Here is a 112233-nt window from a genome sequence, read left to right on the forward strand (position 1 = left end):
AGACAATCGCACGCTACCTGACCGACTCCCGCGACCTGCTAACAGCCCGCGGTGACGCGCCGCTACTGGCCTCACGCGCTGCGGCATTCACCGCATCCCGCCTCGACGACGTTCGCCGCACCGAGGTTCAGTCGGGGTGGCCGCCGTCGGTGCTGTTCGTGTGCGTCCAGAATGCAGGCCGCTCGCAGCTTGCCGCCGGCATCCTGCGCCAACTCGCCGGCGACACAGTCATCGTCCGCTCCGCCGGATCCGCGCCCGCGGCCGAGGTCCGCTCAGCGATCGTGACCGCGCTCGACGAGATTGGCGTCAGCATCGGCGGAGAGTTCCCCAAGCCCCTGACCGACGAGGCCGTGAAGGCTGCGGATGTCGTGGTCACGATGGGCTGCGGCGACGCCTGCCCGGTTTATCCCGGCCGCCGATACCTGGACTGGGACCTTGCCGACCCAGTCGGCAAGCCGCTGAGCGTCATTCGAAAGATCCGCGACGACATTGACCTGCGAGTCCGCGCGCTGCTCTCCGAACTGACCGGCGACCCACTTTCCTGATACATAGATAATGGTCTATGCTTTCTGGTGAAAGAAAGAGAGGCCGTGATGAGTGAGAAACCCACCGTCCTGTTCGTCTGCGTTCACAATGCCGGTAGGTCGCAGATGGCCGCAGGTTACTTGCAGCATCTTGCTGGCGATCGAGTCGAGGTGCTTTCGGCCGGGTCCGAACCGAAGGACCAAATCAATCCGGTCGCGGTCGACGTGATGGCTGAGGAGGGCATCGATATCGCCAGCAACGACCCGAAGCTCCTGACCGTCGACACGGTCCGCGAGTCGGACGTGGTGATCACGATGGGCTGCGGGGATGCATGCCCGATCTTCCCCGGGAAGCGCTATGAGGACTGGCAGCTCGACGACCCCGCGGGCCAGAGCATCGACGCGGTCCGGTCGATCCGGGACGAGATCCGCTCCCGCGTCGAGACGCTGATCGCCGAGCTCCTCCCCACCTGGCGGCCAGCATGAACGCGCCGCGCGGCCAGGACGGGCTACTCTCCCCAGACTCGGTGCTGCACCGTGCCGCCGAACGACTCGCACGGCAGTTCGGCGGGATGGTCAGCGAAGAGACCGCCGAAAGGGGCGTGTTCGAGTCCTACACCGGGCTGGCCCGCACCGCCGCGGTCAACACTCATCTGCCGACGGTGGGGGAAAAGTTCGCCCACGACCGGCTGGTCGCCCTCGCGCAATCGCGCGGGCTGATTGGCAAGCCGGTGCCGGAGATCCTCTACGTCTGCGTCCAGAACTCCGGCCGGTCGCAGATGGCCGCCGCCATCACGAGGCATCTCGCCGGCGACCGCGTCCACGTCCGCTCCGCCGGCTCGCAGCCTGCCGCGGGTGTGCTGCCGGGTGTTGTGGCTGTGCTTGAGGAAGCCGGGATTCACCTTGCCGACGAGTTCCCCAAGCCGCTCACCGATGACGTTGTCCGCGCCGCAGACGCGGTCGTGACGATGGGCTGCGGGGACGCCTGCCCGCTCTATCCGGGCAAGCGCTACCTCGACTGGGATCTGAACGACCCGTCCGACCTTGACTTGGACGGGCTCCGCGCGGTCCGCGACGAAATCCAGCAGCACGTCGAGCAGCTGCTCACTGAGCTCGCCCCTGGTCTCGCGGCACCCCGGTCGTGACCGGGGTCTGGCGGCGCGGCTTCGCAGAGTTTCTCGGCACGGGGCTGCTGGTCACCGTTGTGGTCGGTTCCGGAATCGCCGCGCAACGACTCTCCGCCGACACTGGCCTGCAGCTGCTGGAGAACTCGATCGCCACCGCGCTCGGCCTCGGCGTCCTGATCGTGTTGCTCGCTCCGGTCTCCGGCGCGCACTTCAACCCCGTCGTCTCCCTCGCGGACGCCCTCCTCGGCCGCCGTTCAGCCACCGGGCTCTCGGCGCGAGAGCTCGTCATCTACCTGCCGGCGCAAATCGCAGGCGGGATTGGCGGCGCGGTATTGGCGAACGCGATGTTCGCTACTCCGACCGCGATTTCCACCACTGATCGCGCCGCCCCTGCGACGATCCTCGCCGAGGTCGTCGCCACCGCGGGTCTTGTGCTCCTGATCATGGGCCTCATCCGCACCGGTCGGCCCGCACCAGTAATCGCGGCGGCGGTCGGCTCTTACATCGGCGCCGCGTACTGGTTCACCAGCTCCACCTCGTTCGCCAACCCTGCCGTCACCATTGGCCGAGTCTTCACTGACACCTTCGCTGGCATCGCCCCCAACTCGGTGCTGCCGTTCCTCACCGCACAGCTCGCCGGCGCCGGCCTCGCGATCGCACTCACCCTCGCGCTGTTCCCTCACCCGGGGCACAGTTGGCCACCCGGAGCGAAGCCGAGGAACGTGACTCGTAGAAATCAGGCCTACCGCTCAGGCTCCTGCTAGCTTGCACCCGGCAGGTTATCGGCTGAGGATGCGTCGGGCTGTCGTTCCGGGATCAAGGTCCAGTTTTCGCAGGAGTTGTGCGTTGAGGGCGACGACGATGGTGGACAGCGACATGAGGATCGCTCCGACGGACATCGGGAGTACGAATCCGATCGGGGCGAGGACACCGGCCGCGAGTGGTACGGCAAGGAGGTTGTAGCCCGCTGCCCACCAGAGGTTCTGTTTCATCTTGCGGTAGGCGGCTCGCGACAGTTCGATGACGGAGAGCACCGAACGGGGGTCGTCGCTGGCGAGGATGACGCCGGCTGAGGCGATGGCGACGTCGGTTCCGGCGCCGATGGCGAGGCCGACATCGGCTTGGGCGAGTGCGGGGGCGTCGTTGACGCCGTCGCCGACCATCGCGACGGATCGTCCTTCAGACTGCAGTTCGTGGACCTTCGCGGCTTTGTCCTCCGGTCGTACGCCGGCGAAGACGCGGTCGATGCCGAGGTCCTGCGCGACAGCGTTCGCGACCGCTTCGGCATCGCCGGTGATCATCACCACCTGCACATTGAGCGCGTGCAATGCTTCGATGGCCTCACGGGATTCGGGGCGGACCTCGTCGGCCAGTTTCAGTGCACCGATCACCGCACCATCCTGAATAACGTGCAAGATGATTGCGCCGTCGGTGCGCCATTGGTCAGCGATGGGGAGTTCTTCGGCGTTCTCTTCGGTGAGCAGGTGCGGGCCGCCCACCCGGATGGTGGCGCGTTCGACGACGGCGGTGACGCCGACGGCAGGGGAAGATCTGAACGCGGCACTGGGTGGCACAGTGAGGTGCCGGTCTGCGGCGGCGCGCACGATGGCCTTTGCGAGCGGGTGTTCGCTGTCTGCTTCGGCCGCAGCGGCAAGTGTGAGGACGCGGTTCGGGTCTGTGCCGTCTGCGGCGAATACCGCGGAGACGACCGGTTCACCCTTGGTCAGTGTGCCCGTCTTGTCGAACAGGATGGTGTCGACGGTGCGCATGCTCTCCAGTGCGAGTCGATCCTTGATGAGCACGCCGCCGCGTGCGGCACGTTCGGTGGCGATCGACACCACCAGCGGGATCGCCAACCCGAGTGCGTGCGGGCAGGCAATCACGAGCACGGTGATTGCCCGGATGACTGCAGCATCGGGAAGGCCGACGAGAGTCCACACGATCGCGGTGACCGCGGCAGCGGCCAGTGCGAACCAGAACAGCCATCCGGCGGCCCTGTCGGCCAGGCGCTGGGCGCGGGACGAGGAGTTCTGCGCTTCCGTGACGAGTCGCTGGATGCCCGCCAGGGTGGTGTTGTCCCCGACGGCGGTGATCTCGATGCGCAGCCCCGAGTCGGTCGCCACGGTGCCGGCAGTGACATGGTCGCCGGTTTCGCGCTCCACAGTGCGGGATTCCCCGGTGACCATGGACTCGTCCATCGAAGCGCGGCCATCGATGATCCGTCCGTCCGCGGGGACCGTACCACCCGGCCGCACGATCACGACGTCGCCGACGCGAAGATCGGACGGCGCGACAAGGACCACGCCGTCTCCGTCAACGCGTTCTGCCTCGTCCGGGAGGAGCGCGGCGAGCGAATCGAGCGCGGACGTCGTCTGCGCCAGTGAGCGCATCTCGATCCAGTGGCCCAACAGCATGATGACCACGAGCAGGGCCAGTTCCCACCAGAAGTCGAGTTCGTGATGCAGCAGCCCCAGAGTCGCGCCCCAGGATGCGACGAAAGCGACTGTGATCGCCAGGCCGATCAGCAGCATCATCCCGGGCTTGCGGGCACGGATCTCATCGACTGCACCAACCAGGAATGGCCGGCCACCCCAGACGTAGATGACGGTGCCGAGGATCGGTGAGACCCAGCTCAACCCCGGGACATCAGGGAGTGTGTACCCGACGATCGACGCGAACATTCCCGACAGTGCGACCACGGGTACCGCAAGGACGAGCATGATCCAAAACAGCCGACGGAACTGCCCGACATGATCACCATGCCCTGCGTGACCACCGTGTCCTGCGTGATCGTCGTGGGCGGCGTGGGCATCCTGCCCAGCGTGGTCACTGTGCTCGGCGTCGGCATGGTGTGTGGCGTGGTCGCCGTGCGCCATGTGGTCGTGCGTTGTGTGGACAGGGCCTGCGTGTTCGTGCTGCGTATGCGGTTGGCGCGAGCTGTGGTCGTGCGGGGTGGTCATCGACGTTTCCCTTCGGCGTTGGTGGCTCGTGGATGAATCGAGGAAATTGCCCAGGTTCACCATCCTCATAATACCCCCAGGGGGTATATATGGGGAGGGTGAACCTGGGCGCTGGCATCGGCGGGACTGCTCAGACCGCTTTCGGTCAGGCAAGTTTCAGTGTTGTCACGCACGTTTGCGCGTCGTCACCGATCGTCGACACAATCGAGGTAGCGGTCTTCCCCGCGTGGGTGATCGTGATGCGAGCCTCGATGTCGCGGGGCAGCCAGAGCCCGACGAACCCGTTGTCGAAGGTGCGCGTCGATTCGGTGAGCACGATCTCGCCCGTTGCGGCATTGGTGACGGTCACGTCGATCTCGGCATTACGGAGCTCCCCAACGCAGCCTGTCGGGCTGTGGTAATAGCAGTCGTGGGTTTGCGACAGGTACGGCGCCGCCGACACATAAATGCTGTCCGCGGGAAGGGCGACCTCCTCGGTTCGTCCTTGGTCGTCAGTCACGGTCACCTCTCGTGCCGTGATCGAGGTTGCCACTCCTTCTGGCCGCTCGGCCAGCGGGATCGCGTCGAGCGATTCGACAAGGTGCCCACCGTCGAGGTTGGCCAGGCCGAGTTTCGCAAGCAGCGACGCATCCGCAGCCTGGTTCGCAGGAGGGGCAGGCGGTGGTGCCGGTGTGCATCCAGCCAGCAGGAGCACGGCGGCGAGCAGCGCCGAGGGGAGGGTGAGGATTCTGAGTGTTCGCATTCTGATGTGTGCTTTCGATTGATTGGGGCAGGAACGCACCTTGCCGGTGTGCCCGTGCCTCATGAGATAGGGAGTGAGACGCCGGAGCGAACGCGACGCATGCGCGCACGGCGTGGAGAGCACCCGGGCGACGCCGCTGTGAACGGCGACGGCGCCACACGACGTGCAGGGAGGGGCTGTCAGAGTCGCGCCAGCATGTCTCTCATGCGGTCGATCTCATCGTTTTGCGCGGTGATGATGTCCTGGGCCAACGCGGTCGCTTCACCGTTCAGACCGTCGGTGACCTCTACCTCCGCCATCTCTACGGCACCCTCGTGATGCGCGATCATCTGTTCAAGGAACATCCTCGACGCCGTTGGGCCATCCGCAGCACCCAGTTCTGCCAACTCCTCCGGCGACAGCATGCCGTCCATTCCGCCCATGCCACTGTGGTCCATCCCGTGCATGGACGCAGATGCGCCCCAGCTTTCGAGCCAGCCCTGCTGCAGCTTGATTTCAGGCCCCTGGGCATCCTTGATCTCCTGGGCAAGCTCAAGCACCTCAGGATCGACACCATCCTTGGTCAAGATGATGTCAGACATCTCGATCGCTTGTTCGTGGTGCGGGATCATCATCGTCGCGAACATCACATCCGCGTCATTGAACTCCGCCGCGTTCGAACTGAGTGTGCTCTCTGGGGCGGACTCGTCGCCGGGCTCAGGGGTGGTGGACGTGCAGCCGGCGAGGGCCAACGTCGCAGCAAGGGCCAGCCCAGCGAGGGCAGGAATACGGGTTTTCATCAGGGTTCTCCTCAAAGAGTCGTCAGTGACGCACTCGTCACCGTGACGAGTGCGAAGAGGTACGTATCCGCGGAACCGGGACCGACTTAGCCCTGACCGCGAGATCGCCCATCACGTTCGACTAATGCAGAGCACCAGCAGAGACGGCGCGCGCGACTGCACGTGCCGGTATTGCGAGAACGCAAGCCCACGCGCCCGCAACACCCCTGCCCACAGGCGTGAGAGAACCCGAGGGGGCAAGAGCATCACAATCAGGAACAACACGAACAGACACATCAGAGCGATGCCCGCGTGCCCAGTCGCGCACCCCGCGCACCCGTCCATCGTCGGGGCAGGTGCCCCCGGCATGCCCGCCCCAAGGACAGGCTCTGCAACAGATAAATCACCGTGTCGCGCGGAGTGCTCAACCGAGTTAAGAACAGTGCCGGACGTCCCACCGTGGTGGGTCACCGCAACGCTGGCTGACTCACCAATCGACGACGGCGCCGCTGTCGCATGACCAATCGAGTGCATCGAGACGAGACCAAGCAGGAGACTGACGAGAAGCAGTCCGCCAAGGAGTGTTGACCCCAGCCAGCCACGGCGCGCGAGCGCACGCCCTGCTGTTGTCATGCTGAATCCCACACGCCGCATACTATCGGCATCAGCTACGCGGATTCTGTGTCCTGGGCCGTCGACCGAATCAAGTTTCTCCGGGCCGCGTGAATAGGGGCCGCGTGCCCGACCGACGAAGGGCGGCCACGTACGTCACAGAGAATGGCCTCGGTGATCTCCCGCTCGACTTGACGTTGAGCTCTCCTTGCTCTTCGAGAAGCGCAGGAAGCGTATGGCCACGCAACTCATCTCCGTACTTGGCGCCACGTCAATGCCGAACGAAGCTGATCAGACGTTCCCACTGACCGTGACGCCGCGAGTGCCGACAACGCGGTGGCTGCCTGAAGCGGCAGGACGCCGTTACCGAGCGCGGTGATTTGCTGGTTCGGTGTCAGGCCGCCAGGTTCGGTCACCCATCCGGCGGGCAGGCCCATGAGCCATTCGACGAACACGGGTGCTGGTCGGGGTCCGTCGATGTCGTCGAGGAGCGCGGGTGCCGGCGCTGCGCGGCCGGTGATATGTTCCCAGCGTCCGATGGCGTCGGCGTAGCGTCCCCAGCGTTGAAGAGTCCGTCTATCAGGGACCAAAGGGTCTCCGACTCGCGCCTCTTGGTCGGTGAGCCAGCTGGTCCGTGGAGGGCGAACTCGATGATCTGGTGCGACAGCGCGATCGTCCCACGTCTCGCTCGCACCTGATCGAGTGTCTCGCCGCCGCGTGAGGAGTCCGTCGCCAGTGGCGTGCGGAAGCGTGTGGTGGGCGAGGATGAAGATCCGGAGGCGGTGGTGAGGAGCGCCGACAAGGGAAGCCGGTAGACCGATCCATCGTGCATCCATCCGCAGGTCGGCCAGATCGCCGAGAACGGCGCCGAGAGCCCGTAGAGGTCGAGCTGCGTTGTCTCCCAGATGCCACGGGTCGGATTCCAGCTCGCGAAGGGGTACATCGTCGGGGGTTGCGTAGTTGGGGTTGCGTGGGCCATGTCGATCTCCTTCTGCTGATGGCCGCGTTGCCGGTGAGGACAGCAACCCACGGACGTTCTCAATGACGACCCATTCGGGTTGGAGCGCGTCGATTGCCTCGGCCATGTGCGCCCACAGCCCAGAGCGGGTGCCGGGCGCGATGCCGGCGCGTTTGCCGACGGTCGACACGTCTTGGCAGGGGAAGCCGCCGATGAGGATGTCCACGGGCTCGACTTCATGCCAGTCGATGCCGGTGATATCGCCGAGGTTCGGGATGCCAGGCCAGTGGCGCGAGAAGACACGGGCAACGAGTTCGTTGAGTTCGGAGAACCACACGGTGTCGGCGTTGAAGACGTGTTCGGCGGCGAGGTCGAGCCCGCCGTAGCCGCTGAACAGCGACCCGATCTTGAGTCGAGGTGGCTGGTCTTCCTGGTCGCGCATACGTGCTCCGAATGACGGTCGACCCCGACCCCAGTTCTTCGAGTTCTGATGCCGGGCTGGTCATCTGTCAGGTGCACGACCACGCCACGCTGCGCCGCTGTCGTCGCGCCGAGCCCCGCCCCCGGACCCGCCAACTCGCCTCGTCGAGTTCGACCACCCGGGCCGCTCGTCTCTCCGACCCACCTCCTGAGCCGACACGCGTCTTGCAGGTCGAGGTTGGCCCCCTGGGCTGGGGCGTTCGGGCGCGGTTCTCCGGTGCTCACCTGCTCGTCAGGACAGGAGGCAGCGATGACGGTTTCGATGCGCGTGATGAGCGCGGGTGACGGCTACAAGTACCTGCTGAAGACCGTCGCGTCCGCCGACGGCGACCGGCCCCTCTCGACACCGCTGACCCGCTACTTCATTGAGGAAGGCACCCCACCGGGACGGTGGCTCGGCAAAGGTGTCGCGTCACTCGGCAAGGGTGAACTGGTCGTCGGTGACCAGGTTTCAGAAGACCAACTCCAGCTCCTCATGGGCTCTGGCTGCGATCCGATAACCGGCGAGCAACTCGGGCTCGCGTTCGCCGCTTTCAAGACGACAGAGCAGCGGATCGAGGCCCGGATCGCGAAGCTCGACGCCACCCTGACGCCGGGTGCGAAGGGTGAGGCTGTCGCCCGGATCGTTGCTGAGGAGAACGCGCGGGCTGGGCGTCGCGCGGTCGCAGGGTTCGACTTCACGTTCTCGATCCCAAAGTCCGCCAGCGTCCTCTGGGCGGTCGCTGACGCAGGGGTGCAGGCGATGATCGGGGCTGCGCATCACCGGGCGGTTGCGGAGGTGGTTGCGTTCATGGAACGAGAGGTTGCGGCCACCCGCACCGGTGCAACCGCAGGCGACGGGGCCGTTGCGCAGGTCCAGGTCGAGGGGCTGATCGCGACCGCGTTCGATCACTTCGACTCCCGCGCAGGCGACCCCCACCTCCACACCCACGTCGTCATCAGCAACAAGGCCAAGACGAAGCTCGACGGGAAGTGGCGCTCACTGGACGGCAGACCGATGCACGCCGCCGTTGTCGCGCTCTCGGAGCTGCATGAGGCGGTATTCGCAGACCACATGACCCGAATCTTCGGCGTCGAATGGGAAGCCCGCGACATGGGCCGCGACCGCAATCCTGCCTGGGCGATCACCGCCGTCCCCGAGTCCCTGGTGATGGAGTTCTCGAACCGCTCCCGCCACATCGATGCCGAGAAGAACCGGCTGGTCGACGAGTACGTCGCCGCGCATGGCCGCCAACCGTCGAATGCGACGATCTTGAAGCTCCGCGCGCAGGCGACGCTCTCCACCAGACCCGACAAGCAGGTCCGATCCCTCGCCGATCTGACCGAGGAGTGGCGAACACGAGCCACCACGGTCCTCGGCCAGGACGCGACTCGGTGGGCGATGGACGCAACCGATAACGACCAGCCGCCGTTGCTGCGCGCCGACGACATTCCGCTCGACGTGATCCGCGACATCGGCCGCACTGTCGTCGAGACGGTTGGTGAGAAGCGTTCGACCTGGCGCCGTTGGAACCTCATGGCCGAAGCCGCGAGGCAGACGATGGGCTGGCGCTTCGCCACCATGAGCGACCGTGAATCGGTGATCGCGATGGTCACCGACGCCGCCCAGCTCGCGTCCCTGCGACTCACACCGCCCGAGCTGACGCTGTCTCCGGTGGTGTTCCGGCGCAGTGATGGCACGTCGGTGTTCCGTCCGGTCAACTCGGCGATCTTCACCTCCGAGGGGCAGCTTCTTGCGGAAGACCGTCTCCTCGACCGCTCACGCGACCTCACCGGCCCCACCTTGGCGCTCGCGACCGTCGAGAAGGTTGCCCATAAGCCCGACGCCGACGGTTCGGTGTTGGGTGAGGATCAGGCCGAGGCGTTGACACGGATCGCGGTGTCCGGGCGGATGCTCGACGTGCTCGTCGGCCCGGCTGGGGCGGGCAAGACGACCGCCATGAACGCGCTACGCCGAGCCTGGGAGGCAGAACACGGCGCAGGCTCCGTGGTCGGGCTCGCACCGTCCGCGGTGGCCGCACAGGTCCTCGCCGACGATCTCGGGATCGAGACCGAGAACACTGCGATGTGGTGGCAGAACCACCTCACCAAAGGACTCGACTTCACCGCTGGTCAGTTGGTCATCGTCGACGAAGCATCCCTCGCTGGCACTCTGTCGCTGGACCGGATCACCGGCCTCGCCCAGCAGGCAGGCGCGAAGGTGCTGCTGGTCGGTGACTACGCACAGCTTCAATCGGTTGATGCTGGGGGCGCGTTCTCGATGCTTGCGCACGACCGCACTGACGCCGTCGAACTCATCGACGTCCACCGCTTCCACCAGCCGTGGGAGAAGCTCGCCTCCCTCGACCTGCGCCACGGCCACACCTCGGTGATCGACACGTACCTGGCCCACGGGCGAATCCGAGACGGCGACACCGAGGACATGACCGACGCCGCCTACACGGCGTGGCGGGCCGACCGAGACGCCGGACGCATCACTGTCCTGATCGCCGAGACCCGCGAACAAGTGACCGCGCTCAACGCGCGCGCCCGAGCTGACCTGCTCATCGACGGGACCCTCACCCAGGACAGGGAGGTCGAGCTGCGCGACGGAACCCATGCGGGTATCGGGGACACCGTCATCACTCGCCGCAACAACCGGAAGATCACGGCCAGCAACGGGAACGACTGGGTGCGCAACGGCGACATCTGGACCATCACCGACGTGCGAGACGACGGCAGCCTCACCATCCGCAGACCAGGCCGCTCTTACGGCGGCGCGATCGTGCTGCCCGCCGGATATGTCACTGAGCATGTCGATCTCGGATACGCCGTCACCGCGCACCGAGCCCAAGGAGTCACCACCGACACCGCACACGTCCTGGTCGAGCCGGCCGCGACCAGGGAGAACTTCTACGTCTCCATGACCCGAGGACGTGCTGCAAATCATGCCTATGTGATCCTCGACCGGGTCGACGACCACCAACAGCCGCACCCCGGCGACGACCCGAACGCGAGCGGCCGCAGCGTCCTGACCGGGGTCCTCCAGCACGTCGGCGCGGAACTGTCGGCCCACGAGACGATCACCACCGAACACGAACAGTGGGGCTCGATCGCGCAGCTCGCCGCCGAGTACGAGACCATCGCCGCCGCCGCGCAACACGACCGCTGGGCATCCCTCGTCCGTGCATCCGGCCTCACTGCTGAGCAAGCCCAAGCCGCTGTTGAGTCCGAAGCCTTTGGAGCGCTCACGGCAGAGCTCCGCCGCGCCGAAGCCAACCACCACAACATCGAGACCCTGCTTCCACGCATCGTCCAGGCGCGCGGATTCGACGACGCTGACGACATCGCCGCGGTCATTCACTACCGGGTCGCCCGTGTCACCGCTCGCCCCGCCGGATCAGGACGGGCCCGCAAAGCGCCCAGGCTCATCGCCGGGCTCCTGCCACACGCGGGCGGAGTACACGATGCCGAGATGCGTGCGGCGCTCGATGAGCGAGAAGCACTCATCGAAGCCCGCGCCGACGCCGTTCTTGATGGCGCTCTCACCGACGAGGCACCCTGGACGAGAGCGCTCGGTACGTCACCGAGCGACACTCGCCGGGCCGCAGCATGGAGGAAGGCGGCGCGAGTGGTCGCCGCCTACCGAGACCGCTACCGCATCACCGACGACGCGCCCCTCGGGGCACCGCCCGTGTCCGAGGCGCAGAAGATCGACGCAGCCCGGGCAAGAGCCGCGTTGTCCCGGGCGCAGGCGAGTACTTCGACCTTCACAGGCGGTCAGGGGCACGAACGTTCGGCACCGGCTGACTGGCAGCGACGTAGAACCGCACCATCTCTGTGACTACCTAGTCCTGGCTCCCAGGAGCCCTTCCGGTCCGGTAACTGTCAGTGGTGGATGGGATGGTTTTACCATGAGCACCTAGCAGACACGGAGGAACAGAGCTTGTAAGGTGGTAAGCATGAGCGGTGCAGCAAGAAGTAGTTACCAGGCTTCAGATGGTCTAGAGCGCGCCGTCATCGATCTGGTTCGAGTCGGGACACGAGGGCACGGCGCAGGGGTCAAGCAACTCGCATCGCGCCTCATGCGGGCTGTGCCACCGGGGGTGCACGACGCTGAGTCGTTTAGGGATGCGCTCCATGGGGCTATCGCGGCGGGCCTGGAGGCGACAGAGTTGCGGTACGCCTCGGGCTCGCTCCCTACCGAAGGCGACAGCACGCGATCACTGGTAGACATCGACCCGTACCCGGATGGCGATGGGCTGGTTCTCGATGCCTCGGCGATGGAGCCTCTCGCTGAGGTCGTGACAGAACGAGAGCGAGCAGGCGATCTGCGTAGAGCTGGCTCTGCGCCAACCCGAACGGTCCTCCTCAGCGGCCCGCCTGGAGTGGGAAAGACGATGGCCGCGCGCTGGCTGGCGCAGTCGTTGCAGTTGCCGCTCCTCTCGTTGGACCTATCGTCGGTCGTTTCGAGTTACCTCGGAACCTCGGGACGCAACATCAAATCCGTGCTCGACTACGCTAAGAGCGGCCCATGCGTCCTACTCCTCGACGAGTTCGACGCGATCGCGAAGCGACGCGATGACGACTCCGACATTGGTGAACTCAAGCGGATCGTTAACGTGATCCTCGTCGAACTCGACCGATGGCCCGATACGAGCCTGCTGGTTGCCGCTACCAATCACCCTCAGCTCCTTGACGCGGCCGTAGAACGTCGGTTCGACCGCTTGATCTCTCTGTCTCACCCTGCGCCCGTGCAGAGGCGGGCCATTCTGGAGCACCTTGCCACCACGATAGGTGGAGTCGATCCTTCGGCCCTCGTCCTAGCCGTCGAACTGACGGAGGGCTTCTCTAGTTCCGACCTCACGCGCGTCTGGTCGCTAGCTCGCCGCCGCTCTGTCCTCAACGCATCCCCTGTCGAGGATGAGTTGGTCAAGGAACTCGCCCAACGCGCCCCAGCCCCCGGTGCCCGGCGCGACAGCCTGTTCCTCGCGATGCGCGACACACTCGGAATGTCGAATCGGCAGATCGCCGCGCTGGTAGGTGTCTCGCACCCCACCGTTGCAGCAGGAATCAAGCGAGCCGAAGGAGCCTCAAGTGGCAAACACGCAGACTAACGAGACGCGGCGTCCACTCCTCGTCAATGGGGAGGCGCTCAAGCTCGCTGTCCAGGCCCCCAACGCAGGAGGAGGCGACAAGTATGAACCTCAGACAGTTGACCAGGCGCGCACCAACCTAACCCCGCAAATACAGGCTGTCACGGCAGAAGCGGAGAGTCTGCCCCCAGAGCTCCGGGCGAGCGATCATTTGTATGTGGAGGCCAAGCTCCTTCCGAACTACCTCGCGGCCTCGTACTTTCCCACTGAGCTCCTCGCGCATGTCGGAGCCACACCCGTGGGGTCACGGTCAGACATCGGGCAGTACGTCACGAAGACCAAGAGTGTCACGTCCCAAACGAGACGGCTCATCTTCGCGGTCTCGGACAGTGGGCTTCACGAACTACAGAGGCTCATCGCTGACGGGGGCCGAACACGGTCGGAGCACCAGGCGCTTGCCCAGGTCAAAGAGCTTGAGGAAATCTCGCTTCCGCGTCAGTCCGATGTGCTCCGCGCAGGTGAACTCAGTGCGGAAACACAACTCCCACACGAACGCCGGGTCTGGGAGGCAGTGCTGCACCCCCAATCATCCAGGTTGGGTGAGCCGTTGCCTCTGGATCAGGACACGCTCGACCGCTGGTTCAATCTCATCGCAGCTGAAGGTGGTGAGGTTCACCGGGACTTCGTGCGTCGGGTCGGCGGATTGACGTTCACCCCGGTCAGCCTTGACGATAGCCGAGTTGAGTCGCTCGCTCGGTTCAATCCACTCCGCGTGCTCCGGCCCATGCCAGCGATCCGACCTCGGCCGCGATTCGGTATGCGGAGCGTGCAGCGGCTCAGCGCGCCCCCGTCCTCGCGGCCCGTTCTATCTGACGTGTCCGTCGCGGTGTTCGATGGAGGTGTCGACGTTGGTCGAAATACCGCGTCGCTCTTCACGATCCCAACGCACGACCTCACGCCGGAGGCACCTTCCCAAGACGAACTGGATCATGGCACCGGAGTCACGGGAGCCGTGCTCTACGGACTTGTGGCGCCGGGAGACCAAGCGCCGACACCGCCACTGCCAGTCGAGAGCTACCGAGTACTTCCGGCTCCGAATATTCCAGGAGACCTCGAAGGCTACTGGGTCCTAGACCGCATCAAAGAGGAGGTCGAAACGAAGGGTCACCGAATCGTGAACCTGAGCCTTGGCCCCACGCTGGCCGTTGAGGACGACATGGAGCCGAACCGCTGGACAAGCGAACTCGACCAACTCGCGTGGGAAAACGACGTACTCTTCGTAGTCGCTGCTGGCAACGATGGCGACAAAGACCAGGCTGCTGGGCTCCACCGAGTTCAGGTGCCAGCAGACATGGCGAACGGCATCGCGGTCGGAGCCTGCGACGCCCCCGCACCTGAAACGCCGTGGGCAAGAGCCTCATACTCATCGATGGGTCCGGGGCGACACGGAGCTCGCGTACAGCCCCTTGGAGTTCAGTTCGGCGGCACGGACAGCCGCATGTTTAACGTCCTTCGCGCGGATGGGAGCTTCCTCGAAGCAGCGGGCACCAGCTTCGCAGCACCCATCACCACCCACGCACTTGCCGATCTCGTCACGCGACTTCCCCGAGTCAACAGCAGCGTGCTCCGGGCCTTCACGACGCACTTCGCCGAGCGCCCTCGCAGTCACGTCAAGCTTCGCGACGAGGTGGGCTACGGTCGTCAACCCCTCAACTTTGAGGAGCTTCTCAACTGCGCACCCGGCGAAGCGCACGTGCTGTACGTCGACGACATCACCCGCGGCGACCTCCTTGGCTACCAGATTGCGATGCCAGCCGCGCTCACTGCGAACGTGAAGCTCCAGATGACGCTTGCCTACGCCTCGCCGGTTGATCCCACCCAGCCGACCGAGTACACAAGCGCCTCTCTAGAACTGGCGTTGCGACCTCATCACCGAGCCCACACATTCCGACCCCCGCAAGGAGTCGCCGAGAAGAGCCGTGCACTCGACATCGGTGGTGTGGAGGCACGGCAACTCCTATCTGACGGTTGGAGCCCGAGCCAGGAACCCGTTACCAAGTCGCTCGGAGCAGCGAAAAGCGGTTCTGCTGAAGCTCAATTGCGTGACAGTGGTAAGTGGGAGACAGTCCGTCACTATCGCGTGACACTCAAACCCGACGAGGTCGAGCTTCCTCGACTGGAGCTGTCTTATGTAGCACGCCGCAGCGGCGCCCTCGACAACTCTCCGACCACGATCCCCTTTGCGCTTCTCGTCTCAGTTGTTGACGAATCCGGAAGCACAGACATCTACGACGCGGTTCGCACACGATTCAGCGTCCTACAGCCCGCTCAACGCGCACGTACCCGACTCCAGACTCGTGGCGCTTCACCATCTCACTGGTACTGACCACAAGTCGAGGGCGTGAAGGCCCACTAGACCTCGTGCTCAGGCGGACGGATCAGCTGCAAGTTCGAGACACCACCCTGGTTCACGCAGTCCTGAGCGAGGTCGTGAACGTGCCAGTAGAAGTCCAGGTCCGCCTCGGCGGCGTTCACAGTGAACTCGACTGGGGGGTACCGGTGAAGCGGGACTGACGCTCCGTCGTAGTGATAGCCGAAGTTGTCGATCGTTGAGATAGCCAGCGGCTCATCGCCGGTGAAGTCGATCCCGACGCGGATGTCGTACTCGCCGCCGCCTGTCGCTTCCGCTGTCTTGCGCACGAGCGCCATGAGGTCCGCCACCGCGCATTCGATGGCTGCGGACTGGACCTGCCAGCCGTCGAAGTAGCCGTCGCTGCTCATGCGGTGGCCACCAACGGCCGCTGCGATCGTGACCGATCCGTCGTGGTGAATGCTCGCCCATGCCTCCTTCCACGCCGAGCGTTCACCCGTAGCACTGTTCACGGCCACCCACCGACGAAGGCCTGCTCGCGGATTGTGACGGTCGATGTTCTCCAGTGGGTGAATGCCACCGCGGCCCGCGTAGAAGAGCGCAAGGCTCTCAGTCTTTGCGAGAATCTCACGGGCTTCATCGCGCGTGAGCCGACTTCCGACGCGTGGAAGGCGTGGGTGGGCAACTGCTACCAGCCAGGCGCGCGTCTCTGAATCTCGTCCGGCTGCTGCTTCCGCATACAACGTGTCCAGAACTTCGGTGGCGTGGCGGCGCTCGTCGAAGCGCGCACGGTACATCGCCTCGATTTGACGCTCCTTCATCCACACCGTGTCCGCGTCGTTCCGAACGGGTGCGCCGAAGTAGTCGCCCCGGTAGATCAAATGCGGGCCATCGACGCTGGCTGGCACCTCAACGATGACGGCACGCTCGCCTTCCGTCGAACCCAGCCGAAACACGTTCAAGCCGAACACTGGCGGCGTGATCGCGGTGATTGCCGCGCTGCGAAGGGAGCGCTCGTACCCTTCGTCAAAGTCTCCAACGTCGATACGCCCGGTCGCGGCTTTCTGCGATTCACGCACGCCGAAGACGATGACACCACCCCCGCTGTTCGCCATGGCCGCAACGTCTTTCGGGAAGTCGGTCTGCGGCAATCCCTTCTGGGGTGGGAGTTCCGACTTCCAGTCCAAGCCGTCGGACTCCATCGCGCGAGCCGCGACAGCGGAATCGAGCAGTTCGTCCGTCAACGGACCAGGGCCGCGACCGAGGACGCGGTGGAGGGCAGTGAAACTCATGGAACAAGCGTAGGGATGGCTACCGACATCGTGCCGAGGGAGCGGCCATGATTCAGAGTCATGCCTTCACATCTCGACGACGCTTCGTGCTTCTCTTGAGGTCCTACGAGCAGGTTGGCTCCGCGCCGCAACGGAACCCCTGCTGCCTGTTGCTTGGTCGATCATCTGTTCAAGGTCGGTCGAGTCGGCCACCAGCCGGGCCTCCCCACTGACCAGAAGCCGGTGCGGCCCGACGCTCGTCGCGCTGGTGACGGGGCCAGGGACGGCGCCGACTGCGCGGCCGAGCTGATGTGCGTCGTGTGCAACCTTCATCGATCCTGACCGCGCGCCGGCCTCAACCACGACCGTCGCTGCGGACAGTGCCGCCATCAACCGCGCATGGGCAAGGAACCGATGTCGGGTCGGCGTTGCGCCGGGTGCGACTTCGCTGACCAGAAGACCGACATCGGCGATACGACCGAGCAGCTCGCTGTGGCCCGCCGGATACGCGCGATCAACGCCATTCGCCAGGACTGCGATGGTGTCGCCACCGGTCGCGAGCGCCGCGCGATGGGCGGCACCTTCAATGCCGTACGCACCGCCCGCGACGATGATCCGCTCGGCGGCGGCCAAGTCGGAGGCGAGCGTCCCGGTGACATGCTCGCCGTAGGAAGTTGAAGCTCGCGCGCCGGTGAGGGTCACGAGATCGGCGACTGGGCGTGCGAGGAACGACGACGCCCCGCGAGTCCAGAGCACGTACGGGGCTCGCTCGCCGAGATCGCCGAGCGAGCGGGGCCATTCGTCATCGCCGGGCATCAAGACACCGAGCCCTGTTTGTCGTGTCTGGAGGAGGCGATCGTCCAGGGCGTCGATGCCCGAAGTGGCGAAGTGTCCGCGCCAGACGTGGGCGTCAACCTCGTTGAGGCCAGGTACAGGGCTGTCGGACTCGGCCAGCCGCAGGGTTTCGACGCCGCCGACCGTGGCGAGTAGGCGACCTGTCACCGCGTCGTCCGGTTCAACGAGCATCGACAGCACCATTCGCGCGGTGCGCTCATCTCCTGCGATCTCACTCAAGCTCGACATGATCGTGCTCCTCTCGTGCTCCTGCCGGAGAGGTGCGCAGAGACGAGCCAGGTCCGAGGTCCGTAGTGCCTCATAGTCAAGTGCCCGCGAAAGTTTGTCTTCCGTGCGCGCCAAGCCCGGCGTAGAGTGGAAGACGAGGCAGGTTCTCCTCATATTGCGGGTCCTCCGGGACGGCCCTCGGGCACTCATACACGTTCTGCCTCCTCGACGGAGAAACACGTGTGTTGAGAGGCCCACCATGTTCCGCTTCATCTGGACGCTCAGCGTCCGCACCCGCGACTTCCTTCACCGCTACATGCCGAGCAACCGGCTGCTCGCTGCCATCCGCACGCGTCGCGGTCTTAAGTGGGGGCTCCCCGCCATGCTCGTTGCCGCCCCGTACATCCTGGTCGCAACCATCTGCTCCAGCCTCATCGCCGACGGCGGCCCCGGCTGGCTTCACCTGGTCGTACTGTGGGGGTGCTGGAACGCCTTGAAGTTCATCCTCATGGGGCCGATCAGCGTCGTACTGCTCGTCCGCGCGCGCATCCGCGAGGCGATGATCCGTCGCGACCAGCGGCGCGAAGCGCGTGCCGAAGACCGCGAACCGCTCGTGCTGGCTTAGGCCCTCGTCCAGGGAACATCGCGGGTCAGGATGCAGTGGCCATCCGGCTGCGTCGCCCACCGCCCTCGCGAATCGGAACGCCATGCTCGGCCAGCGCGCGGCGAACTGCCTGAGGCCCCGCACCGACCTTCAAACCGACCTCTACCAGCGTCAACCCGCTGTCGTAGAGGTCGGCTGCTTCATGAATGCGGGAAGGGTCGAATCGTCCACGGCGAATCGGGACCTTCCGCCGCGTCAGATGCTCCGCCACCGTCCGACGGTGGATGCCGAAGCGTGAGGCCAGCTCAACGAGCGTTGCGCCGTCGCGGTACCTCGCCACCAGTTCGTCGACCTGCTCGGCCCGTAGAAGGGTTTGAGCCGTCCCAAGTGATCGCACCATCCGGCCCCTGGAGTCCACCACGGAGGGGTGAGACGGGCGTCGGTCCTGCTTGTAGAACCCGCGCGACCTGCGCAAGGACAGGGTTTTCAGGTGTGGACAGGGGTTCTCAAACTCTCTACGGAGGTCCACAGGTTTCAGACGTAGTCGAACTCCTGACGGGGTTCGACTTTGTCGTTTCGTAGGGCTCGGCGAGGCGCGGGCGGGCTTGTTCGTCTTCGGTGATGTCGATGCCGTTGGTGAAGGTCTGGTTCGCGAGGCGCTTGCCGTGGTCGTCGGTCGCGGCATACATGGCCGCGCAGCCGATGAGGAGCCGTAACGCTTTCCTGAGCTGGTTCCGGGGGCCTTGGTTCGGTTCGTATACCCATCAGGCAATTTCGTATAACATTAATGTATGAGCAAGCGCGAGACGATCAACGAAACCCCGGTGACAGGCGAGCAGATCGATGCTTGGGCGGCCGAGGCTGAGACTGGTTACGACGTTGCCGCTTTGAAGAAGCGGGGCCGCGGACGGCCCGGTCGTGGCGCGGAACCGTCGCAGGTCATCGCCCTGCGCCTCACGGCGGACGAGATCAGTGCCCTCGATGCGCGGGCGGAACGGGAAGGCAAGTCGCGCTCCGAGGTGATCCGCGAGGCACTGGCCTCAGCGTGAGAGTCCACCCCTCGGCGCTCAAGCACGGGATCGACGTCGAGGATGCGATCCAGGCTGCAACGTGGGCAACCTTGGATCGAGGACCTCGACCACGACATCCCGGCCCGGCAGCTTCGGCTCGGGTTCGATACCCGTGGCCGACTGCTGGAAACGGTCGTGCTGGTCTTCGACAGCGGAAACGAACTCGTGATTCACGCCATGAAGGCGCGACCTCAAATGCTCGATCTACTGCCCGTAGTCGGCGTGCAGGCAGCGCTCACTTGGCTCGCGTCTTCTCCCACACTGTCATCCGGCTCACGCCGAACCGCTCTGCGATCGACGTGGCCCCCTCGCCGCCCTCCCGGGCAGCCCGGATCGCGGAGACCTCCGTGTCCGTCAGTGGAGTTCGAGGCCGTCTCCTTGGGTTCCGAACGACCTCGGAATCGGCCGTTTCAACGACGAGGGATCCGCCAGCGGCCCCGCTTCTGACCTAATCCCACAAGGAACTGAGCCGTTCGACGCGTTCCCAGTCAGTTCGCCTGATCCTCGTTGCGTCCACCCAACATGCTTCAGGTTCAGACACCCGTCCACCTGAAGGTGGGCGGGTGCTTGAATGCGAGGTTGGCGTTGTCACGCTGTTGAAGCCGGGCGCTTCGCTGGTTCTCCTCGTAGAGGAGGATCGCGAACGGGTCCGGCTTTCTCCGTTCAAACGTCGTCATGCTCGGGTTCACGCTGTTTCGTCAGCGGGTCCGCGTCGGCGCAGTCTGTTCATCGCTTGGTCTGCTCGTGTGCTCTGTCGGAGCTTGTGCAGCATGTACTCCAAGGCGTCGGACTCGTCGGTGAACACGCGAAGTGTCTTCTTCAGGACACTCGCGCGTTCGTCTGTCACGTAGACGGCCCAGCCCGGCTGGCGCGGCTCCAGCACCACCGCATGCTCGGCGGTCGGACCCTCGTCGAGAAACAGTGCACCTATCAAGCCTTCACGGGTAGTCGCCCGCTACAGCTCAGCCCTGTCCATGAAAGATCCTCTCTGACGAACCGCGCCGTCGCGATCGCGGAGCGCGCCCGATCGGCAAGCCAGGTCGCTCGCCCTCGACGCGGCGCCTGCTCGGGGTCGAGTTGAAGGAAGTTCGAACCACGCATTTGGCGCATGAGGCTACTTCAACCCGGCTTCCGCAGTCATGCAAACAAGGGGAGGTGGCGGGCTTACCCCACCATGAGGAATGGGCTTGCCGAAGCAGCCGCGATTCGACAGCCCATGCGATCTGTGTGGAGTTCTTGCACTGCTGCGGTGTCAAGGCGCACGCAAAGTCAAGCGAGGTCCGAAGCGGTGACCTGTGACAATGCCGAGCGCAGCGATTCTCGGACCTCCGCGGGTGGGGTGGCTAGGTCGACTTGGTGAACCCTCACCGGAATGCCGTCGACAACGACATCGAGGTTCGGCCCTGGTGACCCGTCGACGAGCGCACCCAACAGCACGGCCTCAGTTCTCCCGTCGAACTCGCGGGAGAAGATCGATGCGTAGGAGTACAGCTGCCGCACATAGTCCGGCTTGATCATGGTCTTCCCGTAGCGGACGTCAAAGATGGGGCCGAACTTGCACTCGACGACAACCTGAAGGCCATGGCCTCGCACGGCGACATCAACGTTCAGGTTTGGTAGGTGCGCGATCCCACTACTGCTCCCTTCTGCTGGCCATTGACGCCGTTCACCGCACACCGAGTAACCCAACGGCCCCAAGTGCAGTCGATAGAACCCGCGGACCGACTCTTCGAAAAGCCTCCGCAGCGCATGCTCATTCCTGGCGATCGCGGGCAGGTCGTTCTTGCCCGCAGCGTGCTCCGGTGCGCACATGTCGCGTGTCAGTCGACTCAGCAATACGAGTTTCCGGTCTTCGGAATCAAAATGCCCGTACTGCTCCTTGGACATCTCCGGCGCCGTCGGGTCAACGGGTGAAACGCCGCAGCGCTCGAGCAGCTGGGCAGTGGTCAGACAGCGCCGACGCACCGGTGCGGCCCGGGCACGGTGCGATGCCAGGCGCAGTGTTACCAACATGTAGCGGTAACGAGGGAGATCGATGGTCTGTTCTTGGTACCGGCACTGAACCCGGCCGGAATCCATCAAGCGGCGGCGGGCTGTCGCTAGATGATCGATCCGGCCCCGCACCCGGGTGAGTGGCTCAGCTCGGATCCGGTATCCACTGGCCAACATGGACCTAACTCGGGACTCGACCTGCCTCGCCAGGATCTCTGCGAGAGCATCCAACAGATCGTTGTCTCGTTCCCCGCTCAATAGTGTCTCGCGTTCCCGCGTAGTGAGCGTGTCGAGCAGCTCGGGGGACGAGTACAACAACATGAACCAGACGCTTCGAATATCGATCCGGGTCGAGCCGGCCCCCGCCTGGAACACGTCAGAGTTCTGCGAGAAGTTGGCCGACAGCTGCGTCCACGGTGTCCTGGTCCTCGTGCCAATACTCCGCCAGCTGCGGCATGACCGACGAAGTAACCACGGCGCGGAACCACGGCACCAGCTCACTGGCTTCCTGCCCTGGTGTGAAGTACGAGTGCCCGATACGGAAGGACAGACCGAGCGACGGATCGGCCGCGATCCGTTCGTTCAACTCTCGGATACGCCGGGCGACCTCGTCGATCCGCTCGCGCCGATCGTTGCGGAACCTTGAGGCCAGGTGCGCCTTCCAGGCGTCGTTGAACTGGGGCTCAAGTTCGAAGAACGCGAACCTGCGACGCAGTGCAAAATCGACCAGCGCCAGCGACCGGTCTGCCGTATTCATTGTGCCGACGACATACAGGTTGTCGGGCAGGAAGAACGCAGGCTCGTTCTCGTGCATGTAGGTGAGCTCGAGGGCGTCGGACTGGTTACGCTTCGAACGCTCCAGCAAGGTCAGCATCTCACCGAGTGCCTGCGCGGGGTTCCCTCGGTTGAACTCCTCGATCACGATGACGTGCGGGGTGTCAGGGTTCTCACTGGCCCGTTTGGCGTGCTGCAGGAGAGGGCCGTCGACGAGAGTCAGCTGGCCGTCGCCGCCGGGTCGCCATCCGCGTACGAAGTCTTCGTAGGACGTGCCGGGATGGAACTGAACTGAGCGCACGGCGTCGTGCAACTTGCTCCCGATCAGTGCGTAGGCAAGGCGCTTGGCCAGCCAGGTCTTACCTGTGCCAGGTGCGCCCTGGAGCACGATGTTACGCGTCTCCTCCCAGCGCTGGAGGATGTCGTTGAGGTCTTGAGCGGAGTGGAAGGCACCGTCGTCCAGGATCGACTCGACGGAGTAGCCGGCCAGTTCGGCATCCGACTCGGCGACTTCGGCCGCCGGCTCAGTATCGCTCGTTCCGCGCCAGTACCCCACCAATGGTGTGAAGTAGAAGGCCGGGCTTGTCCCAGGAGGCGGCGCCATCCAACGGCGGAGGGCAGCCAGGTCGACGTCGTCGTCACCGGACGGTGCTTTCCCTGTGACTGCCGGGAAGAACCCTCGCACGATCCTGTGTTTGTGGGGCGCAGAGACGATCGGGAGAAAGTAGTCCGGATGCTTCAAATAGGCGAGATACGCCCTGATGCCGGGCTGTGACGGCCCCGGTGAAGTCGTCACGATCTCTCGCCAGGCCAGTGGGTCCTTATCCGCGGCATCCAACTCGTCGGGCGATAACGTCCGCAGGTAGCGCACGAACTCGATCAGGACCCAGAGCTGCCTGAACCGGTGCGTTCCCCAAGCGGTACCACCATTGAATACGGGGGTGTTGAGCGCCTCCAACACGTCCGAGGTGATCTCCCAGCGGACACCGACATCACGGAGTACCTGGTTGATGTTGGCGAGCTTTGTCTCGCTGTGAATCGACCTGGTCGGCAGCATCTGCAGGAGGAAGAGCTCGGCGAACAGAATTTTGACGGCGTCTTGGACGCCGGCCATCTGTTTGTCGAGCTTCTGCAGAAAGTTGGCGCCGGAAACGTCGGGCTGCCGAACGAACCGGTCGATGAGGATCTCAATGTTGTCCGAAGTCCATACATTGTCGTTCGTCAGCAGAGATCCACCATGTCGCGCGACCTCCAGCAGTCTCGCTCCGACTCGGCGGACAGGTCCCTCGTAGTCAATGATGGTGTAGTCCGGCGGAGCGCCCTCGATCTGCGCAGGTTCTTTCATGGGCGAACGCTAGCGAAGGGCATGGATGGATCGCCATCTTCGAACGCGGTTGGCGTGAAAGGTCACACGGTTCAACTCACCTGGCAGCCCGCAGTCGCCGTCGTCGACGAAAATGGAGGTGGCGAAGCTCCGCTGCCGCCCGACCTCCGAATGCAGGAGCGCGCATCACCAAGAAGCCCGCGAGCAGACGTGATGCGGGTCAGGGGCGTGATAAAGCGCGGCGATCGCCTTATCCACCTGCCGTGCCAGCACCAGCCCTCAGAGGATCCACCAACCGGAGACCACCATCGGCAACAACCCGACCAGCAGCCACGGGGACAACACCCGTCGACGGTTGATCACCAGCGTCGCGATCACCGCGATCACGCCGGTGAGACCGGTCACCGTCCACAATCCGATGACCGAATCACGAGGCAGGTCGAGATGGCCCCGAAGGGCCAGATAGGCAGCGAAACCGATCGCGAAGGACCCCACGAAACCGCAGACGGTGATGCTGAGGATCACCCGCTGCACCAGGTCCAGGCTGGCCTGCGCGCTCGTGCGACCGGGGTGGGACATGAACAACTCGCAATCAGTTAGTGCATTAACCATTCGTGCACAGCGTAACATGGGCACATGGCCGACCCGGACCAGGATCTGCTCGCCCTGGAGAACCAGCTCTGTTACGCCCTCGCGGTGGCGTCACGACGCGTGATCGGCCTCTACCGACCACTGCTGGAGCCGATGGGCCTGACCCACCCGCAGTACCTGGTGATCCTCGCCCTGTGGCAGCACGATTCGCTCTCGCTCAGGGAATTGGCCGAGCGGGTCTCCTCCGATCCGCCCACCCTTTCACCGCTGGTGCGCCGGCTGGCCGACATCGGGTACGTGGTACGCGAACGGTCCCCCCACGACGAGCGCAGCCTGACCATCAGCCTCACCCCGACCGGCCGCGAGCTTCGGCAGCAGGCGGCGAAGATCCCGCCGACGATCCTCGACAGCCTGCAGATGGACCTCGACGAGTTGCGTACCGTGCACCAGATGCTGACCGGGTTGATCGACCGCACCCAGTCCGCTCCGGTCGGTGTGGGCTCGCATGCAGAACCGCAGCAGGGAACAAGATCGTGAATCAGCAACCGAACCCAGAACCCCCGACGACGCGTCGTCCCTACCACCACGGAGACCTTCGGGCCACGTTGGTACGCACGGCGCTCGAGTGCCTGGAAGCCGGTGAGCCCTACTCGCTGCGGGCGGCCGCCAAACACGTGGGTGTGTCCCCGACCGCGCCGTACAAGCACTTCGCCGACCGGCGGGCCCTGGACACCGCAGTCGCGATCGAGGGGTTCAAGGCGATCAGCGCCGACCTGGCTGCGGTGCTCGATGACGTACCGGCCGAGGCCAGCCCGCTGGAGACCTTGACCGAGCTGGGGGTGGCCTATGTGGAGTTCGCGCTGCGCCGCCCGGCACTGTTCCGGCTGATGTTCGGCAACGAGACCGAGGACTCCCACAGTGACCGGGTCCGCGCCGCGCAGGACATGCACAACCTGCTCGGAGTGGCCCTCGAACGGCTGTTTCCCGGCGCCGTTCCACCCGGCCTGGCCATGGGATTGTGGAGCCTCGCCCATGGTGCTGCCTTCCTGCACCTGGACGGGAAGTACCCGCCGTACCCTGCCGAGGAAGTCGCCGAACGGGTACGCCTCGGCGCCGCCGCCGTCCTGTGCCTGAAGTTGGAAGCCTGAGATCGTCAGCTTCGACCGGTCGCAGCCGCTCGGTTGATCAACCGTCCCGGCCGGGGACCGGCAGCAGCGCCTGCGCCGGATCGTCCGAGGCCGCCCGGAACCCGCGCAGCCGAAGGCTGTTGGTGACCACGAAGACGCTCGACAGCGCCATCGCCGCTCCGGCCAGCATCGGGTTCAACAGTCCCAGCGCGGCGATCGGGATGGCGGCGGTGTTGTAGGCGAAGGCCCAGAACAGGTTCGCCCGGATGGTGCCGAGGGTACGGCGGGACAGCCGGATCGCATCCCCGGCCGCACGAAGATCATTACGCACCAAGGTGATGTCGGCGGCCTCGATCGCCACATCGGTGCCACTGCCCATGGCCAGCCCGAGGTCGGCCTGGGCCAGCGCCGGGGCATCGTTCACCCCGTCACCGACCATGGCGACCACCCGCCCCCCGGCCTGCAATCCGCGGACCACCTCGACCTTGCCCGCCGGCAGCACCTCGGCGATCACCCGATCGATCCCCACCTCGGCACCCACCTGCGCGGCCACGGCGGCATTGTCCCCGGTCAGCAGCACCGGGGTGAGACCGAGCCGGCGGAACTGAGCGACGGCCTCGACGCTGGTCGGCTTCAACCGGTCGGTGACCACCAGCACACCGACCGCGGCGCCGTCGAAGGCAACCATGATGGCCGTACCGCCGGTCCGCTCGGCCCGAGCCAGCGAATCGCGCAGGACAGGATCCACCTCACACGACTCCGCGATCAGCGACACCCGACCCGCCAGTACCTGCGTACCGTCGACGCTCCCGCGTACCCCGCGACCGGCCAGATTCTCGAAATCGACCACAGTGGGCAGCTCGCCGACCTGGTCGATCGCAGCGGCGGCGATGGCCCTGGCGATCGGATGCTCCGAGGCATTCTCCAGCCCGCCGGCCAGCCGCAGCAACCGCTGGCGATCCACCCCGGTGCCGGTGATCACCTCGGTCAGCGACATCCTGCCCTCGGTGACCGTACCGGTCTTGTCCACCACGATCGTGTCCACCCGGCGGGTCGACTCCAGCACCTCCGGTCCCTTGATCAGGATCCCCAGCTGGGCTCCGCGTCCGGTGCCGACCAGCAGCGCGGTCGGAGTGGCCAGGCCGAGCGCGCAGGGACAGGCGATGATCAACACCGCCACCGCCGCGGTGAACGCATCGGCGACGGGGAAACCGGCGCCGAGCCATCCTCCCAGGGTGGCGACGGCGATCGCGATCACCACCGGTACGAAGATCGCCGAGACCCGGTCGGCCAGCCGCTGCACCTGGGCCTTGCCGGACTGAGCATCCTCGACCAGCTGCGCCATCTGCGCCAGCTGGGTGTCCGAACCGACCCGGGTCGCGCGTACCACCACCCGCCCGCCGGCGTTGATCGTCGCCCCGCTGACAGGGTCACCCTCGGCCACCTCGACCGGGACGGATTCGCCAGTGAGCATCGAGACGTCGACGGCCGAGCTGCCGGCGATGATCACGCCGTCGGTCGCGATCTTCTCCCCGGGACGGACGACGAAGCTGTCGCCGACGGCGAGCTGTTCGATCGGCACCCGTACCTCCGTGCCGTCACGCAGCAGGGTGACCTCCTTCGCCCCGAGTTCCAGCAGCGCCCGCAGGGCGGCACCGGCCTGTCGCTTGGAACGCTTCTCCACCCAGCGGCCGAAGAGGATGAAGGTGATCACCCCGGCGGCGACCTCGAGGTAGATGTTCGACAACCCGTCGGTCGGGGCGAGCGTGAGGGTGAAGCGGTGGGTCATCCCCGGTTCACCGGCGCTGCCGAGGAACAGGGCGATCACCGACCAGACGAAGGCCGCACCCGTACCGACCGAGATCAGCGTGTCCATGGTCGCCGCGCCGTGCCGCAGGTTCAGCCAGGCGGCACGGTGGAACGGCCAGCCGGCCCAGACGATCACCGGCGCGGCGAGCACCAGCGAGGCGAATCCCCAGTAGTCGAACTGCAATGCCGGGATCATGGCCATCAAGATCACCGGGATCGACAACACCGCTGCACCGATCAGCCGCTGCCGCAGGCTGCGCAGTTCGGGATCGTCCTCGGCGGTCTCGGCGCGATCTGCCTCGGGCAGGCGAGCACCGTACCCGGCCTCCTCGACGGCGTTGATCAAGGTCTGCGGATCGGTGTCGGCCGGTACGGTGAGCGCGGCCTTCTCCGTGGCGTAGTTGACGTTCGCGGCCACCCCGTCGAGCTTGTTCAGCTTGCGCTCCACCCGGTTGGCGCAGGATGCACAGGTCATCCCGTCGATCTTCAGCTCCAGGCGGACCGGGGCGGCTGACTCAGTTGTGCCCATCGTCGCCCCTGCCCGGTTCATGATCATCGTGTCCCCCTGGCGCCGGCTGGTGTGAACCGCTCGAGGAGCCGGTCCAGTCGGCCACCACCGAACTCGGGACGAGTGCCCCGGCGAGGAACCAGCTGGCGGCGAAGACGATCAACAGCGCCAGACCGTAGAGGGCGAGCCGAACCGGCGCCCCGAGCTCCCCCGACCTGGTCGACGACACGATTCCTCCCCTTCCGGCACCTCGCCAATATACCCCCATAGGGTATCCGCTTGAGCGGTGGGTGCAACCCTCGTACCGGCCCGGATGGTCGCCACTATCCTCAGGACCACCGGCCCGGACCCGAGCCGGACGATCAGCTGCGACGAGGATGTTCCCGATGCCCCCGGAGGAAGACTGCCCGACCGATCCCGTCGGCGCGCCCGGTCTGCTCGCCGGGATGGGACTCAGCGCCGACGCCGAATCCCTCTATCGGCAGCTGATCCTGGAGCCGATGCCGGCTGCGGACACCCAGCACCTCCAGGCCTCGGTGGAGCTGCTGCGCGCCGGGTTGGCGTACCGCAACGAGGATCAGCTGACCGCCATGCCGGCCAGATTGGCCGTCGAACGCTGGGTGGCTGATCAGGAGGCCCGGATCCGGCAGGTACGGGTCGGCGCGCAGCAGTACAGCGCGCTGCAGCGCAACACCTCCGGTGGGTTCCTGGAGCTGATCCGGGGGGTGGATCGGGTCCGGGACGCCTTCGCCCAGTTGCAGTTGGCGGCCACCGAACAGGTCCGCTCCTTCGACCGGGAACCCTATTTCGACCCGCCCAAGATCTCCGAGGTGCAGCCGGCGGTGGCCGCCGACGGTGTCCTCTACCGGACCATCTATCAGCGCAATGCGCTGGCCGATCCGGTGGAGATGACCAGTATCCGGGAGGCGATCGCCCTCGGGGAGCAGGCCCGCAGTTTCGGTGAATTGCCGATGCGGATGTCGATCAGCGACACCACCATGGCGTTGCTGATCCTGCCCTACGGAGGCACCGACGACACCGGCCCGGTGGGGGCCGATGCGGTGCTGATCCACCCCTCGGCGCTGCTGGACTCGATGGTCCGGATGTTCGAGACGATCTGGTCCATGTCGGTGGCGATCCCGCTCTCCGGTGACGACCAGGACGCCGAGGTCGAGTCGCGGCAACTGGTGAGTCTGCTCGCCACCGGCCTGACCGGCGCCGCGATCGCCCGCGAACTGGGGGTCAGCGAACGTACCGTGCAACGCCGGATCGGCCGCCTGTTCGAGCTGCTGGATGCCGACAGCCGGTTCTCCCTCGGCGCCCAGGCGGCCCGTCGCGGCTGGATCTGAGCACCGCGCCCGAACGGCCGGTACGGATACGGGTCGAGTTCGGGGATACGGGTCGAGTCCTGTGCTCGGGCGCGCCCGAGCACAGCTGGTCGCCGCCACTGTCCGGAAACCAGCGAGCGCACCGGGTGGCAACCCGGTGCGCTCGCGTGCTCAGCCGCGTCGGCTCCTCACCGACCGTCGCCGATCAGGAACCCGAAGGCAGCAACAGCCCCTCCTTCTCCATCGCCTCCACACCGGCCTGGCCGTACAGACGCTGGATCTGCGCCCGGACCAGCGGGTCGGTCTCGGCCTGGGTCAGCAACTGCTGGCCGGCCTCGTCAGCCGAACTGGTCCGCTTCGCGGTGCTCGCCGGGTCGAAGGGACCGGCCGGGCCGAAGGTGTGCTTGGCCTTCTTGTTCAGCTTGCCCCAGTTCTCGTAGGTCTGATCCTCCGGAACCAGCTCACCGTCCTCACCGGTCACCTTCAACGGGAGGCCTTGGCAGACCTTGATGTCGGCCGGCAACTTGTCCTTCAGGAAGAAGTTGTAGATCGGCCGGTCGGTGCACTCGGTGCCGTAGGGGAACAGCCCGTGGCTGCCCTCGTTGTCCACGGCGATGAAGCTGGTGTTCGGCAACTCGGTGCCGCTGACCCGGCCGGCTTCCCACGCGGTCTGGGAATCCATCTCGGCCTGCACCACGATGGTTTCGGGGTACGTCTCGGGGTCGGCCACCGGCATCACGGTGTTGGTACGCCAGTAGGCGCAGGCCGGGATCTCGGCGAAGATGCCGAGCTGGGCACTGATCGGGTACTTCTTCGCGCCCTTCTCGTTCTGCTTGGTCCAGTAGTTCGCTCCCTGGGTCCACTGGCCGTCGTTGCAGCGGATGAAGTCGAAGGCCGAGTCGTAGGGCTGTGCCTCCACCGCCGCACGCTTCGACTTCGTCTGCTCCTCGGTCTGCCGCAGCACCGACAAGGTGTCCCGCGCGTCGTCGTCACCGAGGCTGGCGAGCAGTTCGTCAGCCAGCGCGGCCGGATCCTCCTCGGCGTCGGAGGTGGCGGCGCGGGCGGCCTTGGCAGTCGTCTCGTCCTCCGAGGTCTCGAAGGTGACCACGACCTGCACGAAGGCAGCGGCCTGCGGGTAGTAGTCGTTGTCCGGGAACGCCTGGTAGGCCCCGGAGAACAGCCAGAGGAGGGTCAGCGTGAGCTCGTCCAGAGCCGCACTGGACTCCAGGTAGGAGTCGTAGATCTCCCCGGCATCGGTGCCCAGACCGTAGGTGTCGTCGTGGCGGGCGATGTAGTTCATCAGCCGCATCTCGAACTGCCGGTCGCGGGCCTTCGGCTGGGCGTCGTACCAGCCGGGCTGCAGGGTGGGTTCGGTGGCGTCCAGCGCGCTGTCGAGCACCACTTTGCCGGCATTGGCACCGAACACCTTGCTGTACCACGAACCCAGCCAGGTGCCGTAGGAGTAACCGATGTAGTCGAGCTTCGGCGCCTTCAGCAGGTACCGGATGAAGTCCATGTCATAGGCGGTCTGCTCGGTGCTGATGGTCTTCACATCGGCATTGGTCGAACAGGCATCGCCGATGGCCTTGGCCTGTTCGGCGGCGCTGGCCCCGTCGGGAACCTCGGGGTAGCAGACCGCATGGCTGCTGTCGCCGACACCGCGGGGATCGAAGCCCACGTAGTTGTAGTACGGGTTCAGGTCCGGGGTACGTTCCTGCATCGCCGGGCCCCAGATCAGGCCGGAGCCGCCGGGGCCGCCGGGGTTGGCGAAGATCGTTCCTTGATAGCGGCCGTCGGTCACCTCCCGGTTCTTGGCCTGGGAGATGCGGATGTTCCAGGTCTCACCGTTGTCGGGGTTGTGCCAGTCCTTCGGTACGACGACCGTGGCGCAGGAGACGTTCGGCTGGTTGAACCGCTCGTTCAACGCCTCGGTGCCGAAATCGCACTGCTCCCAGGTGAGCTTCTGCTTGGCCAGGTCACCGGCGAGCTTCTTCACGTTCGGGGTCTTGGTGGCGGCTTCGGCCTCGGTGGCGGCGACGGCGCCGATGAACAGCGGCCCGAGCAGCGCAGGGGCGATGATCAGCGATGCCAGTCGCCGAAGCCCTCTCCGCTTGCGGGTCGAGGTGGTCTGGGGGGACATGTGTGGCTCCTTGGGGGGTAGGGGGCGTGCACCGATGACGAAAAGCTAGTCAGCCGATCCCGGTCCTGTGACCGCTTCGGTGTGACGAGATTGCGACGTGGCGCGAATCTGACACCGGCCGGGCTCGACGCAGCGGCAGGCGTGTCGGCGCTGCGCGGCTCAGGCGTGGTTGCCGGGGAGTACCGAGCGGTAGTGCTCCAGCAGGGCATCACTGGCGGCTTGCCAGGACTGGGCCTCTGCCGCTGCGCGAGCATTGCCGCGGATCCGGTCGACCAGTTCGGGATCGTCCAGCCGCTGTACTGCATGATCAAGGCTGGCCTGGTCGTCGGCGCTGTAGAGGAGTCCGTCGTACCCGTCGGTGACCTGTTCGAGTGTCGGACCGGACTTCGCGGCGATCACCGGTACGCCGGAGGCCATCGCCTCGGCGATCACCAGGCCGAGGGTCTCGGTGACCGAGGGGAACAGGAAGCCGTCGGCGCTGGCGAAGGCCGCTGCAAGATCATCACCGCGGAGGAAACCGGTGAACACGGTGTTGCTGCCGGCAAAGGCTCGTTCCAGTGCACCGCGGTACGGTCCGTCGCCGATGATCGCCAACCGCAGGTTCGGCGATCGGTCCAGCAACGGTCGTAGCGTCTCGATCTGCTTCTCCGCGGCGAGCCGGCCGACGAAGATCAACAACCGGTCCTCGGGATGCCGATCGCTGAGCCGGTCCCGCATCGTCGCGCTCGCGAACCGTGGATGCCGGGTGACCGTGTCAACACCGCGCGGCAGCACCTCGATCCGCCGAATCCCTTGTGCAGAAAGCTCTTCGCGCAGGCTCTGGCTGGTGACCAGGTTCAGGTCGACCATGCCGTGCTGATGCCGGATGTGCCACCACACGGCGCGCTTGCCCCAGCGCCAGGCCGGGTACAGGTCCAGATAGCGCGGGATGTGGGTGTGATAGCTGGCGACGAGCGGGATCCGGTGCCGCCGGGCATAACGGGCCGCCGAGGTCACCATCATGATCGGTTGGGCGGCGTGGATCACATCGGGGGAGAACTCGGCCAGCACCCGGGCGACCTTCGGGTGCGGCATGGCGAACGGCCGGTGCCGGTAGAACGGCACCACGATCGCCGGAATTCCCTCGACCTGGGCGCCGGCGTGGCTGCGTACCCCCAGGTCCGGAGCGACCACCAGCACCTCATGACCGAGCTCGGTGAACCGCTCGACCGCCTTGGTCAGCCGGGTGACCACCCCGTCGACACTGGGCAGGAAGGTCTCGGTGACCAGCGCGATCCTCATCGCGATGCTTCAGTGGGCGGGCACGGGCTCAACGCCAGGTGACCGTCGGCATGACGAGTTCGGTACGTACCCGGTCGACATGTTTGCGGGCGGCGTCGAGGATCTCCACCAGTACCTCGTCGGTCAGCAGATGCGGCTGCAGGCCAAGATCGATCAGGTTCGTGTTCACCGCGTTGTAGTAGTGGTCGTACTTCTCCACCCGCGGGTTGTCGATGTGGGCGATACCCACCTCGATGCCCTCGTTGCGGGCCACCTGCTGCACCTTGTCGGCGAGCTGGTTGACCGAGAACTGCTCGGTGAACTGGTTGAACACCCGGAACTCACCGCGGTCGGCCGGGTTCGCACAGGCGATCTCCAGGCAGCGCACGGTGTCGGAGATGTTCAGGTAACCGCGGGTCTGCGATCCGCCGCCGTAGACGGTTAGGTCATGGCCGATCGCGGCCTGGATCAGGAACCGGTTGAGCGCGGTGCCGAAAACCGCGTCGTAGTCGAAACGGTTCACCAACCGGGGATCGCGGCGGGTCTGCTCGGTCTCCAGACCGTAGACCACACCCTGGTTCAGATCGGTGGCCCGGATGCCCCAGACCCGACAGGCGAACATGATGTTGTCGCTGTCGTGGACCTTCGTCAGGTGGTAGAACGAACCGGGCTGCTTCGGGTACGGCAACCGGTCGGTCCGACCCTTGTGCTCGATCTCGATCCAGCCCTCTTCGATGTCGATGTTCGGCTGACCGTACTCGCCCATCGTCCCCAGCTTCACCAGATGACAGTCCGGGGCATGATCCTTGATCGCCCAGAGCACGTTCAACGTACCCTCGACATTGTTCCGGTGGTTCTCGATCGCGTGCTCGCGATCGATCATCGAGTACGGGGCGCTGCGGTGCTGGGCGAAGTGGACGAAGGTCTCCGGCCGGATGTCGGTGAACAGCGTGCGGACGAAGTCGTAGTCGGTCAGGTCACCGGTACGTACCTCGATCTGTTTGCCCGAGACCTCGGCCCACGCCGCGGCCCGCTCGGCCAGCGACAGGATCGGGGTCATCGAGTTGGACCCGAGCTCCTCGTCGATCCGGCGGCGGACCAGGTTGTCGACGATCACGACGTCGTGTCCCTGGTCGGAAAGATGGAGGGCGGTGGGCCAGCCACAGAAGCCGTCTCCACCGGCGACGATGATCGTCATGGGTATTGTCTCCAGAAGGCCTAGGTGGTCGAGGGGACTCGGTGGCGTCACCGGACGCTCAAGTGGATCATATGCGCTGCGCTCACCGCCAATTGCGCAGTCGGTGCAAGTCGTGCAGATCCGCAACGGGTTCATGGCCGGCGCACAGACTGCGATACGTCGTGACAGCAACGCCGCGCTGGTCGCGGATCGCGGCCCACGGTGGGAGAGTGCTCAGCTGCCGAGCTTGGCCCGTACCTCGGCTGCCGAGGGGTTGGTCGCAGTCGTGCCGTCAGCGTAGAGGACGGTGGGCACGACGTGGTTGCCGCCGTTGACGCTGCCGACGAATTCGGCGGCCGCCGGATCGGCCTCGATGTCGATCTCGCGCCACTCGATGCCCTCGGCGCGCAGACCGCTCTTCAGCCGGTGGCAGTAAGGGCACCACGACGTCGTGTAGAGGGTCAGCGGGGCGGTCTCGATCTCAGTCACGTCCGCTCAACACCTCAGCAGCGCCCGGTGTTCCCGGCCGACGCGAGACCGGCGATCAGAGGTCACCACAGAGCTTCAACGGAGCCGGCGGCGGCTCACCGGCAGCCTGCGCCTTCGGGGTCGTCAGGTAGAGGTCGAAGGTCCAGGAACCGTCGGCGAGCAGCGCCCAGACCGAGCTGCTGGCGCCATTCGCCTCCGAGTACACCGATTCGCCGTTCGGGACCACACAGATCACCTCCACCATCGCGCCTTCCTCCACCGAACCGACCTGTGCCGATTCGGTGGTCGGTGCCTGCCGGGTGAGGATCCCCTCGCCACCGGTACCGATCACCTCGGCGGCGACCAGATCCACCGGTCCGTCACCGCGACCCACCAGGTATCCGGCACCGAAGGCGCCGGCGGCGAGCAGTGCCGCCACCAGCAGCCCGCCGAGGAACAGGGTCCGTGGTGCGGGACCGGATTCGGCCCCGGCACTGGCCGGCGGGTGTCCGGACGTGGTTCGGGAGGTGTCCGGTGGGGCGTCCGGACGGTCCGGACCGTCCGCTGACGCGAACTCTGCAGCCGATCCGACCGGATCGTCGGGCAGTGACGGGTCGGTCTCGTTCGTGGTGTTGCTGATCGTCGTGGCCGAGCGGAGTTCGGACAGTTCGACGGTGACGGTGGAGGTCGACCCGTCGGCCGGCCCGGCCACCTGGTCGCGAAGCTCGTGCAGCCTGCGCCGCAGTCCCGGGGCCACGGACCCGACGTCGAGCAGATCATCGAGCTGGCGGGGATTGGGCAGGCGTACCCCGGACATCCACTCGTGGACGGTGGACCGGCCCCAGCCCGAATCCTTGGCGAGTCGACGAATGCTGTGGTCGGGCAGCGCGCGTTTGAGCTCGCTGGCAAATCGCGGGGCGGCCTCGGGCACGGCGGAACCCTATCGGCCCTCCGGGTCAGCCGATCCGCGGTCCGGACAGACATCGTCGGACGCCTCGACAGTTACCGGACGCCCTGTCGAAGCGATGGTCTGTGAACAGCTCGATCGCCACGCCGATGGAGCGGAACCGATCGAAGCGAGCACGACCGATCGAACCGAGCACGACCGACCAGCCAGACGAACCGTCAGGAGCAGACCATGACCACGAATCGTCCGAAGCAGCATCTCCGTCGTACCGCCCTCGCCGCCCTGCCGCTGCTCACGGCCCCGGCGATCGCCCTCTCCCCGGGCCTGCTGCCGGCCGCCAATCCGATCGTTCAGGAGGCGTCCGCAGCAGCCTCGATCACCGTCGACAGCTCCTCCTCGGCCGACAACATCACGGCCTTGCAGCACCTGCTGACCGCGAACGGCGCCGCCACCGACGCCGATGGCAAGTACGGCCCGAGCACCACCGCTGCGGTGGAGAAGTTCCAGCAGGCCAAGGGCCTCGAGGTCGACGGCAAGGCCGGCCCGCAGACCATGGGATCACTGACCAAGACCGTCGCCAAGAACGGCGCCGATGCCGGTGCGGTGAAGGCCGCACAGACCCTCCTGGGTGTGGAGGTGGACGGCAAGTACGGCGACAACACCACCGCCGCGGCGAAGGAGTTCCAGTCCGCGAACGGTCTGGCCAGCGACGGAGTCGTCGGGCCCGAGACCTGGGCCGTGCTGTTCAACGGTGGCAGCAGCGGCGGCGGCGGTGGCGGCACCGGTGACTGGAAGGAGTGCTCGGACTCGATCGGCGGGGGCATCCCCAAGAGCGAGACCGCGGTCGCCAAGGGCGACTTCCGAGTCGCGGAGTGCATGGTCCCGGTCGTCAACGACATGGTCGAAGCTGCCGCCGATGACGGCGTCACGCTGGAGGCGAACAGCAGCTGGCGCAGCCGGGACGAGCAGATCAGCCTGCGGAAGCAGAACTGCGGGAGCACCGAGTACGCCATCTACGAGATGCCGTCGAACCAGTGCAGCCCGGCCACGGCCAAGCCCGGCACCTCGATCCACGAGTACGGGCTGGCGATCGACATCGCCGGCACCAACAACAGCTGGGACTCCGAAGTCGCCAAGTGGATGGTCTCCAACGGACCCGACTACGGCTTCGAGGACACCGTGTCCAGCGAGCCGTGGCACTACGACACCAAGGGCTGAGAGACCACGGGCCGAGACACCCAGGGCTGAGAAACCCTCGTCCGACCCACTCCGCCGAGGAGCGGGTCACCACCACCATCCGACCTTCCTGCCACGACCCAAGGAGCAGAACCATGCACAACCATCCGAACACCGCCACCAACACCACCTTCCGCCGTCGGGCCGTCAGTGGACTGGCCGGGTTGGCCGTCGCCGCCGGCGCCGTCGCCGGGCTGCTCGGTCCAGCCAGCCTGGCCCAGGCCGCACCCACCGAGGCCGCCGTCACCCAGGCCTGCAACATCCCGAGCACCGCCGACGACGACGTGCTGACGGTGCTGCAGACCGTGCTGAACGAACGGGGTGCCAGCGAGAAGGTACGCCTGGCGACCTTCGAGACCGCGTGGGTCGAGTCCCATGCGAACAATCTCGAGTGCGGCGACCGCGATTCGCAGGGCGTCTTCCAGCAGCGACCCTCCCAGGGCTGGGGCAGCGTCGAGCAGGTGACCGATGTCGAGTACGCCACCAATGCCTTCCTCGACGTCGCGATCCCGATCGCGGAGGACAACCCCGGCCAGACCGCCGGCTGGGTCGCTCAGGAGACACAGCGGTCCGGGCACCCGGAACGGTACGACGAGGCGAAGTCGATCGCCCAGGACCTGGAGGCCCGCGCCGAGAGCCTGGTCGACGGCGAGACCCCGCCGCCGGTGGATGAGGACTGGTCGGTGCTGAAGACCGGTTCCAGCGGTGAGCAGGTCGAGGCGGCGCAGTACCTGCTGAACGCCGAAGGTGCCGATCTGGATGTGGACGGCAAGTACGGCTCGGGCACCACCGCGGCGGTGAAGGAGTTCCAGGCCGACAACGGCTTGGACGCCGATGGCGTGATCGGACCCGACACCTGGGGTGAGCTGACCAGCACCGTCAAGAGCGGTTCGGAGGGCGACGCCGTGAAGGCCGCCCAGACCGTGCTCGGTGTGGACGTCGACGGCAAGTTCGGTTCCGGAACCGCCAGCGCGGTGAAGGACTTCCAGAGCGAGAACGATCTGGACGCCGATGGCGTCGTCGGCCCGGACACCTGGAAGGCGCTGCTCTCGTGACCCCGGCCCCGCGCCATCCGAGAGAGCACCGAGGAAGGAGTACCCGAATGACGAACCACCCGACCAGCACCCACCGATCCGGCACCTACCTGCAGCGCGTCGGCGCGACCGCCGTACCGCTGCTGGCCGCGGGCCTGCTCGTCGCCGGACCGCTTCCGGCTGCGACCGCGGCACCGGCACCGACCGAGGTGACCGCAGCTGCTGCCGACGACTTCCGGGTCGAGGAATCCTCCTCGACCGCGGACGTGAAGGCACTGCAGTACCTGCTGAACGCCACCGGTGCCGATCTGGAGGTCGACGGCAAGTTCGGCTCGGCGACCACGGCAGCGGTCGAGAAGTTCCAGTCCGGAGAGGATCTGGAGGTCGACGGTGTTGCCGGACCGAAGACGATGGCGGCGCTGACCGCTTCTCCGGCCGACGACTCGGCCGAAGCCGAGACGGTGAAGGCGGCGCAGGTGTTGCTGAATGCTGCCGGTGCCGATCTGGAGGTCGACGGCAAGTTCGGCTCGGCGACCTCGACCGCGGTGAAGAAGTTCCAGTCCGGGGCCGACATCAGTGCCAGCGGCACGGTCGATGCCGCCACCTGGAAGGCGCTGTTCACCGCCGAACCGAGCGGTGGATCCGGTGGGCTCACCGAGGGTGAGCGCGACGACGTGCTCGCCACGGCGTCGGCCGAGCTCGGTGTCCCCGAGGGCCCCGAGGCCGACAAGTACTTCTACGGCGACTGGAGCTACCTGTCCGGCTCGGTCGACCAGTGGTGTGCCGGTTTCGTCTCCTATGTGACCGAGAAGCAGCTGGATCTGCAGCCGCACAATTCGGTACGGGTCGAGGAGTATGTCGACTACGCCGAGGCCGGTGACGGGCTGGTCGTCACACAGGACCCGGGCCCCGGTGACCTGATCGCCTTCGACTGGGACTCTGACGGCACCTGGAACCACATCGGCATCGTCAAGCAGGTCGGTGTCGACGGGGCGGTGACCACCATCGAGGGCAATACCGAGGGCCCGAGTGGCAGCGACGAGGTGGCGGAGAGGGACCGTACCGAGAACGGCAGTTACGACGTGGTCTACCTGGCGATCAAGTGATCTGCGGCGGTGGCTGCCGGCCGATCCGGGTGCGATGCCCCTGATCTGGTCCCGCGGATCCCGGTTCGATCCGTAGCCGGTACGACAAACTCCCCGGCCACCCAAAGGGAGACCGGGGAGTTCGTCGTCCATCGAGATGGCCTAGGGCGTGTCTCCTAAATGGGCACGCAGCCATTGCGGCAAAAGAGGATGTCCGCAGAGTGACCCCGACGGTAGTGTCAGGCGGCGTGACTCACGTCGTGTTCATGTGCGGCCCAGCGGGTGCAGGCAAGTCCACCGTGGCCCGGGCGCTTGAGGCAGACGGCTTCGTGCGGCTGTCGTTCGATCAGGAGGCCTGGGACCGCGGGCTTCGCGCCATGCCATTGCCGACGGCTGAGCACGCGGAGATCGAGGCACGCCTTCGACAGAGGCTTGTTGACCTGGTGACCGACGGCCGCGACGTCGTGCTGGACTTTTCGTTCTGGTCCCGCCACATGCGCCAGCGCTGGCGTGACCTCCTCGAACCCCTGGGCGTGGTCCCTGAGACGTTCTACCTCGCAGCGGATCGACAGACGTGCCTGGACAGGATCGCGGCGCGGAACCTGGCACACGGGGACGACTTCACGCTTGCCCCGGACCTTGCGGCCTCCTACTTTGACAGCTTCGAGCCGCCGACCGAGGACGAGGGACCGTTGCGGATCATCGCGGTCTCGAGATGACGTGCGCGCCCCGCGGCATTTTCGTACGTCGCACCTCTCGTCCAAAGTCCGGGGGCGGCTCACGCCCACTGCGGCGCTCCACAGCAAGGTTCCGTGCGACTGCCCCCGTCTGAGAGCGTGGCCACATGGGGACGACGCCGTATACGGACAAGCCGACATTGCGGGGTGAACTGGTGACCCTTCGCCCGATCCGGGCGGACGATGCCGACGCTATCGACGCAATCCTTCGTGCTGATGACGATGTGGCGATACTGACCGGGTCGGTGCACTCCAGCAGCGAGCAGTGGAGGGGCATGCCGCTGGATCGGCTCCGCGAGATCTACGGGGCGTGGGCTGTCGCTGACGACCGGCTTGTGCTCGCCATCATTGACAACGAATCCGGCGAACTCGTCGGCGAGGCAGTCCTCAACGACTGGGACGAGGGCAACGAGTCCTGCGGCTTCCGCACCTTCATCGGCACAGCCGGCCGCGGCCGCGGCCTCGGCACCGAAGCGGCCCGGCTCATCGTCGAGCACGGCCTCACCACGATGGGCTTGCACCGCATCGCCCTTGAGGTCTACGACTTCAACCCGCGCGCCCGCCACGTCTACGAGAAAATCGGCTTCGTTCACGAAGGAACCGGCCGAGAGGCGCTGCGCTTCGACGACCGGTGGATAGACGTGCACTACATGGCCATCCTCGCTGGCTGACGGCCGGGCTCGACACGCGCAGATTACGTCCGTACATCGGCATGTGCGTGAAACCACGCCCGCGGTCATCTTCGCTCGGTGAGGGCCGGGAGCCAGAGAAGGATCGCCCGCAGTAGGACAGCGGCGCGGTAGGTCGAGGCGAGCTTGTCGTACCTGGTCGCCAGGCCACGCCACTGCTTGAACCGCTCGAAGCTGTTCTCGATGACGTGTCGCTTGGCGTACTTGCCCGGATCGGTCTGCGTCGGGTGCCCGCCACGAGACCCGCGACGTTTCCGGTTTGCCTGCTGGTCGCGAGGCTCAGCGAGCACAGCCTTGATCCCTCGACTGCGCAGCAGGGCGCGGTGGGCCCGGGAGGAGTAGGCCTTGTCCGCCATCACCGCATCAGGGGTGGTGCGAGGACGCCCCGCCCCTTCGCGGGGCACCCGCACCGCAGCGAGCAGGTGCGGGAACATCTTCGAGTCGCTGCCTTGCCCCGGCCCGACCGCGATGACCATGGGGCGTCCCTTGCCGTCGCACAGCTGATGGACCTTCGTCCACAAGCCCCCGCGTGATCGTCCGATCGCATGATCGACCGGCTCGAGCATCTGCATCATGTAATTCGATGGAGCCCCCCGCGAGGCGACTGGTGTTCGTCGCGTGCTGGTGGGCGCGTGCGATCGTGGAGTCGACCGCAACATCCCAATTGATCTCGCCCGCGGCGTCTGCCCTGGTCAACAAGGCGGTCAGGACCTCGTCCCACGTGCCGTCGGCGGCGAAGCAGCGATGGCGCTTCCACACGGTCTGCCACGACCCGAACTCCGCCGGCAGGTCACGCCAGGCGATCCCCGTCCGATAGCGGTAGATGATCCCCTCCACCACGAGTCGATGATCCCGGAACCGGCGACCCCGCCGCCCGTCCGAGGAAGGCATGAAGCCCTCGATCAGTCCCCACTCGGCATCCGAGAGCACCTGCCTCGGCGACATGCGATCACCCTGGCCGACGCAGGCCGCGGATTTGGGAGACACGCCCTAGTGGTCGGAGGCACCCGCAGCGTTGGCACCGGTGAAGGAGCGGACCTCCATCTCGGCGGCCTTGGCGTCGTGATCGGCCTCGGGCTTGGAGGCCAGGGTGCCGATGATGCCGAGGAGGAACGCCAACGGGATCGACACGATGCCGGGGTTCGACAGCGGGAAGATCGCGAAGTCGACATTGGGGATCATCGACTTCGGACCACCGGAGACCGAGGGCGACAACAGGATCAGCACCACGCAGCTGATCAAACCGCCGTACATCGACCACAGGGCACCGGTGGTGTTGAACCGGCGCCAGAACAGCGAGAAGAGGATGGTAGGCAGGTTGGCGCTGGCCGCGACCGCGAAGGCGAGGGCGACCAGGAAGGCCACGTTCTGGCCCTGGGCCGCGATGCCACCGCCGATCGACAGCAGACCGATCACGACCACGGTGATCCGAGCCACCTTCACCTCATTGGCCGAGGACTCCCCGTTCTTGATCACCGAGGCGTAGATGTCGTGGGCGAAGGAGGTCGCGGCAGTGATCGCCAGACCGGCGACCACGGCGAGGATGGTGGCGAAGGCGATCGCCGAGATGATCGCCATCAACACCGGTCCGCCGATCACCAGCGCCAGCAGCGGTGCGGCGGCGTTCTCCCCACCCGGGGTGGCCGGATCGCTCAGCAGCTCCGGCCCGACCAGGGCGCCGGCACCGAAGCCCAGGACCAGGGTGAACAGGTAGAAGACACCGATGATCCAGATCGCCCAGACCACGCTGCGCCGGGCCTCCTTGCTGGTCGGCACGGTGTAGAAGCGCATCAGCACGTGCGGCAGTCCGGCCGTACCGAGCACCAGCGCCAGACCCAGGGAGAGGAAGTCGATCGGGTTCGCATAGCGCAGACCCGGAGCCAGGATCGCCTCACCGTCGGGGGAGTTGGCCACCGCCTGGTCAAGCAGGGTGCCGAAGTTGAAGCCGAACATGGCCAGCACGACGATCGTCAGGATGCCGGCACCGCTGACCAGCAGCACCGCCTTGATGATCTGCACCCAGGTGGTGCCCTTCATCCCGCCGACGATCACGTAGAAGATCATCACCACACCGACCACGGCCACCGTGGCTCCGGTGGCGAACCGGCCGCTGAAGCCCATCAACAAGGCCACCAGGCCACCGGCACCGGCCATCTGGGCGATCAGGTAGAAGAAGCAGACGGCCAGGGTGGCGATGGCTGCGGCCATCCGTACCGGTCGCTGCTTCAGCCGGAAGCTGAGCACATCGGCCATCGTGAAGCGACCGGTGTTGCGCAGCAGCTCGGCGACCAGCAACAGGGCCACCAGCCAGGCCACCAGGAAGCCGACCGAGTAGAGGAAGCCGTCGTAACCGGCCACGGCGATGGCGCCGCAGATGCCGAGAAAGCTGGCGGCGGACAGGTAGTCGCCGGAGATCGCGATCCCGTTCTGCGGCCCGGAGAAGGACCGGCCACCGGCGAAGAACTCGGTGGAGGAGACCTGCTTCTTCGAGACCCGGAGGACGATCGCCATGGTCAGCACCACGAAGGCGCCGAAGACGATCATGTTGATCACCGGGTTGATCTGGTCGATGACGTTCATGCCCGACCCTCCTCGTCATTGTTCGGCCGCACGGTGGGCGGAGTCGGGGCGGATGGCCCGGCGGTCGTCGGCTGGTCGAGGGCGGCGTCGGCCTCCACGGCCTCCTCGGTCTCGGCCTCCATGTGCTCGCGCAGGGCGGCCGCCTGCGGGTCGTACTTCTTGTCCGCCCAGGAGCGGTAGACCATCGTGATCGCGAAGGTGGTGACGAACTGTCCGAGGCCGAACAGGAAGCCGACGTTGATCGAACTGCCACCCACCGACTGGGCGAAGAACCCGGGCGCGAAGCCGGCGATCAACACATAGGCGAGGTACCAGATGAGGAAGAGAGCGGTCAGCGGGGCAATGAAGCTGATGAATGAACGGCGAAGCGCGCGGAACTCCGGTGACTGTTGCACCGCGAGACTGCGCTCGGCGATCAGGTCATCGTCGTCGATGGCCATCGGGTCTCCCAGGGGTCGGGGTACGCCGAGAGGTGGATCCCTCGGCGCTGAGGACCGTTCAACCGTAGCGGTGAGCTACGTCACTGACCAGCACCATCCATCGATACCGCGAGGATCAGTCCGGGAGCGGCAGAATGTCGCTGTGGCCCGGGTCGAGATCGTCGTCAGTGCAGTGGTGCTGACCGATGACCGGGGCCGGATCCTGACGGTACGCAAGCGCGGTACGCAGCGATTCATGCTGCCCGGTGGCAAACCGGAGGCGGGGGAGAGTGCCCTGGCGGCGGCGGTACGCGAGTGCGCCGAGGAATTGCGGGTCGAGCTGGCGGCCGACTCACTGCGGGAGTTGGGCGTCTATGCCGCACCGGCGGCCAATGAAGCCGACACCGAAGTCCGGGCGACGGTCTTCGAGCATCCGCAGCCCTGGCAGCTGCCCTTGGCGCCGGCGGCCGAGATCGTCGAGCTACGGTGGCTGGATCCCGGCGCCACGCTGCCCGATGATCTTGCACCTTTGCTGTGTGAACAGGTGCTGCCGGCACTGCGGGATTGAGCGGCGCCGCCGGGCTCAGGCCGATTCGCCCGATCGAGTGGAGGAGGTGGAACTGGGAAGCCGGGTCAGTAGTTTGCTGAACTGGGCATGGGATTCCCGCAGATGCCGGGCCATCGCCTCCCGCGCCGATTCCGGGTCATGATCGTTGACGGCAGCGACGATCGGAGCATGATCACGACGCAACACCTCACCGTGGTCGGAGCCGTAGACCTCGTCCCAGTCGCTGTCCAGCCAGAGCACGTTCAGGTCGCCGAACATCTGTGCCCGGGCGGCGGCGATCGCCTCGGTGAGCACCGGATTGCCGGCCGCGGCAGCGATCCGCAGATGCAGCAGGGTGTCGGCGCGGTGATAGCTGGCGAGATCGTCCGAGGGCAGCGCCAGGGTCTCGGCGAGCTCGGTCAGGACCAGCTGGTCGGCGCGCTCGGCCGCCAGCCCGGCAGCGGCCGGTTCGACCATCGCTCGGTACTCCATGTGATGGTCCAGTGACTGCCGGAAGGTGCTGATCAAGGAGCTGCGTTCGGCTGCCGACGGCAACTGGGCGACCACCCGGGTGCCACCGGTGCGTCCCAGGGTGGTCTCCACCAGACCCTCCTCGGCCAGTTCCCGGACGGCCTTGCGGACGGTGTTCCGGCTGACCTCAAGAACCGCGGCCAGTTCCCGTTCGGTGGGCAGGCGGCGGTCGGGGCTGAATCCACCCAGCATGATCCGCCGACGCAGGACCCCGGCCACCTCCTGGTGCGAGGGTCCGGACCGGGCCCGGACGCCCAGCGGCAGCAGTTCGGAGTCCATGGGCCTCAGCCTACTGATTTCCAACAGGTAACAGCTTCGGCGAACCCTTGCCAGCAGGCCGTACCTCGGGCGTAGGTTGACTCCCATCGGATTTGGATCTTCGCCGTCGAGAGCGCCCCGCCCCGCCGACGTGCCCTGTTCGGTTCCTTCACCCAGATGGGCAGCGGACTCGGCGCATTCATGACCTCCGGTGCGTTCAGCCTGCTCGGTCTGCTCGGTGACGAGGCAGTCATGGCCTGGGCCTGGCGGGTACCGTTCCTCGCCTCCGCGGTGCTGATCGTGGTCGGTCTGCTGATCCGTCACCAGCTGCCGGAGACCGAGGCGTTCACCGAGGAGGTCGCCACCTTCTTCTCCGCCTATGGCGCCGACGCCCTGCAGTTGAGCACCACCACGATCGCCAATGCCGGTATGGGGGCTTCGGTGATCGCCGTCGTCTGCACGCCGATCGCCGCGATCGTCGCCGATCGGTACGGGGTACGTGCGGTCACCCTGGTCGGCCTCGTGCTGCACCTGGTGGTGGCGGTGCCGATCTTCCTGCTGCTGTCGCACGGGACTGCCCTGACCTTCTACCTGGCCTGCAGCCTGGGCATGTTCGTCAGCACCATCGCCTACGCCACCATCGGTACGCTGGTCGCCGGCTGGTACCCCGCCGGCGTCCGGCAGACCGGCGTCTCCCTGACCTATCAGCTGACCGGGGTGCTGGGTGGCCTGGTGCCTGCCTCGGCGCAGTCGCTGTCGATCGCCAGCAGCAACGGCTGGACCCTGGTGCTGGTGCTCTTCGTGGTGATGTCGGCGATCAGCCTGTTCGCGGTGGCGATCCGGCGTACCCCGTCCCAATTGGTCACCGATCCCGAGGGGGCAACAGCATGATCAACTCCGCTGCGTACCACCGTCAGCTCGATGCCATGATCGAGTCCCTCGGTGGTGAACTGATCGGACTGAGCACCCGGATCCACGACCTGGCCGAGACCGGGTTCGAGGAGCAGCGCTCGGCCGCTGGCGTCGCCGAACTGCTGCACCGGCACGGACTGTCGGTCGAGATCGGGGTCCACGGATTGCCGACCGCGGTCGAGTCCCGGGTCGGTGTGGGTGGACCGCGGGTGGCGTTGATGGCCGAGTACGACGCCCTGCCCGGGATCGGTCATGCCTGCGGGCACAATGTGATCGCCGCTTGCTCGATCGGTGCGTACCTGGCACCGGCGTCGGTACTGCAGGCCGGCGGGCCCGTGGGCACGGCCGTACTGCTGGGAACCCCGGCCGAGGAGAACGGGACCGGCAAGGAGATCATGGCCCGCGAAGGTGCCTTCGACGGGATCGACGCGGCCTTCATGATCCACCCGACCGGGGGACTGGACACCGTCGGCGGGAGCAGCCTCGGCCTGCGGGAGGTCGAACTGGTCTTCACCGGACGGGCGAGTCACGCCGCGGCCGCTCCCGAACAGGGACTGAACGCCCTGGATGCTGCCGTGGCGACGTATCAGGGGATCAACGCCCTGCGTCCCGGGCTGCAGGCAACCGATCGGGTGCACGGGATCATCACCGAGGGAGGGCTGCGGCCGAACATCATCCCCGAACGGGCGGCGCTGCACTACTACGTCCGTTCGGCCGGTGTGCAGCAGTTGCTGAGCATCTCGAAGAAGCTGGAAGCGGTGGCCCGGGGTGCGGTGATCATGACCGGCACCGAGGTCGAGGTGATCTGGGACCGCAACCCCGCGTGCGTACCGATGCAGCCCAACGATGCACTGAACGGACGTTTCACCGACTGGCTGTCCGAGCTCGGCCGTCAGGTCGGCGAACGCCCGCCGGGTTCGCCGATGGGCTCGACCGATGCCGGCAATGTCAGTGTGCGGATCCCCACGATCCACCCGATGCTGGCCATCGCCGATGCCGAGGTCAGTCCGCACACCGCCGAGTTCGCCGTCGCCGCGCGGACACCCCGGGCGGAACGGACGGTCCTCGACGGTGGGCGGGCGCTGGCCCACATCGCCCTGGACTATCTGCTGGATCCGGATCTGCGTACCGCCGCGGCCGTCGACTTCGACCAGGCCCGGACACCTGAGGTCGAGGAGCTGATCCGATGACCGAGCCTGCAGCACGGCGGCGCAGTGATCGGCTGCTGTCTACCATGATCACAAGCAACTCGAGGAGAATCATGTCCACCGCCCCTGATCACCCCTACATCCTGGTCCGGCGGCCTGCTGCCAGCCTGAACGACGGCATCGTCACCTTCCGTGATCGGGAGCCGATCGACCTGGACCTGGCCGCCAAGCAGTGGGAGGCCTATGTCGGGATCTTCGCCGAACACGGTTGGGGGATCGTCGAGGTACCGGTGGCCGACGACCTGCCCGACTCGGTGTTCGTCGAGGACGTGGTCGTGATGTTCGACGACTTCGCCGTGATCACGAACCCGGGTGCGCCGGCCCGCAATCCCGAGACCGATGCGATCCCCGCTGTCCTGGACGAGCTGGGGATCGAGCACACCAAGATCAACGATCCGGGCACCCTGGACGGTGGGGACATCCTGAAGATCGATCGGATCGTCTATGTCGGGCTCACCGGCACCACCAACGCCGAGGGCATCGCCCAGTTGCGCGCAGCGGTCGAACCCCGCGGTTTCGAGGTACGTCAGGTGCCGGTGACCAAAGCCCTGCACCTGAAGAGCGCGGTCACCGCCCTGCCCGACGGCACCGTGATCGGTTATGCACCGGTGGTCGACGACCCCTCCCTGTTCGACTCCTTCCTCGCCGTCCCCGAGGAACCGGGTTCGCATGTGGTGGTACTCGGCCCCGACGAGGTGATGATGTCGGACCAGGCCCCGCGTACCGAGGCGCTGCTGGCCGACCGCGGCCTCAAGATCAACACCGTCGGCATCTCCGAGTACGAGAAGCTCGAGGGCTGTGTCACCTGTCTGTCGGTACGGGTGCGTCGCTGAGCTCTCCCCCATCTGTTCCGCAGCAAACGCACCTCAACGGTTGTCTGAGCTGCGTTTGCTGCGGAACGGATGCAGGGTGGCGGGCCTCACTGCTGGAGGCGTTGCACCGCCCGCAGTTTGTTCGCCGCGTCCAGCGCCGCGACCTTGTAGGACTCGGCCAGGGTCGGGTAGTTGAACACCGTGTCCACCAGGTAGTCGATCGTGCCGCCGAGGCCCATCACGGTCTGACCGATGTGCACCAGCTCGGTCGCATTGGTGCCGAAGACATGCACGCCGAGCAGTTTGCGGGTCTCGGAGGAGACGATGATCTTCAGCAAGCCGTAGGAGTCGCCGAGGATCGCACCACGGGCGAGCTCGCGGTAGCGGGCCACGCCGACCTCGAAGGGGACCGAGGACTCGGTCAACTCCTCCTCGGTGGCCCCGACATAGCTGATCTCGGGAATGGTGTAGATACCGATCGGCTGCAGCTCACCCAGTTCGTCCTGCACCGGTTCGCCGAAGGCGTGGTACGTCGCCCGCCGCCCCTGCTCCATCGAGGTGGCGGCCAGAGCGGGGAACCCGATCACATCACCGACGGCATAGATGTGGTCGACCGCGGTCTGGAAATGATCATTGACTTCGATCCGGCCACGTTTGTCGGCGCCGAGGCCGGCCTTGTCCAGGTCCAGGGACTCGGTCACACCCTGACGGCCCGCCGAGTACATCACCGTGTCGGCCGGGATCTGCTTGCCGCTGGCCAGACTCGTGACCGTACCGCCGTTGAATCGTTCGACCGATTCGACCGTCTCGTTGAAGCGGAACGTCACCGCCAGGTCGCGCAGCTGGTACTTCAGTGCCTCGACGATCTCGGTGTCGACGAAACCGAGCATCTCGGGACGGGACTCGACGACGGTGACCTTGCTGCCGAGGGCGGCGAACATGGAGGCGTACTCGATGCCGATCACACCGGCGCCGACCACCACCATGGTCCCCGGGATGGTGTTCAGCGACAGCACCTGGTCGGAGTCGACGATCTTCTCCCCGTCGAACTCGACGCTGTCCGGCCGCGCGGGTTTGGTGCCGACCGCGATCACGATCTTGGTCGCCGTCACCTTCCGGTCGGTGCCGTCCTCGTCGTTGATCGCGACGGTGTGTTCATCGATGAAGCGTCCCGTACCGGGCAGCATCGTCACGTGGTTGCGGGAGAGCTGGTTGCGGATCACGTCGATCTCCCGGCCGATCACGTGATGGGTACGCGCCGACAGGTCACTGACGGTGATGTCCTGCTTCAACCGGTAGGAGTGGCCGTACAACTCCCGCTGGTTCAGTCCGGTCAGGTAGAGGATGGCCTCCCGCATGGTCTTGGAGGGGATGGTGCCGGTGTTGATGCAGACCCCGCCGACCATGTGCTTCTTCTCCACGATGGCGACCGACTTGCCGAGTTTCGCCCCGGCGATGGCAGCCTTCTGCCCGCCGGGTCCTGATCCGATGACAAGCAGGTCGTAGTCGGTCATGGCCACAGTCTGCCGAAGAAGCTCCGCCCGCGGGCGGGTTGGCGGGATCTGGTCGCCGAACGCTGGACAGACCTGGGAGTGAGCGCACCGCCGCCGACCAACTTCGCCGAGCAGACGCCGGGCTCGACCTGCGGGAGGCGCTGCGCGGCGCACAGCCGACCGGGGTTAGGCTCGGATGCCGTGGGTTGGGGTGCCGAGGTGAGGACCGAGCGGCTGCGGTTGAACCGGCCGCGGGTCGATGACATCGCAGCGCTGCACGCGATCTACAGCGATCCGGCGGTGTGGACCCATCTGCCGAGCATGCGCTTCACCGCCGTCGAACAGACCCAGATGACGGTCGTCGACTGGATCCGCGGCTGGGAGGACAACGGACTGGGGCCCTGGATGGTACGCACCCTGGACGATCCGCAACTGCTCGGCCACTGCGGCTGCACCAACAAGACCGCGTTCTGGAATCTCGGCTACCGCTTCGCCCCGGCGGCCCAGGGGTACGGCTACGCCAGCGAGGTGGCGCGGCTGGCCATCGAGCGGGCACACCAGCTGCGACCGGACCTGCCGGTGATCGCGTACCTGGTCGAACACAATGTCGCCTCCGCCCGGGTCGCGGAGCGGGTCGGGCTGCAGCTGCGGCATCGGGGCCCCGACAAGGGCAATCCCGATCCCGAGGCGATCAGGCTGATCTATTCCGACCGGCGATTGACCGCGGCCGAACTGGCCGCGGCCCGGCGTTGAGGATCACAGCCACCCGGAGCGTTTGAAGAGCACGATCAGGCCGAGTGCGGAGGCCAGCATCAGCCCCAGCGCCATCGGGTAGCCGAAGGCCCATTCCAGTTCGGGCATGTGGGTGAAGTTCATCCCGTAGATCCCGGCGATCAGGGTCGGTACGACCACCAGCGCCGCACCGGCCGAGATCTTGCGCATGTCCTCGTTCTGCTGCACCGAGATCCTGGCCAGGTGGGCGTCGAAAGCGCTGGACAGCAAGGACTCCAGGCCCTCCACGGTGTCGGCCACCAGGTTCAGGTTGTCGGCGACATCGCGGAAGAACGGGGCCGAGCGTTCCGACATCCCCGGCACCGAACTCGTCGCCAACCGGCGCAGCGGTTCGCGCAACGGGTAGACCGCGCGCCGCATCTCCTGCAGCTCGCGTTTGAGGACGTAGATCCGGTTGGTGTCGTCCCTGCGTTGGTCGGAGAAGACCGAGGCCTCCACCTCGGTGACGTCCTCCTCCAGACCGGTCGCCACCTGGTTGTACTCGTCGACGATCCGGTCGACCACCGCGTAGAGCACCGAGAACGGGCCATGGGCGAGCACCTTCGCCTGGTCCTCCAGGGCGTGCCGGGCCGATTGCAGTTCCGCACCCTGGCCGTGGCGTACCGACAAGACGAAGTCGGGGCCGACGAAGACGCTGACCTCGCCGGTTTCCACCGCATCGGCCGCGTCGACGTACCACAGCGTCTTCAGGCACAGCAGCAATACGTCACCGAACTGCTCCAGCTTCGGGCGTTGATGGGCCGACAGCGCGTCCTCGACCGCCAGCGGGTGCAGCGTGAACACCTCGGCGACCTTCTCCAGTTCCTCGGACGGGGGTTCGTACAGCCCCACCCAGGTGAAGTCACCGGATTCGGTGCCGGCGGCGCGCACGGCCGCGACATCGTCGCGCGGGCAGTCGAGGGCGACCTTCTCCCCGTTGCGGTACAGGGCGCATTCGACGATCACTCTCGCAGGGTAGTGGGTCGGCCACCGTCGGGCGGTGAGCTGAGGCCGGCGCAAAGGGTGGCTTCGGCACGAAGGGTCGATATTCGGCCACTGCTGCCATATACGGCAGCAGTGGCCGTATTCCGACCGCAAATGCCGAAAGCCCTCAGCCCTTCTTCTCGTGCACCCGGGTCGGGGTGAGCCGGATGATCACCCGCTGGGCGCCGGGCGGGTCGGCCGGCCAGGCCTTGCCGGTGTACTTCTGTGCGAGGTCCTGGATCAACTCGCCGGGGTCGTCGACCACCTCGGCGGTGCCGCGGATCTCGGAATACCGGAACGGGCTGTCCGGGTCGACCAGCAGCACACTCACCCGCGGATCCCGGGCGATGTTCTTCGGCTTCTGTCGGCCGGCGACGCTGGAGAAGATCACCGTTTCCTCGTCGCGGGCCACCCACATCTCGGTCAACTGGGGTGAGCCATCGCTGTTCAGGGTGGCCAAGGTGGCATAGGTCGGTGCATCCAGCAGCGCACGGGTCCAGTCCGGGATCGCGGTCATCGATGTACCTTTCGCAGAGGGTGGAGCTCGAGGCTACTGCGGGTTCCGGCGGCTGCTGTGGCGTCTCGGCGGTCGCAGGGTGGTGCTCGGTGGTCGCAGGATGGTGTCTCGGTGGTCGCAGGATGGTGTCTCGGTGGTCGCAGGGGTTTGTCCTCACACGCTGGACTTTGGGCAGGACTATCAACGGGGTGACCGGGCGGCCGTTGCAGCGGCGCTGCTCCGGGTCGCCGCGGCGACTCCGGCCACGGCGATCAGCAGACCGATCAACTCCCGGGCGTTCAGGGTCTCACCCAGCACGATCCAGGAGAGCAGGGCGGTCACCGGCGGCATCAGGAAGAAGATGCTGGCCGCCGCGCCCGGGCCGCGGGTGCGGACCAGGATGCCGAGCAGCCCGAGCCCGACGATCGAGTTGAACACCGCGATGTAGAGCACCATCGGAATCGCCACGGTCGGGTCGAGGACGATCCGGGCCGGGTCGGTGCCCTCCACCAGCATGGCCACCACGAACACCGGTGGTACGGCCACGGCGAACTGCACCGCGGCGCCCCACAGGGGATCGACCGGTTCGGCGCTCGACCGCTGGCCCAAGGTGCCCAGGCTGAGCCCGAGCACGCTGACCACGGCCAGGACGATCGAGGCGACTCCGCCGACTGCGCCGACATCCGGCCCGAGCACCACGATCACCCCGCACACTCCGACGGCGAATCCGACCACCTGCAGTTTCGACAGCCGCTCCCCGAGCAGCAACGCTGCCAGGACGGCGGTCAGCACCGGGCTGAGGGAGTGGGCCAGTGAGGCCAGGGTGCCGCTGAGACCGGCGTCGAAAGCCAGGTACATCGCGCCGAACTGGACCGCGTTCAACATCACACCGGCGAAGATCAACTGCGACAAGGTGCGTTGGCTGATCCGTCGGGGTCGCCGCAGAGCCAGGGCGAGACCGGCTGCGAGGACCGCCGCCACGGCGAAACGTGCGGCCACCAACATCAGCGGTGACATCGCAGCGGTGCCGATCGGTCCGGCGAGGTAGCCCGAGGACCAGATCAGCACGAACCCCGCTGCCGGCAGCAGCGGGAGTCGACCGGTCGTGGGCGCCACCTCGCTGACGCTAGCCGAGTCCTCGGCGCCCGACCCACCGGGTCCCGGCGGGGGAGCGACAGCGCCCGGATGCGGTGTCCGGCTGTCGGAGCGGCCGAGCCTCGCGGGCGGTGCCGAGACGGATGGCCAATCCGCTGCCCGAACAGCACACTGGTGGCCGTGGAAGCGGCAGAGACGGCACTGACGGCGATCGGGATCTTCGCCTTCGCCCTGTCCGGCGCGCTGATGGCGGTACGCAAGGACATGGATGTGGTCGGCATGTTCGTCCTGGCGGCGATCACCGCCGTCGGTGGCGGGGCGTTGCGGGACCTGCTTCTGGGGTTGCCGCCGGCCGCCCTGCGTTCCTCCTGGTGGTGGATCCTGATCGCCTTGGCCACGGCGGTGGTGTTCTTCTTCCACCTCGCGGTCGATCGGCTCCGGCGGGCGGTGCTGGTCTGCGACGCCGCCGGGCTCGCGGTCTTCTGCACCACCTCCACCACGATCGCCCATCAGGTCGGTATGGGCCCGGCGGAGTCGGTGTTGATCGGCGCGATCGGTGGCTGTGCCGGGGGCGTCCTCCGCGATGTGCTGGCCGGTGAGATCCCGTCGGTACTGCGGAAGGGCACCACGCTCTACGTGCTGCCGGCGCTGCTGGGCTGCGCGATCGTGGTCGCGGTCCGCTCGGCCGGGTACGAGGGGGTGGCGGCGATGATCGGCGCCAGCATCTTGATCATCGTCCTCCGCCTGCTCTCGCTGTGGCGTGGCTGGCAGGCGCCGTCACCGAAGGCGAGCCGGGGCTGAACGCGGCCGGCGGGCCCGGCCCCCGATCGCAACAAGGGCCGGGTCGCGACAAGACCCAAGTCGCCGCAAAGGCTCGCAGCGAAGGCCAAGTCGCAACGGAGTCCGGACGCCCCTGGGCCGGTCGACCGGGGTCATCCCCGGCCGCCGGATGCCCCGATCAGGCGGGAACCACCTCGCGCAGGCTGGTCCCGGTCAGCTCCTCCGAGACCTTCCACAGCCGCCGGGCGACATCGAGGTCGAGGGCCTGCTTCGGCGGCCGGACGACCACCGGTGCGCCGGTCATCTCGCCGAATCCGGAGGGACCGTAGTAGGCGCCATTGAAGGCCTCGGGATCGACCGCGGCCCGCAGCATCGGCTCGGCCCCCTCGGCCGCGCTCTGGCTGGGCAGCAGATCGCTCAGGCTGCCGAGTCGGGACAGCACTCCCGGTCGGGACCCCGGGCCGTTCTGGATCAGCGAGGTACGGGCGAAGCCCGGGTGCGCGGCCAGCGCCAACAGGTTCCAGTCGCGGTACTCGCTGAAGCGGGCGAGTTCGCGGGTCATCAGCAGGTTCGCCAGCTTCGACTGCCCGTAGGCGGCAGTCGGGCGGTAACGCCGCTGCCACTGCAGATCGTCGAAGTGGATCCGGCCGCGGTTGGCGGCCAGGCTCGACATGGTCACCACCCGGGCGGCATCGGAGTTCCGCAGTTTCGGCAGCAGGCCCAGGGTGAGGGCGAAGTGACCGAGGTGGTTGCCGCCGAACTGCACCTCGAAACCGTCGGTGGTCTGCAACCGGTCCGGCGGTGTCATCACCCCGGCGTTGTTGATCAGGATGTCGAGACCGCGCGAATCGGCCCGCTCCTCCTGCGTGAACGAATTCACCGAGGCCAGGTCGGAGAGGTCGAGTCGGCGTACCTCGATCCGGGCGTCGGGGTGATCGGAGCGGATCTCGGCGGCCGCGGCCTCACCCTTGTCCGGGGTGCGTACCGCCAGCACCACCTCGGCGCGGGCGCCGGCCAGGGCGCGTGCCGCTTCCTTGCCGGTGCCGCTGTTGGAGCCGGTGATGACGATCCGTCGGCCGGTCTGGTCGGGGAGCTGGTACATGGTTTCTCCTGTTCGGTGGATGTGCCCAACGATAAGAGACCGATGGTCTGTTATCAAGAGAACGCCGGTCTGTAATATTTGTGACGATGACGACATTCAAGCGAGCCCGCAGCCCCGAGCAGCGTGCCGAGCGGCGGGAGATGATCCTGGCCACCGCCGACGACCTGCTGGACGAGTACTCGGTGTCCGAGCTGAGCCTCAACCTGCTCGCGACCCGGACCGGCCTGGCGAAGTCGAATGTCCTGCGCTACTTCGACTCCCGTGAACATGTCCTGTTGCAGTTGATGCTGCGGCTGTGGGACGACTGGCTCGCCGCCCTCGACCGCGGGGCTGACAGCGGCTCGATCGAGGAACGCGAGCGGCGGCTCGCACGGACCTGGGCCCATGAGCTGGCAGTCCGGCCGAAGTTCGCCGAGCTGCTGGCGGTGCAGGCATCGGTGCTGGAGCGCAATGTCTCACCGGAGGCGGTGACCGAGTTCAAGCGCGGGGTGCACGAGCGCTTCGGCAAGCTGGTGGCCTGGGTACGCGGGCACGTACCCGAGCTCACCGAGGAGCAGGCGCAACGATTCAGCGTCGGCGCGTCATTGCTGGCCGGAGCGCTCTGGTCGGCCGGCAATCCCTCGCCCGTGCTGGAGCAGGTCTATCGCGACAACCCGGACCTGTGTGCGTACCGGATCGATTTCGAACCGGCCCTGGGCGAGCAGTTGCTGGCCCTGATCCGGGGTGTGCAGGGCTCGAACACCGGGACGGAAAACGGCGCGGAATCGCATTGAGGGCGCACAGCGACTACCGTTGACCGGTGAACACTGAGCATTCCGAATCCTCGGCCAGCACGTTCGCCGAACTCGGGCTCGGTGAATCTGTCCTCCAAGCACTCTCCGATGTGGGGTACGAGACCCCCTCGGCGATCCAGGCCCGGACCATCCCACCGCTGCTCGAAGGCCGCGATGTGGTCGGCCTGGCGCAGACCGGTACGGGCAAGACCGCGGCCTTCGCGCTGCCGCTGCTGGACCGGATCGACCCCAAGGCCAAGGGCGTGCAGGCACTCGTCCTGGCACCCACCCGCGAGCTCGCGCTGCAGGTCTCCGAGGCCTTCGAGTCCTACGCCGGACACAGCCGCGGGATCAAGCTGCTGGCCGTCTACGGCGGTCAGGGGTACGGGGTGCAGCTCTCGGCACTGCGCCGCGGAGTGCAGGTTGTGGTCGGTACGCCCGGCCGGGTGATGGACCACCTCGACCGCGGCACCCTGGACCTGTCGAACCTGCGGCACCTGGTGCTGGACGAGGCCGACGAGATGCTGAACATGGGCTTCGCCGAGGATGTGGAGAAGATCCTCGCCGACACCCCGAGCGACAAGCAGGTGGCGCTGTTCTCGGCCACCATGCCGCGGCAGATCCGCAAACTCGCCGAGTCCTATCTGCACGACCCGGTGGAGATCACCGTCGAGTCGAAGACCAAGACCGCCGACAACATCGCCCAGCGCTACCTGGTCGTCAGCTTCCCGCAGAAGGTGGATGCGCTGACCCGGATCCTGGAGGTGGAGAACTTCGACGGCGCGATCGTCTTCGTCCGGACCAAGCACCAGACCGAGGAGGTCGCCGAGCGGCTTCGGGTCCGCGGCTTCTCCGCCGAGGCGATCAACGGCGATGTCGCCCAGGCGCAGCGGGAACGGACGGTCAACCGGTTCAAGCGTGGTGATCTCGACCTGTTGATCGCCACCGATGTGGCCGCACGTGGTCTGGACGTGGACCGGATCAGCCATGTGATCAACTTCGACATCCCGACCGACCCGGAGTCGTATGTGCACCGGATCGGACGTACCGGCCGGGCCGGTCGTTCGGGCGATGCGATCTCCTTCGTCACGCCGCGGGAAACCTATCTGCTGCGGCAGATCGAGCGGGCCACCAAGCAGCCGCTGACCGAGATGACGTTGCCGAATGTGGAGCAGGTCAACGAGACCCGGCTGACCCGTTTCGACGACAAGATCACCGCTGCGCTGTCCGATCCGCAGGTGGAGACCTTCCGGGACGTGATCGATCATTACGTACGCCATCACGACGTACCGGTGACCGATGTCGCTGCGGCCCTGGCGGTCGCCATGCAAGGTGACGATCCGTTGTTGCTGAACGCCTCCGACGAGATCCAGGTGGTGCCGCCGAAGAAGGAGCGGGCGCCGCGCCAGCAGCGTGATCATGAACCCGATCCGCGGGGTGGTGCGCGTACCACCTACAAGATCAACGTGGGGCGTCGACACAAGGTCGAACCCCGGCAGATCGTCGGTGCGATCGCCAATGAGGGCGGTTTGAGCCACAAGGACTTCGGCCGGATCACCATCCGGATGGATCACTCGCTGGTGGAACTGCCGGCCGAGTTGCCGAAGGACGCCTGGGAGAAGCTTGCCCGGACCCGGATCAGCGGCCGGCTGATCGAGATGCAGCGCGACTCCGGTGCCGGGCACGACGAGCGTCGCGGTGGCCGCAAGTCCTATCCCTCGCGCAGCGGTGGCCGTGACGGTGGACCGCCGCGGGCGAAGTACGGCTCGGTCAGCAAGAAGCGGGACAAGTACAACCGCGACGACCGGGGCCCGTCGGGCGGGAAGAAGCCGCGGCACAAGGGCTACTGATCGGTTGGGCTTCCCCGGCCCATCGATAGAACAGACTGTCAATTACCTGTCAGGCAGCTTCCTGCCACCCGTCTCGCCGGCCGTCGACTTGCCCGATCGCATACCGTCCCGGCAATGAATCCGAACCGACAAGCCTGTGGACAACCTGGCTGATCACTTCCCCGGGTCGCGCCGAACGCGTTCACTGACTGCATCGAGGTCGGACGAGTCGGTGCGAAGGGGCGCGCATGAGTGTCGGGGAGCGGGTGAGGCAGGCCAAGCCCCGACGCGCGCCCGAGAACACCGTCACGCCAGCGCCCCGAGCCACTGACGAACAGACGCTGCAGCCCGCCCCGGTGCGGACCCGCCGCAGCCCCCGGCTGATCGCCCTCGGCGTGCTCGCCGTCACCCTCGGCGGGTTGGGCGCCGCGGCGCTCTTCGACCGGGTGGCCGAGCAGGAACAGGTGGTCGTGGTCACCGGCGACCTGCCCCGTGGGGCGACGATCGGCGTCGAGGACCTCGGCGTGACCGGGCTGGGCTCCACGGCGTCCATCTCCCACGTACCGGCCGCGGAACTGGACCAACTGATCGGACAGACCGCGCTGATCGATCTGGCCGGCGGTTCGGTGTTGCCGGCCGGGGCGATCGGCGCCCAGGACCTCGCACCAGGGGACAGCCGACTCGGGCTCCGGTTGCTGCCCGGACGACTGCCGACCGGTCCGCTCACGCCCGGTGACCGGGTCTCGCTGATCCCGGTCCCGCCACCCAGCGGGGAGACCGAGGCAACCACCACGGGTGTGCCGATCACCGCCGTCGTGGCCTCCGCACCGACGCTGGCACCGGACCAGTCGTCCTGGCTGGTCGACGTCGAGGTTCCCGAGCGGTACGCCGGACAGGTGGCCGAGCTGGCCGCCACCGATCGGGTGGCCCTGGTCAGGGAGGGCGGCTGATGGGTGTGATCATGCTGACCTCGGCGGCCGGTGCGCCCGGAGTGACCAGCACCGCGCTGGCACTGGCCCTGTTGTGGCCCGGCGACACCGTTCTGATCGATGCCGATGGCCACCCCAGCCAGGCCGTCCTGGCGGGATATCTGCAGGGAACCGACGGCGCCGGCCGCGGGGTCACCGCGCTCGCCGGCAGCCAACGCGGACGCAGTGTCGAGCCGGTCGATCTGCTTTCCCACTGTCTGCCGCTGAGCACCGACACCCAGCATCAGCGGCTGTTCCTGCCCGGGATGCCGCGCTCGGGGGCCGGGCAGCTGTTGGTGGGTGCCTTCGAGCTGATCCTGGAAACCTTGCACGCGGTCTCCGATGCCGGGATCCAGGTCGTGATCGACGCCGGCCGCTTCGGTGCCGATGGTCCGCCGGCAGGGTTGGTCGGTCTGACCTCGACCGTGATCGTGCTCACCCGGACCAGTCTGCGGGCGCTGGCGGCGCTGCGGCTGCATCTGCCGGTGATCAGCCAACGTGCCGGGTCGGCCGGCCTGGGACTGGTGCTGGTGGGCGAGGGCCAGCCCTACACCGCAGCCGAGATCAGCGGGCAGTTCGGCGTACCCGTCCTCGGAAGGCTGGTCGACGATCCGCCGGCGGCCGCGGTCCTCTCCGACGGGGCCGACGCACCCCGCGGTTTCACCCGCGGCCGGTACGCGCGATCGCTTCGCGATCTGGTCGACCGGCTGGTCGACGAGCGGCGTTCGCTCGAACCGGAGGGTGCGCGATGAACCGACCCTTGCGCGAGGTCGCCCTGTTCCGCAGCGGGAACGACAGCCTGGCCGACCTGCCGACGGTGTTCGAACGCCACGAGATCCCGGACGCCCCGTTCACCGTCGACTGGTCCCTGGTGGTCGAACTCCGCCGTCGCGCAGCCCGGGAGTTGGCGGACCGGGTGGACAACCTGAGTGCCCATGGTGATCGGCCGATCTCGGCCGCGGACCGCCGGCGGCTCGGTGGCTCCGTGGTCCAGTCGGTCGTCCGTGAGCACGCCAATTCGCGGACCTTCAGCGGTGAGGAGTTGTGGACCGCAGCGGAGGAGGAGGCCTACATCGCCGCGGTCGGTGATGCGATGTTCGGCTACGGGCGGCTGCAGCCGTTGTTCGAGATCCCCGCCGCGGAGAACATCGAGATCAACGGACACGACAGCGTGACCGTGCAGTACGGCGACGGACGCCGGGTGCCGCATCCGCCGGTGGCCGACGACGATGCCGAGCTCGTCGACGCCATCCGGTTCCTCGGGGAACAGGCCTCCCCGAGCCGACCGTTCGACGACGCCCACCCGACGATGACCCTGGCCCTGGGGGACCGGTACCGGCTGCATGCGATCGGCTTCGGGCTGTCGTACCGGCCCTCGATCACGATCCGCCAGCACATCCTCACCGAGGTCGGACTGGACGACCTGTCGGCGATGGGCATGATGCCCCCGGAGGTCGCCGAGTTCCTGCGGTTGGCGGTGCTGGCCAGGAAGTCGATCGTCATCAGCGGGGACCAGGGTGCGGGCAAGACGACCCTGCTCAGGGCGTTGATCGATGCGATCCCGCAGGGCGAACGGTTCGGCACGATCGAGACCGACTACGAACTGCTGACCCATCTGCAACCCGGCCGGAAGAACGTGGTCGCACTGCAGGCGCGCAGCGGCATGGGGGAGCAGATCGACGGTCATCGGCTGGGAGAGGTCACCGTGGCCGACCTGTTGCCGGAGGCCCTGCGGCAGAACCTGTCCAGGATCATCGTCGGTGAGGTACGCGGGGCCGAAGCGGGTGCGATGTTCGAGGCGATGGCTGTTGGTACAGCTATCGGCTAGGGTCTAACTTCATGAGCGTGTTGGCGGGCATCTACCTCCGGATAAGCCAAGACCGAACCGGCGACGCCGCCGGCGTCGGACGGCAAGAACAGATGTGCCGCGCCAAGGCCGCCGAGCTCGGTTGGACCATCGTCGACGTCTACTCCGACAACGACATCTCCGCCTACTCCGGCGTCACCCGCCCCGCCTACGAACGCATGCTCGACGACCTCCGCACAGGCCGAATCAACGGCATCGCCGTCTACGACCTCGACCGGCTGTACCGGCGCCCGATCGAACTCGAGCACCTCATCGACCTCGCCGACAAACACCGGGTCGCGCTCGCCTCCGTCGCCGGCGAAGTCGACCTGGCCACCGACTCCGGCCGCCTCTACGCCCGCATCAAGGGCGCGGTCGCGCGTGGCGAGTCCGAAGCGAAAGCACGCCGGCAGCGGGACGCGAACCGCTCCCGCGCCCTGCAGGGCGCGGTGCAGGCGTCGGTGCGGCCGTTCGGGTGGGAGCCCGGCGGCAAACACCTTCGCCCGGCCGAGGCAGACGCCCTCCGGGACGCCGCCCAGTGGATGATCGATGGCCTGAGCATGGCCGAGGTCGCCCGCCGCTGGAACGCCGCCGGCTGGCGCACCACCTTGAAGGGCAACGAGTACACGACCGACATCGTCAGGCAGGTGTTGACGAACCCGCGCCTCGTCGGCTGGCGCACGTACCACGGCCAGGTTCTGTACGGCGACGACGGTGCCCCGATCCGCGGGCAGTGGGAACCGGTGCTCGATGAGGACACCTGGACCGCGTTGCAGGCGGTGCTGCAGGATCCGTCGCGGAAGAAGACATGGGTGGCCGGGCCGAAACTGTTGCTGGCCGGGGTGGCTGTCTGCGGCGACTGTGGCGCGAACATCGCCTCCGGCGGGCTGCGGAACGGGCACCAGCGCCGATATCGGTGCGGGAAGATGCGCGGCCACGTCTACCGGCACGCCGCCCCAGTGGACGTGTTCGTGCGGGACACCCTGATCGCGCGTCTGTCCGAGCCCGGTGTGGGGGCGGGGTTGCAGCGGACCGAAGAGGTTGATGTGCCGGCGGTCCGGGCGGAGGCCGCGTCGTTGCGGCGGAAACAGGATGCGCTGGCGGAGGCGTTCGCCGAGGGTCAGATCACGATGGAGCAGCTGCGCGCCGGGACGGGCCGGTTGAAGGAGAAGATCGTCAACCTCGAGGAACGGTTGCGGGTGCGGCGCCGGTCGGCGGCATCGATCCGGCTGCTGACCGCCGACGACGTGGCGTCGGTGTGGGACGGAATGACGTTGGCGCAGCAGCGGATAGTGCTCGGCGAACTGTGCACGGTTCGCATGTACGCGCCTGGCCAGGGGATCCGGCATGTGACCGACGAGCATGTGCAGATGGAGTGGCGCTGATCAGGCCGATCGGACCGGGAACGCAAAAGAGGGCCGCCCGCAGCAGCCCCGGGTAGGGGCCGCTACGGGCGGCAACAAGGATACAGAACGAGGGTCAGGGTGCCGGCAGGAGGCTCCCACGCGAGGTATCACCGATGATCGGATCAACCGGCTTGGCCTTCTCCTGCTGGGCCGTCCAAGCCTTCAACGCCTGCTGCCAGGTGATGTAACCCGGTCGCGGGTAGTTGTCCGGCCCGTTGCGCGCCAGCCCGTCCCGGCCGTTGCGGTAGGCGGTGACCTGAGCCTTCGCTGACGGATGGGCGTGGGGGCAACCCGCCCACACTGAATGAGAGTGGAAGGGCAGCATCGACGGGCGCGGCCACGCAGCAAGCCCGCACTGCCGAAGGATCTTTGTCGCCTTGTCCGTGGCGAGTATGGGGCGGAAGTCTGCCACCCCTCCACCTCGGTGGGTCGACGCGCTCTGGGCGACAGCGGACGAATATGCCCCCTGGAACCACAGCCCTGCTAGATCTTGCTTGATGACCCCAGCTTGACGAAGCCGGTCTTCAATCATCGGAAACGTGGCGATCATGCATGAGCAGCATCGGACCCCATAGCGGTACTCCATCACTTCTCCTTGCGTCGTTTCTCATCGTGTCGGCGGCCTGCAATCCGACGACATGGCTTGCAGATCTTCCTGCCTTGGTATTCGTAGACGTTCTCGTCGGTGAGTTCATGGCCGTTGCTGCAATGCGTCTTAGGGGGGCGGAGTCTTGCAGCCGTTTTCCTCCGGTCACGCTCGCGCAGCTTGCGACACTCTCGGCAAACACGCATCGTCCACCCATGCTCATTGGTGACACGAGTGTTCTCAGGTGTGTACTCATGCCCCTGTGGGCAGTGGGTCTTGTTGACGTTGACATTGGTGCCATGTTGGCGTAAGTCGTGCATGTTGCTGGAGTGTGTGTCCCAGCGGAGGTTGGTGGCGCGGTTGTCAGCCTGCTTGCCATTATTGTGGCACGCTTCCATCCCCTCGGGGCGCGGGCCGACAAACGCTTCTAATACCACGTGATGGATTCTGCGGGTGTCCCGCCCGCCATTGAACCCGAAAGTCTTGTACCCTTTCGGGGTCGTGGCCTGCTTAAGTGTTCGTCCTCGGATCAACCGTCTGGTGCCATATCGACTGTTGACATAGCGATCCAAAGATCGAATCCGGCCCTGATCGGACACTTCATAGTATCCCTCGTAGCCAACTACGGGACGCCATTGTTCTTGGGTAGGCTGCATGTCAGCCCTCCTTGCTATCTCAAGTGAGCGGTTAGGCCCCGGCATGGTGTTCCACCACCTGCCGGGGCTGCTCCCATTATACGTACTGCATCACTGTGCGGCGCGTTCACCGACAGGCTCGGCGTCGTCCAGGTGGCCGAACGGGTCAGCAGCCAGTTCGGCGTCGTCGGCGTCCGGGTCGGCGTCGGGGTCGTCGTACTCGTCCGGGTCGAACGGTTCCGGCTCAACGGTGGCGGTGCCCGCGGCGGTCTGGTCGATCTTCTCCGCCTGCGCCTTGGTGACAGTGTTGCTGCCGGCGACCACACCGAGCGCGACGGTGAGGACCGGCACGACCTTCTCGGCGGCGAACGCGAGACCGGCCGGGGCGACCGCTCCGACGAACTCGTAATAGCCGACCCACAACAGCGCCACACCGGACAGGCCGGCGATGACGAAGTACAGGGTCTTACGGACAGCGGCGGGGATGCCGTTCAAGGCTTCGGTGAGCAGGGTTGCTGCGTTCATTGGTCAGGCTCCGATCTTGTTGTTGAGCTCGTCGAGCTTCTTGCTCAGGGCGGCGATGTCGTTGCGCACGTCGTTGCGGGACGAACGGATCAGGCGGGCCAACGGCCCATCGCTGTACTTGCCGGCCACACCGGGCCGGACCTCCTTGTAGACGACGTCGAGCTTCGCGTTGATCTGCTTCAGCAGCTTCACGAGCGGCCCGTCGCTGAACTTGCCCTTGACGCCGAAGCGGATGGTCTTCCAGATGGCGAGGGTGTCGCCGACGAGGTTCCAGAAGTTGGTCTGGTTCGTCTTCTTCTTGTCGACCGATGAGGTGATGGACATGGGCTTCTCCTTCGATTGCAGAGGTCAGGGTGCGGGCAGCAACGCGCCGCGGGACACGTCACCGATGATCGGATCGGTGGACTTCGTGAGAGGCGCGCCGGCGTCGATCCACGCCGCCAAGTGCGGGCCCGGGCAGGAGGTGTAGGACTTTCCCAACACGCCGCGATGGTGGGTGAGCTTCAACGTCTTGCCCTCGTGGGCGTTGACCTGGGCGTAGCGGTCCAGGATCGCCGCCTTCATCGCCTCGGACGGTTCCTCGTCGTCGTACAGCAACGCGACGATGGCGTAGTCGTGCGGGTGACCCTTCGTGTGGCCGCCGAGCGCATCAATGCCGCGGCCCTCGTAGACGGTGCCGGACTGTCCGACCGCATCGTTGTAGGCGATGTCGGAGTAGCCGAGAGTGTCGCGGTGGTAGTTCTGCGCACCGCGCAGCCGGCTGAGCTCCGACGTTTTGGTGCTGCCGTCGCCGAGGTAGTGGACGATGTACAGCTTTCGTTTCGACTTGTCCGCCCACTGTGAGTTGTCTTCGGGTGAGGTGCCGTTCCATTCCTGCTGGGTCTTGTAGGCCATCAGGTCTCCTTGGTCAGTTGTTTCCAGCCGGGCGGGAAGTCAGGCGGCGGGGGCGGCACCATGCTCCGCAGCACGTCGATGTGCTGGTGCGCCAACACCAGCTGCGCCCTGGTGTCGGCGAGCTCGGAATGGTCCCGGGCCCGCGCCTTCTCCAACTCGCTGATCCGGGCCACCGCAGCGTCCAGCTGTTCCTGGGTGTCGGCGTTCTGCTGCTTCCACTCATCGCGCTGCATCCGCATCTCGGACTGCAGCGACTTGAACTCGTCCACATCGGTTTGCTTGTTCATGGACCGGGCTTCGGCGGCTGTCTTGTTCCGCAGCATCCACGCGTTGATCGCCGCGGCACCGGCGGCGCCTGATGCGAGCGCGATCAGCGCCGGCAGGATCAGGTCCAGCGGCAGGGTCACCGCCCGGCCCCCGTAACCTCCGACAGGTAGTGGATCTTCCGGATGAACGCGACGAACCGGATCATGAAGAACACACCGAACGACACGTATGGTGCGACGGACCACAGGATCGACAGGGTTTCGAACTTTGCATCCAATGCGACCGCGTAGGCGGCGAGCATGATCGCTGTGCCGGCGGTGGCGGACATGTCGACCCAGATCGGCCATTCGTCTTCGGGTCGGGTGTTGCGCCACACGGTCATGACCGCGACGAGGAGGAGTGACAGGAACATGCCCCACAGCCACACCACGCTCCACGCCGGTGTCATCGCATCCCGGATGGATGCCGGGATGGGTGACAGTTTGAACACGGCTGGGGCGAGCATGAGCGCGGGGATGAGGGTGACGACCGCGTAGACGGGGTGGGGTGTGTGGAGGTGGCCTGTGAGTCTTCGCACCATGCGGTGGGCGGGGGTGGGCATGGTTGGATCACCCTGTCTTTCTGATGTGTTGGGGTCCGGCCCGTGGTGCTGTGTGGGCTGGGGGAGTGCGGGGGTGGTTACTGGTTGCCCTGGGCGGGTTCAGGTGTGGTGGCCGCGTTGCGGAGCTCGTCCCGTTCGGCTTTCACGATTGCGAGTTCGACTGACAGGTGTCGGATCTGTTCGGCCAGGTGGTCGACGACGGCTTGCGGGTTCACGATTCCTCCAGGAGTGTTTCGAGTCGGGTGATGCGTTCGGCCATTCGGCGAATGATGGGGACTAGGAGGACTGCGAGGTGGTCGTAGGCGAACCCTCGGACGTCCGATCCTTCGGGACCATGAGTGATCAGCGGAGCCAATTCAGGATGCTCCTCGATCAGCTCCTCGACCTCCTCGACGATCACACCAACGTCGGACTGCCCGCCTTCCTTCCAGTCGAACAGTCGCGGTCGCAGCTTGAGTACGCCCTCTGCCTCGATGGGCAGGTCGACGATGTTCTCCTTGAACTGGCGCATCGAGGTGTCGTAGGTGATTGACCAGTCGCCCTGCAGACGAAGTGCGCCGGAGCCTCCTCCTCGGGCGGGGATGCCGGAGAAGAACAGCTCGTTGCACGCCATCGCGATGTCGCCGTTGGCTCGCGTCTTGACTTCGGCAGCCACGTAGTTGTTCGTCCCGATCGAGTACAGTGCAGCCTCGTCGTAGCGAACACGCACTGTGCCTCGACGCATGTTGCCGTTGGCAGATCGGCCCGACACCATCAGTACCTGACCATCGGTGTCGGACCACACCTCGCCGTGACCTCGATTGCCCGATTCGGATCGTGTGTAGAATCGGATGCCGGTCAACCCGTCAGCCCAAAGCGCGTTGTTCAGTTCGACTCGCGGAACGCTGGGCGATGTGCGGATCGTTCCCTCGACAGTCAGGTTCCCGTCTGCGAACTGCATCCGGTTGCCCGAGGTGCCGATGTACGCGGTCCCGTTGGTGCCGATGTTGACCACCTGCGCGCCCGAGGCATTCCACGCCTGAATGCCGTTGCTGTTCATCCGCACCGAGCCCGCCGTAGCGGTTCTTGTTCGCAGGGTGGCGCCGGTGATCACCATGCCGTCGATGGCGTCGCCGCTGATCTTCGCACCGGTGATAGCTCCGGCCGACACCTTGTCCGCTGTGACCGCGTTAGCAGTCAGCTTATCGGTGGTGATCGCTCCGTCCTCGATCACCGTCGCGTCGACCCGGGCGCGGAGCGTGGCCTTCGAGAACCGTCCAACGTAGGCGCCTGCAGAATTGGTCGACACGTAGAATCTGCCAGTGCCCGACGATGATCTTGGAATCGTCAGTGTGAGCACGCGATCAGACCCGGCGTTGGTCACAGCCGCAGCTACGGCAGACACTTGGTCTCCGTTGCTGTCAACGAACAGGAGCTGAGGAACAACCTCACCGTCGCCGCTCGCCCTCGCGATGGTCACACGGAGTACGTACTCAGCACCGGCAGAAACCGACACTGGGTTGATTGTGAGCGGTAGATTACCCACGTTGTTGATCATTGAGTGGTTGTTCGTCGCTTCCCACGTACGTCCGTTGACTACCCAACCCCCGACACTATTTCGCGCAGCGACGATGTCAGTGTCGTAGTTACCTGCATCATCGACCAGGTTCTCGGAGAACCCGACAGTCAGCTTGGATGCGGTGACTGCCCCGGCGGCGATCTTCACTGCGGTGACTGCGTTCGCGCCCAGCTTGTCCGTGAGGATCGCACCATCCTCGATCAAGGTCGCCCCGCTCATGGGCGTCATGATCACAGACGCGATCTGCAGGGTTCCCTTATTCGCGGAGTTTGCTGGGACGTTGATGTACGCCGACATCTCGTTACGGCTGTCGGGGAATGTAGCCGTACCTGTGTAGGTGGTCCACGCGGTCCCGACCGACGCAACCTGTACCCCTACGGCGGTAATCCATGCGTTGCCTAGTCCGGGACCATGCCCTCCGATGCCGAACCGGATCTCGCCGCCAGAAACTGCGGCCCCCGACAGTCGCCGCATGGTCACCGTGAATCGGAACTGTCTACCCGGCTCCATCTGGGTTCGGGTCGCACCAGCGAATGGGAACGCCTGATTGAACAGGTACCCGCCATTGGTTGCCAAGTCTGTGAGGGACAGGACCACACCGTTCGCCCCACTCGGCTGAGGTGCAACCTGATACATGACCGTCCCCGGAGGGGTTGCCCCTGCTGAGGTCCAGCCAGCTCCACTGTTACTGAAGAAGCCATCAGAGAGAAGGTTGGTAGCGTCACCAATGATCAGCTTCTCGGCGGCGATGGATCGGGCGGCGATCTTCTCGCCAGTGATCGTGCTGGCGGCAATCTCATTCGCGGTCACCGCCCCGGCCATGATCTTCGCCGTGGTCACCGCGTTGGCAGCAATCTTGATCGCAGTCACCGCGTCGGTGGCAATCGAGTTCGCCACGACCGCGCCTGCCGAGATCTTCGCCGTGGTGATCGCGTTCGCAGCAATTGCGTTGGCCGTCACCGCGTTCGCGGCGATCTGCGAAGCGGTCACCGAGTTGGCTGCCAGTTCGCGCGCCGTCACCGCGTCGGCGTTGATCTTCCCCGCCGTGATCGCGTTGGCTGCGACAGCGTTCGCCGTGACCGAGTTGGCTGCCAGTTCTGATGCGGTGATCGCGTTCGCCGCAATCTCCCGAGCAGTCAGAGTGTCAGCGGCAATCTTCGAGCCGACAATAGCGTTGGCGACGATCTTGTCAGTGGTGATCGCACCGTCCATGATGGTGGTCGTGGTGCCGATCTCATACATAGCCATGTCCCAGAACTGGACCCAGCCTTCACCGACCTGGCACCACCGTGGGCCGATGCTGTAGACACCTTCGGGGACTACCCATTCAACCGACTGAGCCTGCGCACCGCCGCCGGAGCGGGAGGCTAGCGTGAAGAACCGCGTCGGCCCTGTCCCATACAGTCCACGATCATCAATGACCAACTGTGATCCGGCCTCGCCGCCGTGATTGCTCGCCCACTCGAACCGGTACGCCTGTCCCGGCTTCACCGGAATGTGTCCGGCGAACATGCGGACACCCCCGGCGTAGATGCGCTGATCGTTCTGCGACAACTGCAGGCGTCGCTTACCAGTGGTCTCCTCGAAGATCGTGGTAGGCGACCCCGCCGGGAACACGCGGTTCGCCGTGATGTCGTCGTACTGGAACGCAGGGTCCGCGACGAGGTTGCCGCCGAAGCCGATCACCAACTTCTCGGTCGTGATCGTGTTGGCGCCGATGCGGTTGGCCTCGATGATCCCCGAGGTGATCTTGCCCGCGTCAAGATTGGCGATCACAGAGTCGGTGATCGGTGTGCCGTACCACACGCTACCCGACCAGCCCCACTGAGCGATGATTCCGCCCGAGGAGTCGACTTGCATCCAGAAGTCACCCGGCTTACCCGAGTAGTCGCTCGGGGCGGGGTTCGCGGAACGAGTGACCTTGTTCCCGGCATTGTTCACCGACACCACATCTGCGTAGTCCTTCGCCGCCTGCTCGGCCGCGTCAATCGCACCGTTCAGGTCGGTCTGCGCCTGAGCCAACTCCGCGTCGAGGTTGTTCAGTGCCGTGTTCAGGTTCGGGATCGTCGTGTTGTTGAGCGTGTTGATCTGCGTGTTCGCCGCAGCGATGGCATTGTCCCGCTGAGTGAACTTCGCCGCGAGACCCGGCAGGTTGTCCGCGTTGAGACCCTGCAGCTGCGTGTCGAGGTCCGCGAGGTCGGTCTGCAGCTGCTCAAGGTCGGAGGTCAGCTCAGCGATCTTCTCGGCGTCCAACTCCGCGAGAGCCGCCTCGAGCTGCGCGATGTCGGCGTTCAGCTGGTCGAGACGCTCGGACAGCGCGGCCAGCTCGGCAATGTCGAGATCGGCCAGCTGCTGATTCAGGGCGTCCAGCGCTGTCTGCGCCTCGTCGATGTCAGCCTGCGCCTGATCCAAAATCGCCTTCGTGTCCGGATCATCCAACACCCCCCGGACCGTGATCGACGCCAACACGGAATACTCTGACCGGTTACCAGACGTATCCACGGCCACCAGCCGCACCTGCAGGACCGTGCCAGGATCGAGAGGCGCGATCACGGTGAACGGCGACCCGACGGTGATCTGGTCAACCTCTTCCCAGCCAGCCCCGGCAACATCGGCCTCCACCGACACGTACAGAAAGTCGGGAGGCGGCGCCGTCACCCCGCCGTTCGGGTCGACCAGCTTCTCGTCCCACATCACCTTCACCGTGCCAAGGTCGGACGACAACTGCGGCACAGTCGGCTTCTCCGGCGGCACCTCGTCCCGGACGGTCATGAAGTACGCCCAGTCCGACCACTCGCCAGCCAGCCCACCATCGGAGGCAGGGTTCACGCCCCGCACCCGGACCTGGTACTCGGTCTCCGGCAACAGATTCGACACCGAATAGTCCGTGCCGACAATCCCGGACACCGGGTAATACCACCACCGGTTGACCTGCATGTACTCCATGTCGTAAGTGATCGACGACGTGGCCTTCGACGGCTCCAACCACATGATGCGGGTAGCGATCCGCCACTCCCCGCCCGAAATCATGTACGGGTCGGAGTCGGTGGTGATGCCCTGCACCTTGCCGGGAGCGTTCGCCTTCGGGGTTGTCGGGGACGGAGACGTCCCAGTGCCACCTGACGTTCCGCGGGACAGTGCCGCGAGCTTCCGGTCCCGCCGAACGTCGGCGTCCAGGATCCGATCGTTCAGCTGCAGATTCCCAGACATGCCGTCCGGCGACGACGACAGCAGTATCTGGTAGACCCGCATCGCCTCGTCCACGCCATCACGGCCAGGCGCTGTCACCCAGTCGCCTGTGAGGTAGTCCTCGTACGGGAAGAACGCCGCCGCACCCATCGCCGGATCGTCGGTGAAGTCGAACCTCAACTCCCGGGTGTACTGCTGCCGCCGCACCTGCGACTTCGCCAGAAAGTGCGTCGCCAGCACCAGCGCGGCGCCGGCGTCGGTCACCCCGGACTGATTCATCACGACCGCCCGTTTACCCCGGGGGCCACCGTCGCCCTGCGAATGCCACGCTCGCAACCCGTTCTCACCGATCACCCGAACATGGTTGACCACCCCTGTCGCGTCGCTCGCACCAGGCGTGTCGGTGATCTCCCGCCCCAGCTTGAGGTGCACCGTGTCGTCGAGTCGCCGGCCACGCCCCGGAGTGGCGGTGACCAGCTCGTTGCCCTCGGTCCACCAATCCACCAACCCCTGATCAGACAGAGTCTTGATCATCTCCTGCATGGTCATCGTGAGCGGCACCGCGAATGTGATCGTCTGCGGCCACACCACACCCTCGGTGTCTCCTGACGTGGAGAAGGTTTCGGTGATCAGCGTGCCGCATCCCTCGTCCTGCGCCTCGGTGAGGAATGTCTGCAGGTATGTGCCCGGGGTGGCGTTGCGGAACTCCCGCTCGTTGTTCTCGTTCAGGTTCCGATCGGCAAGGACACAGCCGCCCATGTCCCACCACACGGCGTTGATCCCGGAGAACGTCCACATGTCACCTTCGGCCCGACCTGGGGTGCCCTCAACCAACACCCGCAAGCGCCCGTTCCGAACCTCCCGCCACCCCTTTCCGGGAGTGGCGACCTGCACGGCCACGTCGTAGCCGTCGGTGATGACGTCAGGGCTGGACAATCGCGGGTACGAGTTCGGCTCGCCGTCGCGCCACCGTGGAAGCGAGAAGGCAACCGTCGACGGGTCGTTCAGCGGGTCGGCGAACCGCTCGATGATCGCATCATCGAGCACCGTCACCTCGGTGTTGCCCCGGTAGAGAACCAGACGAAGACGCATCAGAAGTACCGGTACCTTCCATTGAGTTGCCATGTGCCGGAACTACCGCCGTCACGGGACCGCACCGTCAGTGGACGCGCCGGATCATGGACGAACAGTTGCCCTGGCGGCGCCGAGTTGGACACCTGCCGCAGACTCGACGGGGGCACCGGCGCACCATTCAGCGACACCTGACGGGTTCCGGCGTTGATGCGCAACACATCACCGGCAGCGACCGCTCCCGAGTACCACAGGTAGCCGTCGCCCCACACCACTTCCGGGTTCGACACCGGCCCGACGATGACGATCTCGCCGGTGAGGTTCGGGGCGAGCGCGCCCCGGGATACGTACTCGGTGTCACGGCCCGGGAGCGTCTGCCCGATCGAACGGGAAGTCCCCGGCAGCGAAGGTCCGACCCAGAACCCGCCAGGGTCACTGCCCGGGATAATGACAACCGCCCCGATCGGGGACCCGAACTCTTCCGCCATCACGATCGGGTCAGACAGCCTCACCGAACGGGTGCGTGTGTCAGCGCCCGGATGGGAACGGGACAGTTGCACCGTCGCCCGCGACAACTCAGCCAGCACGTACGCCACGTTGTGTTCAAGCTGAACATGCAGGTCCGCTGCTGTCGGCACACCTGGTGCGGCCGGGGCGTCGCCGGTCACAGTCAACGTGACCGTGCCTTCCATCGGCTCGAACATGCCCAGCGGCGAACCCAACGGTCGGCGCCGCGGCACACCGGAGAAACCGGTGATCGTGTTGACGTGGCACGCGTCGTTGTCGTCTACCAGCGTCACCGAACCGACGCGGATCGTGTAGCCGGTCACAGTGTCTGTCCCAACGTGGTGAGCTTGTTCGCGGCCCGGTTGAGCTGCGTCGAATCCTTCTCCTGGACAGGGTTGATCTGGTTGATCGTGACGTTGGCTGGCGGGCGGGGCGCAGGTTCCTGCGTCACGACCGTCACCTGCGGACGCATGTACGAGGTGTCGCGGATATACCTTCCCTCCACGATCCCGCCATCCCGCATATGCGGCATCGCGATCTCAGCGATGGCCTGCCGATCGATCTTCCGCAGCTGCAACGCCTCCATCACCGGCGCGCCGTAGTAGTCGACAGATTGTGTCGGCATCACCCATTCCCCGCGGGACAGTTTCGCCATGATCGAATCCGAGGTGGACGTGCCAGCACCCCACACGCGCCCACCGGCAGCGAACCCGGGCATCACTTCCTTCAGCCCGTCCTCTGCCCGGTCGATCAGCCCGTCGATCAGCGACTCGGCCAGCTTCTTCCCGGCACGGTCGAACAGGTTGTCGTCGGGCAGGTCTTTGATCTTCGCAATGTCGCCGTCGAACTCCTTGCGGACACCGTTCATCGACCACTCCATGAGTTTGCCGATGTCGCCCACGCTGGGCAGGTTGTCGAAGTTGAAGTTGCCGCCACCCTTCGGGCCGCGATAGTTCCAGTCATCCCGGCCGCCGAGACCGTTGCCGCCATTCACATACGACGCCCACTGCGACACACCAGAACCGCCCGGGCGGCCAGCCGAGGGGCCGGGGATGCCGTGAATGTGGTACGGCCAGTTGCCCTGCGAGGGGTTACGCAGCCACGCAGCAACACCCAACGAACGCAGAGCGTTGATCAGCGGCGGGAAGTTCGAGCGGGTGATGTCGACCGCATCCCCCGCATGGGACGATCCCGAGTACGAGGTCGCTGGCCGGAACCCGCCTTGCGAGATGTGCATGTTCGTGCCGGCGATGCGTTCGGCCATCGCCAAGACCTGCGCGAACCGGGCAGTGAACGTCTTGCCCTTGAATGACACCAGCCCGCCACGGGCGAACGAATGTGACTCCGTCCCAAGGTTGAACTGTCCGCCTGTCGCGTAGTTGCGCTGCGTGAACGAACCCAAACCGCCGAGCGCCTTCTTCACCCCGGCAATACCGCCCTGCCGTGCGGCAGCGTTCAGCCGGTCCAGGTCGTGACCGAGCACAGCCGCGACCTCGGGGCGGTTGATGAACTCGCCGCCACCCAGGTTCAGTTCGATGTTCCTGACGGGATCGTAGAAGTGGTAGTCGTCGACACCGGGGGAGAATCCGGGGAGCTTGATTCCGCCGCCGGACGCCTTACTGATACTGATCTTGCGGGTGTTCGCGACCTCGGCGATGTTGTTGTAGGTTCCGCCAACAGCACGCATCGCACCCCGAATGCCCCTGGCCGAACGGACGACCCGACTCGCCATGTCGCCGATCCGGTCCTCCATGTCCCGCGCATAACCGGAGGTGTTGTCCCTCATATCGGCCAGATCGGACGACCAACCCTGCCGCATCGACCGGCCGGCAGAGTCAGTTTTGTCCGACATCTGATTCATACGGTCGCGGACAGCGTTACGGGCCGACGCGGTACGATCCCACGTCCGGTCCTGCATCGACTTGAGGTCGTCCGACCACGAGTTCCGCATCGACCGGCCAGACTTGTCCGTCTTGTCGGACATCTGGTCCATGCGATCCCGGACAGCGTTGCGGGCCGATTCGGTACGAGACCAGGTGGTGTCCGCTACCGACTTCATATCGTCCCACCACGAGTTCCGGATACCGCGACCCGACGAGTCGAACTTGCCCGACATCGACTCAAGACGGTCTCGGTTGATGTTCCGCGCCGAGGTCATCTTGTCGTCGGTCTGATCGCGGACGTACCGCATGTCACCGGCCCACGACGACCCGATCTGGTCACCCTTCGTGGCGAACGCGCTCGAGGTCGTGTTCAGCGACCCGGTGAGCGCGTTCGTCATGTCCGTAGCCGCAGTCTGGGTACTGTCCCGGGCGCCGAACAGGTTCTTCACCCAGTCCCACACCGATTCCTTGGCCTCCGGCACACCGCGCAGGACGATGTCGGTTGGCTGGTCGGCCGGGATGCCTTTCAGCTTCTCGAGGTACTCGCTGATCGTCAGGTCCGCGTCGTTGGCGCGGGCGATGATTTCGGTCTTCTCTTCCTCCGGGAGCTGCTGATACTGATCCATCAGCGACTGCGTAGCCTGCTGAGCCTCGCCGGTCTCAGCGGTCGCCTTCGTCTTGACGACCTTGTTCAGCGCGTCGGCGACCCGGTGGTAGTCCTCAACCTTCCGCTGCGCCTCAGCGGTGTTCGCCTCAACCGTGGTGACGATCTTCTCCCGTGCTGCGTCGAGCACACTGTTGATCTTGTCCTTCGCCGCCTGATCACCAGTCAACGACAACGACGTAGCAATATCGGACGGGATCAGCCCATACGAATCAGCGAGACGCTCAGCCTCATCCGAGTTGAACCCGGCAGCCTCCGCGTTCTTGATGAACTCTTCACGGGCCGCTTCCATCTTCGCCCGGACCGCGTCCTGGCCCTCGCCGGCTTCGGCCATCGCCTCAGCCAGGCCGTGCGCCTCCCGGGCCTGATCGTTCAGCGCGCCGATGTTCTCCCGGCCCGCGATCGTGGACTGGCTGGTGTTCTCACCGTTCGTCTTGATCGTTTCGGACGCGTCGGCAAGCGCCTGCTCGTAGGAACTGATGGCGTCCGACATGGCGAGCGCGCCGGTGTAGGACTTCTCGAACTCTTCACGCTGCGCCTGCGCTGCTTCGGTCGTGTCCTCCATCTGCCCGGCCAGCGCGGACTGATCAGCCGTCAGCTCAGTCGACGCCGCGCCCGCAACACGGATCGACTCCGGAACCTCGCCGCCCATCCAACGCACATACTCGTCCTCAGACACCGTCTGGCCGAGCGTGTCCGCGACCTGCTCCAACTGGGCACGGTAAGCCGGGAGCCGACCCGCGACTTCCTCAACACTGATACCGAGCTCGTTCGCCTGCCGAGCAATCTCGGTGAACACCCGGCCCGCAGCCTCCGGATCGGACGCAGCCAACGTCGACAGGCCGTCATCGATCCGGTCCAACTGCTCATTGACCCGGTCCAGGTTCGTGTCGCCAAGCGTGCCGAACAAGGTGACGAACTCTTCACCGACGTTCGCGATCTGCTCGGCAGCGACCGGCCGGAACGCGCGCCGCAACGCCGAATCCAGATCATCCACGCCGCCCGCGATGGCGCGTGCTTCTTCACCCGGCTTGCCCTGCTTGAAAAGGTCATCCAGAGCGTTGCCGGCGTCCGGGCCGACGTTGGAGATCTTGACCATCGACGCAACGATGGAGTCCATGCCGTCCACGATGGAGTCGTCGCGGAACCCGTCCAGCAGCGCGGTCACGGCCATGCTGTACGCGCCCAAACCGAGCGCCCCGGCAGCAGCGGCCTTTGTGACCTTCCCCATCCGACCGGCGAGAACATTCCCCTCCGAGGACAGGTCCTTCCATGACGTGTACAGTTCCGCGCCGCCGACAGCCAGCTTGCCGAGACCGCCGACGGCGAGCAGAGCGCCCGAACCGAGAGCAGCAACCGACAGGCCGGTCGACAACACACTCGAATCCAAGGTGCCGATCCAGTCGACAGCGCCCTCCGCGGACTGGGCCAAACTCCGCAGCACATCGTTCGCGCCAGACCCGGACTTCAAGAACACGGTGTCGATCGACCCGCCGAGCTTCTCGATGTCACCGGCCAGGTTGTTCTGCTTCTCCGCCGCAGTGATCGCCGCATACCCGGCATCATTCACGGCGTCAGTCATCTCCTGCACGCCCTCAGCGCCAGAACGCATCAACACCAGCGAAGCCTGAATGGCCTCATTCCCGAAGATGCGGCCCAGCGCGGCCTGCCGTTCAGCATCCGTCAGCCCAGACAGCTTCTCTTGCAGCACGTCCGCAACACCAGACATGCCGATGAACTTGCCCTGGGCGTTGAACACCGAAATGCCGTAGGCGTCCATCGCCTTCTCCGCCGCCGTAGACGGAGCGGTCATCGACATCAACATCGACCGGAAACTCGTTCCGGCCTGCTCGCCAATGAGGCCGTTCTTAGCGAACAACGCCAACGTGCCCGACGTTTCCTCAATCGAAACACCCAGATCGGCAGCCGGCTTACCCGCATAGGTGAGCGCATTACCCAGGTCGGCAACCTCGCCCTGCGCCTTACCGGCGCCGGCAGCCAACAGGTCCGCGATGTGCGGAACGTCCCGACCGGACAGGTTGAACTGCGTCATCGCCGTAGCAGCAATCTCCGCGGCCTCACCGACCTCCAACTGGCCGGCCGCGGCCAACGACAGGGCACCGGACAGTCCGCCGCCCATCACATCTTGGGCAGAAACACCTGCTTTGAGGAGTTCCTCCATGCCCTGCGCGGCCTCTTTGGCCGAGTAGGCGGTGTCCGCGCCAGCCTCGATCGCAGCCTCACGCAACCCATCCAAACTCGCCCGCGCATCCGAACCGGTAGCCGCAACAGCCGACATCTGCTGATCGAACTCGGCGACCGTCTTCACCGCCAACCCGACCGGCACCGCCAACGCCAACCCCAACCCGCCGGCAGCGTTCGACAACCGGTCAATCGACGCCGACTGGTCATCGATACTGCGCAGCGTCTTGTCCAGGTTCTTCCCGAACCCCGACATCGAACTGCCGGCCTTGTTCAACCCGGTGGCGGCGGACAGTGCGGACTTCTCCGCGCCCTGAACAGCGGTGCCGAGCTTGTCCACATCACCAGCGGCACGCACCGACGCCGACGCCAGATCCGTCTGCGCCTTCGACTGCTTCCCAGCCGCATCCGCAAGATTCTTCTCGGCCCGCTCCAACCGGACAGTGGTTTGCTCGGCCTGTGCCCGGGTGGTGCCGAGCTTGTTCTCCGCGTTGACCTGATCGGCCGACGCCTTGACCAAACCGTCCTTCGCGGTGGCGAGGTTCTTCTCCGCCGCCAGAACCTCTCTGGCCGACGCCTCACCCTTGGCGCGGGTCTGATTCAGACTGAGCTCGGCGGCACCAACCTTCTCCGCCGCCGCCCGAACACTGTCCTTCGCCTGCGCGAGCTTGTCTTCGGCGGCCTTGACCTGTGTGGCGCGCACATTCGACTGCGCCCGCGCCCCAGCCAACGACTTCTCAGCAGCCTCAACCCGCTTGGTCGCAGCCTCCTGCCGGTCCTGCGCCTTCTCCAGATCCTTCGCGGCCCGCTCAGTCGCCCGGGCAGCCTTCTCCATCTGCGACGTGTAGCTGCCGGTGTCAGCAGAGAACCGGATCGCGATCGACTTGTCAGCCACAGGTCACCGCCCTCTCTTGGAAAGATCAACACCGGCAGCGCGCAACTCCGCTATCTGCCGTTCGTTCAGTTCGCGGATCTGCTCATACGTCATCGCCCGCCATACCCGCGCCCCGGGTGTCGGATACTGCTTGTTCTTGCGGGCCTTCTCGTCCTTCTCAGCCCACTTCTGCTGCTCCACCTCAACCGCAGCGCACGCGTCGCACACGTCGAACACGCCGCCCCACTTCTGGCCCTTACCGTCAACCCGGTGCAGCGTCTCGGACAGGTGGTGGCCGCACAGGTGAACCTCGGCCTTGTAGTTGTTCCACTCATCCATCAGCAAGATCGCCTGCGGGGTCCACATCGTTTCGGTTTCCGCAACGGACTCGACCATCCGGCCCTCGCCGTCATACCGGTAGGTGGTGGTCGTCTTCGGTGTTTGCCCGAGCAGGTACAGCGGAGAGATGCCGTACCTGTCCGCGATTTCTAGGCGCCGCCGGACTTCCGGGCTGTTGCGTATCGCTTCACGGCTTTTGGGGCATCATCACGCCGCAGGTGTAGCGGCCACATCTCAGACACGATGGCCTGCTTGTCCGCCGGCGACAGGTGATCGAGTGCCTCGGCCCAGTCGTTTCTGCTGGTGCCGGTGTCCTCGCCGTACTTCAACAACTCGACATACGACTGCTTCGCCAACTCCAGACCGACAGCCTCGTAGTCCTCAGCGCGGGCCTTCTTGACCACCGCATCATCGGCATCGTCGGGCAGGGTGCGTTCCCGGCCGCCGAAGTCCTCGACGATCTTGTCGTAGCGGGCGGCGTCCAGAGCGCGGAACACCGCCTCGAACGTGGCATCCGCGATCTGCACATCCAGCTGGTCGATCCGATCGTCCAGGTCTTTCGTGTCGACCACGGACTGGCCGCCGTACCGGAGCACCTTCTTCTCCCCATCAGCGATCTTCTGCTGCCGCTCCGCGTCCAGTTCGGCACGCTCGCTGAGCAGCCGATCATCAGCCATGCACAACAGGTGCCGGTAGGTGGGCGAGAACTCGCCCGACTTCACCAGCTTCAAGAACTCAGACATGCGTTTCCTTTCGAGACTCCCGAGACGCCGAGACAGACCTGGCCCCGCGCACGTCTCGGGATGCGCGGGGCCAGGAGTAGAAGGGATCAGGCGACGAGTGCAACGTCCTGCTTGATCTCGCCGGTCACCCGGAACGAGATGGTCGACCGGATCAGCGCACCCTCGGTGTCGTCGATCTCCTCACGGGTCACGAGGATCACCTCGACGGGGATCAGGTCACCAACCTCAGCCGCGGCGAGCGACTTCCGCGAGTCCAGGCCGCGACGGTCGAACAGCACCCACTTAGTGCCTTCCTTCAGGTTCCGGTAGGCGACGTAGTTTTCGTCGTCGGGATCCTGCGGGTTGTACACGACGGTGATCGGGTTGGCCGACGGTTCCTTCCGTCCGGCGCCCTGGATGGTCTGCGCCAGGCAGTACCGGGTCTGGGTCACGGTGGAACGTTCGATGCTGTACGACCAGTTCATCAGGTCGCACGACAGGTTGAACCCGGTCGGCGGCGCGAACTCGGCAACCGACGGCTTGGAATGATCAGCGACGGCCGGTGCAGCGAACACCGACCCATTGCCGGCAGCGGAGAAGCCTTCGGGAATCGTGGTGAGGGTCATGGTCAGTCCTTCTTCGTTGGGGTCGGTGTGTCCTTCGGCTCCGACTTGGGCGTCTCGGCCTTCCCCGACTTGTTCGGGGTGGTCTTGAACTTCGGCGGCAGCAGCTCGCCGTGGTTGTTCACCGCCGGGTGATCGGGAAGAACAGTCAGATGGTCGGACCGTTCAGCGATCTGCTTGGTGGTGGAGTAGTGGTGCCCGGTCGTCTTGTCGGACACACGCACAAACTCAGTCATGATGGGTAGCTCCTTGGGATCGTTACTCGATAGGTGAGAGTCATCGACGCCCGCCGATCACCCTCCGGCCCGTCCCACAACAGCGGGCCGGACGAAACCTCACGCAAACGGCCAGCGCCGCCCGACACGACCGGGGACCGGTCCGTCAACGCGGCGCGCACATGATCAACACCGAACCGCACCCCGGCAGCATCAACAGCAGCAACAACCACCCGCACCGCGAACGACACCCGCCGCGACAACTGCTCGTAGGTGACCGGTGTCGCAAGGCCGGTGTCGCCGTACACGCACGCATACACACGCGTCGGAGTCGTGGCCGGCGGGGTGCCGTCGAAGATCAGCAACGGCGTCGGCTCCAACAGCCCGAGCACACCCGTGCTCACCGCCTGGGCGGTCACCGCAGAATCCTGTCCACAGCCCGCTGCAACGCCCGGTCCAACGCCTTCTCCACTGGCACCGACGCCGGCTCCAGAAACGGGTGCGGCGCCGACCGTGCAGTGCCCGCTTCGACCATCGCACCGTAGAACGCGGTGGGGCCGACCTCGACGGTCACACTGTCCCGGGTCACCGTCACCGTCGACTCGATCGACCTGGCCAGCCGTCCACTGTCGCGCGGCGCAAGGCGGCGGGCGCCGTCTCGCAAGCCATCCCCGGCCGACCGGACAGCGACAGCAACATCAGCGCCGAGCCGTTCAGGGTCTTTCCGCAGCGCCTCGGCCAAACGCCGAAGCCCGTCCTGACGTGCCATACCGCCTCCTAGTCCAAGACGACGTGACAGATCAGTTCGCGCTCCATCGCCCAATTCGGGTTACCGTCGCCCAGGTTCAACACCTCGAGCACCCGGCCGACCATGTCCGGATCGCCCATCCCAACGGCGCCGGTAACGACGAGGAACATGGACGTTTCGACACCGGTCACATCGCCGGCCATGCGGACCGTGTAAGACCGCAGCGTCACGTCCTGACCGCCGGCGGTCACAGTTCCCCGACCGACACCGACAGCGGTGATCGACACCGGCACACCCGGCCGGAACACCGGCCCATTCATGTACACGAACTCGCCGAGCTCGTTGGTGCGTCGTTCTCTCGGCCCGGTGTGAATGTCGACCACGAAGTTGTGCGGCAGCCGGGTGTTCGCCCGCACCTCAATACCGGGGGCCCATCCGGTGAATGGTGACCGCCACGGGAACGGGCGCGCCGCGACGATCATCTCCACACCCCGAACGACAAGCCTGTCGAGCTGGGTCACATCAGTGCCGGTCGGCATGATGATCGTGTAGTCGAACGTTCCCTTGCTGTGTTCGGCATCAGACAGGTCGTCGGTGCCGGACAGCCACACCGCACAACCCTCGACCGGAATGTCTGTGGCGTTGGCCCAGTCCAGAACAGTCCGGTTCGGGTTGTCCGGATCTGTGGGCTGAGCGGCGCGGCGGATAGTGACGGTCTCACCGAACACGAAATCCATCAGGGCCTCACGGGAAGCACATACGCACCCAACACCCGTTCCATCAGGTCATGCGACCCAAGATTCACGGCAAGTGGCGAACCGTAGCTGACATTGATCGGGCCAGCAGCCTGGGATTGCGCACCAGCAGGCACCTTGTCGAGCTCCGTCAGTACCGCCGCCAAACGGGCAATCCCCGCGGGGCATTCGGAATACCCGTGAGTGAATGTCACCGAAACCCCGCGCAGCTTGTTCGTCCAACAGCCGCGGATGAACCCCGCAGATGACCATTCCGGGTTCAGCACTTCCCGCCCGTCGTTGACAACCTCGCCAACAGAAACAACCCGCAGTGTTGGCAGTGATAGGACTGAGTTGCCCGAACCGTCCAAGACGATCGTCTCAGTGATTTCGGGGGCGATGTGCCATCCGCAGTAGGCGCGGATCGCGGCCTCCACACTGGGATCAACCCCAGGGGCCAGTTCGGGCAACTCAGCCATGATCAGCCTTCCTTGTTGGACTGCCGCGGAGACCGCTTGCGGTGCTCCACCGGCTGATCGTTCGATTCCTTCTTCGGCTTCGGCGCGTGTTCCGGTCGGTAACGCACACCGTTGATCACGACCATCTTGTGGTCAGCCATGACAGCCTCCGATCAGGCAGTGAGTTCCACGACCGCGACTTCACGCGGGCTGTAGAACACCTGCATCGCGGTCAACTCTGCACGCACGTACGCCATGTTCCGCTGTGCGTAGTCCTTGTGCTGATTGAAAGCCAGCACCGACAGCGGGGTCTGCTCCAGCAGTTGCACCGAGCCGAAGTTGCCGACCAAGGCAGTGCCGGCCGCGATCCGGTTCGACTTGACCAGACGCACACCGAACGGGGTCGGGTTCAGCGACTGAGCCAGAGGGTTCCCGAGCAGATACCCGACACCGGCCTCCTTGAGCAGAGCCAGCTTCCACGCATCGGCCGGATTCATCACCAGAGCCTGCGGGGCAGCCTGCACGGTCTCGATCTTCGCCAGCGCACCAGCGATGGTGGTGATCACGTCGGTGTCGAACGCCTGCTGCTGAACACCAGTGGTGGTGAGGATGCCCTCGATGCCGGCGGTGGCGTCACCGTTCAGCAGCACGTCCTCAACCTTGTTCCGGACGTGCTGGACGATCCGGGTCTGCATGTACGCGGCAAGGGCACCGTCGTTCAACAGGGTCTGGTTCGTCACGTCGAAACCATCGGCGTACACGTACGACTTGGCCTCACCGGCATCGGTCGCCAGGTCCGACAGGGGCTTCAACTGGCCCTCAGGGACGATGGCGGCGTTGTCGGTCTCGGACACGATCCGGCTGTACTTCATGTACGAGGTGTTGGTGCGGCCGGTCGTGACCAGATCGAGGAACGTGAACGGCTCATCGAGTAGGTCCGTCCGGTATCCCGGGATCACGGCCGGGTTCGACGTGGCCTGGCCAAGATCGGTGGTCAGGGTCGCCTTCCGGCCGATGCCCAGATCCCCCAGGCCGCCGATGCCCTTCGCCTCAATGTTGATCGCGCCAGTGGTGGAACCGGACTGAACGAACGACTTGTAGCCTTCGGACTTGATGAACCGGTCACCCAGCGACCCGGACTTCTCATCCGCCGGCACGTCCGCCTTCACAGAAGGAACACCAGCGAGCTCGGAGACCAGGGCGGTGGCCTTGGTGTGCTTCTCCCAGTTGTCGAGGATGGTGTTGTACTCGGTAGCCTTCTCCTGAACGGTGTCAGCCTCCTGCGGGGTGAGGTCTCGGCCCTCAGCCTTCGCCCCATCCACGAGGGACTGCATATCAGCTTTCAGCTGATCAAGTTGAGCAGTAACGCTCATGATGCGCTCCTTTCGAGCGTGTTGATGGTGACGACCGCCTGAGCCATCGCGGACCCCATGCCGGACTTGATCGCGGACGCCTCGCCTGTGGGGGACGCGCTGGCTTCAAGTTCGGCGGGCTGGCTTGCCTCATCGGTCTCTGCCGGCCCAGACAGGCCGGAAGTCTTCTGCGTGTGCCCACCGTCGTGAGCTTCCTCAGTGGGGGAGTCATCCGACTCGTCGTCCCCGGCAGCCGCACCGATCGCCGCGGACAACGAGTCCCGGGCGGCGACCAACTCGTCATAGTCGGCGTCCGACAGCACCCTCGCCGCCTTTGCCATGTGCGCCGCCTTCGCGGACAACAGTGCAGTCTCCTGGTTCACACCGACCAGGCACGGGCCGACTTCGTACACCTTCAACTTCCGCAGCTCGTTGATGGTCTCACCGTCCTGTTTCTGCTCAGCAGACTCCAGCACGTCGAACGCGAACGAAAACTGGCGGATACGGCGGCCCTTCAACAGCCGGTGCACTTGCGCCGCGGTCTTGTTCTCGGCAATGTCTTCGATCACACCGCGAATCCACAATCCGTCGTCGCGTTCCTCAACGGCCAACACGCGGCCGATGTGCGCGAACGGGTCATCCCAACGATGGGACCACACGATCGGCATGGGAGAATCGCCCGACCAACTCGTGATGTCCTCAGCGAAAGCGCCCTTCACGATCCGATCGCCGTACGAATCGACGTTCCACGCGGCGACGATCGCCTCAAACTCGCCATCGGAAAGGCCGTCTGCTTCTCCGACCGCCTTCACCTCGACGGCATAGTTCTTGGTATCCATCAGTCCCTCACTGTTCGTTCTGGGTTCCGCTGTCTTGCGGGTTCGCCTGGCCGCCCTCGACCACGTTCAGAGGCGTGATCAACTCGTCTCCACCTTCAATCGGGGGGCGGTTCTCCATCGCCCGAGCCTCGTTCCGGGTCAGCCACGGGCCACCTACAGCTGCCTGCTTGACCTTCGCCTGTTCCTCGAACGATCCCCGCAACTTCACATCCACGTTCGCTTCGATGTACCGGTCACTGTCCGGCGGCAGAAGCTGCGCATTCAACGCATCCTCCAAGTTCTTGATGTAAGGGCCCAGGTTGTCCCGATAAGCCATCTGCCGGAACGCCTGCACGTTGCTGTACGTGCCCTCACGTGCACCGATCAACTCCGGCGCAATGTGGAACGCAGTTGCAACCTCCACACCCGTCAACTGGCGACCCTGAATGTCCTGCAACTCCTGCGGGCTAAAGATCTTCGTCTCGTGAATCTGCAGATCGCCCAGATACGGCAACCCGCCGGAACGGTTCCCGTCACGTCCATGCGATGCGGCCAACTGGTTCCGCAGACGTTCGATCTTGTCGGGGTCCTTCATCATCTTGTCCCCACCAGTCAGATAACCGGGTGCGCGGGTTCCGTTGTCCCACACCTGCCTGCGCCACTTCACCGCCTCCGACGCCTCATCCAGCACGTCACGCAATGTGTACACAGGCGACAACCCGGCAGTGCGCGGCGCGTAACCGTGGTCGAACACCACCGCCTCCAGCGGGATGATCTTCCACTGCAATGACTCGTCCAGGTTCTTGTCGCCCACCCAGTAGGCGACCTCTGTGACGCGGCCCAACTCGTCAGTCTTGAACTTCAACCGCCACGCCGGGACGTGCACAAAGTCAGTGGCGCGGCCATCCGTGCCCGGGACGACCAGAAACGCCCACCTGTCATACAGGCAACCGTCAGCAATGATCGCCTCCCAGAACCGGGACGGCGACAGACGCTTCTGCGGGGACCGCAGCGCGACCGCGACCGGATCATCATGCACCCGCCGTCGGTCAGTGTCCGACACCCGCTCATACATGTGCAGGGGGATCGTGGACACATTCCGGGCGATGTACCCGACCACCTTCCGCAAGTTTGGCTGTGAAGCCCAGAACGCCTCGGCAGCATGCATCTCCAACGCCGGCAGCAACGGCGTCCCAGGGTCCGCCACGGCCACACCCATGTACGGGTTGTACGGCTCCGGCAACACCCGCTGCGCAGGGTCGTACGAATCAATCTCCCCGCCGAAGACACGCTGAAACCAGCCCATATGCGCCCCTCCCGGCTCAGAAGACGATCAGGTCGTCATGATTGTCGTACGCCGACCTCGCCTGCTCCGAAGCGAGCACCACATGCAACGCCGTAATCGCCGCCGACATGCCGTCGATCTTGTCCATTGATTTCGCCTTGTCCGGCTTCACATTCCCGTTACTGTCCACCTGGGCGCGCAGATTGTCAGCCATCCACCGCGCCACCGGGTTACCCCCGTGCCGGAACAGTGGCCGCCTCGACGTGCCAGCCCGGATCAGCCGATCCAGTTCCTTCATCGGCGCGGACAGGCTCTGCACACCCTGGCGGACTGTTTCGACCGGGGCGCCGTCCTCTTGCAGATCATTCAGCAGCTGAGTCGCGTTCCACGGGTCAGCGCCCAAACCCTCCACATCGAACACATCCATGTCGGTGTTGATCTGGGTCCGGATGAAGTTGTAGTCCGTCACATCACCCGGCGTGAGCGTCAACCAACCGTCAGCAACCCAAGACGACGCGGTACGGGCAGTGCGGCCATCCAACGCATCCAGCGACGCCTCAGGAATCCAGAACCGCCACAGCGCGTCATATCCGCCACTGTCGTCCGGGAACAGCCAAGCCAACGCCGTCACATCAGACACCGACGCCAAGTCCAGGCCGCCGATCGCCCGCCGGCCGGCAAGCTCCTTCTCGTCAACAATGCCGCGATTCGCGTCCCACTTCGCCAAGTCGATGAACGCAGCATCCAAACGGGCACGAATCCCGCAATGCAGCCGCATGAACGACGCCTTGCCAGCACTCGATGACTGAGCCTTAGCCGCAGCCGACTCCAACGACGACTTAGACGGCGTAACCGGATACAACGGGTTCGCCTTGATCCACGTCGACTCCGCAAACGGATCATCGTCATCATCGGCGGCGAACACCACCCCATACATCGCAGGGGCCTTAATAGTCCGCTTCGCGACCTTCTCAACCATGTCGCGGCGCTGCGCATAAACGCTAGTGGTCTGACCGTCATCAGCAGTGGTGATGATGAACACCAACGGCTGCGACCTCGCACCCGTACCGGACTCGATCGCCTCCAGCAGGTCAGGTGACTTGTGAACGTGCAGCTCGTCAATCAGGCCGCAGTGCACGTTCGCGCCATGGGCCAAGTCACCGCGAGACGACACGGCTTTCACGACAGACCCATCCGCGTCGCGCACAATCTTGCCCTGCAAAGCGCGAACACCCGCATCCGCCAGCACCTTCGAACCACGCGCAACCTGCGCCAGCGGGAAGAACGCCGCCCCCGCCTGATCCTTCGATGCCGCACCCAGCAGCACCTCAGACCCAGCCTCACCATCAGCGAAGCCCATAATCATCGCCAAGCCAGACACCAGACTCGTGTTGTGCGTGACCATCAGTTCGCGGCCGGCGAGGAACAGCCCGTCTTCGCGGTCGACCTTGATACACCGAGTCGGGACCGAATCGACCGGCTCAATCGATTTGATACTGACTACGAACCGGTTGCCCTTCATGGACGGGCGACCGCACCGTTCCATCTTCCGTGTCAGTCGAAAAACAGGCGGGTCACCTTCGGCAACATGGAAGCATGCCCGGTAGTGGGTACCGACCTGGCGTCCGTCAATGACAGCCGGCCCGCTGCTCACGGTGGAACGGAAACCCAGCGTTCGCGCCAGCGTCGCCACACTCCGGACTAGATCCTCGTTGACTCCCGAGAAGGACGCCTTGCCCCGGTCCGCGTCGATGGTTCCATCTGTGTCCATCAGGCCCTGCAGCAGCGCCAACCGCTGCTCGAACGATGCCGTCATGTACTCACTCGGAATGTGTTTGTTCCCGAGCAATCCCGCCACCCGTAGCGAAGTTCGTAAGCCCGGAACAGTGACAGTCCAGCACGTCCGGTGCCGGCGCGCCGACACCTCGCCGCCCAACAGTTCACTCATGGCATCAATGTCGTCGAAGCCGACCGAAATTGCGCCACTCGCCGTTGTGCCATCGCCAAGCCAGACGCCGAGCCGGTACGGATCAACTGGGAGGCTAGCCTCACCCGTCACCAGCGCATGCTGCCGTGGAAGCGACCACCGGTACTCCGGCCGTGCCACACCGCGCGTGACGCCCCGATCAACAAGCTCTTGCGTGGTGAGCGTCAGCCAGCGCTCACCACCCCGGCTCGCTTTATGCTGTCGATCCTTGACGGTCCATAGATGCTCAGCATCAGCAACGACAGTCCGACCATCAGTCGTCGTCACCCGATAGCAATCGCGGCCAGTGAACACTTCACTGGTGTGTGTCACCCGCGTTGGTCGGCCGTCCGCGCCGAACACATGATCCCCTGGCATCAACTCGCCCATCGTGGACCAGCCGCCCGGAGTCAAGATCTCCGTGTCGAGCGCGAGCGCCTTGCCGCCCTTGCGGGGCATCTCCACATACACGTCACGGATGATCCGGACAAGATTCCCGTCATCATCAGGCCGCAACCAGCCAAACACCGGGGCAATGATGAAAGCCACCTGCACCGCGTTCGGCTCCAACGGCCGGCCAGCCCACTTACCTTTCGTATGCTTCAAGTGCCGCAAAGCCGCGATCCGCCGATCCACAGCATCAAAACTGAACACGGCGCCCTTCACATTCCGAGGCTCCGGAGTCCGCACACGAGGAACAATCGTCGGAATCGGGTACCCGCGAGCCTCCAGATACGCGAGCACTTCTCCCGACAGCGGGCTAGCTAAAGGGCGCTGTCGGGACATGGCTACCTCGCTCGCGTTCTCCTTGCGTACTCGGCAGCCGCAACCAAGATGTCAGGATTGTTGAGAAAGAATCCGATCCCGGCATTACACCGAGGACACAGAGTAGGGTCTGAGATCAGCCGCCAGCGGCCGACGCGAACGGGTTCTCGCCATCAGCGTCGCCCCTCTGGCTCGGCGTCCGCGCCCGCGACATGAAAGTCATCCCCAGCTGCTTCGCGTACTCCAAGAACGCGGCCGACTCCAACCGGAACACAGCCTCAGCAGGATGCTTCTTCTGACCACCATGCGCAGGATCATCAACCATCACGTCATCGACCTGACGAAACGCCCGACGCGCCATGATCATGTGCCGCAAACACATCTCGATCGCCGGCCCATCCGAAGACGTGACCAGCCCCGCCTTGTCAAGCTCGGGGACAACCTCATCCCACAACTCCGACAAACCCGGGTCAATCTCCACATCCTCCGGCTTCACAGGAGCCGTAGGCGGCACATCCGCAGCAGCAGAACCCACCGGAACAGCCGACAAATGCGAAGCGATCTTCAACTTCCCACGAGCACCCATGACGCCCCCTCACAAAAGATGAAAATGATTGTCGGTATGCGGCGGACCGACCGGCGGTGTCCGGGGCGGTTGGTGTTTGTGATCTGAACCCCCTTGGGGTCACCCCTGGCTGTTGCGTCCTTGGTGGGCGGTGCGGGTTCGGTGGCACGGTTCGCAGAGGCTGCGAGTCATGTTGATGTCGTATCGCTGTGTTGCGTAGTTGGTGCCGTCGATGTGGTCGACCTGTGTAGCGGGTTGGCCGCATTGTCGACACAGGGGTTCGATGGTGAGGCGTTGGGCTCGGACTTTGCGCCAGGCTCTGGTGCTTCCGCCTGTCCATGTCTTGGGTTTGCGCGCCCAGGGTTTGGTGCAGTGGGGGCAGTTGAGTTGGCGGTGTGTGGAGCAGCGTGTTGGTGCGCGGGTTGGCATCGCTTGGCTCCCGGTCGGGGTAGTGCCGGCCAGCTTGCTCGCCCCGATGTGGCCTTGGTGCGTTGTGGTTCGGGTGGTCGCGGCTGGCCGAACGTTTGGTTCGGCCCGGTGGTCGACGGGTGTTGCGCCATTGTGGCGGGGGAAACCGGCCGGGCCGAAGATGGTGGGGGGCAGTCAATCCCGGGGGATGACTACCAGTTAAAGGTCGGCCTCAGTCCAAGACCCTGCGTAAGGCCGTGGGTTGCCGAACATGGCCCGGGCCTCAGCGATCAAGGTGTCGAGCTTGAGCCGAGGCTGTTTCAGGGAATGACGTTCAGGTGGTGATTGCCTCGATGCGCTTGATGACAACCTTCCCTGTCGGATATCCCAGCATGATGCGGGCGCCGGTCGCAGACTCCCATCCATTACCTCTGACGCGGATGTTGAGTGCCGTCCCGTCGTGCCCTACATGCTCGATCACTGAACCCTTGCCGGTGACCGACGGCTTACCTTCGTTGCGAACGAACTTCAGCACGCCGCCGCCAGTCGCAGACACGATCACAATGCGACCCTGCTTGGTGATACCAGCGGTCAGCCACTTCGGCATTTCGTGTGCTGCGGGTGCGTCAGGTGCGGCGGTTGCCACATGCTGCATGTATGCGCGACGCGCCAGTTCTGATGCGGGATTCTGTTGCACATTGAAGGGAGGCTGGAACTCTGTGATGAGCAAGGACTCCCGGCTCAGTGCTTCCTTGCGCGTCTGGTAGTGCTCGATCTTCTGCGATGAGACGAACCCCCACCACGGCTTAGAGTTGTGCTCGTTGTTGCGACTCACGCCTCGTGCCGTGACGCCGACGTACAGCAAGACCTTGTGCCTGTCGTAGTAGCGATAGACGCTAGTGCTAGTATCTGTATCGCTCATCTTCTCTCCAATAGAAGTGGGCCAAGTCCCGGGGTGTTGGTAGCACCGCCGGGACGCTCATGTTCAGAACAGAGTTCTCCTGCGGACATTCTCACATGGGGGTGCGACCTTCGCAAGCATCACCCTGCGCGTCGCAATCGTGTCGCAGCCAGGCGCACCGCCTCCAAGTTGTAGAGCGCGGCATTCCTTGCCCGTCGAACCGGGGTGATGGCCCCGCTCTTCGCCCATCGGTGAAGGGTCTTCACGGGTATGTCGATCATGCCCGCGATCTCGGAGAGCGGATAGTCGGATAGCCGGTACGCTCGCCTGACGGCCTCATGTCTGTCCACCAGGTGCCCGTTCTCGCATTGCTCGGCATAGAACCTTGGTCCCTCGGCAGTCTCCCTGAGTTCCGGGAAGATCGAACCGTGGCACCCATGGGTTGTGCAGTCGACCCGCAAGGGCTTCGGGACCCTGGCCATGTGTCGCAGTTCGGCGTGCACCCGCTGGATCCCGGCTTCCACGTCGACGCTCCACGGCTGCCTCATCCACCACGCCGATGTGAGTCGCAGCCATTCGCAGATACCGGACCAGGTGTCGCTCGGCCAGTCGGGAATGTCGGCGGTGCGCCCGGGTTCGTCGGCCATCTCCTCGATGATCATCTGCACGCTGGTGACGAGTTCGGCCCGGAGCCCGTTGCGTTCGCCCGGCATGGAGGCGTGCAGTGCAGCCACGTCGGTCGGGGGCCGGGATCCGGGTACGGACCGGCGGACATGGTCGGTGTGCAGTCCGGGGTTGGGTGCTCCTATAGCGAGGGTCATCTCGACTTCGGTGGCCAGTTCAACGATCTGCGCGAGGCGCTGCAGTGGGGTGAGCTCACTCATTGATGGTCTCCTTGGTCGCAAGCGGGTGTCTTCGGGGCTGTGTGGCGTTCTGGCGGGTTCGGGGGCTGGTCTGTGACCTCGGGGTCGGGTTGGGGGCTGGGATCGTCTGGGAGCAGCGCCAGGAGCCGCAGGGCGAGTGCTGTGCGTCCGGAGGTTTCGACGATCGCGGCGCAGGCGCGGATGAGGCCGCGTTCGGTGTCGGTGTAGGCGGGCATCAGTGGGCGGCCAGACGGTCGGCCCTGCAGCCTGCGCAGTGGTCTGCCCAGCCGCCGGGGTGGGTGGCGCATTCCTGGTCGCGGGTCGGGGGCGCCCAGGTGTCGGTGCGGATGGTGCGGCGCCAGTGCTCGTGGTCGGTGAAAGTGAGTGCCCTGGGTGTGCGGGATGCGGGGTCGAGGGCGGTGGCGATGGCGCCGTAGGCGAGGTCGGGGAGGTTGCGGTTGTGGGCGGCGACAGCGAGCGCGTCGAGGGTGGTGCGTTCGTCCCAGTCGCTGCGGATGGTGCGCAGGAGGGTGACGAGGGCGGTGGCTTGATGGCGGGTGACGGTGATCATCGAAGCGGCTCCCATCGGACGGCTCGTGCATGGCTGGTGTGCCCGCAGTCGCCGCAGGAGCCGCGGAACGGGGAGGTGGGCATCTCGGCCCTGCAGGGGTCGCATGCCCAGAACGTGTGGCCGCAGGGTGGGCAGCCGAGCCAGGCGGCGACGCGGCTGCATCCGAGGTCGTCGTAGTCGGTTTCGGTGCACTCACAGATCGGGTCGAAGTCGAGGTGCCCGATTTGTTGCTGCCGCTGCTTGAAATCCTCGCGCGTTACAGACTGCAGGGCGGAATTTGAAGCAACCACGAGCACTGAACCGAGGGCAGTCCGCAGTTCGGAGGGATGAGTCGTCTCGTCGACGTTCGCGGCGGCGATCTTGGTCTCGGAGAGAGACGTAACAGGAGTAGTTAGGTCTGAGTCTGAGTCTGAGTCTGACTTAGCCATCACGTTGCCATCGCTTTGCCATCGGTTTGCCATAGGCCCCGCCATGGCAGGTGCCATCGAGTTGCCATAGCGAATGTCATGCACTTTCGACCCCTTTCACCGGGTAGCAGTGTGGGCAGTCCTTCACTCTCTGACGTCTCGGCACATGCCATCTGTTGTGCGCGCCGAGCACCCCGCTCTGCGCCTTGGACTCCCGGAACGCCTGGATCTCCGCATCTGACCGGTTCCATCGCAGGTAGTCCGTCAGGAACCACGTATCGGCATCGACAGACTCCATGTGCCCCCGGTCGACGAGCTCCTTGATCGCAGTGCGCTTCGTCGCCAACCGGTTCAAGATCACGCTCGGAACACGGCCGTTGGATTCCTCACGACCGCAGTAGCAGATCGCTTCGATCAGCAGACGGAACGCCGAGTCGGACAGGGCAGCAACAGACCCCTTCTCCGGCATCCCCTGGTGCAACCGCACCGTAGGCCGCCCGTCGAAGTTCGGCAGGTCTCCGCTTCTCAGCATCAGTTCTCCTTCCACGAGTCGGCGAACGGCATCCCGCCGGCGACGAGTTGATCAAGTAGCAGTGACGACGCGGACCGCTGGCCGTCCTCATGCAGCGACACGACCTTCCGCAGCACCCGCATCGCCGGCTCCACATCGGCGCCCGCACTGGTTGGGCCGGCCAACTCGAGCCGGAACGCCGCCCGAACCGCATTCATCCGCGCCGACGACGACAGGGTCCGATCGAACGCCGCAACCCTCAACAGGTGAGGTGTGCCGATCACGCCGCCCCCTTCCCGAGCAGACGGATCGGGCCCGTCTGCCCACGCTCAGGAAACACGTGCCCACCCCACGTGCCGACCTCACGGTTCTTGCGGGCATGGTGGTAGCAGGCGAAGATCTCGGCACACGACCGGCAGATCGCGAGCTGCTGCATTTCGTCGCGCCGGTCGAACAGCGGATCGTTGCGGCAGGCGGCGTTCGGCAGGTCCGGCACCGTCACGGTCAGCTTCACCGGGCGGCCGTTCTGGCGCCGGCGGCGGGCAGATTCACGGTTGCATGTCGGGCTGGTCGGCGAAGGTGACGTCGAAGCCGCAACCGCGGCCGATCGTGCGCGGCGAGCATCCGGAAGTAGCAGTCCTCGAGTTTGATGTCGGCCCGTGACGTTTCGAGCAGCGCCCACTTCCGGCTGCAGGCTTCGGTGGCCGTGCCGGTCCACTGGTAGGTGTGGATGTGCACGGTGGGGTCGGTCGGGTTGTCGTGGAATCGGTTGGTTTGGGTGACGGTGAGGATGCTCATTCGGCACCGCCTGTCCTGTCGATGGCGACGCGGAGCATCTCGTCCACGTCCCACGGGTCGAAGATTCGCGTGTCGGTTTCCGGGTCGCGCCCACTGATCAACGAGTCCGCCAGTGTCCACACCCGGCCCAGCGCGGCCCGTGCCTCGTCCCGCTCAGTGGTGACCCGCTCCAACTCATCCAGTAGCTCGGGCGCGTTGTTCACCAGCGCCACGATCAGGTCGGCGTCCTCCCGGTCAAGAATGAGCGTCGCAATCGTATCGTCCTGCTCATCCCCTAATCGGGGTGCATGGATACTTCCCGCACCTTCCGGGGTGTGTTTCTCGTAGAACTCCCACGGCCCCGGGCTGGCGGCTGCCAGTTTGGCCCGCAGGTCCCGTACAAGATCACTCATGCTGCCCTCCTGTCGCGGATTTCGAACCGGCCACCCTCCGGCACACGCACCTCGTAGTCGTGGTGGCCGTTGTGGACCGAGTAGCGGCCCGGCGCGATCGTGCCGTGACTGATGTACGGGACAACCCAGTCGACTTCGCGGCCTGCGGCGTTGAACACGACGAACTCGCGGGCGGTCATGCGGTCACGTCCTTGATCAAGACGCCACGATTGGTGCGGCCGCACGCCTTGCACCACGGCGGCTTGCCGTCCCGATGCTGCGTGGCGTCATGTGCGCCGGGGCACACCCGATCCGTTTCGAGGAACAGCTTGCCCTCGGCACCGTCCGCCTCTTCTCGGAGATAGTCCAAATAGCTCTGATCGCTCATGCCGTAACCGCCCCGACGATGTGGATCGCAGCCCAGATCAGCGCCGCCACCACACCAAGCGCAGCGGCCAGTGCGATCAGCCAAATGGCGATCATGGCGCGGAATCCCTTGCGGAACTCGTCATCCATCCTGTTGAAGTCGTGCATCAGTCGTCCTGTTCGTCGATGTCGGTGTAGTCGTCCTGGGTGTTGATCACAGCCATCACCAGCACCACCAGACCGGCGGCCGTGAGAGCTGCGGCCGCGATGGTGGCGGCGAGGATGGGCATGGCCTTCGTCATGTCGCAGCCGTTTGGGTTGTCGGGGTGGAAGCGGTTCCTCACGCTGCACCGCCGAGGGGATGGTCGTTGAGGTGTAGCTCGACCGTGATCACTGCCGCTGGCGCTCCCTCGGTGTAGACCTTCGACACGTTCAGGTGCACCACCTGCGCGTCATCACGCCACACACCCGCATCAGTCAACGCGTCCTCCGTGGAACGAACGAGCTTCGACAAATCCGGCGTCCTGGCGCACCAGAACGGGGCCGAAGACTTCAACACCGAAGCGTTGCGGCCGGTGCCGTAATGCGACTTCGGGCGAGGCATCCAGAACACGATGGATAGGCGGATCTGTCCCTCAACAGGGGAGTTGCCGTCGATCGCGTCCAGGGCTGCGTGTTTCACTGCCTCCCGCCACGGCTTCACGTTCTTCGAGGACTCGATCATGATTCCGCGGCCGACGTGACGTTTGCTGCCTTGCGGGGCTGGGAGACCGTGGACGGTGAACTCTGTGACGATCACGGCTTGACCTCCGGGCAGTCGCACGGGCCGAAGCGTCCGCACACCGGGCAGGCCACGCAGACGTGTGCGCCGAGCTCCAGCGCGATGGGGGTACACCCGGACCAGTGGACACCTGAATGACCGGCCGGGAGCGCACACGGGAAACACTGCCAGCCGCGCCCGAACGTGATCTTGTTGTCGCCGTGCCACTTGTTGTCGCACGGCGCCGCGCACACAGCCGTCTCCGGGTCGATGAACTCGGCAGCGAGATCACGCTCCGGGTCGAAACTCAGACCGCAGTCATAGCAGACGAAGTGGCCGCCCCCGTCGTCGGTGTCACCCGCGCAAACACCACACAGCGGTGCCTGCCATTCAGCCGCCGGCAGCGGCCTCGCATCCTGGTTCATGGCTTCACCGCGTCCTTCCACGGATCCTCACCAGCACCATCAACGAGCTCACCCTCGACCGGCTCGTCACCGGCCGCTGTCGCCTGAAGCACCTCACCGGTCACCTCGTCCACGTACTCGCCCTGCCCCGGCTGTACCGCCGCCGAGATCACAGTCGGGCCGGCCTCCCGGGCCGCACGCTCCGCCGCAACCTCCTGCGCCGCCCGCAACTGCTCCTTGCGGTACTCCGCCGATGTCGGCACCCACTTCGCCAACTGCCGCACAGCACTCTTCAACCACATCGCCGCCTCATGGTTCTGCCACGGCGAGTACGACGAATCAGCACCCTGCGACGACTTCTTGATCCGGTTGATCTCAGCCCGGTTCAGCACGATCACCTTCGACGTCGCACCGTCCTTCATCACCGCGTACGCGTACACCAGACGCAGCTTCCCGCGGTCATCGGAATCCCAGTTGATCTTGTGGTCCGGCCGCTCGTCTCGGCCAGGCTGGTAGGCGAACTCGTCATGCTCGTACACGACCTCGGCGATCACCGACGACACCGCACCGGCCCTGTACATCAGGTCAACAAGCCCCTGGTAACCAACGATCCCGAGGACCGTCGGGCGACCCTTCTCCTTCCGCGGGGTCAGATAGAACTGTTCGCTGCCGGCATCCAGTCCGAGCCGTGCCGCGTTCGACAGCGCAGCCAGGAACGCGCCGGGATCACTCGCCGCAGCCTCGGCCAGCTTCTGATCACGCCGAAGCGCACCAATCGCGACCCGCGCCCACTGGTCGGCGTTCACATGCGACGGCAGCATCGTCGCGAAGTCGTTCTTGTACTGCCCGACCAGCCCGGCCGGACTGTTGTCTCTCTGTGCCATTGCATTGCTGATGCTCGTCATGCTGCGATCTCCTTCGCATATCGGGTGAGATTCCTGGAAGCGACGACATACGGTGTGCCGTCGCCGCGGGCTTGCCTGGTCGCGATCGTGTGTCCGTCCCACACCGCGGCCTTCGCGTTGCCCATGTGGTCGGCCAATCGGGCTGTCTCCTCCGTCTTCGCCGTGTCCGCAGACTTTGCGGCCGCGACCGCCTCCACATACGCCAACGCGACATCGTCCGGTACGTCGACGCGGACAGGCTCGATCAGCGGATGTAGCTGCTTCACCGCCTGATAGGTGGCCGAGTGGGCATCGATGTCTGGCCGTTCACCGGCGGCGATCGAGTCAAGGAACCGGCGCCCCTCGGCGACCATCAGGTTGATATCATCGGCGTCCTGCTCGACGACGTACTCGCGGTAATCGATGCCGCGGAACAGCGCAGCAACATGGATCCGTTTCCAGCCGCCGATGTGGAGGTACCAGCGGGTTTGGGTCAGGTAGTAGGGCGGGATCTCATCCGTGCCGGGGGTGCCCCACTCGTCGTCGTACTGCGGCGCTTTGATCTCGACCGGCTCGACAGCACCGTCGGCGAACGTGGCGACAGCATCCGGTGACGCGATCTGCCAGCCGTCGCGGAGGTACGTCAGCCCGGTTTGCAGGTTCGCCAGGGGCCGGTCTTCGGCCCACTTGGCCAAGATGACCGCTTCGAGCCGCCGACCCCATTCGGTTGCCGGCATGTCTGGTGACGGCCCGATCAGCCCGGACTTGCGATGCCACAGTGAGAACCGGGACTCCCACGGCGACAGGCCGAGTACCGCGGCGACTTCGGAGCCGCCCAGACCGGTGGCGCGCTGCTGCGCCCAGCCGTCCGAGCCCGGCGCATGCGTTGGGATCCGTCGGGTGTCCATCATCAGCCGCCTTCCATCTGTTGGAGCATCCGGTCCTCGGCGAGGTCGGATTCCCACGGTTCGGGGTCGTGTTCGTGGTCGGTTTCGTACCGGTCGGTGTCGTATTCGTCGGTGCCGCACCGGTGGTAGGTGCGGGCGGTCCGGGTGACGAACGTGCGGTCGCAGCGGCGGCAGAAGATCATGACGCCGCCAGGTCGTCGTACCGGTCGGCGGGGATCAGCCCGTTACTGCAGGTGCTGCAGCCGGCGCCGTGGCATCGGGGGCAGGTCGCGACCCATCCGTCGCCGCCGCACAGGTGGCATTGGCCCCAGCGGGCGACACCTTCAGGGTTGTGGTCGACCTCGCCCGCGATGCAGTCAGCGGGGCATTGGACGGGCGCGGATTCGACCAGTGCGAGCCACGCCTCGGCGGTCTCTCGGCTGGCGAACCGGCCCCCGATCTGCCCGGATGGGCTGATCAGCATCCAGTCGCCGGAGAAGTGCTGCACGATCCTGGTCATGCCGCGATCCGTCCTTTCCGGGCTCCGGCGCCGACGCGCAGTTCGTCACGGTCGGCGAACAACTGGGTGGCGAGGTCGTCGCGCTGTTTCCGGCGGAGCATGCGGATCAGGTGATCGACATGCTTGTACCCGGTACGGGCGGCGATCTGCGTGGGGTGGACGCTGTCGGCGAGTAGGAACTCGACGTTCTCGATCGTGGCGTCGGCGTTGATCATCGGGCGGCGGGTGATCTTGCGGGTGGTGGTCATCAGATCGCCGCCACGAGCAGGTAGAACAGGACGAACAGCGCGGTGAGGCCGATCAGGCCGATCACGTCCAGGGCAGGGGAAGGGTTCATACGATCACCGCCCCACGGGAGCGAAGATCATCCACGTCATGCCCGGACAGGTACGCCCCGGACAGGTACGCCTCGGACAGGTTCGCCCGGGACAGGTTCGCCCGGGACAGGTTCGCCTCGGACAGGTTCGCCCGGGACAGGTTCGCCCGGGACAGGTTCGCATCGGACAGGTTCGCCCGGGACAGGTTCGCCCGGGACAGGTTCGCATCGGACAGGTTCGCCCCGGACAGGTCCGCCCCGGACAGGTTCGCCCGGGACAGGTTCGCCCGGGACAGGTTCGCATCGGACAGGTCCGCCCCGGACAGGTACGCCCCGCGCAGGTCCGCCTCGGACAGGTCCGCCCCGGACAGGTCCGCCCCGGACAGGTCCGCCCCGCGCAGGTCCGCCTCGGACAGGTCCGCCCCGCGCAGGTTCGCCCCGGACAGGTTCGCCCCGCGCAGGTAGGAGTTTGCGCCGTGATCCCGCACCAGCCGCTCACCATCAACAAGATCAACAACCGCAACCCGAGGAACCCGGCACTTCCCGACCTGATCACCGCGAGCATCAGCCATGTTGTACGCAACCAGCAACAAGGTGCGCGCCGGGAAACCACCAGACGCCATACCCGCCCAAGTCGTCGCCACACACAACCCATCCCCTTCCTCCCGGGGGCAGCTGCCGTTGTGGTCCAGCATGTTCGGCGCCTCAGCCACACCGCCGGGGAACGGCCACTGGAACCCGTTGCGTGTGGTCAGATCAGGTCGGGTGGATTTAATCCCCCACGTGTCCCACCCGTCAGGCAGTTCGCGGTCCTTGGTGATCACGTCGAGCAGGTTGCTGTAGTCGCTCATCGGTTCGCCTCCCGCTCCAACGCATCCGCGTATGCATCGACAATCGATGCAGCAGCCGGATACTCGGCACCCCGGACATACTTCGCGTATGTGCGGAGCGCGCCGTAACTGGCGTAACCGTCAGGATTCTTGATGATCAGGTAGCCGTCCGGCACCTCGGGCAGCTCCGGTTCCACGTCCTTGATCAGCTCGACCGAGATATCCCAGAAGCCTCCGGAACTGGTCAAAGGTCCAGCACCCCTGAGCGATACCGATCCGCCGGGATAGATGTGATCAACCATCCCCTCGTAGATCGACCTCACCCGGCAGTTGAACGCCTGCGGTGTGGCCTTCTCGAGGGTGATCTTCACGACCTGCCCGACCTTGATTTCATCCCACTCAATGACCTTGCTCATGACGCCTCCTTGCGGTACCGGTCCGGCACCGGCTGGAAATGAATGGCGAGCGTCTGCTGCTGCCGATCGCTCAACCGCTTGATGTTCGACCTGGCCGTGCGAAGCGCCGCGGCGATCGTGCGCGGATCCGTGGACCGCATCCACGGCTGCCATCCGGCATCCAGCGCCGCCTGTGACGGTGGTGTCTGTCTGTTCATGCCGCCACCCCCACCCACAACAGATTCCGAGACGACCTGCGTGACGCACGCCGCGGCCGGGTCAAACCGACCGGCACAATCAGCCCCTTCGCCGCAGCGGCACCCATGTGCGCCGGCAGCAGGTTCGGTGAATGCGGCACCACGTCCTCCGGTAGCAGCGCCCGCACGTCGTCTGCATCGAATGTGCGGCCGGACTGTGCGAGTTCGGCGATGGCCGCTTTGATGTGCGGTCCGGCCATGCGGTGCGGCGCAACATCAGCAGTAATGACCGCGTCTGTGCCTTCGGCGCGTAGCTCGATGCCGGTCATGCCGCGTCCCCCTCGTCCAGTTGGGCCCGAACCATCTGGTCGAACTCTCTGAGGTGCCCGTACTGCCGTTTCAGCGCGATCAGTGCGCGTTCAAACTCACGGAGCACGAGAGCCCTGGTGAAGTCGTCACTGAGCGCCTCGCCGGTGGGGATGTACACGTTCGGCGCGGACGCCTGCCGCGGTGGCACGAATGCCCGAACCTGTTTCGGTACGCCACCTTTGGTCTCGGCGTAGGTGATCTTCACTGAGCGGATCAGTTCGCGTGCTTGGACTTCCCGGTACTTGGGTCCGGCGATTTCGTCGTTCCACTCGAACCGATGGTGGAGTGGGTGGTCGGTGTTCTTGGCGGTCTCTACGACCAGCGCGGGTGTGAGTTGTCCGCGCTGGTCGTAGATGGATTGGAGCGCTTCGCGGAGGTTGGTCATGCCACACCTGCCACGCAGTGCCGCGCCCAGCCGAGCCCTACCGGACCCAGCCTTGCCGTGCGCTGCCTGCCGCGCCAAGCCATGCCGCGCCGCACCAAGCCCTGCCCTGCCTGCCGAGCCGTGCCGCACCGAGCCCGGCCGCGCCCTACCGAGCCCTGCCCTGCCGCGCCCTGCCTGACCGCGCCTGCCAAACCATGTCGAGCCCTGCCGCAACGCGCCTGACCTTGCCGTGCCATGCCTGCCGTGATGATCATGCGAACGTCACCTCACGATCCGTGTCGATCTGATACGTGCCGAACTCGCCCTTCTTCTCCGGGCGCCACTCACCAACACCCACACCCATCCCGCCGGCATCGATCAGCGACAGCACCGACTCCCTCGTCAGCGCCGACGCCACGTAGATCACTTCGAGAAGTGCCGACCACTCCGGGAACTCCGGTCGATACCGAAGGTCCGTTCCACTGATCCCCAGCCGAACAACGTCCTCCCGCATGCGCGGCGTACCTTCGATCGGGATCAATGGCTGCGGGTCCGCGTCACTCAGCACGCCCTTGAAGAACAAGAACTGGCGGAGTTCGGTCATCTTCACCGACTTGCCGTAGAACCTGGCCGCCCCGATCGTGGCTGCCTTGAACGCCACCGCCGGGAAGCCGTACCCGTTCTCGGTCCGGTAGAACGACGCCTCATAGTCGGCCTGCGGGTCACGCTTCTCCTTCGGAGTCTTGCGGCCCTGCTGAGCGTCCAACATCTGGCGCTTCGCCTTCTCGCTGAACTTGTGAACGATCAGGGGAGTCGTGCCCTTGATCGGGACGAGCATCGTCTCCGTTTCGATCCGGTTGATGCTGACCTGTGTGTCCGTCATTTGCTATGCTTCCTGTGAGTTTGAACTTCGGTTCTCTGGCCCTCATCCGTTGCAGCGGGTGAGGGCTTCCTTCATGCCGCCTGGTCGAACAACTCCGGGCGGGCAATCGCGATCTGCGGCACGTCGAGCGCGTCAGCGATCCGTGCAAGCAGAACCTTGGTGATCGGCTTCCGGCCCGCCTCGATGTTCGACAGGTACGGCCGGCTGATCCCGATGTGGTTGGCGAACTGGTCAGCGCGCCAACCGGCCTTCTTGCGAAGTTCTGTGATGGTCGCGCCGACCCTCCGACGTTCAGCCATCTCGGCTTCGGTGAGGTTCGGTGTCATGCCTAAGAGTATGTAGGAACCTGTGGGAACAAGTCAAGCGGGAACGCAGGAAAAGTCCGAACAAGTACGAATCACCTAGCCAGAGCATCTTACAACCGCGTACTTTCAACCTCGTATTTCCGCGATGAAGTGCCCACATGGTCAAACCCGCCTGATTGCGGTTCCCTCGTGTTCTCGGTCACTCTCAACGACATGGAGACGCATGGTGAACAGGACAGAGGGCGAGCAAGCCGCACGCCGAGCGATCAAGGCATGGCTGGCTCACCACAAGAAGTCACAGGCGTGGCTGCGCACAGCAGCGAAGGTCGACACCGGCACACTCAACGAGTTCCTTGCCGGCAACCGGTGGCCGAAGCTGGCAACGCAAGGGAAGATCGAGGACGCCCTTGGGTGGTCGGCGGGAACAATTTCGGCCATCGCAGAAGGTGATCCGCCACCGCCGCTGCCGGGGACCGATGTCAGTGGCGACCATCACGATGACGACTTGCAGTTCCGCAAACCAGACGGCATCAGCAAAGACGAATGGCAACGCATACGGGCCGAGTCAGAAAGGTTCATCCAGTGGCAGATCGACCAGGCGGCGACCGAGCGCTGACCTACGACCCCGGCCGAGACGCAGCCGAACGCTACCCCGACTGGGTGATCCGGCACCGCCCCCTCGGCGGCATCCCCGAAGTGCTGTGCCGGCGACGGAAGGTGATCCTCATCGACCGTGCGCAAGGATGGCCGGCTAAGCGATCCGCGCTCGCCCACGCCCTCGCGCACTTGGACCTCGGCCACACCGGCCACCACGCGCTTGACGACCTGAACGAGCACGAAGCGGAACTGCTCGCCGCACGCCGACTGATCCCTCTCGACCATCTGGTGGATGCGGTCTTGTGGGCAGGGGAGTGCTGGGCAGAGGTCGCCGACCAGCTGACTGTGGACCTGCGGCTGCTGCGGCACCGGTGTGACCACCTGCACCCGTCTGAACGACACGCGATCAAACGACACCTGGCCAACCACCGGCTAGGACAAACCGCATAGAGGAGACACTCATGCCCAACAACGACGAATCAGTGAAGCGGCTCGATGACCTGGTGCGCCGGCGTGATGCCGGGGAGATTAGTGAAGCCGAGTACGAGGTACGCCGTGACCGGTTGTTGCAGGACGACCGGAAGCAGAACTCGCCGCTCAGGTCCATCCTCGCCGTCGTGATCGCGATCGTGGCGGTCTATGTTGTGTTCATGATCGCCAACGGCATCATCAACTGAGTCGAGGGGACTGTGAACAAGAAGGCGCGGAGCCGGGTCGAAGAGTACGCCGCGGCGCTCGATGAGTTGGAGCGGCGATACTCGGCAGGGCAGATCAGCCAGGGTAGGTACGAGGTCATGAAGCAAGACCTACTCAAAGAGGCGGGAAACCCGCCTCCATCGCTGCTGACGAGGATCGGCATTGCCGTGGTGGTTGTGGTCATCGGCCTGGTCATCATCAGGATCCTGTTCGGCGGATAAAGGCACCGCGGGGCGCCACTACGCCGAGGGAAATGCACCCGGCTGAGAAGGCGTACCTGGCCCGCCGGCTGGCGGACATCGAGGAAGCGAGTTGGGCATGAAGAAGACCGGTGGACTGGTTGCGGCGCTGTTCCTGCTGGCCGCTTGTGGCGGGCCGGAGAAGGACGCCACCTACGACAGTGTCGAGGCGTTGCGTGATGCAGCCATCGAAGCAGGCTACGAGTGTCCCAACTGGGAGCAGCGAAACCAGGTCACCGCAGCCGCACAGTCCGGGTCGTGCTCGACCGCTGACGTGTTCGCGACGTACCTGTCGGAGGCGGCGCGGGATGAGGCGGTGAACAACCTCAAGGCGTTCGCTGCCGACTTCGATGACATGCCTGTCACCGTGCTGGCTGGCCCGAACTGGACGATCAATGCGCCCGACGAGGCTGTACACGAGCTGCACGAGAAGCTCGGCGGAACGGTCGTCGGCGGATGAGTCCGACCGATCGCCGCATCGTCGAGGCCATCGACCTGCCGCCCGCGGACCGCACCCGTCTCGCCGTCGATCTCGGTCTCACCTCGCCGGCACTGCATCAGCGGATGGTCCGGTTGGCGAAGGATCCGCAGGTGGCATTGGTCTACCCGGGCGAGGTAGCGCGGCTGCGGGCGCGGATTCGCAGGGCGAGGTCGCTCGGCAGGGCATAGACCCTCGCTCGAAAGAGTCGATAGGTTCCGATAGCGGTGGGCGCCGGGACCATGTCCACCACTCACTCCCATTCGGCATCCTCGACGATGGACCGCCTGGCGTCGCGGGTTGCGCAGGGCGGCGTGGTGACGATCGAAGAGGCGTATCGGCAGATCGCGCACAACATCAGCCTGCTGGTCCATGTGGAACTGACCGATGACACCTGGCGCGGAGGCCTGCGGCAGCGGCGGATCTCCGAGATCCGTCAGCTCACCGGCGGTGTCGACGGTGACCGGCCCTCCACCCACCTGACCTGGCAGGCGCGCAGTACAAGTGCTGCCCCGGCCGGGTTCACCCCGGATGTCACCTTGCTGGGTGAACTCGCCCGTTTCCGAAGGGGGCCGACATGAATGCGGCACTGGCCGGGGCCTGTGGTGCCCTGATCGGCCTGGGAATCACCGGTTGTGTGCTCGGGCTGCGCCGCACCGAACGCGGGGAGGCGCGGAACCATCGCTCCGCGGCCGACTGGTGGGCAGTCGCCACCCGCCGGCCGGCCGGTCCCGCGGGTCGACGACGCGATCTCACCCTGGGCGTCACCGCGACCCTCGGCATGATCATCTTCGCGCTCACCGGGTGGGTACTGGCGATCGTCCTGTTGCCCGCCCTGGCGCTGATCCTGCCGTACCTGTTGGGTACGCCGCGGCATCGTGACATCGAGGTGATGGAGGCGTTGGACCGTTGGGTACGGGGTCTGGCCACCGTCCTGCCGACCGGGAAGTCGGTGGTCGATGCGATCCGTATCACCTGTCGGCAGGCGCCGGCCGCGATCGCCACCGACGTCACCCGCCTGGTGGCCCGCCTGGATGAACGATGGCCACCGGATGCGGCCCTGCGGGCGCTGGCCGATGAGATCGACAGTGCCGATGCCGACGCAGTGATCGGTGCCCTGATCCTCTCGGTGCGACGTGGGGGGACCGGTTCTGCCGCGGTGCTGAAGGCGTTGTCCGACGGCATCCAGGACAGACTCCGGGCGCGGCGCGAGATCGAGGCCGAACGGGCCAAACCGCGGGTGGTGGTGCGGCAGATCACCGTGATCACGATGGTGGTCCTCGGTTCGTCGGTTCTGCTCGGACAAGGTTTCCTCGGCCCCTACACGACGGTGGTCGGGCAGGCCATCCTGGCCTGTCTGGTGGCGGCCTATCTCGGGTCGTTGATCATGCTCCGGCGACTGACCAATCCACCACGTCGGGAACGTCTGCTGATCGGGGGTCGGGACGGATGGACGTCTGGAAGCTCGCTGTGACCGGGATCGGGCCGGCCGTCGTCACCGGTGCGGTGATCGCGCTCGGACTGGTGCTGGTGGTCCGCGGGTTGCGGCCGGGTGCACCGGTACTCGCCGACGCATTGGCCCGGCTCGATGTCCAGGCAGGTCCGCCGCCACAGGCCCAGGTCCCGGCCCGGAACCGTTCCGAACGGCTGGGCCAGTGGTTGCACCTGCGGGGTGCCGTACCGGTCACCGCGGCCCAGCGCCGACTGCTGGAACTCCAGGGCAAGCCGCTCAGCGAGTTCGCCGCCGACAAGCTGATCATGGCCCTTCTCGGGTTGATCACCCCGGTGGTGGTTCTCGGCGTCTTCTCCTTCGTCGTCGGCGTCCCACCCGCCCTGCCGGCAGGCGTCGCTGTGGTGGGTGCGGTGGCGGGCTGGTTCGCTCCCGACCTGTTGTTGCGCCGAGGCGCCGAGGCCGGACGCAGCGCGGCAGGTGAGGCCCTGTTCCTCTACTTCGACCTGATCGTGCTCGAACGCATGGCGAACCTGTCTGCCGCCCAGTCGCTGGAGTCGGCAGCGAACCTGTCGGATGCGCCACTGTTCACCCAGCTGCGGGGAGCACTCACCCGGGCCCGGCTGCAACAGCAGGCGCCGTGGAACGAGATCCGACGGCTCGCCGATCGGTTGCAGCTGCCCGAACTGGCCGACGTCGCCGACGTGATGAGCCTGGACGAGACCGGGGCGACCCTCAACGATGCCCTGCGCGCGCGGGTCCGCGAACTGCGGGACTCCCACCTCACCGCCACCCGGATCGCGGCCCACGAGGTCTCCGAACGGATGACCATCTACATGGTGATCCCCGCGATGATCTTCGGGCTGATCTTCCTCACCCCGCCGATGCTGCGGCTGATGGGCGTTGCCTGAACCGATCCGACGACGTGAACAAGAAGCGATGGAGACAACACGATGGAGACAAGGGAGAGAACCATGACCAGGACGAAGCAACTACTCGGTGTGGCGTTGATCTGGCTGCTGGCCGGACCGCCGCGTCGCGATGAGCGTGGGCTGTCGCAGTCGACGGAGAATGCGATCCTGCTGGCCGGTGCGGTCACCGTCGCCACCTTGGTGACGACGGTCATCTTCGTCTACGTCCAGGGCAACCTGCCCAAGTGAGGCGATGATCATGGCTGACCGTCTGACCGAACGCGCGGATTCGGGATGAGGCGGGTGCTGCGGGGGATCGGTGCACTGCTCGTCCTGCTGCTGTTGTCGATCGGCGTCCCCGTGCTGCTGTGGACCATCGGCACGTTGCCGAAGCTGACCCTCGGCTCGTTGCTGCGCCCCGACGACGGCAGCCTGCTCCTCGGACTGCTGACCCTGATCGCCTGGGGTGCCTGGCTGGTGTTCGTTGTCACGACCTTGGTCGAGGTCGGGAACACCCTGTCGGGTCGACGACTCCGGCTGCCCGGTCTGGCCCTGCCGCAGCGTTGGGTTGCCGGGCTGGTGTTGGCAGTGGCTTCCATGGCTGTGGTCACCCCGAGTGCGTACTCGGCTCCCGCGGACTCAGCCTCCGCAGGACCGGTGCAGGAGACGGCCGAGCACGATGCCGAACCGGCGCGGTCGGATGGTCAAGGGCGGTCGGATGGTCAGAGGTGGTCGGATGGTCAGGGGCGGGCGGATGACCAGAACCGGGCGGATGGGCGGAAGCGAGCGGGGAGTGAGGGTGAGCCGGCTGCCGGGATTCGGCACTTCGTCGACCGGGGCGACAATCTCTGGGATCTGGCCGAGCACTACTACGGGGACGGGATGCGCTGGCGCGACATCGCCGTCGCCAATGCGGCGCTGATCGAGGACCCCGATGAGCTGGAGGTCGGGTGGGAGTTGATCATTCCCGGCGTACCCGACCGCGACACGGGTACGGGACGCTCCGAGGAGTCCCGGTCCGAAACCGACGGAACCGAGATCGATCGACCACCGGTGCATTCCGAACGCAGCGCCGGCACAGCGGCCGACCGGACACCGGATCACTCCACCGATTCCGGGAGCTCCGGGACCGGAGCCGGCTCCGGGATCGAGACGGAACCGAGCGCTGAGGCCGGCGCCCGGCGCGAAACTGGCTCCGGGACCGGCACCCGATCCGAAACCGGCTCCGGCGCCGAGGGGGAGCCGGGCGCCGAAGCGGACACCCGCAACGGACCCGACACCGATGCCGGATCGGGCGGGCAGCCGGGCGCCGCATCCGGCGAGGACACCACCGGGGCAGCCGGTCAGTCGGAGGAGACGATTCGACGACTGGGGCCGAGCCTCGACGAGGCGACCCCTGGGTGGTTGACCGCGATGTCGGCGCTCGCCGGTACGACAGCCGGTGGCGTGTCCGCGGTTCTGGCGCTGCGTCGGCGACGGCTGCTCGGCTCCCGCAGTGCAGGGGTCCGACTGAACTCGCCGCCGCTGCACGCCCGGTTGGTCGAGACCGGGCTGATCCACCGATCGGCACCGACCGCGGTCGAGCTCGCGGAGACGGCCATGCTCGAGGCCTCGGACCGATTCTGCCAACTGGGTGCCCCGGTGCCCGACCTGCAACGGGTGTCGGTCGGTGAGGACGATGTGGAGTTGATCTTCGACCAGGCGCCACCACGGCCACCGGCCCACTGGCATACCGGGCCGAACTCCTGGATCCGTCCGAAGACACCGGCCGAGCCCCAGGCCGGCGATGGTCCGCTGCTCTGGCCGGCACTGGTCTGCGTCGGGTGGCAGACCGACGGGCGGCTGATGATGATCGACCTGAACCGTTTCGGGCTGCTCAACCTCGGCAGCGCGCGACGGGCCGCAGACGACGACAACCGGGCCGAGGCGTTCCGCTCGGCACTGCTGCTGGAACTCATCACCGGCGCCTCGGCGAACCAGGTGGAGGTGATCATGGTCGGTGGGGACAAGCGTTTCGCCGAGGCCCTGGCCGAGCCGCAGGTACGCATGGTCGACCACCTGACCGAGATCCTCCCGGAACTGCGCCGACGTGCCTTCGAACGACGGAACACCCCGCCGCACCCGTTCGAACCTGCCACCATCGAGGCCCGTCGCCCGGTCGTCCTGCTCTGCGCCGAGCCGGTCGGCGAGGGACTGGGGCAGCTGGCGACGGTCTGCGACGGCGACACCGGGATCGTCGCGGTGCTCACCGGTGAACCGTCCTTGCCGGTGCTCGACCTCACCGCGGAGCCGGCGACCGTCTTCGGCGTGGAGTTCCAGCCCCAACTGGTGCCCGCCGCCGTCCGCGAAGGCGTGACGGAGCTGGTGTCCGCCACCGGGACCGAACCGTCCACCCCGGCCTGGTGGTGGAACCACGAACGCACTCCGACACACTCACCCAATCTCGTCGCCGTCGACCCGCGACCGCACGATCTCGAGGAATCCGATCATGAACCGACCGCCGCTGAACACCTCGACCGATCTCACGACGAGCGCGGACCGGCGCCGGTCGGCAGACGGGCAGCGGCGCCGGCATCGGCGGTTCCCGAAGGCGATCGATCGGCGGCATCGGAGGTGGTGGGGAACATGACCGGTGGGCCAACGGTCGAGATCCTCGGACCGGTACGGCTGCGTGCGACCGCAGGTCAGGCTCCGCCCCGGGCCCGGCGTCAGTGCATCGAGTACGCGGCATGGTTGCTGGAGAATCCCGGTGCGACCGGACAGCAGATGGCGCGAGGGCTGATGGTGGCCGAGAGCACGCGGCGCTCCAACATGTCCCGGCTGCGACTGTGGCTCGGTACCGACCCGGGCGGCGAACCGTACCTGCCGGAGGCCTACTCGGGCAGGATCGAACTGCACCCCGACGTGAGCTCGGACTGGCTGCGTTTCCAGGCACTGATCATCGGCGGGGTGAATCGGTCCGGGACCGGGTCGCTGATCACCGCCCTCGAACTGGTTCGTGGAGCACCGCTGGCCGATGCGGCTCCGGGTCAATGGGCGTGGGCGGAGGAACTGCGACTGGAGATCGGCTCTGTCATCCGCGACGTGGCCCTGGTGCTGGCCCAACGCTCGGTAGAGCTCGGGGAGTACGACCTGGCCGGCTGGGCGATCGGCAAGGGCACACTGGCGGCCGAGGACGACGAACAGTTGCTCTGCCTGCAACTGCAGGTGCACGCCGAACTCGGCAACCTGTTGGACGCCGAGCGGCTGGCGATGCGGATCAGTCGGCAGGCCCGGACCCTCGGAGTGGACCTGATGGACGAGACGGTGACCACGATCCAGAAGGTGCTGGAGGGTCGTCCCCGGCGGCGCGCCTGAGACTCGCCCGGTGCACGGCCGCCTCCGGGTACATCATCCACCGGCGGCGGGAGCCGCATTACCCGGCGGTCTCAGCGATGATCGTGCCGGCGGTGATCTCGGCCTCCTGACCCTGTGGGATCAGGTCCTTCACCGCCCGGCATGCCCCGGCGATGGGCTGCGTGACCCATCGCGAGTCGCGCTCGATCCGGGGCTGCGATCCGCTCCCGCGAACACTCGTTGGGATACCCCGCAGGGGTATGTAGGCTGGAGGGTGAACCGCCGGCGGGCGGTGCGCTGTCGGGGAACCGGCTGTGGTTTCATCGTCCCGCCGACAACCGATCCGCGCGTACCGCCTCACCGACGCGGGCAGACCCAGGGGAGCAGAGATGACCACCACCACTTTCGCCGTCACCGGAATGACCTGTGAGCACTGCGAGGCCTCGGTCCGCGAGGAGGTCTCGGAGATCCCCGGCGTCAGCGACATCCAGGTCAGCGCCGACAACGGCGTGCTCGTGGTCACCGGTGAGGGCGTGGACGAGGCCGCGGTGCTGGCCGCGGTCACCGAGGCCGGTTACACCGCCAGCCTGGCCTGATCCGGCACGGCCACCACCCTGCAGGCGTTCGCTTGCCGGGCGTCGTCGCGGCGGCGGCGCCTCCTGGACGGCTGAGGCTCTGGGCGTGCCCCCGGCCGGGGCTGCCACTCGACCGCGGGGTACGTTCGAGCCATGGAGCATCGCTACCTCGGCAACAGTGGACTGAAGATCAGTGAGATCACCTACGGAAACTGGCTGACCCACGGCTCGCAGGTGGAGGCAGATGTCGCCACTGCCTGCGTCCGGGCGGCCCTTGACGCCGGTATCACCAGTTACGACACCGCCGACACCTACGCCAACACCGCCGCCGAGACGGTGCTGGGTGAGGCGCTGAAGAACGAACGTCGCGAATCGCTGGAGATCTTCACCAAGGTCTACTTCCCGACCGGTCCGAAGGGCCCGAACGACACCGGCCTGTCCCGCAAGCACATCTCGGAGTCGATCAACGCCTCGTTGAAGCGGTTGCAGACCGACTACGTCGACCTCTACCAGGCCCACCGTTTCGACTACGAGACACCGCTGGAGGAGACGATGGTCGCCTTCGCCGATGTCGTCCGGGCCGGCAAGGCGCTCTACATCGGGGTCTCGGAGTGGACCGCCGACCAGCTCAAGCAGGCTGCCGCACTGGCCAAGGAACTGAAGATCCAGCTGATCTCGAACCAGCCGGAGTACTCGATGCTGCAGCGGGCGATCGAGGGTGAGGTCGTCCCGGCCTCCGAACAGCTCGGCATCTCCCAGATCGTCTGGTCCCCGGTCGCCCAGGGTGTGCTGACCGGCAAGTACAAACCGGGTGAGCAGCCGCCGGCCGGCTCCCGGGCCACCGACAGCAAGGGCGGCTCCGACATGATCGCCAGCTGGCTGTCGAAGGACGAGGTGCTCGCCCGCGTGCAGGAGCTGCGGCCGATCGCCGACGAGGCCGGGCTGACCATGGCCCAGCTCGCGATCGCCTGGGTCCTGCAGAACAAGAACGTCGCCGCCGCCATCGTCGGCGCCTCCCGCCCCGAGCAGGTCACCGACAATGTGCAGGCCAGCGGTGTCGAACTGCCCGCCACACTGCTCGCCCGGATCGACGAGGTGCTCGGTGATGCCGTCGAGCGCGACCCGGGCAGGACATACGAGAAGTCGCCGAAGACCCGCCTGACCTGAGGCACTGAGCAAAGCTGTCGATCACCGTGGCGCGACCCGGGCAGGACATACGGCAAAGTCGCCGAAGAGCGGCTTGGGCTGAGTTGTTGAGCAAAATCCGCCACTCGATCGCCGTATCGGTCGTCAACGGGTCGATTCGGTGATCGAGTGGCGGATTCGGCTCACGAACCGGGAGGTCACCCTCGCGAGCGGGAGCCAGCGCCAACCGGCCGCATCGACTGCCTGGGCGCACCCGTCTCCCGCAACTGTGCACAACCGCTGACCAGCGGGTTGATCGACTCGTACCCTTGGTCCATGTGGTCTCAGCGTGAGGTGGTGGATTTCTCGTTGCAGCGGCGGCGAACCCTTGCCTCCATGCGACAACGCAGCAACACGCTGAGCCGCGCCGAGGTCTGTGATGCCGATCCGATGCTGGTTCGTTCGGCGCTGCACCACGGGGAGCCCGCCGAGGCGCCCTGTCCGGTCTGCGCGTCGTCGACCCTGCAGGTCCTGCATTACGTCTTCGGTAAGCAGTTGGGGCAGTATTCCGGGCGGATCAAGGCGACCGTCGAACTCGAGCCGATGGCTCATGAGTTCGGTGAGTTCAAGGTCTGCCAGGTGGAGGTCTGCACCGAGTGCGGATGGAATTTCATGACCAGTTCGTGGCTGATGGGTGACGGCAAGAAGCGGCGCCCGCCACGACGACAGAAGACAGTTGAGGACATCTATGGCTGAACCGGGCAAGCGGAACGGACGCAAGTCCGCTGCGAGTGACGGCAAGGCAGTGGGAGCACGGGCTCGATCGGACGGGCCGGCGAAGGGCTCCAAGCTCCGCAAGGTGTTCGGCGGAATCCTGATTGCTGCTGTGGTCGTGGTGCTGTTGGGTGTGGCCGGGGTGGGCGTTGCCTACGCGCGTACCGACATCCCCGACCCGAATGCGGATTTCCAGACCAACACCACCGAGGTCTACTTCGCCGACGGCGAGACCGAGATGGGCCGGTTCCAGGTCCAGAATCGGCAGACCATCTCCTACGACGAGATCCCGCAGTCGATGAAGGACGCCGCGATCGCGGCCGAGAACCGTACCTTCTGGACCGACCCCGGATTCTCTGTCTCCGGTATGACCCGGGCGGCCTTCACCATCCTCACCGGTGGCGACATCCAGGGTGGCTCGACCATCACCCAGCAGTACATCAAGATCATGTACCTCTCGCCCGAGCAGACGATGCAGCGCAAGTTCACCGAACTGCTGCTCGCCTACAAGCTGAACCGCGAGGTCAGCAAGGAAGATGTCCTGGCCGGCTACCTGAACACGATCTACTTCGGCCGTGGCGCCTACGGAGTGCAGGCCGCCGCACAGGCTTACTTCGAGAAGGACGCCAAGGACCTCGACGTCGCCGAGTCGGCGGCGCTGGCCGCGATCCTGAACAACCCCGGCAGCAACGATCCCGCCGAGGGCGACGAGAATGCCGACCGGCTGCTCGACCGCTACCGGTACGTCCTCGACGGCATGGTCGAGATGGGGACCCTCTCGGCTGCCGACGCCGCACCGCTGCAGGCCGAACTCCCCGACTTCCCCGAGATCAAGAAGAACGAACGTTTCGGCGGCCCGAACGGCTTCCTGCTGAAGATGGTGCAGGACGAACTGGTGGCGGCCGGTCTGGACGAGGCGAAGATCCAGGGCGGCGGGCTGACCATCACCACCACCGTCGACAAGGACAGTCAGGACGCGATGGTGAAGGCGGCCGAGGCCAAGCAGAAGGAGGCCGCGGCGAACAACCCCGAGGACGACGACGGCAGTGGTCTGCACATCGGTATGGCCTCGGTCGACACCGAGAACGGTGGGCTGCGCGCGCTCTACGGCGGCGAGGACTACGTGGAGAGCCAGCGCAACTGGGCCGGTACGGCACGCCCGACCGGTTCCACCTTCAAGCCGTTCGCCCTGGCTGCCGGACTGGAGGACGGCTACAGCCTGAACGACTACTTCGAGGGCAACTCCTACCTGCCCGAGGGTGCCGACCGGCCGGTCAGCAACGAGAACGGCTGGACCTACGGCACGGTGAACCTGATCCAGGCCACCGCCCAGTCGATCAACACGGCGTTCGTCGATCTGACGATGGCGATGAACCCCAACGGTCCGCAGAAGGTGATCGACGCGGCCGTGGCTGCCGGGGCGCCGGAAGGCAGCGGCTGGGATGCCGTACCGGTGGTCGCGCTCGGTATCGCCGAGGTGAGTCCGATGAACATGGCCAACGCCTATGCGACCTTCGCCAACGAAGGGGTACGCAACGACGTGCACATCGTCAGCAAGGTGACCGACCCGTCCGGCCGGGTGCTCTACGAGGACGATTCGGAGGGTGAGCGGGCCTTCGACGCCGATGTGATGTCGGATGTCACCTACGCCATGCAGCAGGTGGTCGACGACGGCACCGGCTCCGCGGTCGGAACCCTGAACCGTCCGGTTGCCGGCAAGACCGGAACGAACGGTGTCCGGCGTGAGGTCGACGGGGTGGAGAGCAACGACGTCACCTCGTCCTGGTTCGTCGGCACCACCAAGCAGGTCTCGACCGCGGTGATGTTCGTTGCCGGGGACGACGGCAATGGCGACCTCGACCCCTATGCTCGTCCGGGTGATTCGACGTTCTTCGGCGGTACCTACCCCGCGCAGGCCTGGGAGCAGTACATGGAGGTCGCCGTCGCCGACATGGCGGTGGAGGACTTCCCGGAGCCGGCCTTCGTCGACAAGGAGAAGACCGACGGCACGACCGAACCCCGGCAGCAGCCGCCGAACACGGGCAGCTCGAACTCCGGCGGCGGATCGAACGACGACGACAGCTCCTCGGAGCGGACCAGTGCTCCGGAACCCAGTGATTCCGGCGGTGACGAGCAGAGCTCGGAGCCGAGCAGTAGGCCGACCGGTGGCTCTGGCTCCGATGATGATGACGAGTCCGACAATGGCGGCGGCGGCTCCGGCAACGGTGGTGACAACGAGGGTTCCGGCGGTGATGAGGAATCTGGCAACGGTGACGGTGGCGAGTCGGGCGATGGTGACGACAGTTCCGGTGGCGGCGGCGAACAAGAAGGTGAGGACTCGGGCAGCGGCTCGGGTGGCAGTGGTTCAGGCTCCGGATCCGGTTCCGGATCGGGAGGTGACACCGGCAGCAATTCGGGCAACTCGAACTCCGGTTCCGACTCCGACTCCGACGACAACTGATCGGCTGACCGTCCCCGCTGGAGGCATTCGATGAGTGCTACCCAGACCCGCCCGCCGGTCGTACCGGCGAACCCGTCCACCCCATCGCGGGGCTTCGCCGAGCGGGTACGCGATGCCTTCGGCGGGCCGCCGGGGCAGCATGCCACGGGCGTCGGCAATTGGGTGAACATGCCGGTGCTGCTCGCCCTGTTGGCGACGCTCACCTGGTTGGTCACCACCATCCGGCAGCAGGCATGTCTGCCCGGTGGCGGTGACGGGTTCGCCAACTTCTGCTACTCCGACCTGTCGCCGATCTACACCGCGCTCGGTGGCGCGGGCAATCAGGTCTACTTCGACTCCGCGATCGATCAGCCGGTGCTGACCGGCTACCTGATCGAGGTGATCCGGTTCGTCATGGGCGCCTTCGGCGCCGAAACCGGTGCCGTCACCGATGCCGATGCCTCGACCTTCATCGGATTCGCCACGGTCGTCCTCTTCGGCTGCTTCCTGGTCGCGGTCTTCGCCACCGCCCGGATCCAGCGACGCTGGCGTGAAGGCGTGATGCTCGCCGTCTCCCCGGCGGTGGTGATGACCGGCCTGATCAACTTCGACCTCTTCGCCGTCGCCCTCACCATGGTCGCCCTGG

General features: G+C 65.8%; 122 protein-coding genes and 3 pseudogenes (2 of these 125 cut by a window edge). 46 read left to right on the forward strand and 79 right to left on the reverse strand.

What is annotated here, in order from left to right:
* The 4 genes in view from CLV29_RS12180 to CLV29_RS12195 are tightly spaced (at most 48 nt apart) and all read left to right on the forward strand, a layout consistent with a single transcriptional unit that may run on beyond the window.
* Positions 1 to 545 carry the 3' portion of a metalloregulator ArsR/SmtB family transcription factor gene (locus tag CLV29_RS12180; protein WP_243831920.1) on the forward strand. 349 nt of this gene lie to the left of the window's left edge, so 545 of the gene's 894 nt are visible here — the last part of the coding sequence; its start codon lies off the left edge, out of view; it ends in the stop codon at positions 543 to 545.
* Between the two features lie 48 nt (positions 546 to 593).
* A complete protein-coding gene (locus CLV29_RS12185) occupies positions 594 to 1010 on the forward strand; it encodes an arsenate reductase ArsC (protein ID WP_133755708.1) in 417 nt (138 codons plus the stop codon).
* On the forward strand, positions 1007 to 1669 hold the full coding sequence (locus tag CLV29_RS12190) for an arsenate reductase ArsC (RefSeq protein WP_133755355.1): 663 nt from the start codon (positions 1007 to 1009) through the stop codon (positions 1667 to 1669). Before CLV29_RS12185 ends, CLV29_RS12190 begins: the two co-directional genes overlap by 4 nt.
* Positions 1666 to 2415 carry an aquaporin gene (locus CLV29_RS12195; protein ID WP_133755356.1) on the forward strand — a complete coding sequence of 250 codons (750 nt, stop codon included), beginning with the start codon at positions 1666 to 1668 and terminating at the stop codon, positions 2413 to 2415. Before CLV29_RS12190 ends, CLV29_RS12195 begins: the two co-directional genes overlap by 4 nt.
* Before the next feature lie 15 nt (positions 2416 to 2430).
* On the opposite strand, the gene CLV29_RS12200 is transcribed toward CLV29_RS12195, so the two are convergent.
* Positions 2431 to 4332: a heavy metal translocating P-type ATPase gene (locus CLV29_RS12200; RefSeq protein WP_341799760.1), complete on the reverse strand. Its 1902-nt coding sequence runs from the start codon at positions 4330 to 4332 to the stop codon at positions 2431 to 2433.
* Positions 4333 to 4419: 87 nt separating this feature from the next.
* On the opposite strand from CLV29_RS12200, the gene CLV29_RS16225 reads away from it, so the two are divergent.
* Positions 4420 to 4647 (forward strand): hypothetical protein, encoded by a 228-nt coding sequence (locus CLV29_RS16225; RefSeq protein ID WP_166649238.1) that lies wholly within the window; start codon positions 4420 to 4422, stop codon positions 4645 to 4647.
* Positions 4648 to 4756: 109 nt separating this feature from the next.
* On the opposite strand, the gene CLV29_RS12205 is transcribed toward CLV29_RS16225, so the two are convergent.
* The 3 genes from CLV29_RS12205 to CLV29_RS12215 all read right to left on the reverse strand — a co-directional run bounded on the left by CLV29_RS12205 (position 4757) and on the right by CLV29_RS12215 (position 8123).
* Positions 4757 to 5353: a CueP family metal-binding protein gene (locus tag CLV29_RS12205; RefSeq protein WP_208292940.1), complete on the reverse strand. Its 597-nt coding sequence runs from the start codon at positions 5351 to 5353 to the stop codon at positions 4757 to 4759.
* A 179-nt stretch (positions 5354 to 5532) separates the two neighbouring features.
* A complete protein-coding gene (locus CLV29_RS12210; protein ID WP_133755357.1) occupies positions 5533 to 6132 on the reverse strand; it encodes a DUF305 domain-containing protein in 600 nt (199 codons plus the stop codon).
* A gap of 839 nt (positions 6133 to 6971) precedes the next feature.
* The gene (locus CLV29_RS12215) at positions 6972 to 8123 is read right to left on the reverse strand and encodes a DNA cytosine methyltransferase (protein ID WP_133755358.1); all 1152 of its coding nucleotides are present in this window, start codon (positions 8121 to 8123) and stop codon (positions 6972 to 6974) included.
* Positions 8124 to 8411: 288 nt separating this feature from the next.
* On the opposite strand from CLV29_RS12215, the gene mobF reads away from it, so the two are divergent.
* The 3 genes from mobF (at position 8412) to CLV29_RS12230 (ending at position 15622) form a co-directional block, all read left to right on the forward strand.
* On the forward strand, positions 8412 to 11984 hold the full coding sequence (gene mobF, locus CLV29_RS16885) for a MobF family relaxase (RefSeq protein ID WP_133755359.1): 3573 nt from the start codon (positions 8412 to 8414) through the stop codon (positions 11982 to 11984).
* A gap of 118 nt (positions 11985 to 12102) precedes the next feature.
* Complete coding sequence (locus CLV29_RS16535; protein WP_133755360.1) at positions 12103 to 13257, forward strand: AAA family ATPase; 1155 nt, start codon at positions 12103 to 12105, stop codon at positions 13255 to 13257.
* The gene (locus tag CLV29_RS12230; RefSeq protein WP_133755361.1) at positions 13238 to 15622 is read left to right on the forward strand and encodes a S8 family peptidase; all 2385 of its coding nucleotides are present in this window, start codon (positions 13238 to 13240) and stop codon (positions 15620 to 15622) included. The genes CLV29_RS16535 and CLV29_RS12230 overlap by 20 nt, the downstream gene beginning before the upstream one ends.
* Before the next feature lie 26 nt (positions 15623 to 15648).
* Here CLV29_RS12230 and CLV29_RS12235 read toward each other — a convergent pair whose 3' ends face one another.
* Both CLV29_RS12235 and CLV29_RS12240 read right to left on the reverse strand, forming a co-directional pair.
* A complete protein-coding gene (locus CLV29_RS12235) occupies positions 15649 to 16899 on the reverse strand; it encodes an AlbA family DNA-binding domain-containing protein (RefSeq protein WP_133755362.1) in 1251 nt (416 codons plus the stop codon).
* A 66-nt stretch (positions 16900 to 16965) separates the two neighbouring features.
* Complete coding sequence (locus CLV29_RS12240; protein ID WP_133755363.1) at positions 16966 to 17961, reverse strand: DNA-processing protein DprA; 996 nt, start codon at positions 17959 to 17961, stop codon at positions 16966 to 16968.
* A gap of 238 nt (positions 17962 to 18199) precedes the next feature.
* Here CLV29_RS12240 and CLV29_RS12245 point away from each other — a divergent pair, with 238 nt between their 5' ends.
* On the forward strand, positions 18200 to 18565 hold the full coding sequence (locus tag CLV29_RS12245; RefSeq protein ID WP_133755364.1) for a sulfate permease: 366 nt from the start codon (positions 18200 to 18202) through the stop codon (positions 18563 to 18565).
* Between the two features lie 25 nt (positions 18566 to 18590).
* Here the strand turns inward: CLV29_RS12245 and CLV29_RS16540 are convergent, their stop codons facing one another.
* Together CLV29_RS16540 and CLV29_RS16235 are read right to left on the reverse strand one after the other, a co-directional pair.
* A complete protein-coding gene (locus CLV29_RS16540) occupies positions 18591 to 18944 on the reverse strand; it encodes a helix-turn-helix domain-containing protein (protein WP_243831921.1) in 354 nt (117 codons plus the stop codon).
* Positions 18945 to 19059: 115 nt separating this feature from the next.
* The gene (locus CLV29_RS16235) at positions 19060 to 19233 is read right to left on the reverse strand and encodes a hypothetical protein (RefSeq protein WP_166649239.1); all 174 of its coding nucleotides are present in this window, start codon (positions 19231 to 19233) and stop codon (positions 19060 to 19062) included.
* 102 nt (positions 19234 to 19335) lie between these two features.
* Between CLV29_RS16235 and CLV29_RS12255 the strand changes: the two genes are divergently transcribed.
* Positions 19336 to 19593 (forward strand): ribbon-helix-helix domain-containing protein, encoded by a 258-nt coding sequence (locus tag CLV29_RS12255; protein WP_133755366.1) that lies wholly within the window; start codon positions 19336 to 19338, stop codon positions 19591 to 19593.
* Positions 19594 to 20883: 1290 nt separating this feature from the next.
* On the opposite strand, the gene CLV29_RS12265 is transcribed toward CLV29_RS12255, so the two are convergent.
* From CLV29_RS12265 to CLV29_RS12275, 3 genes are all read right to left on the reverse strand, one after another.
* Entirely contained in the window at positions 20884 to 21981 is a 1098-nt protein-coding gene (locus CLV29_RS12265) for a 5-methylcytosine restriction system specificity protein McrC (RefSeq protein WP_133755367.1), read from the reverse strand.
* A gap of 1 nt (position 21982) precedes the next feature.
* Complete coding sequence (locus CLV29_RS16545) at positions 21983 to 23725, reverse strand: McrB family protein (RefSeq protein ID WP_208292942.1); 1743 nt, start codon at positions 23723 to 23725, stop codon at positions 21983 to 21985.
* A gap of 258 nt (positions 23726 to 23983) precedes the next feature.
* On the reverse strand, positions 23984 to 24283 hold the full coding sequence (locus CLV29_RS12275) for a hypothetical protein (RefSeq protein ID WP_133755368.1): 300 nt from the start codon (positions 24281 to 24283) through the stop codon (positions 23984 to 23986).
* Positions 24284 to 24340: 57 nt separating this feature from the next.
* Here CLV29_RS12275 and CLV29_RS12280 point away from each other — a divergent pair, with 57 nt between their 5' ends.
* Together CLV29_RS12280 and CLV29_RS12285 are read left to right on the forward strand one after the other, a co-directional pair.
* A complete protein-coding gene (locus CLV29_RS12280) occupies positions 24341 to 24832 on the forward strand; it encodes a MarR family winged helix-turn-helix transcriptional regulator (RefSeq protein WP_133755369.1) in 492 nt (163 codons plus the stop codon).
* Positions 24829 to 25443 (forward strand): TetR/AcrR family transcriptional regulator, encoded by a 615-nt coding sequence (locus CLV29_RS12285; RefSeq protein ID WP_133755370.1) that lies wholly within the window; start codon positions 24829 to 24831, stop codon positions 25441 to 25443. The genes CLV29_RS12280 and CLV29_RS12285 overlap by 4 nt, the downstream gene beginning before the upstream one ends.
* A gap of 37 nt (positions 25444 to 25480) precedes the next feature.
* On the opposite strand, the gene CLV29_RS12290 is transcribed toward CLV29_RS12285, so the two are convergent.
* Positions 25481 to 27760 carry a heavy metal translocating P-type ATPase gene (locus CLV29_RS12290; protein WP_208292943.1) on the reverse strand — a complete coding sequence of 760 codons (2280 nt, stop codon included), beginning with the start codon at positions 27758 to 27760 and terminating at the stop codon, positions 25481 to 25483.
* On the reverse strand, positions 27747 to 27968 hold the full coding sequence (locus tag CLV29_RS12295) for a hypothetical protein (protein WP_133755371.1): 222 nt from the start codon (positions 27966 to 27968) through the stop codon (positions 27747 to 27749). The genes CLV29_RS12290 and CLV29_RS12295 overlap by 14 nt, the downstream gene beginning before the upstream one ends.
* Positions 27969 to 28125: 157 nt before the next feature.
* Between CLV29_RS12295 and CLV29_RS12300 the strand changes: the two genes are divergently transcribed.
* Positions 28126 to 29088: a helix-turn-helix transcriptional regulator gene (locus CLV29_RS12300; protein ID WP_166649257.1), complete on the forward strand. Its 963-nt coding sequence runs from the start codon at positions 28126 to 28128 to the stop codon at positions 29086 to 29088.
* Between the two features lie 184 nt (positions 29089 to 29272).
* Here CLV29_RS12300 and CLV29_RS12305 read toward each other — a convergent pair whose 3' ends face one another.
* The 5 genes from CLV29_RS12305 to CLV29_RS12325 all read right to left on the reverse strand — a co-directional run bounded on the left by CLV29_RS12305 (position 29273) and on the right by CLV29_RS12325 (position 35043).
* Positions 29273 to 31207, reverse strand: coding sequence for an alpha/beta fold hydrolase (locus CLV29_RS12305; protein WP_133755373.1), 1935 nt, complete (start codon positions 31205 to 31207; stop codon positions 29273 to 29275).
* Between the two features lie 159 nt (positions 31208 to 31366).
* Entirely contained in the window at positions 31367 to 32488 is a 1122-nt protein-coding gene (locus CLV29_RS12310) for a glycosyltransferase (RefSeq protein WP_133755374.1), read from the reverse strand.
* A gap of 28 nt (positions 32489 to 32516) precedes the next feature.
* Positions 32517 to 33665: an NAD-dependent epimerase/dehydratase family protein gene (locus CLV29_RS12315; protein ID WP_133755375.1), complete on the reverse strand. Its 1149-nt coding sequence runs from the start codon at positions 33663 to 33665 to the stop codon at positions 32517 to 32519.
* 213 nt (positions 33666 to 33878) lie between these two features.
* Positions 33879 to 34133, reverse strand: coding sequence for a mycoredoxin (locus tag CLV29_RS12320; protein ID WP_341799761.1), 255 nt, complete (start codon positions 34131 to 34133; stop codon positions 33879 to 33881).
* A gap of 55 nt (positions 34134 to 34188) precedes the next feature.
* Entirely contained in the window at positions 34189 to 35043 is an 855-nt protein-coding gene (locus tag CLV29_RS12325; protein WP_133755376.1) for a helix-turn-helix domain-containing protein, read from the reverse strand.
* 207 nt (positions 35044 to 35250) lie between these two features.
* On the opposite strand from CLV29_RS12325, the gene CLV29_RS12330 reads away from it, so the two are divergent.
* From CLV29_RS12330 to CLV29_RS12350, 5 genes are all read left to right on the forward strand, one after another.
* Positions 35251 to 36237 (forward strand): peptidoglycan-binding protein, encoded by a 987-nt coding sequence (locus CLV29_RS12330; protein ID WP_133755377.1) that lies wholly within the window; start codon positions 35251 to 35253, stop codon positions 36235 to 36237.
* A 113-nt stretch (positions 36238 to 36350) separates the two neighbouring features.
* Positions 36351 to 37310 carry a peptidoglycan-binding domain-containing protein gene (locus tag CLV29_RS16890; protein WP_133755378.1) on the forward strand — a complete coding sequence of 320 codons (960 nt, stop codon included), beginning with the start codon at positions 36351 to 36353 and terminating at the stop codon, positions 37308 to 37310.
* Positions 37311 to 37357: 47 nt separating this feature from the next.
* Positions 37358 to 38395, forward strand: coding sequence for a peptidoglycan-binding protein (locus tag CLV29_RS12340; RefSeq protein WP_133755379.1), 1038 nt, complete (start codon positions 37358 to 37360; stop codon positions 38393 to 38395).
* Positions 38396 to 38595: 200 nt separating this feature from the next.
* Positions 38596 to 39093, forward strand: coding sequence for a P-loop nucleotide/nucleoside kinase family protein (locus tag CLV29_RS12345; RefSeq protein WP_208292944.1), 498 nt, complete (start codon positions 38596 to 38598; stop codon positions 39091 to 39093).
* Positions 39094 to 39218: 125 nt separating this feature from the next.
* A complete protein-coding gene (locus CLV29_RS12350; protein WP_133755380.1) occupies positions 39219 to 39782 on the forward strand; it encodes a GNAT family N-acetyltransferase in 564 nt (187 codons plus the stop codon).
* A gap of 65 nt (positions 39783 to 39847) precedes the next feature.
* On the opposite strand, the gene CLV29_RS16555 is transcribed toward CLV29_RS12350, so the two are convergent.
* From CLV29_RS16555 to CLV29_RS12365, 4 genes and pseudogenes are all read right to left on the reverse strand, one after another.
* Positions 39848 to 40459 (reverse strand): IS5 family transposase, encoded by a 612-nt coding sequence (locus CLV29_RS16555; RefSeq protein WP_341799762.1) that lies wholly within the window; start codon positions 40457 to 40459, stop codon positions 39848 to 39850.
* Positions 40353 to 40745, reverse strand: a pseudogene (locus CLV29_RS17230) (IS5 family transposase); the annotation flags it as partial. The gene CLV29_RS16555 and the pseudogene CLV29_RS17230, both read right to left, overlap by 107 nt.
* 45 nt (positions 40746 to 40790) lie before the next feature.
* Positions 40791 to 42380 (reverse strand): solute symporter family protein, encoded by a 1590-nt coding sequence (locus CLV29_RS12360; RefSeq protein WP_133755382.1) that lies wholly within the window; start codon positions 42378 to 42380, stop codon positions 40791 to 40793.
* Positions 42377 to 42820 (reverse strand): DUF485 domain-containing protein, encoded by a 444-nt coding sequence (locus CLV29_RS12365; RefSeq protein ID WP_133755383.1) that lies wholly within the window; start codon positions 42818 to 42820, stop codon positions 42377 to 42379. Before CLV29_RS12365 ends, CLV29_RS12360 begins: the two co-directional genes overlap by 4 nt.
* Positions 42821 to 42962: 142 nt before the next feature.
* Between CLV29_RS12365 and CLV29_RS12370 the strand changes: the two genes are divergently transcribed.
* Positions 42963 to 43367 carry an NUDIX hydrolase gene (locus CLV29_RS12370; RefSeq protein ID WP_243831922.1) on the forward strand — a complete coding sequence of 135 codons (405 nt, stop codon included), beginning with the start codon at positions 42963 to 42965 and terminating at the stop codon, positions 43365 to 43367.
* A 15-nt stretch (positions 43368 to 43382) separates the two neighbouring features.
* Here CLV29_RS12370 and CLV29_RS12375 read toward each other — a convergent pair whose 3' ends face one another.
* Positions 43383 to 44156 carry a FadR/GntR family transcriptional regulator gene (locus tag CLV29_RS12375; RefSeq protein ID WP_166649258.1) on the reverse strand — a complete coding sequence of 258 codons (774 nt, stop codon included), beginning with the start codon at positions 44154 to 44156 and terminating at the stop codon, positions 43383 to 43385.
* A 96-nt stretch (positions 44157 to 44252) separates the two neighbouring features.
* Between CLV29_RS12375 and CLV29_RS12380 the strand changes: the two genes are divergently transcribed.
* From CLV29_RS12380 to ddaH, 3 genes are all read left to right on the forward strand, one after another.
* The gene (locus CLV29_RS12380) at positions 44253 to 45026 is read left to right on the forward strand and encodes an MFS transporter (protein ID WP_279586494.1); all 774 of its coding nucleotides are present in this window, start codon (positions 44253 to 44255) and stop codon (positions 45024 to 45026) included.
* The gene (locus tag CLV29_RS12385; RefSeq protein WP_133755387.1) at positions 45023 to 46237 is read left to right on the forward strand and encodes a M20 family metallopeptidase; all 1215 of its coding nucleotides are present in this window, start codon (positions 45023 to 45025) and stop codon (positions 46235 to 46237) included. The genes CLV29_RS12380 and CLV29_RS12385 overlap by 4 nt, the downstream gene beginning before the upstream one ends.
* A 71-nt stretch (positions 46238 to 46308) precedes the next feature.
* On the forward strand, positions 46309 to 47088 hold the full coding sequence (gene ddaH, locus CLV29_RS12390) for a dimethylargininase (RefSeq protein ID WP_133755388.1): 780 nt from the start codon (positions 46309 to 46311) through the stop codon (positions 47086 to 47088).
* An 86-nt stretch (positions 47089 to 47174) separates the two neighbouring features.
* Here ddaH and sthA read toward each other — a convergent pair whose 3' ends face one another.
* Positions 47175 to 48581: a Si-specific NAD(P)(+) transhydrogenase gene (sthA, locus tag CLV29_RS12395; protein ID WP_133755389.1), complete on the reverse strand. Its 1407-nt coding sequence runs from the start codon at positions 48579 to 48581 to the stop codon at positions 47175 to 47177.
* A 180-nt stretch (positions 48582 to 48761) separates the two neighbouring features.
* Here sthA and CLV29_RS12400 point away from each other — a divergent pair, with 180 nt between their 5' ends.
* The gene (locus tag CLV29_RS12400) at positions 48762 to 49313 is read left to right on the forward strand and encodes a GNAT family N-acetyltransferase (protein WP_133755390.1); all 552 of its coding nucleotides are present in this window, start codon (positions 48762 to 48764) and stop codon (positions 49311 to 49313) included.
* Positions 49314 to 49316: 3 nt separating this feature from the next.
* Here the strand turns inward: CLV29_RS12400 and corA are convergent, their stop codons facing one another.
* The 3 genes from corA to CLV29_RS12415 form a co-directional block, all read right to left on the reverse strand.
* Positions 49317 to 50297, reverse strand: coding sequence for a magnesium/cobalt transporter CorA (corA, locus tag CLV29_RS12405; RefSeq protein ID WP_133755391.1), 981 nt, complete (start codon positions 50295 to 50297; stop codon positions 49317 to 49319).
* 145 nt (positions 50298 to 50442) lie between these two features.
* Positions 50443 to 50832, reverse strand: a complete 390-nt coding sequence (locus CLV29_RS12410) for a PPOX class F420-dependent oxidoreductase (protein WP_133755392.1) — start codon at positions 50830 to 50832, stop codon at positions 50443 to 50445.
* 180 nt (positions 50833 to 51012) lie between these two features.
* Positions 51013 to 51927 carry a DMT family transporter gene (locus CLV29_RS12415; RefSeq protein WP_166649259.1) on the reverse strand — a complete coding sequence of 305 codons (915 nt, stop codon included), beginning with the start codon at positions 51925 to 51927 and terminating at the stop codon, positions 51013 to 51015.
* Between the two features lie 159 nt (positions 51928 to 52086).
* On the opposite strand from CLV29_RS12415, the gene CLV29_RS12420 reads away from it, so the two are divergent.
* Positions 52087 to 52707 (forward strand): trimeric intracellular cation channel family protein, encoded by a 621-nt coding sequence (locus tag CLV29_RS12420; RefSeq protein WP_208292946.1) that lies wholly within the window; start codon positions 52087 to 52089, stop codon positions 52705 to 52707.
* Positions 52708 to 52864: 157 nt separating this feature from the next.
* Here CLV29_RS12420 and CLV29_RS12425 read toward each other — a convergent pair whose 3' ends face one another.
* Positions 52865 to 53788, reverse strand: coding sequence for an oxidoreductase (locus tag CLV29_RS12425; protein WP_133755394.1), 924 nt, complete (start codon positions 53786 to 53788; stop codon positions 52865 to 52867).
* Positions 53789 to 53874: 86 nt separating this feature from the next.
* Here CLV29_RS12425 and CLV29_RS12430 point away from each other — a divergent pair, with 86 nt between their 5' ends.
* The 6 genes and pseudogenes from CLV29_RS12430 (at position 53875) to CLV29_RS12455 (ending at position 60589) form a co-directional block, all read left to right on the forward strand.
* Positions 53875 to 54561, forward strand: a complete 687-nt coding sequence (locus tag CLV29_RS12430) for a TetR family transcriptional regulator (protein WP_133755395.1) — start codon at positions 53875 to 53877, stop codon at positions 54559 to 54561.
* Between the two features lie 26 nt (positions 54562 to 54587).
* A complete protein-coding gene (locus CLV29_RS12435; protein WP_133755396.1) occupies positions 54588 to 56411 on the forward strand; it encodes a DEAD/DEAH box helicase in 1824 nt (607 codons plus the stop codon).
* A gap of 227 nt (positions 56412 to 56638) precedes the next feature.
* Positions 56639 to 57340 carry an SAF domain-containing protein gene (locus CLV29_RS12440; RefSeq protein ID WP_133755397.1) on the forward strand — a complete coding sequence of 234 codons (702 nt, stop codon included), beginning with the start codon at positions 56639 to 56641 and terminating at the stop codon, positions 57338 to 57340.
* Positions 57340 to 58110: a CpaE/TadZ family protein gene (locus CLV29_RS12445; RefSeq protein ID WP_133755398.1), complete on the forward strand. Its 771-nt coding sequence runs from the start codon at positions 57340 to 57342 to the stop codon at positions 58108 to 58110. Before CLV29_RS12440 ends, CLV29_RS12445 begins: the two co-directional genes overlap by 1 nt.
* Positions 58107 to 59171 (forward strand): annotated as a pseudogene (locus CLV29_RS12450) (TadA family conjugal transfer-associated ATPase); the annotation flags it as partial. The gene CLV29_RS12445 and the pseudogene CLV29_RS12450, both read left to right, overlap by 4 nt.
* Before the next feature lie 26 nt (positions 59172 to 59197).
* Positions 59198 to 60589, forward strand: coding sequence for a recombinase family protein (locus tag CLV29_RS12455; RefSeq protein ID WP_133755400.1), 1392 nt, complete (start codon positions 59198 to 59200; stop codon positions 60587 to 60589).
* Between the two features lie 94 nt (positions 60590 to 60683).
* On the opposite strand, the gene CLV29_RS12460 is transcribed toward CLV29_RS12455, so the two are convergent.
* The 51 genes from CLV29_RS12460 to CLV29_RS12690 form a co-directional block, all read right to left on the reverse strand.
* Positions 60684 to 60911, reverse strand: a complete 228-nt coding sequence (locus CLV29_RS12460; RefSeq protein WP_133755401.1) for a hypothetical protein — start codon at positions 60909 to 60911, stop codon at positions 60684 to 60686.
* A gap of 284 nt (positions 60912 to 61195) precedes the next feature.
* On the reverse strand, positions 61196 to 61852 hold the full coding sequence (locus tag CLV29_RS12465) for an NUMOD4 motif-containing HNH endonuclease (RefSeq protein WP_166649260.1): 657 nt from the start codon (positions 61850 to 61852) through the stop codon (positions 61196 to 61198).
* 90 nt (positions 61853 to 61942) lie between these two features.
* Positions 61943 to 62356, reverse strand: a complete 414-nt coding sequence (locus CLV29_RS12470) for a hypothetical protein (protein WP_133755403.1) — start codon at positions 62354 to 62356, stop codon at positions 61943 to 61945.
* A 3-nt stretch (positions 62357 to 62359) separates the two neighbouring features.
* Positions 62360 to 62680 (reverse strand): hypothetical protein, encoded by a 321-nt coding sequence (locus tag CLV29_RS12475; protein ID WP_133755404.1) that lies wholly within the window; start codon positions 62678 to 62680, stop codon positions 62360 to 62362.
* Between the two features lie 24 nt (positions 62681 to 62704).
* A complete protein-coding gene (locus CLV29_RS12480) occupies positions 62705 to 63250 on the reverse strand; it encodes a peptidoglycan recognition protein family protein (RefSeq protein ID WP_133755405.1) in 546 nt (181 codons plus the stop codon).
* Positions 63250 to 63657, reverse strand: coding sequence for a hypothetical protein (locus CLV29_RS12485; protein WP_133755406.1), 408 nt, complete (start codon positions 63655 to 63657; stop codon positions 63250 to 63252). The genes CLV29_RS12480 and CLV29_RS12485 overlap by 1 nt, the downstream gene beginning before the upstream one ends.
* A complete protein-coding gene (locus CLV29_RS12490) occupies positions 63654 to 64118 on the reverse strand; it encodes a hypothetical protein (RefSeq protein WP_133755407.1) in 465 nt (154 codons plus the stop codon). The genes CLV29_RS12485 and CLV29_RS12490 overlap by 4 nt, the downstream gene beginning before the upstream one ends.
* A 77-nt stretch (positions 64119 to 64195) precedes the next feature.
* Positions 64196 to 64333, reverse strand: a complete 138-nt coding sequence (locus tag CLV29_RS16240; RefSeq protein WP_166649261.1) for a hypothetical protein — start codon at positions 64331 to 64333, stop codon at positions 64196 to 64198.
* A complete protein-coding gene (locus CLV29_RS12495; protein ID WP_133755408.1) occupies positions 64330 to 69990 on the reverse strand; it encodes a tail fiber domain-containing protein in 5661 nt (1886 codons plus the stop codon). Before CLV29_RS12495 ends, CLV29_RS16240 begins: the two co-directional genes overlap by 4 nt.
* Positions 69957 to 70766, reverse strand: a complete 810-nt coding sequence (locus CLV29_RS12500) for a hypothetical protein (protein ID WP_133755409.1) — start codon at positions 70764 to 70766, stop codon at positions 69957 to 69959. The genes CLV29_RS12495 and CLV29_RS12500 overlap by 34 nt, the downstream gene beginning before the upstream one ends.
* A complete protein-coding gene (locus CLV29_RS12505; protein WP_133755410.1) occupies positions 70763 to 76087 on the reverse strand; it encodes a phage tail tape measure protein in 5325 nt (1774 codons plus the stop codon). Before CLV29_RS12505 ends, CLV29_RS12500 begins: the two co-directional genes overlap by 4 nt.
* Before the next feature lie 3 nt (positions 76088 to 76090).
* Positions 76091 to 76462: a hypothetical protein gene (locus tag CLV29_RS12510; protein ID WP_133755411.1), complete on the reverse strand. Its 372-nt coding sequence runs from the start codon at positions 76460 to 76462 to the stop codon at positions 76091 to 76093.
* 92 nt (positions 76463 to 76554) lie between these two features.
* Positions 76555 to 77148, reverse strand: a complete 594-nt coding sequence (locus tag CLV29_RS12515) for a hypothetical protein (protein ID WP_133755412.1) — start codon at positions 77146 to 77148, stop codon at positions 76555 to 76557.
* A gap of 86 nt (positions 77149 to 77234) precedes the next feature.
* Positions 77235 to 77753: a phage tail tube protein gene (locus CLV29_RS12520; protein WP_133755413.1), complete on the reverse strand. Its 519-nt coding sequence runs from the start codon at positions 77751 to 77753 to the stop codon at positions 77235 to 77237.
* A 2-nt stretch (positions 77754 to 77755) separates the two neighbouring features.
* Positions 77756 to 77986, reverse strand: coding sequence for a hypothetical protein (locus CLV29_RS12525; RefSeq protein WP_133755414.1), 231 nt, complete (start codon positions 77984 to 77986; stop codon positions 77756 to 77758).
* Entirely contained in the window at positions 77983 to 78384 is a 402-nt protein-coding gene (locus tag CLV29_RS12530; RefSeq protein ID WP_133755415.1) for a hypothetical protein, read from the reverse strand. Before CLV29_RS12530 ends, CLV29_RS12525 begins: the two co-directional genes overlap by 4 nt.
* Positions 78381 to 78734: an HK97-gp10 family putative phage morphogenesis protein gene (locus CLV29_RS12535; protein WP_133755416.1), complete on the reverse strand. Its 354-nt coding sequence runs from the start codon at positions 78732 to 78734 to the stop codon at positions 78381 to 78383. Before CLV29_RS12535 ends, CLV29_RS12530 begins: the two co-directional genes overlap by 4 nt.
* Positions 78735 to 78742: 8 nt before the next feature.
* Positions 78743 to 79450, reverse strand: a complete 708-nt coding sequence (locus tag CLV29_RS12540; RefSeq protein WP_133755417.1) for a DUF6093 family protein — start codon at positions 79448 to 79450, stop codon at positions 78743 to 78745.
* Positions 79450 to 79926 carry a hypothetical protein gene (locus CLV29_RS12545; protein WP_133755418.1) on the reverse strand — a complete coding sequence of 159 codons (477 nt, stop codon included), beginning with the start codon at positions 79924 to 79926 and terminating at the stop codon, positions 79450 to 79452. The genes CLV29_RS12540 and CLV29_RS12545 overlap by 1 nt, the downstream gene beginning before the upstream one ends.
* A 2-nt stretch (positions 79927 to 79928) precedes the next feature.
* Entirely contained in the window at positions 79929 to 80066 is a 138-nt protein-coding gene (locus CLV29_RS16245) for a hypothetical protein (RefSeq protein ID WP_166649262.1), read from the reverse strand.
* Between the two features lie 12 nt (positions 80067 to 80078).
* A complete protein-coding gene (locus tag CLV29_RS12550; RefSeq protein ID WP_133755419.1) occupies positions 80079 to 81278 on the reverse strand; it encodes a phage major capsid protein in 1200 nt (399 codons plus the stop codon).
* A complete protein-coding gene (locus tag CLV29_RS12555; protein WP_133755420.1) occupies positions 81275 to 82096 on the reverse strand; it encodes an HK97 family phage prohead protease in 822 nt (273 codons plus the stop codon). Before CLV29_RS12555 ends, CLV29_RS12550 begins: the two co-directional genes overlap by 4 nt.
* Positions 82097 to 82103: 7 nt before the next feature.
* Positions 82104 to 83381 carry a phage portal protein gene (locus tag CLV29_RS12560; RefSeq protein ID WP_133755421.1) on the reverse strand — a complete coding sequence of 426 codons (1278 nt, stop codon included), beginning with the start codon at positions 83379 to 83381 and terminating at the stop codon, positions 82104 to 82106.
* Positions 83382 to 83397: 16 nt separating this feature from the next.
* Positions 83398 to 85992 (reverse strand): terminase TerL endonuclease subunit, encoded by a 2595-nt coding sequence (locus CLV29_RS12565; protein WP_166649263.1) that lies wholly within the window; start codon positions 85990 to 85992, stop codon positions 83398 to 83400.
* 235 nt (positions 85993 to 86227) lie between these two features.
* Entirely contained in the window at positions 86228 to 86626 is a 399-nt protein-coding gene (locus CLV29_RS12570; protein WP_166649264.1) for a P27 family phage terminase small subunit, read from the reverse strand.
* 772 nt (positions 86627 to 87398) lie between these two features.
* Positions 87399 to 87986 carry a GIY-YIG nuclease family protein gene (locus CLV29_RS12575; RefSeq protein ID WP_133755424.1) on the reverse strand — a complete coding sequence of 196 codons (588 nt, stop codon included), beginning with the start codon at positions 87984 to 87986 and terminating at the stop codon, positions 87399 to 87401.
* A 119-nt stretch (positions 87987 to 88105) separates the two neighbouring features.
* Positions 88106 to 88849 carry a MerR family transcriptional regulator gene (locus CLV29_RS12580; protein WP_133755425.1) on the reverse strand — a complete coding sequence of 248 codons (744 nt, stop codon included), beginning with the start codon at positions 88847 to 88849 and terminating at the stop codon, positions 88106 to 88108.
* Between the two features lie 214 nt (positions 88850 to 89063).
* Positions 89064 to 89399, reverse strand: coding sequence for a hypothetical protein (locus tag CLV29_RS12585; RefSeq protein ID WP_133755426.1), 336 nt, complete (start codon positions 89397 to 89399; stop codon positions 89064 to 89066).
* A gap of 504 nt (positions 89400 to 89903) precedes the next feature.
* Positions 89904 to 90353 (reverse strand): hypothetical protein, encoded by a 450-nt coding sequence (locus CLV29_RS12590; RefSeq protein WP_133755427.1) that lies wholly within the window; start codon positions 90351 to 90353, stop codon positions 89904 to 89906.
* On the reverse strand, positions 90338 to 90601 hold the full coding sequence (locus tag CLV29_RS12595) for a hypothetical protein (protein WP_133755428.1): 264 nt from the start codon (positions 90599 to 90601) through the stop codon (positions 90338 to 90340). Before CLV29_RS12595 ends, CLV29_RS12590 begins: the two co-directional genes overlap by 16 nt.
* Positions 90598 to 90831 (reverse strand): hypothetical protein, encoded by a 234-nt coding sequence (locus tag CLV29_RS12600; protein WP_133755429.1) that lies wholly within the window; start codon positions 90829 to 90831, stop codon positions 90598 to 90600. Before CLV29_RS12600 ends, CLV29_RS12595 begins: the two co-directional genes overlap by 4 nt.
* Entirely contained in the window at positions 90828 to 91115 is a 288-nt protein-coding gene (locus CLV29_RS12605; protein WP_133755430.1) for a hypothetical protein, read from the reverse strand. Before CLV29_RS12605 ends, CLV29_RS12600 begins: the two co-directional genes overlap by 4 nt.
* On the reverse strand, positions 91112 to 91507 hold the full coding sequence (locus CLV29_RS12610) for a hypothetical protein (protein WP_133755431.1): 396 nt from the start codon (positions 91505 to 91507) through the stop codon (positions 91112 to 91114). Before CLV29_RS12610 ends, CLV29_RS12605 begins: the two co-directional genes overlap by 4 nt.
* Positions 91504 to 91686 carry a hypothetical protein gene (locus CLV29_RS12615; protein WP_133755432.1) on the reverse strand — a complete coding sequence of 61 codons (183 nt, stop codon included), beginning with the start codon at positions 91684 to 91686 and terminating at the stop codon, positions 91504 to 91506. Before CLV29_RS12615 ends, CLV29_RS12610 begins: the two co-directional genes overlap by 4 nt.
* The gene (locus tag CLV29_RS12620) at positions 91683 to 91874 is read right to left on the reverse strand and encodes a hypothetical protein (RefSeq protein ID WP_133755433.1); all 192 of its coding nucleotides are present in this window, start codon (positions 91872 to 91874) and stop codon (positions 91683 to 91685) included. Before CLV29_RS12620 ends, CLV29_RS12615 begins: the two co-directional genes overlap by 4 nt.
* Positions 91871 to 92020, reverse strand: coding sequence for a hypothetical protein (locus CLV29_RS16250; protein ID WP_166649265.1), 150 nt, complete (start codon positions 92018 to 92020; stop codon positions 91871 to 91873). The genes CLV29_RS12620 and CLV29_RS16250 overlap by 4 nt, the downstream gene beginning before the upstream one ends.
* Positions 92020 to 92154: a hypothetical protein gene (locus CLV29_RS17075; protein WP_279586488.1), complete on the reverse strand. Its 135-nt coding sequence runs from the start codon at positions 92152 to 92154 to the stop codon at positions 92020 to 92022. Before CLV29_RS17075 ends, CLV29_RS16250 begins: the two co-directional genes overlap by 1 nt.
* A gap of 38 nt (positions 92155 to 92192) precedes the next feature.
* Positions 92193 to 92651: a RusA family crossover junction endodeoxyribonuclease gene (locus CLV29_RS12625; protein WP_208292947.1), complete on the reverse strand. Its 459-nt coding sequence runs from the start codon at positions 92649 to 92651 to the stop codon at positions 92193 to 92195.
* A complete protein-coding gene (locus CLV29_RS12630; protein ID WP_133755434.1) occupies positions 92648 to 93037 on the reverse strand; it encodes a hypothetical protein in 390 nt (129 codons plus the stop codon). The genes CLV29_RS12625 and CLV29_RS12630 overlap by 4 nt, the downstream gene beginning before the upstream one ends.
* Entirely contained in the window at positions 93034 to 93921 is an 888-nt protein-coding gene (locus CLV29_RS12635) for a recombinase RecT (RefSeq protein ID WP_133755435.1), read from the reverse strand. The genes CLV29_RS12630 and CLV29_RS12635 overlap by 4 nt, the downstream gene beginning before the upstream one ends.
* Positions 93918 to 94811: a YqaJ viral recombinase family nuclease gene (locus tag CLV29_RS12640; protein WP_133755436.1), complete on the reverse strand. Its 894-nt coding sequence runs from the start codon at positions 94809 to 94811 to the stop codon at positions 93918 to 93920. Before CLV29_RS12640 ends, CLV29_RS12635 begins: the two co-directional genes overlap by 4 nt.
* Positions 94811 to 94990: a hypothetical protein gene (locus tag CLV29_RS12645; RefSeq protein ID WP_133755437.1), complete on the reverse strand. Its 180-nt coding sequence runs from the start codon at positions 94988 to 94990 to the stop codon at positions 94811 to 94813. Before CLV29_RS12645 ends, CLV29_RS12640 begins: the two co-directional genes overlap by 1 nt.
* Entirely contained in the window at positions 94987 to 95307 is a 321-nt protein-coding gene (locus CLV29_RS12650; protein WP_133755438.1) for a hypothetical protein, read from the reverse strand. Before CLV29_RS12650 ends, CLV29_RS12645 begins: the two co-directional genes overlap by 4 nt.
* The gene (locus tag CLV29_RS12655; protein ID WP_133755439.1) at positions 95304 to 95555 is read right to left on the reverse strand and encodes a hypothetical protein; all 252 of its coding nucleotides are present in this window, start codon (positions 95553 to 95555) and stop codon (positions 95304 to 95306) included. Before CLV29_RS12655 ends, CLV29_RS12650 begins: the two co-directional genes overlap by 4 nt.
* A gap of 85 nt (positions 95556 to 95640) precedes the next feature.
* A complete protein-coding gene (locus CLV29_RS12660) occupies positions 95641 to 96474 on the reverse strand; it encodes a pentapeptide repeat-containing protein (RefSeq protein WP_133755440.1) in 834 nt (277 codons plus the stop codon).
* Positions 96471 to 96869, reverse strand: coding sequence for a hypothetical protein (locus CLV29_RS12665; RefSeq protein WP_133755441.1), 399 nt, complete (start codon positions 96867 to 96869; stop codon positions 96471 to 96473). The genes CLV29_RS12660 and CLV29_RS12665 overlap by 4 nt, the downstream gene beginning before the upstream one ends.
* Positions 96866 to 97066: a hypothetical protein gene (locus CLV29_RS12670; protein ID WP_133755442.1), complete on the reverse strand. Its 201-nt coding sequence runs from the start codon at positions 97064 to 97066 to the stop codon at positions 96866 to 96868. The genes CLV29_RS12665 and CLV29_RS12670 overlap by 4 nt, the downstream gene beginning before the upstream one ends.
* Positions 97063 to 97374 carry a hypothetical protein gene (locus tag CLV29_RS12675; protein WP_133755443.1) on the reverse strand — a complete coding sequence of 104 codons (312 nt, stop codon included), beginning with the start codon at positions 97372 to 97374 and terminating at the stop codon, positions 97063 to 97065. The genes CLV29_RS12670 and CLV29_RS12675 overlap by 4 nt, the downstream gene beginning before the upstream one ends.
* Positions 97371 to 97799: a hypothetical protein gene (locus CLV29_RS12680; RefSeq protein WP_133755444.1), complete on the reverse strand. Its 429-nt coding sequence runs from the start codon at positions 97797 to 97799 to the stop codon at positions 97371 to 97373. Before CLV29_RS12680 ends, CLV29_RS12675 begins: the two co-directional genes overlap by 4 nt.
* Before the next feature lie 250 nt (positions 97800 to 98049).
* The gene (locus CLV29_RS12685) at positions 98050 to 98661 is read right to left on the reverse strand and encodes a hypothetical protein (RefSeq protein WP_133755445.1); all 612 of its coding nucleotides are present in this window, start codon (positions 98659 to 98661) and stop codon (positions 98050 to 98052) included.
* 71 nt (positions 98662 to 98732) lie between these two features.
* Positions 98733 to 98987 (reverse strand): helix-turn-helix domain-containing protein, encoded by a 255-nt coding sequence (locus CLV29_RS12690; RefSeq protein ID WP_133755446.1) that lies wholly within the window; start codon positions 98985 to 98987, stop codon positions 98733 to 98735.
* 205 nt (positions 98988 to 99192) lie between these two features.
* On the opposite strand from CLV29_RS12690, the gene CLV29_RS12695 reads away from it, so the two are divergent.
* The 16 genes and pseudogenes from CLV29_RS12695 to CLV29_RS12770 all read left to right on the forward strand — a co-directional run.
* Positions 99193 to 99582, forward strand: a complete 390-nt coding sequence (locus tag CLV29_RS12695) for a hypothetical protein (protein ID WP_133755447.1) — start codon at positions 99193 to 99195, stop codon at positions 99580 to 99582.
* Positions 99583 to 99626: 44 nt separating this feature from the next.
* Entirely contained in the window at positions 99627 to 100013 is a 387-nt protein-coding gene (locus CLV29_RS12700; protein WP_166649266.1) for an ImmA/IrrE family metallo-endopeptidase, read from the forward strand.
* Between the two features lie 11 nt (positions 100014 to 100024).
* Positions 100025 to 100240: an SHOCT domain-containing protein gene (locus CLV29_RS12705; RefSeq protein ID WP_133755449.1), complete on the forward strand. Its 216-nt coding sequence runs from the start codon at positions 100025 to 100027 to the stop codon at positions 100238 to 100240.
* A 12-nt stretch (positions 100241 to 100252) separates the two neighbouring features.
* Positions 100253 to 100480, forward strand: coding sequence for a hypothetical protein (locus CLV29_RS12710; RefSeq protein WP_133755450.1), 228 nt, complete (start codon positions 100253 to 100255; stop codon positions 100478 to 100480).
* A gap of 97 nt (positions 100481 to 100577) precedes the next feature.
* Complete coding sequence (locus tag CLV29_RS12715) at positions 100578 to 100958, forward strand: hypothetical protein (RefSeq protein WP_133755451.1); 381 nt, start codon at positions 100578 to 100580, stop codon at positions 100956 to 100958.
* A complete protein-coding gene (locus CLV29_RS12720) occupies positions 100955 to 101167 on the forward strand; it encodes a hypothetical protein (protein WP_133755452.1) in 213 nt (70 codons plus the stop codon). The genes CLV29_RS12715 and CLV29_RS12720 overlap by 4 nt, the downstream gene beginning before the upstream one ends.
* Positions 101168 to 101206: 39 nt before the next feature.
* Positions 101207 to 101557: pseudogene (locus CLV29_RS12725) on the forward strand (hypothetical protein); the annotation flags it as partial.
* Positions 101554 to 102450, forward strand: a complete 897-nt coding sequence (locus CLV29_RS12730) for a type II secretion system F family protein (RefSeq protein WP_133755453.1) — start codon at positions 101554 to 101556, stop codon at positions 102448 to 102450. The pseudogene CLV29_RS12725 and the gene CLV29_RS12730, both read left to right, overlap by 4 nt.
* On the forward strand, positions 102426 to 103337 hold the full coding sequence (locus tag CLV29_RS12735; RefSeq protein ID WP_133755454.1) for a hypothetical protein: 912 nt from the start codon (positions 102426 to 102428) through the stop codon (positions 103335 to 103337). Before CLV29_RS12730 ends, CLV29_RS12735 begins: the two co-directional genes overlap by 25 nt.
* A 63-nt stretch (positions 103338 to 103400) precedes the next feature.
* Positions 103401 to 103586, forward strand: a complete 186-nt coding sequence (locus CLV29_RS12740) for a hypothetical protein (RefSeq protein ID WP_133755455.1) — start codon at positions 103401 to 103403, stop codon at positions 103584 to 103586.
* A 45-nt stretch (positions 103587 to 103631) separates the two neighbouring features.
* Positions 103632 to 106694 (forward strand): LysM peptidoglycan-binding domain-containing protein, encoded by a 3063-nt coding sequence (locus CLV29_RS12745; RefSeq protein ID WP_133755456.1) that lies wholly within the window; start codon positions 103632 to 103634, stop codon positions 106692 to 106694.
* A gap of 368 nt (positions 106695 to 107062) precedes the next feature.
* Positions 107063 to 107269 (forward strand): heavy-metal-associated domain-containing protein, encoded by a 207-nt coding sequence (locus CLV29_RS12750; protein WP_133755457.1) that lies wholly within the window; start codon positions 107063 to 107065, stop codon positions 107267 to 107269.
* A 132-nt stretch (positions 107270 to 107401) separates the two neighbouring features.
* Complete coding sequence (locus tag CLV29_RS12755; protein WP_133755458.1) at positions 107402 to 108415, forward strand: aldo/keto reductase family protein; 1014 nt, start codon at positions 107402 to 107404, stop codon at positions 108413 to 108415.
* A 294-nt stretch (positions 108416 to 108709) separates the two neighbouring features.
* Positions 108710 to 109129, forward strand: coding sequence for a DUF5318 family protein (locus tag CLV29_RS12760; protein WP_133755459.1), 420 nt, complete (start codon positions 108710 to 108712; stop codon positions 109127 to 109129).
* Complete coding sequence (locus CLV29_RS12765) at positions 109122 to 111608, forward strand: transglycosylase domain-containing protein (protein WP_133755460.1); 2487 nt, start codon at positions 109122 to 109124, stop codon at positions 111606 to 111608. The genes CLV29_RS12760 and CLV29_RS12765 overlap by 8 nt, the downstream gene beginning before the upstream one ends.
* A gap of 30 nt (positions 111609 to 111638) precedes the next feature.
* Positions 111639 to 112233: the start of a glycosyltransferase family 87 protein gene (locus CLV29_RS12770; RefSeq protein WP_133755461.1), read on the forward strand. Its footprint extends 1994 nt past the window's final position; the window shows 595 of its 2589 coding nt (coding positions 1-595); its start codon is at positions 111639 to 111641; its stop codon lies beyond the right edge, outside the window.

The organism is Naumannella halotolerans, from assembly GCF_004364645.1.
Taxonomy (GTDB): domain Bacteria; phylum Actinomycetota; class Actinomycetes; order Propionibacteriales; family Propionibacteriaceae; genus Naumannella; species Naumannella halotolerans.

Coding starts and splice junctions, on each gene's coding strand:
- CLV29_RS12300 (WP_166649257.1), top strand. CDS start 28,126: ATGCCCCCGGAGGAAGACTGCCCGACCGATCCCGTCGGCGCGCCCGGT.
- CLV29_RS12365 (WP_133755383.1), bottom strand. CDS start 42,820: ATGGCCATCGACGACGATGACCTGATCGCCGAGCGCAGTCTCGCGGTG.
- CLV29_RS16555 (WP_341799762.1), bottom strand. CDS start 40,459: ATGTTGCGGTCGACTCCACGATCGCACGCGCCCACCAGCACGCGACGA.
- CLV29_RS16535 (WP_133755360.1), top strand. CDS start 12,103: ATGAGCGGTGCAGCAAGAAGTAGTTACCAGGCTTCAGATGGTCTAGAG.
- CLV29_RS12410 (WP_133755392.1), bottom strand. CDS start 50,832: ATGACCGCGATCCCGGACTGGACCCGTGCGCTGCTGGATGCACCGACC.
- CLV29_RS12215 (WP_133755358.1), bottom strand. CDS start 8,123: ATGCGCGACCAGGAAGACCAGCCACCTCGACTCAAGATCGGGTCGCTG.
- CLV29_RS12760 (WP_133755459.1), top strand. CDS start 108,710: ATGTGGTCTCAGCGTGAGGTGGTGGATTTCTCGTTGCAGCGGCGGCGA.
- CLV29_RS12480 (WP_133755405.1), bottom strand. CDS start 63,250: ATGGCCTACAAGACCCAGCAGGAATGGAACGGCACCTCACCCGAAGAC.
- CLV29_RS12205 (WP_208292940.1), bottom strand. CDS start 5,353: ATGCGAACACTCAGAATCCTCACCCTCCCCTCGGCGCTGCTCGCCGCC.
- CLV29_RS12190 (WP_133755355.1), top strand. CDS start 1,007: ATGAACGCGCCGCGCGGCCAGGACGGGCTACTCTCCCCAGACTCGGTG.
- CLV29_RS12545 (WP_133755418.1), bottom strand. CDS start 79,926: ATGGCTGAGTTGCCCGAACTGGCCCCTGGGGTTGATCCCAGTGTGGAG.
- CLV29_RS12535 (WP_133755416.1), bottom strand. CDS start 78,734: ATGGCACGTCAGGACGGGCTTCGGCGTTTGGCCGAGGCGCTGCGGAAA.
- CLV29_RS12765 (WP_133755460.1), top strand. CDS start 109,122: ATGGCTGAACCGGGCAAGCGGAACGGACGCAAGTCCGCTGCGAGTGAC.
- CLV29_RS12585 (WP_133755426.1), bottom strand. CDS start 89,399: ATGATCACCGTCACCCGCCATCAAGCCACCGCCCTCGTCACCCTCCTG.
- CLV29_RS12690 (WP_133755446.1), bottom strand. CDS start 98,987: ATGACACCGAACCTCACCGAAGCCGAGATGGCTGAACGTCGGAGGGTC.
- CLV29_RS12635 (WP_133755435.1), bottom strand. CDS start 93,921: ATGACGAGCATCAGCAATGCAATGGCACAGAGAGACAACAGTCCGGCC.
- CLV29_RS12720 (WP_133755452.1), top strand. CDS start 100,955: ATGAGTCCGACCGATCGCCGCATCGTCGAGGCCATCGACCTGCCGCCC.
- CLV29_RS12210 (WP_133755357.1), bottom strand. CDS start 6,132: ATGAAAACCCGTATTCCTGCCCTCGCTGGGCTGGCCCTTGCTGCGACG.
- CLV29_RS12255 (WP_133755366.1), top strand. CDS start 19,336: ATGAGCAAGCGCGAGACGATCAACGAAACCCCGGTGACAGGCGAGCAG.
- CLV29_RS12330 (WP_133755377.1), top strand. CDS start 35,251: ATGACCACGAATCGTCCGAAGCAGCATCTCCGTCGTACCGCCCTCGCC.
- CLV29_RS12675 (WP_133755443.1), bottom strand. CDS start 97,374: ATGACCGGCATCGAGCTACGCGCCGAAGGCACAGACGCGGTCATTACT.
- CLV29_RS12495 (WP_133755408.1), bottom strand. CDS start 69,990: ATGGCAACTCAATGGAAGGTACCGGTACTTCTGATGCGTCTTCGTCTG.
- CLV29_RS12445 (WP_133755398.1), top strand. CDS start 57,340: ATGGGTGTGATCATGCTGACCTCGGCGGCCGGTGCGCCCGGAGTGACC.
- CLV29_RS12680 (WP_133755444.1), bottom strand. CDS start 97,799: ATGACCAACCTCCGCGAAGCGCTCCAATCCATCTACGACCAGCGCGGA.
- CLV29_RS12280 (WP_133755369.1), top strand. CDS start 24,341: ATGGCCGACCCGGACCAGGATCTGCTCGCCCTGGAGAACCAGCTCTGT.
- CLV29_RS12470 (WP_133755403.1), bottom strand. CDS start 62,356: ATGAACGCAGCAACCCTGCTCACCGAAGCCTTGAACGGCATCCCCGCC.
- CLV29_RS16545 (WP_208292942.1), bottom strand. CDS start 23,725: ATGAAAGAACCTGCGCAGATCGAGGGCGCTCCGCCGGACTACACCATC.
- CLV29_RS16250 (WP_166649265.1), bottom strand. CDS start 92,020: ATGCACGACTTCAACAGGATGGATGACGAGTTCCGCAAGGGATTCCGC.
- CLV29_RS16540 (WP_243831921.1), bottom strand. CDS start 18,944: ATGGTGCGATCACTTGGGACGGCTCAAACCCTTCTACGGGCCGAGCAG.
- CLV29_RS12430 (WP_133755395.1), top strand. CDS start 53,875: ATGACGACATTCAAGCGAGCCCGCAGCCCCGAGCAGCGTGCCGAGCGG.
- CLV29_RS12245 (WP_133755364.1), top strand. CDS start 18,200: ATGTTCCGCTTCATCTGGACGCTCAGCGTCCGCACCCGCGACTTCCTT.
- CLV29_RS12520 (WP_133755413.1), bottom strand. CDS start 77,753: ATGACCCTCACCACGATTCCCGAAGGCTTCTCCGCTGCCGGCAATGGG.
- CLV29_RS12510 (WP_133755411.1), bottom strand. CDS start 76,462: ATGGTCGAGTCCGTTGCGGAAACCGAAACGATGTGGACCCCGCAGGCG.
- CLV29_RS12465 (WP_166649260.1), bottom strand. CDS start 61,852: ATGCAGCCTACCCAAGAACAATGGCGTCCCGTAGTTGGCTACGAGGGA.
- CLV29_RS12630 (WP_133755434.1), bottom strand. CDS start 93,037: ATGAACCAGGATGCGAGGCCGCTGCCGGCGGCTGAATGGCAGGCACCG.
- CLV29_RS12580 (WP_133755425.1), bottom strand. CDS start 88,849: ATGAGTGAGCTCACCCCACTGCAGCGCCTCGCGCAGATCGTTGAACTG.
- CLV29_RS12490 (WP_133755407.1), bottom strand. CDS start 64,118: ATGCCCACCCCCGCCCACCGCATGGTGCGAAGACTCACAGGCCACCTC.
- CLV29_RS12200 (WP_341799760.1), bottom strand. CDS start 4,332: ATGTTCGCGTCGATCGTCGGGTACACACTCCCTGATGTCCCGGGGTTG.
- CLV29_RS12640 (WP_133755436.1), bottom strand. CDS start 94,811: ATGATGGACACCCGACGGATCCCAACGCATGCGCCGGGCTCGGACGGC.
- CLV29_RS12235 (WP_133755362.1), bottom strand. CDS start 16,899: ATGAGTTTCACTGCCCTCCACCGCGTCCTCGGTCGCGGCCCTGGTCCG.
- CLV29_RS12735 (WP_133755454.1), top strand. CDS start 102,426: ATGGACGTCTGGAAGCTCGCTGTGACCGGGATCGGGCCGGCCGTCGTC.
- CLV29_RS16235 (WP_166649239.1), bottom strand. CDS start 19,233: ATGTATGCCGCGACCGACGACCACGGCAAGCGCCTCGCGAACCAGACC.
- CLV29_RS12740 (WP_133755455.1), top strand. CDS start 103,401: ATGACCAGGACGAAGCAACTACTCGGTGTGGCGTTGATCTGGCTGCTG.
- CLV29_RS12550 (WP_133755419.1), bottom strand. CDS start 81,278: ATGAGCGTTACTGCTCAACTTGATCAGCTGAAAGCTGATATGCAGTCC.
- CLV29_RS12350 (WP_133755380.1), top strand. CDS start 39,219: ATGGGGACGACGCCGTATACGGACAAGCCGACATTGCGGGGTGAACTG.
- CLV29_RS12515 (WP_133755412.1), bottom strand. CDS start 77,148: ATGTCTGAGTTCTTGAAGCTGGTGAAGTCGGGCGAGTTCTCGCCCACC.
- CLV29_RS16890 (WP_133755378.1), top strand. CDS start 36,351: ATGCACAACCATCCGAACACCGCCACCAACACCACCTTCCGCCGTCGG.
- sthA (WP_133755389.1), bottom strand. CDS start 48,581: ATGACCGACTACGACCTGCTTGTCATCGGATCAGGACCCGGCGGGCAG.
- CLV29_RS12715 (WP_133755451.1), top strand. CDS start 100,578: ATGAAGAAGACCGGTGGACTGGTTGCGGCGCTGTTCCTGCTGGCCGCT.
- mobF (WP_133755359.1), top strand. CDS start 8,412: ATGACGGTTTCGATGCGCGTGATGAGCGCGGGTGACGGCTACAAGTAC.
- CLV29_RS12610 (WP_133755431.1), bottom strand. CDS start 91,507: ATGAGTGATCTTGTACGGGACCTGCGGGCCAAACTGGCAGCCGCCAGC.
- ddaH (WP_133755388.1), top strand. CDS start 46,309: ATGTCCACCGCCCCTGATCACCCCTACATCCTGGTCCGGCGGCCTGCT.
- CLV29_RS12605 (WP_133755430.1), bottom strand. CDS start 91,115: ATGAGCATCCTCACCGTCACCCAAACCAACCGATTCCACGACAACCCG.
- CLV29_RS12240 (WP_133755363.1), bottom strand. CDS start 17,961: ATGTCGAGCTTGAGTGAGATCGCAGGAGATGAGCGCACCGCGCGAATG.
- CLV29_RS12385 (WP_133755387.1), top strand. CDS start 45,023: ATGATCAACTCCGCTGCGTACCACCGTCAGCTCGATGCCATGATCGAG.
- CLV29_RS12730 (WP_133755453.1), top strand. CDS start 101,554: ATGAATGCGGCACTGGCCGGGGCCTGTGGTGCCCTGATCGGCCTGGGA.
- CLV29_RS12650 (WP_133755438.1), bottom strand. CDS start 95,307: ATGACCAGGATCGTGCAGCACTTCTCCGGCGACTGGATGCTGATCAGC.
- CLV29_RS12660 (WP_133755440.1), bottom strand. CDS start 96,474: ATGAGCGACTACAGCAACCTGCTCGACGTGATCACCAAGGACCGCGAA.
- CLV29_RS12540 (WP_133755417.1), bottom strand. CDS start 79,450: ATGGATTTCGTGTTCGGTGAGACCGTCACTATCCGCCGCGCCGCTCAG.
- CLV29_RS12360 (WP_133755382.1), bottom strand. CDS start 42,380: ATGAACGTCATCGACCAGATCAACCCGGTGATCAACATGATCGTCTTC.
- CLV29_RS12425 (WP_133755394.1), bottom strand. CDS start 53,788: ATGTACCAGCTCCCCGACCAGACCGGCCGACGGATCGTCATCACCGGC.
- CLV29_RS12340 (WP_133755379.1), top strand. CDS start 37,358: ATGACGAACCACCCGACCAGCACCCACCGATCCGGCACCTACCTGCAG.
- CLV29_RS12750 (WP_133755457.1), top strand. CDS start 107,063: ATGACCACCACCACTTTCGCCGTCACCGGAATGACCTGTGAGCACTGC.
- CLV29_RS16245 (WP_166649262.1), bottom strand. CDS start 80,066: ATGGCTGACCACAAGATGGTCGTGATCAACGGTGTGCGTTACCGACCG.
- CLV29_RS12560 (WP_133755421.1), bottom strand. CDS start 83,381: ATGGGCTGGTTTCAGCGTGTCTTCGGCGGGGAGATTGATTCGTACGAC.
- CLV29_RS12615 (WP_133755432.1), bottom strand. CDS start 91,686: ATGACCGCCCGCGAGTTCGTCGTGTTCAACGCCGCAGGCCGCGAAGTC.
- CLV29_RS12685 (WP_133755445.1), bottom strand. CDS start 98,661: ATGACGGACACACAGGTCAGCATCAACCGGATCGAAACGGAGACGATG.
- CLV29_RS12620 (WP_133755433.1), bottom strand. CDS start 91,874: ATGAGCGATCAGAGCTATTTGGACTATCTCCGAGAAGAGGCGGACGGT.
- CLV29_RS12475 (WP_133755404.1), bottom strand. CDS start 62,680: ATGTCCATCACCTCATCGGTCGACAAGAAGAAGACGAACCAGACCAAC.
- CLV29_RS12305 (WP_133755373.1), bottom strand. CDS start 31,207: ATGTCCCCCCAGACCACCTCGACCCGCAAGCGGAGAGGGCTTCGGCGA.
- CLV29_RS12310 (WP_133755374.1), bottom strand. CDS start 32,488: ATGAGGATCGCGCTGGTCACCGAGACCTTCCTGCCCAGTGTCGACGGG.
- CLV29_RS12655 (WP_133755439.1), bottom strand. CDS start 95,555: ATGACCACCACCCGCAAGATCACCCGCCGCCCGATGATCAACGCCGAC.
- CLV29_RS12555 (WP_133755420.1), bottom strand. CDS start 82,096: ATGGATACCAAGAACTATGCCGTCGAGGTGAAGGCGGTCGGAGAAGCA.
- CLV29_RS12645 (WP_133755437.1), bottom strand. CDS start 94,990: ATGATCTTCTGCCGCCGCTGCGACCGCACGTTCGTCACCCGGACCGCC.
- CLV29_RS12575 (WP_133755424.1), bottom strand. CDS start 87,986: ATGAGCGATACAGATACTAGCACTAGCGTCTATCGCTACTACGACAGG.
- CLV29_RS12755 (WP_133755458.1), top strand. CDS start 107,402: ATGGAGCATCGCTACCTCGGCAACAGTGGACTGAAGATCAGTGAGATC.
- CLV29_RS12440 (WP_133755397.1), top strand. CDS start 56,639: ATGAGTGTCGGGGAGCGGGTGAGGCAGGCCAAGCCCCGACGCGCGCCC.
- CLV29_RS12745 (WP_133755456.1), top strand. CDS start 103,632: ATGAGGCGGGTGCTGCGGGGGATCGGTGCACTGCTCGTCCTGCTGCTG.
- CLV29_RS12705 (WP_133755449.1), top strand. CDS start 100,025: ATGCCCAACAACGACGAATCAGTGAAGCGGCTCGATGACCTGGTGCGC.
- CLV29_RS12185 (WP_133755708.1), top strand. CDS start 594: ATGAGTGAGAAACCCACCGTCCTGTTCGTCTGCGTTCACAATGCCGGT.
- CLV29_RS12375 (WP_166649258.1), bottom strand. CDS start 44,156: ATGGACTCCGAACTGCTGCCGCTGGGCGTCCGGGCCCGGTCCGGACCC.
- CLV29_RS17075 (WP_279586488.1), bottom strand. CDS start 92,154: ATGACGAAGGCCATGCCCATCCTCGCCGCCACCATCGCGGCCGCAGCT.
- CLV29_RS12670 (WP_133755442.1), bottom strand. CDS start 97,066: ATGAACAGACAGACACCACCGTCACAGGCGGCGCTGGATGCCGGATGG.
- CLV29_RS12525 (WP_133755414.1), bottom strand. CDS start 77,986: ATGACTGAGTTTGTGCGTGTGTCCGACAAGACGACCGGGCACCACTAC.
- CLV29_RS12315 (WP_133755375.1), bottom strand. CDS start 33,665: ATGACGATCATCGTCGCCGGTGGAGACGGCTTCTGTGGCTGGCCCACC.
- CLV29_RS12455 (WP_133755400.1), top strand. CDS start 59,198: ATGAGCGTGTTGGCGGGCATCTACCTCCGGATAAGCCAAGACCGAACC.
- CLV29_RS12290 (WP_208292943.1), bottom strand. CDS start 27,760: ATGGGCACAACTGAGTCAGCCGCCCCGGTCCGCCTGGAGCTGAAGATC.
- CLV29_RS12665 (WP_133755441.1), bottom strand. CDS start 96,869: ATGAGCAAGGTCATTGAGTGGGATGAAATCAAGGTCGGGCAGGTCGTG.
- CLV29_RS12275 (WP_133755368.1), bottom strand. CDS start 24,283: ATGTCCCACCCCGGTCGCACGAGCGCGCAGGCCAGCCTGGACCTGGTG.